Here is an 87,016-nt window from a genome sequence, read left to right on the forward strand (position 1 = left end):
ACGAGGATACGGTGCCACGCAAGGCGATGCTAACGGCATGGATCGCTACGGGTGTGTCCTGCGGGTTGCCTAAGAACCAGCGCGATGGGGTGATGTCGCTTTTCCCGCGGCTGCGAGAGAAGTTGCGTCCCGAGCGGGCGCATATTGTGCCCGAGAATTTCGACTGGCTGTTCGAGAGCGATTATGAGCCGAAATGGCCTGAGACTTTTTTGGGAGCCATTTAGTATAGAGGAAGATCAATGCGTGCAGTGATCCCGGGGACTTTTCTCTTTGTAGTAATGGTATGTGGGTGTGCGAAGGATGCGCCACAGCCCGTGACTTCCAAAGCGATATATACGGGCGCAGAGGCGTGTGCCACGTGTCATCAGGAGACTTATAAAGAATGGCAGGGGTCATTGCATCAGCGGTCAATGCAAGTGCCTTCGGTCGAGACTGTGCGGGGAGATTTTAGGCAGAACAATACATATACGTATAGGGGAATGACTTCTCGAATGTTTGTGCGGGATGGGACCTATTTTATGGAGACGGATGGTGCGGATGGAAAACGAGAAGTCTATCCCGTCGAGTACGCAATCGGAGATCGGGATACGCAGTGGTATTTGACCACGCTCGGGGGTGGACGCATTCAGGTGCTGCCGGTCTATTGGGATGTTCGGGAACAGACGTGGTTCGATCCGGTGGAGGGGCTGTTCGACCATCCGCAGGGATTTGCGCCGAGCGATGTCAATTACTGGACGAATTTTGGGCGGAATTGGAACTTCCAATGTCACGATTGTCACGCGAGTCAGATTGAGAAAAATTACGATCCAGAGACAGGTACTTACGCGACGCGCTGGACGGATTTGAGCATCAATTGCGAAACATGTCATGGGTCTGGAGGCCAACATGTGGCATTCTGGAAAGCGTTGCCGGATCAGGTGCCAGCGCGGGATACGACACTGGTAAATTTGCGATTTTTGAGTTCGGAGCAGTCCGTGGAGGTCTGCGCACAGTGTCACGCACACAAGCGAATCATTGGGGAGGGATATCAGCCGGGCGATCCGTTTTACGACTTTTACGAATTGGAAGTGCTGGATAGCGAAAAGTTCTGGGCAGATGGACGCTACCGCGAACTGAATTACAACACGCTGGCTTTTTTGATGAGTTCGTGTTATACGGCGGGGCATCTGACGTGCGCTGGTTGTCACGATTCTCACCACCTGGGTCCCGTGAGAGCGGAAGGCGAGACGCGTGCTGCAACCTATGACCGGGTGTGCTTGAACTGCCACAGGATGGATGTGGGAGAGCCTATTGAAAGGCATAGCAATCACGAGACGGTGGGGTGCGTGGATTGCCATATGCCTCCTGTAGAAGAGGTGAAACGCATTGGGATATACGACCACCGCATCCTGTCGCCAGTACCGGAAAATACGGTTCGGTTTGGTATTCCAAATGCGTGCAACGAATGCCATAGCGATCAAACGCCCGACTGGGCGGCGAGCTGGGTGAAGACGTGGTGGGGTTCACAGGCAGAGGAAGTGGCTCAGGCCGAAGCAATTGTTCTGGGACGGATGGGGGATCCAAAGGCTCTGGATGGTTTGATCGCGCTTTCGAAAGACCAGAGTATGGTGTTGCGGGCTTCGGCAGCCGTGTTACTGGGCAGGCAGGCAGATGAGAGGGCTGAAAAGGCTTTGATAGACGCTCTGGACGATCCGCATCCGATGGTACGCACCCGGGCTGTAGAGGGATTGATGGTTTATGGAAGTGATGTGGGTATCGAGGCCGTAGCCGAGCGGCTGGATGATCCTTCGCGCCTGGTGCGCATTAGGGCGGCTTCGATGCTGGAGGGTGTGAATCTATCGCGCGATGAGGATAAGCTATCGGAAGCTCTGACGGAATATCGATCAATGGTGGCAGATCTTCTTGCCGACGATCCAGAGACACAGGTACAGGTGGGCATTGATGCATTGCAACGGGGCGATGATCGGGCCGGGGAGATGGCATTTCGACAGGCACTGAAGGTCTGGTCCGGAATGCCAGATGCTTATGCGGGGCTTGGTACCGTGTTTATCAGGAACAAGCAATTCTCGGAGGCGGTAAAGATGTGGCGAGAAGCAGCGGCAAGGGATTCGGCTCTGGTCGCACCTTTGCATCACGCCTGCGAGTTGTGGGAGGCAGATATTAGGAATGGGTTCAGAATGCGACCTGGCACAGCCCGGGATTACACCGACCTGGGGGATACATATACGCTTCGGGATTCTCTGGATGTGGCAATCTACTGGTACCGGAAAGCCATTGAATCGGATCCAAATTATGCTGTACCTTATCACAATCTGGCACTGGTCTGTGCAGAGGCTGGGCGGGAGGTGGAGGCAGAGGCAGCGTTGGATAGATACCGACAAATTGCGAAAGATGCGAATGCTGTGCGCGAGTTGGAAGTGTTGATTCGAGAAAGAAAGCAAAGGCCGGATGGATAGGCATCAGGAAGGAGGATGCTGTGAAGGTTCTGAAATGGATTCTATGTGCGATAGGGATTGTGGTGGTGGGAGAGGTTTGTGCTGCCGATCAGGTGATGTTGAAGTTGCAGTATCCAGAAGGGCGAATCGCGCGCTATAAGAACAAGTATCGCCTGGACTATTTTAGCGATAAGGCAGAGATGATTCTACGAGAAGGCTCGTTTACTATGCAGGGGTATGGGGAATGGCGGAGCCGAGAAATGGTGGTTGAAGGGGGCGATAGCGTGAAAGTGACTGCCAGCGTAGATAAGGCGGGGAGCCAGGCCATATTGACGGGTGAGCGATTGACCTATGAGCAATTTCCCTATACCCTGGATTTGTTGAACGACCTTTCGTTTGCCTGGGAGATTGCGCCCGGGGAACAGGTGGGTGCGTTTGGCCCCGATTTCCCGGCTTTCAAGGCTAAGCGCAAGGATATGATTACGGATTTGCGGCAGGTCTGGATGCCCGGTCTCGCGCCCGTGCTGCCCGATCAGCCAGTGTCGGTTGGGGATACCTGGGAGGGCGAACAGCGCATTGAGGTGCCGTTTTACGATTTCGATGCCGGGTTAGAGCCGTCGCTTGTGCAGTTTACCAGTGCGTATAAGCTGAAAAAGATTAAAAAGCAAAAAGGGCATCGGGTGGTGGAGATTGAGGAGGAGCGCGAGGTACATTACCGAATCTGGTTTCACATTGAGGTGTTGTCGCTGGTGATTGACGGCAAGGGATCGGGGAGTGCGGAATGGGAGATTGATATCGACCGCGGGCTTGTGCTTTCCCACAATATGAAGATCGGTCTGGGATTGCCGCAGGTGCGTATGGCAGGTGATCCAAAGCCTATTGATGATATCAAAGCAGAGATTGAATTGGTTTTTAGCCGGAAGCTGGATAAGCTGGAGAAAGAATAATGAGCCTGGCTTTTGATACATCTGTTGCAATTCAGTCAGCCGACCGGGGCGTGACCGCCCGCGCTGTATTGCTGGGCCTGGTGCTGGTCTGTGCAGAGGTCGCGGTGATTACATTTTCCGAGCCGGTGGCGCGGTCGTCTTCTATGAACGTGAGCCACTTTCCCGTGGGATTTTTCATGTGGTTTGTGGTTGTGATCCTGGGTTTGAACCCGCTTTTGAAATGGATTTATCCGGGGTATATGCTCTCGCGTTCAGAGCTTTTGACTGTTGCTGCGATGGGATTGATTGGGGCACATATTCCCGGTAGCGGTCTTTTGGGATTTTTCCTGGGGGTGCTGGCTGCGCCTTATTATTTTGCCTCGCCAGAGAATCAATGGGAAGCTCTGTTGCATCCGACTATCCCTTCGTGGTTGGCGCCTTTGAATGAGCGCGGTGCCATGCAGGGTTTTTTTGAGGGGTTGCCCTCAGGCTCAGTGCCGTGGTCTGCCTGGATTATGCCGTTGTTCTGGTGGATGTGTTTGATTGGGGTGCTGACTTTTGTGCTGCTGTGTATGGCGGTGATGCTGAGAAAGCAATGGGTGGAAAACGAGCGTCTGGTCTATCCCCTGATTTCACCGGTGTCCGATCTGATTGAAGATGACGGCGTGGGGGGAATATTGTCAGGTCTGATGCGGAATAAGCTGTTCTGGTTCGGATTTGTTTTGGGTTTTGGACTTTTGGCATGGAATTTTGTGTGGTATTTTTGGGATGCCTGGCCCCGTATCAACTTTTTTGGACGCAAAGATCTGGTATTTATCGATGGCTTCCCCGCGATGACCAACCGGGTCAATTTGTACATTATCGGGTTTGGCTATTTTGCCAATCTGGATGTGTTGTTTAGCCTCTGGTTTTTTTATCTGGTATATTGGGCGCAGAATGGGATTTTCAATCGCATTGGTCTGGATTTGGGTCCGGGAACGGGTGCGGCGAGTGCATGGGAAAATCTGGGGGCATTGTTCGCGCTGGTCTGGTGGGCATTGTGGACGGCGCGGCATCATCTGCGGGATGTGGTGAGAAAAGCGATCAATGCGAAGTACGGGGTGGATGATTCGGGTGAAATGGTGTCTTATCGGACAGCCGTAGTGGGGGTGATTCTGGGGTCGGGATTTTGTTTGCTATGGCTGTGTATGGCCGGGATTGAGTGGTACATCGGCGTTCTGTTTTTGCTCGCGCTATACGGGGTGTGTTTGGGGCTGGCAAAGGTGGTGTGTGAGAGTGGTTTGCTCTATCTGGCATGGGGAGTGAGTCCGCAGACATTGGTGACCAATTTTTTGGGGTCGGCATCTATGGCGGGGGGGACGATTACGACACTGGCATTTACAGAGGGACTGTTTTTTCACGGCAAGGGTATGTTTATGTCGTCTCTGGCCAATAGTGCGAAGATGGGTGATCTGGCCGGTACCGATCAGAGGCGGCTGGGCAAGAGCATGGGGTTGGCGCTGTTGGTGGGGATTCCTCTGTGTATTTATTTGAGCCTGGGATGGGGCTATGAACAGGGCGCGTATAATTTTGGAGGGTTTCCCTTTCGCTATGGTCGCGATAGCGTGTTTGCGCGGGCTGTGAGCATGATGCAAAGCCCTCAGGGGCCAGCGTCTTCTCGTCTGATGTTTTTTGGGGTTGGTGTGGTGGGCATGACGGTGTTGACGGTGTTGCGATACCGCTTGCCCTGGTGGCCGTTGCATCCGATTGGATTTGCCGTGGGTGGAAGCGGTCGCGCTACGAAAGCGACGTGGTCTATTTTTATTGCCTGGGCGTGTAAGTTTTTGATTGTGAAAATTGGTGGTGTGACGCTTTATCGCAGGTATCGTCCGTTGTTTACGGGATTGCTTTCGGGGTATTCGCTGGGGGTTGGGGTGTCGTTTGCGGTGGATGTGTTGTGGTTTATGGGCCGAGGACACTGGATTCATTTGTATTGAGGAGGAGTGATTTTGAAAAGATTTGGTTATGGGCTAATGGTGTGGATGCTATTTGTCTCAAATGTTGAGCCGTCACAGATGGACTCGGTGCTGGTCGATATTATCAAGGGCAATTATTACGGGGCAATGGTGCGGTGCGAGGATGTGATCGCAGTTGATTCAACAGCGGCGGATGCGTACCGATTTTTGGGATGGCTTCAGATTGTGACGAGGCAGGGCGATTTGCAAGAGGTAGGGGAGAATTTGCGGCGGGCCATTCATCTGAAAATTGAGGATGCAGGAGCGCATAACGATCTCGGCGTTGTGTATTTTTTTCAGCGTAACTACAGCCCGGCGATTGAAGCATTCAGGCAGGCGGTCGCGCTAAGACCCGATGAGACAATGTTTTACCGAAATCTGGGTTTTGTAGCTGAATTGGCGGGGGCGTATTCCGATGCGGAAGAGGCGTTTCAGGCTGTTTTGGAGCGAGACCCGACGGACGATCTGGCGGTTTACGGATATGGGCTTGCGCTGGTCAGGCAAGCGCGTTATGACGAGGCGCTGGAGGCATTTCAAAAGGCCGTCCACATGTTTTCGGATCGCAAAGAAGCGCATTTAGAAATTGGACAACTCATGATGATGCACGGCAAGTATGCGTCTGCTATATCTGCGTACAAACGGGCGACAAAAATCGATTTTGAAGATCCCAAAGGTCATTATGGACTGGCACAGGCTTATCAGGTATCGGGCGATTCGCTATCGGCGCGGCATGCGTGGGAGTCGTTTAAGTTTTTTGACGAGCGCCATCGGCATGCGGTTCGAGACCAGTATGTGTTGCCCGCGCGATTTGATAAGGTAGCCGATTTGCTGGATTTCGGAGACAGGTTTGTGAGATTGGGGCATCACGATAAGGCTATAGGGGTTTATCAGCAAGCGGTCGCTCTGGTGGAAGATCCAGATTTGCCGTGGCGGTTTAGTCCGGAGGTTCCCGTGGTGTATCTGGCTCTGGGACAGTCCTATCAGGCGTTGGGGGATGTAGAGCGAGCGCGGCGGTCTTATGATGCGGCTTTTGCGCTGGGTGAAGGGGGCCTGGTATCTGACGAGGCTTTGAGGCACAGGACAGATATGTTTTTGTGTGCCGATGGGTTGTCGCGCGATGTGGTGGAGGGATATGAGCGGATTGTGGCTATGGATCCGATTGCCTTTGCCGCGTTCTACATTTACGATCAGATTAGCCAGGCACAGGCGAAGACGGGAGATCTGAATAAGTGTATTTCGACCTATGAGACCAGAGCAGATCAGGTTGCGTATTCTGCGGGGTTGCTGGTGCGATTGGGGGTGGCACATGCGGTGGCGGGAGATATGGACGCGGCAAAGGCGTTGTACGATCAGGTGATTGGGGGGGCGGAAGATCCGCGCGAGTTGTATCTCCAGTTGTCGGTTCTCTATGGTCGGGCGGGGCGGAAAGCGGAGGCAGAGGCAATGGCGGCAAAAGCATCCGCAGATGTACGCAGATAAACGCAGATGAGTGTGACTGTACTTTCACAATTGGATGGGAGTATCAGTGATTAGAGTTATTGGCATTCTTTTTTTGTTTTTATGTTCGAGTTCTGTTGCCGCAGAGCAATTTGTGGAGGTTGCAGAAGCGTCTGGTATATCGTTTGTGCATCGGACCGGTGCGAGGGGGAATTGGCATTATTTGGAGACTATGGGGTCGGGCTGCGCTGTGTTTGATGTGGATGGGGATGGGGATTTGGATCTGTATTTTGTCAATGGAGAACACGGGCAGGCGGGCGGCGAGAACGCGCTTTATCGAAACGATGGTGGATTTCGTTTTTCGGCTGTTCCAGGCGCGCTGGGTGTGGGGTATGGTATGGGGTGTACGGTTGGGGATTATGACAATGATGGCGATCTCGATCTTTATACGACGGGTTATGATGCCAATGTGCTGTATCAAAATGATGGGCGTGGTGGTTTTGCGGAAAAGAAGGCGGGGGTGGCGGGCGGTGGGTGGTCTGCTGGCGCCACCTTTTTTGATGCGGATGGGGATGGCGACCTGGATTTGTATGTGGTGCGCTATTTGACGTATGATGTGGAAACCGATCCGGATTGTGAGCGGGTGGGCGTTCGCACGTATTGCGATCCGGGCTATTTTGAGGGGGCGCCGGATTTGCTTTATCGGAATGAGGGGAATGGAATATTTACGGATGTTTCCTTTGAGGCGGGTGTGGCGGATTCTTCGGGCAAAGGGCTTGGGGTGGTGAGTCTGGATTACGATGGGGATGGGGATACCGATCTCTATGTGGCGAATGATACGACGCCAAATTTTTTGTATCGCAATGTGGGGGGACGGTTTGAGAATGTAGGGATAGAGGCGGGTGTGGCGTTTAATGCGCAGGGCCGGACACAGGCGGGGATGGGGGTCGATGTGGGAGATGTAGATGGAGACGGGCGATCAGATATTTTTGTGACGAATTTTTCCTACGAGACCAATGCGATTTATCAGCGTGCGGGGGGCGGATTTTTCATGGAGGGAAGTGTGTCAACCGGAATTGCCGGGGTGTCTTTGCTGCCTCTGGGATTTGGCACTCATTTTTTTGATTATGACAACGATGGCGATCTGGATCTGTTTGTGGCAAATGGGCATATTTTCCCAAATGTAAAGGCGTTTTCCAGGGCGGAGTCCTATTTACAAGCGGATCAAATATTTCGCAATGTGGATGGGCGATTTGAGGTGGTTAATGCGGGCGTTGAAACGCCGGGGGTGAGTCGTGGGTCGGCGATTGGCGATCTGGATGAGGATGGCGATCTGGATCTGGTGGTGTTGCATTCGGGGCAAAGGGCGCGGGTGTTTCGCAATGAATTTGAGAACTCGGGACACTGGATCGTTGTAAAGCTCGTGGGAGGTATGGAGGGAGCGGAAAGCGGGTTTTCAAATAGGGACGGGATTGGGGCGGTGGTGCATGTAAGCGCGGGGGGAAAGATCCAGGTGCGTGAGGTTCGGAGTCAGTCGAGCTATTTGTCGGCGAGCGATTTGCGGCTTCATTTTGGGCTGGGCAATGCGCGTCGCGTGGATCGAATTGAGGTGCGCTGGGTGAGTGGCCGCGTGCAGGTGTTGGAAGATGTTGAGGTGGATCGCGTTGTGGTTGTGGAAGAGAATTGATGTATTTAGAAGGAGGCTACTATGGGTGATGCACGGAGAGATGCGCGGTTGTTGTGGGAACTGGATGTGGAAGGTGTTGGCGGGCAGATGGTTGTGGCGGATGTGAATGGGGACGGAAAGCAGGAGTTTTTGTTGCGGCAGAGTCCGGGGCAGTTGAAGTCGGATCTCTATATTGAGCGGGGATGGAATACGGATGAGGAACGGCGTTTGTTCTGTATTACGGCGATTGATCAGGAGGGCAATCAGCTGTGGCAAGTGGGCGAACCGCATCGAAGGGCAGATCCTTACTGCTCGCATGGAGGCAATGATTTTCTTACTGCTGATGTGGATGGCGATGGGAAGGCGGAGGTGATTTCGATTGTGTGGGATGTGCTGACGGTTTTTGATGGGGAAACGGGCGAGGTACAGGCGCAGAAGAAGTTGCCGGCAGATAATTTTTCTCAGGTGAAGGCCGGGAATTTGAAGGGTGATCCGACGCGGCAGCAACTGGTGGTGAAGGTCAATGATGGTGCTTATCCGCCTTATGAATACGGCAATCCGACTTATGTTCTGGATAGCGATTTGTCGGAGTTGTGGATGACGCCGCATTATCACGGGGCAGGGCATGCGCCGGTGTTGATCGATGTGGATGGCGATGGGTGTGACGAGATGTTGATCGGGTATAATCTGGTGGATAGCGATGGGACTTTGTTGTGGTCGATTCCAGTGGAAAATGCCACGGCGGAGCATGCGGACAATATCAATCCGACGGATCTCGATGGGGATGGGGAGATTGAGATTGCGTATTCGGGTAGTAGAGATTTTTTTGTGGCGAATACGCAGGGCGAGGTGATCTGGAGACGCCCGCACGAGCATTCGCAGAATACGACGGTGGGGCGTTTTCGCAGTGATATAGATGGACAGACGATGATTTTGAATGAAAAGTGGATTGGGATGACGTGTTATACGCCCGATGGACAGGCATTGTGGCAAAAATCCGGTGTGGGATACGCGCAACACGCTGTGCGCGGCTGGCGGGATGACGGGCTGGATCTGGTGATTTATGCCCCGGCTTTAAAGAGGCAACAAGAGGATGTGCCTTATGATAGCGAGCCGGAAGATACACATCTTTACTGGCCGTTTCTGATGGATGGGGATGGCAACCGGGTGATGGAATTTCCCTTTCGAGAGGATTTCAGACAGCCCAGACAGCGCATCCGGGGATTTCGTGCGTACGATTACGGGATTGGATATGGCGCGATGGTGTTGGATATGGATGGGGACGGAAGAGATGAGGTGCTGATTTACGACCGGCAGAAGATTCTGGCATTTGGCGCGCCAGCATAGCACAGGAGGTGTGCTGTGAGGAATCAGTGGATATTGTATCTTCTGTTTTTTTCTCTGCTTCATTGTGCAGGGAACACCGGTCTGCTGGATTCCGATTATTCAATTGTTAAAGGCCGCATTGCGTTTGTGGGACCGGGGGATTTCAGGACATTCAAAATTTTTGTGATGCGTCCCGATGGCAAGGGGTTGATGAGGCTTACGAGAGAGCAGGGAGGCTATACCAATCCCTCCTGGTCTCCGAATGCGCGACGCATTGTATTTGCTTCAAACCGGGATGCCGTGGGAAATTTCGATATTTATATTTTTAATCTGGAGGATGGAGACATACAGAAGGTGGTCGATTTGCCCGGTCCCGATCTCGGTCCAGTCTGGTCTCCCGATGGTGGAAAGATTGCTTTTCAGGCGCAGAAGGATAATAGGGATAGATGGGATATCTACACGGTCAACCTCGATGGGACGGGATTGCAAAATCTGACAAATTCTCCCAGTAGTGATGAAGCTCCGGACTGGTCACCCGATGGACGCAGGATTGCTTTTCAATCGCGTCAGGGGAATAATATCGACATTTTTCTCATGGATGCAGATGGTTCTAATCGGGTCAGGCTTACGGATTTCAATGGTGTTCAGAATATTCATCCGGCCTGGTCGCCTGATGGAACGCGTATTGCATTTGCGTCAAATCGGCACCAACCACAGGTGCGGAATCAGTTCCCTGAGTGCGAGATTTATACTATGGGTTCCGATGGGGCTATGGTGCGACGGTTGACCCTGGATGCGAGTTCTACAGTGGCTTTTTTTTCTCCTACCTGGTCGCCCGACGGTCAGAGGATTGCTTTTGAAGTGCGGCGAACCCACGAGAGACAGGGGGGCCTGGAACACAGGTTGATGATGATAAATGCCGATGGCACGGATTTGCATGAAGTTTCTGTGGATATGGAGGTCTCTGCGCCTCGCTGGTCGCCGAGGCAAACCGAGTAACGGAGATGATGTTGTGGAGGTCATTTAAGGAGGTGTCTTATGATGAATCGATGGGTCCTATATCTTCTATTTTGTTGTCTGTGTCCTATTCCCCTTCAGGGACAAGATACAGCAGAAGAGGCGGTTGAGAGGTTGAGATCTCTGCGAATGGCACGGAATCATAAAGATGGATATGTCGAGGGGAAAAAGCTGGTCGAACGGTTTCCGGATAATTTGCATCTGCGCGCCTGGTTTATCCATCACATGGCGGCGGAGAACAAAGAGGAAGCAGTTGCCGCCGCTGAAGAGATGGTCGCGTCTCCTGAAAATAGTGCGTGGGGTTGGGTCGCGCTTGCGAGCGCACTTAATCGACTTGGTAAAGAGCGCAGGGATGAGGCGCTTTTAGCCAGTGAAAGAGCCTTAGAGATGTTGCCCGACCATGCGGATGTCATCAATATAAGAGCAGATGTGCTGTATGGAAGTAATAAAGAGGATGCGATTACCTTTGTAGATGAGTATAAAACGCGGGTCGAGAATCCCGCCAGGCTTCTGGTCGTTAAGGGGAATGCCCTGTACTATACTTCTGAGAGAGGAAAAAACACTCAAAGATTCGAGGCTTGTCTGAAGGTATTTGCAGAAGCGCGCAAAGCCGATCCCGGTAATGCAAATGCCTATTATCGACCGGCTTATTATCTGTCTGTGATGCGTCGTTACGATGAAGCCTATCCACTATACCAGAAAGCGGCGCAACTGGCACCCACAGATGCAAGGGTGCATCAGCGGTTCTGGCGGGTGGTTGAGCGACTTAAAAATAAGTCTGAAGCAGAGAAAATTGCAGAGATTGAGGCTGATGCCGATGCGTTTGTGCAAGCGCGTGGGGGAGATGCGGCTTCTTTGCTGGCATTGTACAATGCCTATCGAAGTCTGGAACTCGAGGAAAAGAAAAAAGGGGTTGGAGATCGCATCCTCAGTACCTATGGCGAAAGTGCAGAGGCGGAATGGGTGCTGGTGTATCGCTATCGCGCGATGGAGGAGGATGCTGAAGAAGATTTCCAGGATCTCGAGCAAGAGGAGGCGTATCGAAACTTGTTGCGGGCGTTTATCGCGCGGTCCCAACACCATAATGATCGACTGCTGGGAGATGCATATCTGAATCTTTTCTTTTCCATTCGGGAGGATTCTACGGTATCAGCGAAAGAACTTCTGGATGTGGTACAGGGTATGGTTAAATATGAAAATATCAACCCGCATCTCACATTTCCAAGAGGTGCGATGACGCTGGCGGAACGCACGTCGTATTATCGAGAGGCTGAGCAGATTGCCCGGGATGGTGTTGCGGTAGCACAGGAATTTCTGAAAGACCAGAAGAAGTACTACGACTCAGAAGAAGATTATCAACAAGATATAAACTGGATGACCGGGTTGATGACCGATGCCCTCGGTTGGGTGTTTTTTCAGGAAGGGCGTTTGGAAGATGCCGAGCGAGAATTGATGCGCGCTTATGAACTGAATTCCAAAGATGAGGACACGCTTTACCATTTGGGTCAGGTTTATGAGGCGATGGACAACCCAGATCAGGCCGAAGTATTTTACAAAATGGGTATAGCCATCCCATCGTCGGGTAAAAATCCCAATGACCAGGCTCTAAAGTCACTTTATTTGAAGCGACACGGGAGTTTGGATGGGTACGAAAATTATTTAAAACCTTTAATAGCATCAGATCGAGAAACGCGAAAGCAGGAGGTCCTGTCTTCTCGGATTGAGGCTCCAGAGCCAGCGCTTGCGTTCAATTTGAAGACTCTAAAGGGTAAGCAAGTATTGCTAACTTCTTTGAAGGGCAAGATCGTGGCGATCAATTTCTGGGGGATATGGTGTGGATGGTGTGTGAAAGAGATGCCGGAGTTTCAGAATTTGTACGAGCATTACAAGGACGATCCCGATGTGGCGATTTTGACGATTAATAATGATCGCAATCCCGAGTCAGTACCGCCGTGGATGGAGAAGAAGGGTTATACTTTCCCGGTTTTGCTCGATGACGGATATGTGAATAAAGCGGGGATTCAGGGCTTTCCCACAACCTGGTTTCTCAATCGGGAGGGGCAGATTGCGTTTCTAAAGCGGGGATGGACAAAAGAATTGGAGGAGGAATTTGGCTGGCGGATCGAGGCGTTGAGGGGTATTGAGGTAAAATAAATGGGGCAGGTGCGAGACGATCGGTTTAAGGTTCGTGCGGTGGTACTGGGATCGTTTTTTGTGGTGCTGGTGAGCGTTTGGGCCACCTATTCTGAGTTTATTGTGCGGGCCTCCCGGTTGAACATGAGTAATTTTGCGCTGGCCCTATTTGTCCCCTTTGTACTGTGTGCCCTGATTGTGAATCCGGTGCTCAAAGCGCAAAAGCCGGAGTGGGCATTCGGGCGTTCGGATTTGCTGGTGGCGTTGGCGATGGGGTTGGCCAGTGCGGTGATTCCGGCGGCAGACGGACTGCCGGGATATTTGTTGGGGATTCTTGCGGCGCCATTTTATTTTGCGACACCGGAGAATGGGTGGGCACCTTATCTGCACAATCATATCAGACCGTGGATGGCTCCCTCGGAAGACCGGCAGGCGATGACATGGTTTTTTGAGGGATTACCGCCCGGACAGGCCGTGCCGTGGGGAGAGTGGGTTTTGCCACTGTTCTGGTGGTTGAGTTTTATCGGTGCAGCGGCGTGCGTGTCGATTTGTCTGGCGGTTTTGTTGCGACGACAGTGGGTGGATCACGAGCGATTGGTCTATCCGCTGGCGAATGTGGCGGTGGATCTGGTCTCGGCGCCAAAACACGGGATACGGATGATTGGGGGAAGGTTATTCTGGGCGGGGGCTGTGACGGGATTTGGGATGATTGCCTGGAATATCCTGTCGTATTTTTCTCCTGGAGCACCTAAATTTCCCACGGGCAGTTACCGGTCTGGAACGTCACTACCACTGGGCCGCAGTTTCCCTGGAATCAGGATCAAACTCAATCTGTTTACGATCGGGTTTGTGTATTTTGCCAACTTGGAAGTGTTGTTTAGCGTCTGGTTTTTTTATGTGTTGAATGTATTCCAGGTGGGTATCTTAAGACGGCTGGGATTTGGTTTGAATATCTCCGACAGTTGGGGCTCGTCATACGAGGTGGCTGGCTGGGAGGGGTTCGGGGCGTTGACCGTATTTGTGGGCTGGGGATTGTGGATGGCCCGGAGGCACTTTTACGCCGCATTCCGCAGTGCTTTTAGAGGGGATCGGAACGCCGGAGATTCGGACGAGATGATGGGTTACAGGGCGGCGGTATGGGGGATGTTTATAGGACTGGGTTATCTGGTGTTGTGGTTACACGCGGCGGGGATGGCCTATGGCGCAGCCATTCTGTGTGTTTTGGCAACGCTGGTGACGTATGTGGGAGTAGCCAAGATCGTGGCGGAGACAGGGTTGATTTACGTGCGCACCCCGCTGAGCGGTCAGGCTTTTACGATGGCTACTCTGGGTACGCGTACCCTGTCGGGGGCAACGATGACGGCGTTGGCATTTTCCTATGCGCTGATTTCCTACCGAGGACTGTTTATGCCCGGGTTGGTACACGGGACACGGCTGGCAGATTTTGTGCGTGGCAATCGACGCCTTCTGCTCTGGGCTGTGGTATTTGGCCTGGCGCTGAGTGCAATGGTATCGATTGCATTAACGCTTCACCTGGCTTATGTCCACGGAGCCTATCATTTTGATGTGTGGCCCTATCGAAGTGGAAACAAAGCAGCGTTTAATGCGGCAGTTGCCAAGATGAAGTCGCCACAGGGTACGGACAGTATTCGACTGATGCTGTTCGGTATCGGTGCCGCGCTGATGGGACTGCTGAGTTTTTTGCGTTACCGGTTTCCGAGGTGGCCGCTTCACCCGATCGGGCTGACCATTCCCGGCACTAATTTTACACGAGAACTGGCGTTTTCGGCCTTTCTGGTTTGGGCGATCAAGGGGTTGTTGCTGAAGGGCGGTGGAATGGTGTTGTACCGCCAATGGCAGCCTTTTTTTATAGGTCTGTTGGTTGGATATGCCCTGGCAGTAACGCTGTCTTTTGTGGTAGATCTGGTCTGGTTTCCGGGACAGGGGCATGTGGTGCATGTATTTTGAGTTCGGGTTTATTGATGGCGGGATAAGAAATATCGCGTCGATGTAATTTCCAATTTTTTAACCGGGAGGAAGACATGGCAAGCAATGAACAATTGCTGGCAGAGATTGACCTGGTGGGATGTCCGCTGGGGACGGTGCTGGATAAGACAGAACCGGATCAGAGTATCGAGGAGCAATATTTCAAGGGTTGGGGGAATGCGCTGGTCGCACCCCCCAAGTGGAATATGCTGAGTAATTACCGGGTGGTGAAAGATGGGGACACAGAGGTGTTGGAGCACACTGCCAAGTCGGATCGGTGCCTGATAGCGGGTGAGCCGTTGTGGGGGGATTACACGATGGAAGCGCAGGTGCGGCAGTTGAATGCATATACCCAGCCGGGCAATGACGATCCCCACGCGATTGTCGCCCGGTCGGGGGTTATGGTGCGGTATCAGGACCTGAGGCGGTATTATTATTTTTGTATGGAGGGGTTTGATCGGTTTGTGCTCTATCGGAGAGAAGACGAGGCCTGGACGATGCTGGCGGATCTGCCCAATGGATTTGATAGGGGACAGTATTACACGCTAAAAGTGGTGTGTGAGGGCGAGCGGTTTGCGTGTTATGTGAATGGCGAGCAGGCGTTTGTAGCTTATGACGATCGGTTTCCCACGGGGAAGGTTGGCGTGCGTACAAATACGCGGAGTCGCATGCGCGCGGTGCGCGCCACAACGAGTGCATCTGCCGATGCTGCGTATGTGAGCCGCTTGGACGCCTATGAAAGAGAAGTGGCAGGGGAGGCGGAGAAGTATCCGAAGCCCGTGCTGTGGAAGCGGATTGATATCGGCGAGTTCTGGCCGTGTGAGGCCCGATACGGCGATTTTAGAGGGGCAGGGCAAAAGGAAATTGTGTTGCAGAAGGAGACGGATGAAGGCTTGCGCGTTGTGTGCTTGAATTTTGACGGGGACGTGCAATACGATCAGACTTTTCCCGCTGCAAAAGGGCTGCAAAGATCCGTGGTACACGATCTGGATGGAGATGGGGTGGAAGATTTTATCGGTATTGAGGATGACAGGTTAAAGCTGGTGAGCGGAAAGTCGGGTGAGGTGACGGCGGAAACAGAATTGCCGAGGACGGGACCGTATCGGGGATACAGGAATGCGAGCATGGGAGATGTTTTGCATTCGCTCAGGGTAATCTGGCCGTGTAAAATTAGAAAGACGGAGAAGGCGCAGGATTTGATTTTGCGGGATGGGGATGGCGCGGGCACCGGGTATTCGATCTGGGCATTTGACGAAAATCTGAACTTGCGCTGGCGACAGGACGCGCACAATGCGTGGTATGGGATGTATATCTGGTTTTACGATGTGGATGGCGATGGGCGGGATGAAATTTTGCCCGGTTATGATCTGTACGATGGGGATGGAAATCATCTCTGGACAATGGAGGGGTCGGAGTACATCGAGGATTCTGGCGGTGCAGGGCATATTGACCACGCTTCTTTTGGGGAATTGGATGGGGATGAGAGCAATGGGCCAGAGGTCGGGATTGCGGGGAGCGATCCGGGATTTTTCCTGGTGGATGCGCGGGATGGCTCTTTGTTGAGTCACCTCCGCTATGGGCATGTGCAGGGGATTTACGCGGGGAATTTTAGACCCGATCTGCCGGGGTTAGAGATGTGGATGGGTGATCGGTGGGGGACTTATGGGATTATGAATTTGGTGAGTGGGCAGGGAGATCCGCTGTCCCGGATGGAGCCGGATAACATGAGCCAGGGGGGACCGGCTGTGAATTGGGCAGGCGACGGGCAAGAGTTGTTGTTTATCAGTACCAGCGCGGAATCATTCGGGTTTTACGATGCAGAGTGTCGCAAGGTGATCAAACCCGTGTGCGAGGGCGTGCCATTCGATTGGGCAGGTGGGGTTGTGGAAGATGTGGTGGGAGATTCGAGGGATGAGATTACGTATGTACACGAGGGCACCATTTATATTCTGACGCAGGATACACCTTATAAGGGCGATAAGATCTACGCGCCTGAGCGGCGGATGGATATTTCGATACCGGGATGGAAGGAGCACGATGCTTGATATTCGTCGCACGATCGGGTTGTTGATGGTGTTGAGTTTTGGATGCGGAGAAGAGGAGATGGCTACGCCATCCCCGGATTATGTCTCCGCATTCTATACGGGTGTGTTCGCGCTGGAGGTGGGTGCTTTTGATCGGGCGGATGCCAGTTTGAGCCGTGCTCTTACAATGGAACCCGATGAGCCGGCTGCGTGGGCAAATCGCGGGGTGTTGCGGTTGCGGCGGGGGGATTATGACGGGGCTGCAAAAGACCTGGAGACAGCGCGTTCACTGATGCCCGAGAGCGGCGCTATCGCGATGCTGCAGGGATTGGTTGAGCGGAGCAGAGGGCAATCCGACGCTGCTATCGCGTTTTTCGAGAAAGCGGCGCAACAGGGGCTTGTGAAGGCGCGGTACGCGCTGATGAAGGAGGTGGAGCGACGGGGGGGAGCAGGGAGTGAGGAAGAGGTCTGGACACAGTTGGAAGTCCTGATCAGGCAGGTGCCGGACAATCCCGCGCTGTGGATCGAGCGGGCGAGGCAGGCGGGCAAACGGGGGGATGAAAAGGCTCTGCGCGCATCGGTGGAGAAGTTGGGCGAGTGGTCGGAGGGGTGGCCGGATGCGGCGCGGGTGCAGTTGCGCAGTTTGCAGGGCGAGACGGAAGGGGGGAGTGAGGTAGCTTTGCAAGCGATGTTTTTGCACAATGTGTTGTTGCGCGATCCGATGTATCGGCGCGCGCTGGATGCACTGGTTGTGCCGGCTGAACGCCTGGGAGATCCCATAGTTAAATTTTTGAAGTTCAGTATGCCCCAGGCTATGCCGGCGCCTGCGGATTTGAACATGCGCTTTGAACCCGAACCTGTTGCGGGTTTGGAGGGAAGTGATTGGCAGGTGCTCAAGCCTTTCTGGTCGGAAGAAGAAGTAGAGGTGGTTGCGGCAAGTGCTTCTCAGGTACGGGGGACGGAGGGGATTGCGGTTGATTCCCCAGGGGTGTTGGGGATGCTGGCGGTTGATTGGGATAACGATTTTGCGTTAGATCTCGCGCTGGTGGGGGCAGAGGGTTTTCGGTTGTTCCGACGTACTGAGGATGGCGGGATTGAGGGTGTGACTGATTCCATCGGGTTGGACGAAGAAGAGATAGTTGGCGTGTGGGGAGCGGATGTAGAGATGGATGGGGATGTCGATTTCGTTTTGGGGCGTTCTACAGGACCGCCTCTCGTGTTGCAAAACAATGGAGATGGTTCATTTGTGGCGCGAGAACTTTTCGGTAATGTAGATGGACTGAGGGGATTTGTGTGGGTAGATTGCGATGGAGATGGCGATCCCGATGCGGCGATGCTGGATCGAGAAGGGCAATTGATTGAGGCGGTTAACGAGCGGGCGGGTGTATTTACGCCGGGGGCGAAGAAGGCGGTGGATGGCGTTGCGTTAAGCGCGGGAGATCTGGATCGAGACGGGCGTTTAGAGCGCGTGGTTGTAGATGGGGATGGCACTGTGATGGCTGTGTCGCAAGGGGAGATAAGTACGCTGATTCAGGCTGATTCAACCGCTGGTCCTGCTCCGCTTCTCATAGCGGATCTGGATAATAATGGCGCGCTGGATCTGGTTTTTGACAAGCGTGCCTATCTGGCGTCGGAAGAGGCTTACCACGCTCTGGACCTGAAAGCGCGCGTGACTGGTGTGGCGGATTTGACGGGTGATGGTCGGCTCGATTTGCTGGGTGTTTCGGATACAGGTGAGGCGCTGCAACTGGTGAATGGGGGCGATTTGGCGTATCACTGGCAGGCGGTTCGCCCCGTGGGCGGTAGGGCTTCTGGCGATGGGCGGATCAATGCACTGGGTTTGGGTGCAGAAGTGGAGTTGCGTTCGGGTGCGTTCTATCAGAAGCAAGTGGTGACGGATCCGGTGGTGCATTTTGGGTTGGGGACTTATACGGGGACAGATCTCGTGAGGATTGTGTGGCCCAATGGGATGCCTCAGGTGGAGTTCGATCTGGAGGTGGATCAGGTGGTGGGTGCCGTACAGCGGTTGAAGGGGTCGTGCCCCTGGGTGTTTGCGCACAATGGGTTGGAGATGGGGTTTGTAACGGATTTTCTGTGGCGGTCGCCTCTGGGGATGCGGATCAATGCTCAGGTGGTTGCGGGTATTGCTCAGACGGAGGATTGGGTGAAGATCAGAGGCGATCAGCTAATTGCGCGAAATGAGGTGTACGATATTCGGATTACGGGTGAACTCTGGGAGACGCATTTTGTCGATTGGGTGTCTCTCGTCGCAGTTGATCATCCCGAGGGGACGTCGGTTTTTGTGGATGAGCGTTTTGCCCGGGGTGCGCCATCGCTCGAAATTTACGCGACTACGCAGCCCCGATCCTTTGCTATTGTGAAAGATGATCGGGGGCGCGATATGACCGATAGAGTGCGGGTGCGGGACGGACAGTATGTGGATACTTTTGGGCGGGGTATTTATCAAGGGGTGACGCGAGAACACTATGTAGAGGTGGAGATGGGAGACGAGGTGCCCAGAGAAGGACCTTTGTGGCTGGTCGGTCAGGGATGGATTCATCCGACGGATAGTTCGATCAATGTGGCGCTGGGGCAGGGTAGCCATCCGCCACCCCAGGGCCTTTCTCTGCATGTATTTGGTGGGACAGATTGGCGCGTCGTGTATCCTGATCTGGGTTTTCCTGCCGGAAAGCGCAAGACAGTGTTGATTGATTTGAGCGGCGTTTTTCCGCGGGATGTTTCCCGAAAATTTAGATTGCAGACTAATTTGGAGATTTATTGGGATCGTTTGGCGTGGGCTGTGCCGCTTGAAGACAGTGTGATGACGGTTCAATCTGTGCCTTTGGCGAGCGCACAGTTGCGTTATCGCGGGTTTTCGCAGGTGACGGAGGCAGATGCGAGTTCGCCCGAGGTGCCGGATTACCACGCGCTTGACGGAACTTCGCAAATGTGGCGAGATCTCGTGGGGTATTATACGCGATATGGAGATGTAGAGCCATTGCTGGCACAGGTCGATGACCGATATGCGATTGTGAATGCTGGAGATGAGATCCAGTTGCTGTTTGCGGCTTTGCCAGATCCTGGGGAGCAGGTGCGGGATTTTGTTTTGAAAGGCGATGGGTGGGTTAAGGATGGCGATTATAATACGGCTTTTTCAACGACGGTGTTGCCCTTGCCAGCGCATGGGGTTTTGTCTTATGATCGCGCGCCTGAAACACTTGAAGATGATCCGGTGTTTAAGCGCCATGCAGAGGACTGGCAGCGGTTTCACACGCGGTATGTGACGCCCGATTGGTTTGATCGGGCGCTGAGGAATGACAGGCCATGAAAGACAGCGGGATAGAGGAGAGACATCCCAATCGCGTTGTGCGGATTCTGGTGGTGCTGTTTTTTGGGCTATTGCTGGTGGTGTTGGGTATGATGAAGTGGGGAGGATGGCAGGTGGGGGAAATGAGTGGCACTGGCAGTGAACGATATGGATTCTATCTGAAGGAAGTCGGAAAACAGGTGGGGATCGATTTTGTACACGAAGCGCCTGGGCTGGACGCAAAGCTGGATCATATTATGCCGATTATCGCGTCGATGGGCGCGGCGGTTTCGGTGGTGGATTACGACCGGGATGGTTGGCAGGATTTGTATGTGACCAGTAGTCGGAAGGGCAGTTTGAATCGGCTGTATCGCAATTTGGGAGGGATGGGTTTTGAAGATGTGGCTGCGGCAATGGGCGTGGCGGATGTGAATCACGAGGGTGTGAGTATGGGATCTGTGTGGGGGGATTACGACAACGATGGGTTCGAAGATTTGTTTTTGTATAAATGGGGCCGCCCCGAGTTGTTTCGCAATCGGGAAGGGAAGGTGTTTGAGCGCGTGACGGAAACAGCGGGTTTGCCCAGGTGGATCAATGCAGGGAGTGCGATTTGGGTAGATTACGACTGCGATGGGTATCTGGATATTTTTGTGGCGGGTTATTGGTCCGAGTCCCTGAATTTGTGGGATTTGGAGACCACGCGGATGATGCCGGAGAGTTTTGAATACGCGAATAATGGGGGGCGGAAGTATTTGTTGAGAAACTCGGGTGATGGGACATTTGAAGATGTGACGATGAAGGTGGGAATCACGAGCAGGAGGTGGACACTGGCGGTAGGGGCGGCGGATTTGAACGGGTCGGGGTTTCCCGATCTGTTTTTGTCCAATGATTACGGAATTTCCGAGTTGTATGTGAACGAGGGCGGAAAGCGGTTTGTCGAGATGGGTGAGCAAGTGGGGGTGGGGCGTCAGCCAAAGAGCGGGATGAATGCCGCGTTTGGCGATGTGCTGAATCGGGGAGATCTGGCAATTTACGAGACCAATATTTCTCAGGCTGGCGTTCTCATTCAGGGGAATAATTTGTGGGTGCCCGTGGGAGGCGAGACCTTGCGGTTTGAGAATTTGGCCGGGGCGATGGGCGTGGATCTGGGCGGGTGGAGTTTTGGCGCGCAGTTTGGGGATTTGAACAACGATGGGGCGCTGGATCTCGTTTTGACCAATGGGTATGTTTCGGCAGATGGCAATGGAAGTTATTGGTATGATTTTTCTCAGGTGGCGGGCGGGCATAGCGCGATTATCTCTGATGCGAAAAATTGGCCGCCGATGCGAGGCAGGAGTTTGGCAGGCCATCAGACCAAGTGCGTTTGGGTAAACGACGGGATGGGGCAATTTGTCGAGGTGGCACAGGCAGTGGGGGTTCGGGATCGATTCGATGGGCGGGCTGTGGCTCTGGTAGATCTGTGGAACCGGGGGGTGCTGGATGTGGTGGTGGCCAATCAGCGGGGCCCGCTTTTGTTGTACCGCAACACAGTGCGGACAGAGGCAAACTGGATTGGGTTCGAGCTGGTTGGGCAGCGGAGCAATCGCAGTGCGATTGGGGCGCGGGTGCAGGTGTTCTGGAATGAGGAGGTGCAGGTGCAGGAGGTATTGGGCGGTAGCGGTTATGCTGCGCAGAATCAACGTCCACTGCATTTTGGTTTAGGCGCGGGTGCAGTGGTTGATAGCGTTGCCATACGCTGGCCATCGGGACAGGTACAGATGTTTTACGCGCCCGATGTGCGGCGGGTGCATCGGATTGTAGAGAATTGAAATGGATCGAGCGAGTGGGTTCTGGAAGTCGGTCTGGACGGGGTTGCAAAGCCGCTATCTGTCGCCGGCATTGATTACTTGCATTCTGGTTGGGGGACAGGTTACTTTTGGCTTTTTGGAGAGTTTGGGGCAGACGCTGACAGCTATCCTGAGTAGCGTACTGACGGAATTTGCACTGGGGCGGTTGACGTGGGGTGTGTGGCCGGGGCTGGTCAGTGCGTATATTACCGGGATTAGTGTGGGTATTTTGATCCGCTCGCCTCTGTTTTGGCCTTATGTGTTGTGCAGCGTGTTGTCTATTGCATCTAAGTATGTGTTGCGATGGCGCGGCAGGCATTTGTGGAATCCATCCAATTTTGGGGTGAGTATTATGCTGTTTCTCGCCCCTGAAGTGGTGGCGGGGTTGAGTATCCAGTGGGGCAATACCCTGTGGACCATGGTAATCATCTGGATTCTGGGAAGTGCTGCGCTCTGGCGATTGCGGCGGTTTCATATCTGCGCGGTATATGTTATTTCGTTTTTGGCTTTTGCTTTTATTCGCTGCATGTTTACCGGGCAGGCGTATTTGACGAGCATTGCGCCGATTACAGGACCGATGTATCAGTTGTTCATTTTTTTTATGATTACAGATCCCAGAACGACTGTGATGACGCGAAAAGGGCAGTGCTTTGTCGCGTTTCTGGTGGCTTTTGTCGAGATGATTTTGCGCTTGAATGAAGCGATTTACGCACCGTTTTACGCGCTGTTTCTGGTAGGACCTGCGGCGAATGCGTTTGAGATATGGAGGGGAGAGGCGAAGGAAACGGCTGATGGATATAATTGATTTTGTGGTGTTGGGAGTTGGCGGTTTTTTGATTGGCGTGATGCGCGCGGGATTTGGCGGTGGTATTGGTGTGGTGGCTGTGCCAGTTCTCGCGCTCGCAGTGCCCGCAAAGTCCGCACTGGGGCTTGTTTTGCCACTTTCTCTGACAACCGATGTGATCAGTGCGCGGTACTACTGGGGACATTGGGTTGGAGACCATGTCAAGGCGTTGATGCCCGGTATGGTACTGGGTATTTTGATTGGTGCGGGTATTCTGGATATTGTGCCAGAGGTCTGGTTTCGACGCCTGTTAGGCGCTCTGGCATGTATTTTTGCTGTGTTACAGACCCTGAGGGATCGGGTACTGGTGAATGTACGACCGCCGGGACCGTGGATGCGTTTTGGCGTTGGTGTGACTTTGGGAGTGGTTTCCACATTGGTTTCTGCGGGGGGCGTGATTTTGATGTTGTATTTGTTGCCACAGGGCCTGGTCGGGCGCACATTTGTGGGTACTGCGTGGATTTTTGGCATTGTTTTAAATCTTTTGAAGTTGACGCCTTATGTTTTTTTGGGATTGATCAATTTCCAGAGTTTGGTGATGGATACGTGGATGTTGCCGGCTTTGTTCCTGGGGGCAGCGGTCGGTTTGTTTTTGAATAGACGGTTATCCCCAGTGTGGTTTAACCGCAGTGTGCTGGTTCTGGTGCTGGGAATTGGACTGAAATTGATGTTGTCATAAAAAATAAGCGAATAGACGAATAGACGAATGGAATACACACTGATTTTGGGAGGATGGGCGGGGTTCGTAGATTCGTAGATTCGCTGATTCGTCCGAGGTGTTGTATGGGAAGTACTGAACGCGATCGTTTCTGGACGCTGTCAAATGCCGTTAGTTTGTTGCGCGTGGTGCTGACTCTGCCCGCTATATGGCTTATTGCATTGGGGCCGGATTATGTATGGGAAGCTTTCGGCGTGGTGGTGGTGATGATTGTCAGCGATTGGATAGATGGGTGGCTCGCGCGCTGGCGGGATGAAATTTCACAGTGGGGGAAGATTCTCGATCCTCTGGCTGATAAGGTGGCTGTTGGCGCGATTACAATTGCCATGGTTGTGTTCAAAGATTTGCCCGTATGGCTGGTTGTGGTCGTTTTGTTGCGCGATGTGGTGATTTTTTTTGCGGGGATGTATCTGGTCAAGCGACGCGATGTGTTGTTGTCTTCCAATTTTTGGGGCAAGGTTACAACGCTGGTGCTGAGTGGGTTGCTTTTGGCCTATTTATGGGATGCCGATGCGCTCAAGCCCCTGCTGATTGGTCTGAGTGTTGTGTTTCTCGTTGTTTCACTGATTAGTTATGGACGGCAGTTTTATGATGTAATAAAAAGATAGCGGGGTCGATGTGCGGATCAGTGTGATTATTCCCGTTCTAAATGAAGAAGCTGTTATCGGCGCGTGTCTGACTCAGTTTTGCGATGTTGAGGACGTGGAACTGATTGTGGTAGATGGTGGGAGTGCGGATGACACTCAGAGGGTGGTTGCGGCGCGTGGTGGAGCACAATGGGTCCAGGTAGCGAAAGCAGGACGAGCACTGCAGATGAATGCCGGTGCAGAACGGGCGACGGGCGATGTGTTTTTGTTTTTGCACGCCGATACATTTTTGCCCTCTGATGGGTTGATGTTGATACGCGATTCGCTACGTGTGCCCGGTGTAGTGGGCGGGCGATTTCGGCTCGGCTTGTCGGAGAAGACGATTGGTTTTCGATTGGTTGCGTTTTTGAGTACATTGCGCTCCCGGTATTTGGGGATTACTTATGGCGATCAGGGTATTTATATTCGGCGAGAGACTTTTAATGCTGTGGGGGGATTTCCATCCTTGCAGTTGTTTGAGGATTCAGAGTTTTGCTCGCGTGTGGCGCGTGAGGGCAAATTTGTAATGCTCAATGCACGGGTATGCAGTTCCACGCGGCGGTGGCGCGAGTGGGGTTTTGTTCGCACTGTGGTAGAGATGTGGGTGTTGCGTATTCTCTATACGCTTTCTGTGTCGGATGTCACGTTGAGTCGATGGTATCGGTGAATGAAATGGAATACAGGATATTTGGCAAGACGGGATGGGAGGTCAGTGAGATAGGGCTTGGCGGTTCGTGGTTCTACGGGCGTCCGGAGATGGGGCTAAAGCCGGTGTCACATGGGGTGGCGGTGGTGGAACGGGCGCTGGAATTGGGTGTGAATTATTTCGATACCGCGCCACTTTACGGACGCGGGCGCAGCGAAGAGGTGCTGGGTGTCGCGCTGTCGGGTGTGCGAGAGCCGTATTATCTGGCGACAAAGGTGGGGTATTATCCCGAGCCTTTTGACTATACACGCGATGCGGTATGGCGCGGTCTCGATGCGAGTTTGAAGCGGTTAAAGCGCGATCATGTGCACCTTTTGCAGGTGCACGAAGCCGAAAAAGCCGGGTGGCCCGGGTTGTTTGATGCAGGTCGGACTATAGAGGCGTTGTTGGAGATACAGGCTCAGGGAATTTGCGATTATATTGGGCTGACGGGTTCCGATCTGGATTTGATGTCTCGGGTGCTCAAAGAGACCGATGTTTTTGTTTCGGTGATTACGTTTTGCAAGTACGATTTGCTGACGAGAGAAGCGACTGAGGAATTGGTTCCCACAGCAGCGGCAGAAGGCGTTGCCGTGATTTGCGCTTCGCCACTGCACGCGGGGTTGTTGGGTTCAAAGCGGGAGCAGTGGATGGCGCAGGGGCGATTTGCCGATTTGTACGACAATCTGATTCGGGTAGAGAAAATTGTTGAAGATTTAGATGAACCCCTGACGCGTACGGCTTTGCGCTATTTGTTGTCGGACAATCGGGTGTCGATGTTGCTGTGCGGGGTATCGGATATCGATGAGTTGGAGGATAGTGTGCGTGTGTCGGATGGTGAGAGATTATCCGGAGAATTGATTGCAGAGATAGAGGGGGAATAGTATATGCAACCCATTCGCATAGGGATGATTGGTTTGGGTCATATTCCGCAGAATGCACATTTGCCAGTTCTTTCCCAATTGGTCGAAAAGGGCGAGGTAGTATTGCAGGCATTTTGCGATGTGGATCAGGGTGTTGTGTCTGAGCAGGCAAAGGTTTGGGGCGCGAAATCTGTTTACACAGATCACCGCGAGATGTTTGACAAAGAGGAATTGGATGGGGTTTATGTGTGCTTGCCCCCGGCTTTGCATACGGATGCGGAGTTGATCGCTGCGGAGAAGGGGATCGCTCTTTTTGTGGAGAAACCGCAGAGTTTGGATATGGCTCAGGCTGTGGCATTTAATGAGGCGATTGATAGGGCGGGTATTGTTTCCCAGGTGGGGTTCATGAGTCGCTACTATCCTTCTGCTGAATATTTGAAGGCGATGCTCGAAGCGCGGGTGCCGCGGCATGCACAGGTGCAGTTGTTTTACAGCGGGCGGCATATCCGATACTGGACGAGTCGCATGGCCCTGTGTGGGGGATCGTACGTGGAAAATACGATTCACATGATCGATTTGTTGCGTTTTTTTCTGGGGGATATCGAGGCGGTATCGGCGTTTTATTTTTACCGCGCGGAAGGTGAGGGACCAGAGCCGATCAATATGCCGTATGTCTATAATGTGAATTATCGATTTAAGAGTGGTGTGGTTGCCAATGCAACGACATCGCGGGTGTTGACCAATGTGAATTATGCGCGGCGCGAGGTGACACTTGTTGCCGACGATGCGCTTTTCGAGTGGTCGGCGCAAAATGTCGTGTTGAATGGCGAAGAAGTCGCGGCGTGGGATGGCCGTCCCAATGCGTTTGCGTTTCAGGCAGAGGCATTTGTCAGTGCTATACGGAAGGGAGACCGCACCTTGATGCGGAGCTCTTATGGCGATGCGCTGAACAGTCTGGCGGCTGTACTGGGAGCCAATGCATCTGCCGAACGCGGTGGGGAGCTTGTGTTGTTAGAGGACATGATTGCAGGACGGGTGATGTGGTCACCTGGGGAGGATGTCTGACTGTGGATATGCATTTTGCAACCCTATCGGAATTGGGCGCGCGCTATCGGGCGGGGGATGTGTCGCCGGTTGAGGTGGTGGATGCATTGCTCAATCGCATCGACGAGTACGGCGATCAGGCAAAGGCGTTTATTACTGTTACGGCAGAACGCGCTCGCGCCGAGGCACAGGCGGCGGAGGTGATGTTGCGGTCGGGATCGGATTTGGGTCCTTTGCACGGCATTCCAATCGCGCTTAAAGATTTGTTTCACACGGCGGGTATTCGCACGACTTCGGGCGCGAAAGTATGGGATACATTTGTTCCGGAGGATTCGGCAACCGTCGCAAAGCGTCTTTCGCGTGTCGGCGCTGTGTTGATGGGCAAGACCAATATGGTGGAACTCGCGTTTGGACCTTATGGTTTGAATCCCCATTACGGTACACCGCCCAATCCCTGGGGATCAGAATGCGTGCCGGGTGGGTCGAGCAGTGGGTCGGGGGTGGCCGTGGCGGTAGGGCTGGTGCCTGTTGCTATGGGTACGGATACGGGGGGATCTATTCGGATCCCGGCGTCGTTTTGCGGTGTTGTGGGGCTCAAGCCCACGCTGGAACGGGTGAGCCGCGCTGGCGCAATGCCGCTTTCGTGGACGCTGGATAGCATGGGACCTTTGACGCGGTCTGTGGAAGATGCCGCGCTGGTGTTTGAGGCGATTGCTGGACCTGATGCGGCTGATCCAGTGACATTAAATCAACCGCTGGTGGATGTGGTTCGCGGGTTAAAGCGAGATGTGAAGGGGTTGCGCGTAGGATTTGTGCGCGATCCGTTTTGCGATGGGGCAGATGGCGTGGTTATTGCTTCGGTAGAAGCCGCGGCAGAGATTTTGTGTGACTTGGGGGTCAATGTGGAGGAAATGCAATTTCCCGAAGCGCGGGAAGAGTTAGACGAAGAGCTCGAGGGCCGCGGCAGTGCGATGATTATGTGCGTGGAGGGGTATGCATGCCATGGAGATTTGATTACCCGGCGGGGTGAGATGATGGATCCGCGCATTCGCGCGCGGATTGCACATGGCGCGTCTTTTTCTGCGCCAGATTATGCGGCGGTTTTACAAAAGCGCGAGGCGTTGCGAATCTCTGCCCGTGAGACCCTGCGAGATGTGGATGCGGTGATTTGTCCGACGATGTTGACGGTTGCACCGCGTATCGCAGATGTGGATGCTGCGCCCGTCAGGTTGACAACGCGGCTGGTCAATTTTTTGGGTTTATGCGCGGTGTCGGTTCCGTGTGGGTGGTCTGATGAAGCTTTGCCTATTGGCTTGCAGATTATTGGCAAACCTTATGACGAGGCTCGAATTTTGCGCCTGGCTTATGCTTATGAGCAGGCGGTAGGTTCGCGGTTGGCTCCCGACTTTATTCAGGTATAAATTCCGTAGTGAAGATCAGGTTGAGATCGACTTTTTGGTCGATCATGCCCAGGCTGTGGAGGATGTCCTGTGTTTGTTGCCACTTTGCTTCCGTTTGGGCACCCAGGCCCTGTTGTTGTGTGTCGGCGCTCTGCAATAGGGGAATCAGATATTTGAAATTGGCGCGATTGAAGGCTTCATCGCTTTCGGGGCGTGCGGCCATGTAGGCTGCTACCGCATCTTCGGGATGATCGACGGCGTGTTGCCATCCGCGCAGGCTCGCCCGCAAAAAGCGTTTGACCAGATCGGGATTTTCTTTGAGAAAAGACTCGTTGGCAATGATATTGGTGCTATATACATCGATGCCGTAATCCGATAGGGCAAGGCGATTGACCGCGTGGCCCTGAAGTTCGACTGTGACGGGTTGGTCTTCGGTATATCCGAGCATGGCATCGACTTGACCTGCGAGGAGTGGTGCCGGGCTGGCTTCACTCATGCCCATGAGCTGTATGTCTTCTTCAGAGATATTCTGGTGGCGCAAGAAAGCTTGAAATTCGCGGTGTTTCGTGCCGCCGACATTGACGCCAATGCTTTTGCCGATCAGGTCCTGTGGTGTTGTGATATTTTTTTCTACGAGCGAATAAACGACCACCGGGGTTTGCTGATTGATTACGGCGAGCGATACAATGGGGATATTACGCGCTCTTGACATAACAGTTGCCGATCCGCTGGCTACGCCGAGTTTGTAGGTGCCGTTGCCCACGACGCGGGCCGCAGTGGGGGCACCACTGCCTTCGAGGATTTCGACCTCAAGTCCCTCTTGTTCGTAAAAGCCCTTTTGTTTGGCGACAAAAAAGCCCGCGTGTTCCATCTGCGCCTTCCAGTCGAGAATGAATTGCACTTGTGTCTTGTCTGTACTCGTACAGGAGAGGGTGAAGAGGGCGAGGGCAAGAGCGATGACTATTTTTTTCATGGGAATACTCCTTTTATCGTCCTATGGTTTCAACGGCGCCACCCCAACGGCGCAGGGCTGTTTTCTCGAGGCCGTCAACGAGTAGAAACAGGCCCGTGCCCATACATCCAAGTGCGAGCAGGGCGGCAAACATCAAATCGGTGGCGAGTTCTGAATTGGCGAGTCGAATGAGATGGCCCAGGCCCGCACTGGAGCCGACAAATTCGCCGACTACAGCGCCAATTACACTGAGCGTGATGCACATTTTGAGTGCGGCAAAAAGGTAGGGAATGGCATTGGGCAAGCGCACTTTGAAAAAAATTTGTCGTTGGCTGGCCGAGAGCGACCGCATCAAGTCGAGGATGGATTTGTCAACTGATAAGAGACCGCGCGTGGTGTTGATCACAACGGGAAAAAAAGAAATTAGTCCCGCAATAATCACTTTTGGCAAAAGGCCAAATCCAAACCAGATAACAAAGACAGGCGCCAGTGCCTCTTTGGGGAAGGTCTGGGTGGAGATGACCAGTGGATAGAGCATCCGTTCAATCAGGCGGGATCGGGCCATTGCTATGGCGCAAAGTAGCCCCGATGACGCGCCTGTGAAAAAGCCGCCGAGGGCTTCGGTGAGTGTGACGAGGCCATGAGAGAACAGGAGGCGATGGGATGCGGCAAATTTGGACAGGATTTGAGAGGGCGGTGGGAGGATAAATGCAGCGAGGTCGAGGATCCGCACGACTATTTCCCACAAGCCGAGTAGCAGGATGATAAATAGCCCTGAAAGGGCGTATTCTCTGGCAAAAAAGCGGATTAGTTTCACAGGTCAAATAAGATGATTTGCGCGTGGAGAGAACCGGCCTGGCTGTGGTAATCGGGATTTTCATTCATCGCGAGAAATAGCGGGCCTTCGTAGGGTGAATAAAAATCGAAATAATTGCCCACTGAAAGAATGGGGCTATCGCCAATGCGTCCAACGAGCGCTCCCACATTTGTGCCGGGTAAGAGATATTGATCATCGGCGGGACGCCCTTCAATGCCATCGGGACCACACCAGACAATGGTAAGCGGACGCATCTCGGGAGACCACAGGCCCTCTGCAGTGATAATTACGCGCTGATCTTTTTGTATCTGGAGGTACATTTCTTGCCACACAGCGTTTGGACGAACGGTTTTGGTAATTGTGAACGCCACAGTTTCTCCTCGGTTTGGGGTATAAAACGGCTCGCAAAGTACGCCTGTAGAAAATACTTGTCAAGCGGAAAGTTCGAGAAAGAAATTGACTCGAAATGCTGTGATTTATATTATGTGGATGTTGAGAAATTTTTTGGAGGAGAGGCCTATGGATCGCAACACAAATTTTGATAAGACCATGAATACTATTATTGGGCGTGGCGCAGTTTCTGAAGGTCATTTTCGAATTGAGGCTGGCGTGCGTGTAGATGGGATCTTGAAAGGGGAACTCGAGTCATCCGGTACGCTGATTGTGGGGAAGTCGGGTGTTGTCGAGGCCAATGTGAAGGTGCGCGACGCATTGATTAGCGGGCGGATTGTGGGGAATCTGGTAGCTGAAGAGAAAGTGCATTTGCAGTCGCAAGCCACTTTTATTGGGAAAATTCAAACGGGTGTCTTGATCGTTGAAGATGGTGCTGTTTTTAAGGCTGACTGCGATGCGGGCAGTGAGATACAAGAGGTGCTGCGCGAGGAAGTGTAGTGCGTTTTTCAGAAGATGCAAGCCCAGAGCGACCGGTATGAATGCCGATTGCTCTGGGCTTTTTTTATTGCGCGCGTGCTACGGCTGTAACGCGCTTGGCAAATTGGGAAAGGTCATCCATGAGGGAATAGACCGTGGGCAGGAGCACGAGGGTTAAAATTGTTGAGATGGACAGTCCGGAAATAACCACCAGGCCGATTGGTCCCCAGCGTCTTGAGGTGCCTTCGGCATTGCCAAAGAGCATCGGCAATACCAGCGGCATCAGGCCAATGATCGTGGTCGTGGCGGTCATCATAATCGGACGCAAACGGTCTTGCCCACCGCGGATAATGGCATCGCGGCGAGTAAAGCCCTGCTTTCGGTATCTGTTGATGTGATCGACCAGGACAATGCCGTTGTTGACCACGATGCCAAAGAGCACGAGAAGACCGTATTTGGCATTGCTGTCCATGGCGATTTTGAAGGTGTAGAGACCGAGCGCGACACCGATGAATGCGAAGAAGATGCAGAACATAATGGTGAGGGGATGGACATAGGATTCAAAGAGCGAGGCCATGATGATGTAAATGAGGATGAGTGCTAAAATCAAGGTCTCGTAGTCCTGATTCTGTTCTGCATTCATAGACCTGAAGCGCCGGTCCATTTCATAGGTGTATCCCTTGGGCAGGGGCACGCCTTCCATGCGCATTTTCATAATCTGGCCCACGCGAAATACGGCCTGCTGGTCTGTATTGGCAAAAACCGTTACGGTTGACATACGGTCTTCGCGTCGAATGGTGTTGGTGCCCGTTGTCAGATCGAAATCCGCCAGGCTGGAGAAGGTGACCATGCCGCCGTTGTCGCTTTCAAACTCCGTTGTTTTGAGCTGTTCAAGAGTGGCGCGGTCTTCTTCGCGCAGCAGTACTGTGATGTCGATTTCACCATCGGGAGTTTTGAAATTGGAGCCACCGCGCGAGCCGAGTGCAGAGGCGATGGTGGTTGCAATATCGCGCGGCGAGAGGCCATAGCGCTGGGCGCGCTCGCGATTGACTGTGACGCGAATTTCCTCGGTTCCACTTTCGAGGCTGGTTTGTATTTCGTGAACGCCGGGCATACCCTGCATACTGGTTTCAATGTCTTCGGCCAAAATAGCCAGTGTTTCCTGGTTGCGCCCTTTGAGTTGAATGCCAGCCCCCACGGCAGAACTACCACGGCCACCTCCGGATTTAAAACGCACACCCGGAATGTCTTTGGGCAGGAGTGCCATAACTTTGCGTTGAACTTCATCTGTGGTGAGTTTGCCTTCGTCTGCCGGCGTGAGATAAAGGGTCAGGCGGGTGCCACGCCGACCGCTATATCGGCTGCCAATGGCTTCGATGTCGAGTTCGTCTTTTAAGGGGATGAGCATGTCTTCGGCAATTTTGAAGATCTCACGCGCTTGATCCACATCGTAACTGCGGGGCATTTCAATGGTGAGCCTTACAGCGCGGCTGGGCTGATAGCGGAAGGGTTGTTGTTCTACTTTTCCGTAGATGTAGTTGCCCATAAATAGCAAGACACATGCCACCGAGAGCGTTGCCCATCGATAGTGAAGGGTGGAAGAGACCAATTTGGCATAGAGGGCTTTGGGGCCGATTGATCGGTAGCGGAAATAGAGAAAGACGGCCAGTGCAATGACGGCGGGAAAACCGATTTTGGCAAATGTCGGAAGTTCGCTGATGGTCTTATTGAAATTTGCCCACACACCTGCATAATCAATTTTGCTGAAGTCCGTGTAGTAAATAAGTGTACCCAGGCCGAGCGCGGCTACGAGACCGACGATGCTCTTGAGTATGCGATCGAGGATTTTACCGTCTGCATTGAATGCGCGAGAGGCTGCTAACGGGATGAGGGAGAGCGCGATACTAAATGAGGCAATAACAGATATGATCACGGTAATGGCAAAGTCGCGCATGAAGAGCGAGGTGCGCGAATCGGTGACAAAAATGACCGGAATAAATACGCAGATGGTGGTGAGCGATGCGGCGAGGACGGGAAGTCCGATTTCATCGCTACCTTCGAGCGCGGCGTGCCTGGCATCTTGTCCCTCTTCGAACCGCTTGCGAAAGATATTTTCGAGGGCTACGACTGCGGGATCGACGAGCATGCCGATGGCGACCATCAGACCCATCATGGAAATGAGATTGAGGGTTATGTTCGATCCGGATTGACGCATGAAATACATGATCAGGAATACGGTGAGCACGCTGATGGGGATAGCAGAGCCGATGATGAGCGTGCTGCGGAAATTGCGAAGAAATATAAAGATGGCGATGACGGCTAACAGGCCTCCCAAAATAGCAGATTGGCTGAGGCTGGCGATGCTATTTGTCACGTCGATGGATCGGTCGCGCACTATGTGCATTCGGAGCCTGTCTTTGCCGACTTCCGAGTGAATAAGGGCGAGTTCATCGCGCACGAGTTTGCAGACATCGACCATGTTGGCCGTTGAAGCTTTCTGGACTTCAAGGTTTAGCGCAGGACGGCCGTCGAGGCGTTCAAAACTGCGGGATTCGGGATAATCGTATGTGACATCGGCAACATCGTCGAGGATGAGATTGGGACGAATGGGCAGTTCGCGAATTTGATCAACGGTTTCAAATTCGCCCATACTGCGAACGGCGAGGCGTTTGCTGCCTTCGGTAACATATCCCGCAGAGACATTGATATTGTTGTTATTCAGGGCGCGATTGATGGTGCGGAAGTCCATCTTATAGGCTGTCATGGCTTTTTGATCGACTTCGATGAGGAGGTCTTTTTCTCGCAGGCCCTCGAGTGCGACATTGGCGACGCCTTCGAGACGCTGCACTCGGGGCAGGATCATTTGATTGAATACGTTGACGAGTTCCTGGTTGTTTTCGCCAAGCCATGTGAGGGAGTATTCGAGAATGGGAAAATCTTCGGTGTCGAAGCTGCGAACGTCGATGCGATCGACATCGGCGGGCAGGTCGGCGCGAACTTGATCGAGGCGATCGCGGATGTGAACACCGATGAGGTCCATGTCCGCATCCATCGCAAATTCCATGCCGACGCGCGCACTGGATCCGCTGGATGAGGAACTTATGCTTTCAACGCCCGACAGCGTGCCGAGGATTTCTTCGATAGGACGCGTGATGAATCGCTCAATTTCTTCCGGGGAAGAGGAGGGATAATTGACAGAAACAAATATGCGCGGAAATGTCAGGCTGGGCAGGTATTCGAGCGGCAGCCTGAATAGGGATATAAAACCCATCATCATAATACTGAGCACAATCATAATGGTGCTAATGGGTTTATTAATAGCAAATTCGCTGAGTTTCATGGTTCCTCCTTCCTACTTATAAAATCTGCGCGAATAGGCGCGTCAATTCATTTTGGTTTTGACGAAAATAGTCGTGCGATTGTTCCCCAGATAGAAGTTTCAAACAATGGTTTCCACAAATACAATGCTCTCGGGATCGAGGCGACGGTAATCGGCGATCTCGTAGCGGTTGCCATCGGCGTCTCGCAGGATCACGCGCACGTCGTCAATTACGCGCACGTCGCGCTTGCTGCTGGGGATTTCAAATACGCGGTGTCCGCGATCTGTTTCCACATCCCATGTGGGTACGTGAAAATTGGAAACAATGCTATTTATTTTTAGAATGCGCGGCATAAAATATGCCTGTTCGAGTGCTATTTCCAATGCATCTCTGCTGTCTGGGTCGAGATCGGCCATGTCGCGCACTATGCCTATTTCGCCGCCGTCTGAATCGTGGAGCACGATGAATTTTGTAGATGCGTTGAGGGGAAAAGCGCGTTGCACACCAATCCGCTCGTGGATTTCACCGCGCAGGTCGAGTGTGAGATCGTCAAAATTGTCGAGATACAGACGAATGTCGCGGGGCGAGAGAAGGGAGAGGTCGCTGGTCAGATTGGGGAGTGAAGACATTGATATACCTTTATTCGCTACCACGCGCGGAGTTTGGACAGTTCGGTTTGCATGCGGCAAAGACGCGCGTAAATACCATCGTAGGCGATGAGTTCGGCGTGTGATCCCATCTCGGCGAGTTCGCCTTTGTCGATGATGAAGAGGCGGTCTGCGTGTTTTAGCGTGGAAAGGCGATGGGCGATGGCAAAGGTCGTGCGCCCTTGCACGAGTCTGTAAAGGGCTTCTTGAATCTGTGATTCTGTCTCGGTATCCATGCTGGAGGTGGCTTCATCGAGAATTAGAATGCGCGGGTTTCGCAGGATCGCACGCGCAATGGAGATGCGCTGCCTTTCGCCGCCCGAGAGCCGAACGCCGCGTTCACCTACGGGTGTGTCGTAACTATCGGGTAGGCGAAGAATAAAATCGTGGGCATTGGCTGTTTTGGCGGCTGCGACAATTTCATCGAGTGACGCATCGGGGTTGCCGTATGCGATGTTCTCGGCTATGGGACCATTAAATAGAAAAGGGTCTTGCAGAACGACGCCGATCTGATCGCGCAGGGATTTGAGGGTGACATCGCGGATATCGCGTCCGTCGATTAAAATCGCGCCTTCTTCAATATCGTAAAATCTGCAAATCAGATTGATCAGGGTGCTTTTGCCCGCGCCAGAATGCCCGGCAAGGCCGATCATTTCGCCGGGTTCAACGGTAAAATTGAGATTTTTGAGAATGGGTTTGCCAATTTCGTAAGAAAATGTCACGTCGTCAAATTGGATGCGCCCATCAATGGCGGGCATGGCGTATGCAGAGCGCCTGTCGGTTACGTCGGGTTGTGTATCGAGCACTTCAAAGACGCGTTCGGCAGAAGACGCGGCTCGCTGGAAGCGGTGGTTGAGGCGACAGAGGCTTTCAACCGGGCCGTAAAAACGCCACATGTACTGCGTAAATGCCACAAAGTTGCCCAGGGTCAAAGCGCCGTCGAGAACCGAGGTGCCCCCCACGAGCCATATAATCAGCGTTCCGATAGATGTAATAAAAGCCATGACGGGACTGAAGATGCTGCGAATGCCCGCAATTTTGATTTCGCCCTTGAGAAGGTCTTCACTGCGCGTCTGAAATTTACCCACTTCGCGGTTTTCTTGTGCAAAGGCTTTGACCACGCGCACGCCGGGAATGGTGTCGGCAAGGAGTGCGCTGATGGCAGCCCAACGCCGAAACAGGCCGCGATAGGTTCGATGCAGGCGGTGACCAAATTTGAGGGTTGCAATAATCAGAAGGGGCGTGGGGATTAAAACGAGGGTGGCGAGTTTGATATTCATCGTAAAGAGAATGATGCATATAAAGGCGATGGTAACGATGTCGCGGATGATTTCTTGCAGGCCATCGCTGATAAAATCTTGCAGGCGCCCCACATCCTGGGTGATGCTGGCCATAATGGTGCCGGTTTCGCGTTCGTTGTAGAAGCTGAGAGAATGTCGATGGAGGTGCTGATAGACCTCATTTCTGAGGTTATAGGTGATTTTCTGTCCAAGAACGGATAGGATATACGAGCGTATGGCGCGAAGGCCCGATTGCGAGAGGTTGATCAGCAGGAGCAGGCCCACGAGGAAATAGAGGATTTGGTATCCGGTTGGTATCCCAAATATGCTGTTTGTGATGCCGCGGAAGAAGGTCGTTTCATAATCTGCAGAAGGTGCGAGTACACCATCGATGAGGTCGCGCATCAAAAGCGGTGGGGTAAGGCTAATAAAGGTCGAGGTGAGGAGCAGGGCAAGGCTCAGCGTTCCGAGTTTCCAGAAGGGACGCGCATAGGCGAGCAAGCGATACAGCAGTCTGCGGGTGTCGAGACAGTTGGTGCAGACTCCCACTCTGCGCGAAATGATTGTGCCGCACACGTCACACCGCCTGCCCGAAATCGCGCGTCCAAGTTGGCCTTTGGCGATTTTGTCTTCGGTTTTGCGCGCGTCTTTTACAAGAGCCTCAAGTCGGTGTGTTATCCGATTAAATTTCTGGTTCTGACCTTTGGTAAATCGCGCGAGTGTAGCGCCTGTGGTTGCGGTGCGAACTTTGAGCAAGCTGTTGCCAAACAGGTCTTTGACTTCGAGATTGGTAATTTCTGAAAGTGGGATGCGCTCTGTGTGTGGCGTGGAATCGCCATTGGGGCTAATTGCAAACAGGTGTTTATCTGTGGCGAGGAGATAAGCGATGCCATACGTGCCGTCGAGACGGATGTCGGTACTGGCCGATAATTGAACCGTTTCGTGCGATGGGATAAGGCCATCTAAAATGTGCTGCGGAGGGATTTCCAGCAGATTTATCTCGGAAGCGTTTGCCACAGATCAACTCCTGCTAAAAAGAAAGTGTTTACTTACTTATATAAGTTACTGGAATTTGGCAAATGCGTCAAGACAAGATAGGAGTGGTATCCGCAGATGGACGCAGATGGACGCAGATAGATGCAGATGAAATATTACAATCGGATAGGAGGGGGTCAGGCGGATTTAAAAATGCGCTGCCAGAGGGTTGGCTTTTGAGATCGCTGCCATGCTTTGAGCCGCGATTGCCAGTCGTGCGAGCATTCGGGCAGGAGGGGGAAACGCTTTTGTATGTATTCTTTCTGCGCTTCAATATTGACTTTGGCTGTGGGCGCGTATGTTGGCAAAAGCGAGCGGTTGGCGAGTTGCCGCTTTTTGCTGGCTTCGATATTTTCATGCGCGAGGCGCAGGTTTTCGAGGTAGCGATATGTCAGGTCGCGCACCCATGCGTTGTATTGTTTGCACAATCGGTCGAAGGTGCTGATGGTCTCAAGGAGATCAGATGCGCTCGCAGGCGGTGTTTCCAAATTGGGATGATATTTTTCTGGTAGTGCATTCAGACCGAGTGCTTCGCATATCTCGTTGTCGTTGGAAAATGTGCGGATGAGTGTTTGCGCGAGGGGACGAATTGCTTTTTGCAATGGCGCGATTTTTTCGCTTGCGCGTTGCAGATACTCTTCGGCCTTTTTGAGGTGTTCTTCTGCGTCTTTGCGTTCCTGGAGATGTGCGGGAAGTACATTGTTGTCGCGCAGGATTTTGCCCGCCATGCGATGTTCTGCATCGGGGCGGAAATACGCTTTTAAATCGAGCGGCTTGCCTTTGCCGGGAATATCGGTATCGTCTGATACGGCATCGCGCAGCATTTCATCGGGCGTGCGCCTTTCGGGCTTTCCATCAGGCGTGCGTCTGATTGTTTTGTTCACTATATTCCTCCGGGAATTTGGCGGGTAAGTCAGTTGTGGTAAATATACCCAGAACCGGGTCTCATATCAAGAAGCAGAATAGCAATTGTTTTTTATTTCAAATAGGAGATCGCATATGATCATTACACATGTTCGCGCAGTACAGCCCGATGCGGATCGCGCACCTGGTGGTTGGCGCGGATCTATTGGACAGATTCTGGTGCGGATTGATACGGATGATGGGTTGTCGGGATACGGTGTTGGTGGCGGCGGCCCGGCGGGTATTCACGTGGTTCAGACGGTGTTGCGCGAGGTCTTGATTGGCGCAAATGCCGGGGATGTCGAGGGATTGTGGGATGCGATGTATCGCCATACCGCGGCTTATGGTCGCAAAGGGATTGCGATGATGGCGATTAGTGGCGTGGATTTGGCATTGTGGGATTTGCGGGGCAAGCGGGCGAATAAACCGCTCGTCGAAGTGCTGGGTGGAACGCGAATGGCAGTGCCATCTTATCGCACGGGGTGGTCTCGGGATGATCTTGAAGGCGCACTCGCGCTGGGCTATAAGGCATTAAAATTTGGCATTGGTGGGATAGATCCCCACACTGAACTGAATGCCATAGCCGATTTTTTTGCGGATGTGCGAGCAACCGTGGGTGACGATATTCAGTTGATGTGCGATGCGTCAATGTCGTGGGATGTGGAGGGCACGTTGCGCGCTGCGGATCGGTTGGCTGAGTTCAATTTGGACTGGTTGGAAGAGCCGCTTTTGCCAGAGGATTTTGACGGCTATGAACGGTTGATGCGCGAGAGTCCTATTCCAATTGCGAGTGGCGAGCACGAATATACGGCGCGCGGATTTGAGGATCTGATGCAGAGGGGGTTACACGCTATTTATCAACCGGATGTGTGCTGGTGCGGGGGATTGACAGAGTTGGTGAAAATTTACGCGTTGGCGAAGGATTACGATGTCGCGGTGTGTCCACATCGCGGGGGAGAGGTGTGGGCACTGCACGCGATTGTCGCGCTCGATCCCGATCCCCTGGCTGAAAGTGAACGTCCCTGGATGACGTGGGTGCGCGATCAGCCAAGAGTAATGGATGGCAAAATTGCGCCAGGTGAGGGACCGGGTTTTGGGGTGTGGTTCGACGATGATCTGTGGGAATAACCCATTAAGCCCGGTGGAAAATCCACCGGGATCTTTTTATTTTTCAAAAAGTGCTTTGCGCTGTGAGGTCACGTTTTCAATGGGAATGGGTTTGGAGAGGCCGACTTTGAAGGCGAGCATCCACATGACGAAGATGCCAAAGAACAGCATGAGGAGTTGCCAGACCCAGAGCGAGGGCAAACCAAAAGGTGACCAGGTAGCCGGGGTATTGGGGTCGGAAAATAGGGTGTTGCCAACTGTGGCAAAAGGCCCAAACCCAACGAGGAACCACAAAACTGTGAGGATCCACGCCGGTGTCACCCATTTCTTCTGGTCTTCGGTGAGGCCAGAGACGGCCTGGATGAAGGTGTGGTGTTTTTCGCGTTTTTCGCGTTCTTCGCTGTTTTCGGATCCAAATTTCGAGACGAGCAAGGCTATGATCAAGTTGGCGAATATGCCCCAGCCCGCGCTGTGAATGGTGAGGGGAAATGCGCCCCAGGGAAGTCCAAATACGGATACTGTGCGGTCGGTCAGGGTGACGGCGATAAGGCCAGCAACGAGGCCCCAGACCACGCCTTTGCGAGTGAGCCAGGGAAAGTAACACACGCCCATGAGAGCCGGGTACATCTGGAAGCCGTAGGCTACGGCCAGGCCACCGAGCATGACGATGGCGCCGGTGAATTGTGCGGCGACGAATAGCGCGACCACTGTGACGACGATGACGAAGATGCGCCCACAGAGTTTTTGCACGCTGTCCGATGCGTCGGGGGCGACGTATTGTTTGTAGAGGTCGCGGGTGACCATGCCCGAGAAGGTGGACATGTAGGCTGCTCCTGTGGATTGCATTGCGGCGAGGGCACAAACCGCGAGCAAGCCGACGAGCCAGGGAGCCGAATCTGTGAGCAGGTTGATGAGTTGGGGAACGAGGTTTTTGTCATTGGCGGATTCAAAGATGCCGTTTGCAATGAGGATGTTGCCCCCAATGCCCTGAAAGATGGTGAAGGTGAAGAGGATGATGCCGATGATAATCGAGGATGCCACGACTTGCTGCCAGCGGAAGGGCTCGCTGGTTTTGTTGGAAAAACACCACATGGAAAAGGCGGGTGAGGATTGAATGCCCATGAGCGCGAACATGTAAGTGAGGCACATCATGCCGGTCCAAACGCTGCCCTGTGCTTCTGCCCCTGAAGATACGGCCTGGATCGTTCCCGGCATAGCCACGATGTTTGAGTGGCCGGCAGGGGTGAGTTTTTGACCCGATGCGAGGTCTTGTTTGACATAATTTGCGAGGCCGTCGGTAAATCCGCCCCAACCTCCTGTAAAGCTGATGGCGATGCCACCGAGGATGATGATGCCGAGGGCGAGCAAGATGCACTGGGCGCAGTCAACATAGGCTACGGAGCGAAGACCACCGGATGCGACGTAGATCATAACAATGGCAGAGAGGGCAAACATGCCAATTTCAATGCCGATCATGCCGTCTGTGAGTACGTGAAAGAGGTCGCCAGAGGCGCGGAGTTGTACGCCGAGATAAGGTACTGAAAAGAGGAAGGCTACGAGAACCGTGAGCAGGCGCATGGCATTGCCACCGTAGTAGGTGGTGTACATTTCGCCGGGGGTAATGTGTTCAAAAGCTCGACCAACAACCCATTGGCGGCGCAAAAAGAGCACGCCGGTAAAGGGAATTGTGAGGGCGTAGAAGGAGGCGAATGCGTAGGGCAGGCCATCGATGAGGATTTTTCCGGGGTGTCCCACAAAGGTCCAGCCGGAAAAGCTGGTGGCGGTGGCCGCGAGAACAAATACCCATAAGCCAATGGTGCGCCCGGCCACGAAGTAGTCGGTTGATGTACGCGAAGAAATGGCGCCTCTGACACCCCAGAAGAGGCAATAAGCCCAGTAAAGTCCCACAAAAGCAAAAAGCCAGATTAGTTTAGCGTCCACGAAAAGCCCTCCCTGTTATGCCTGTATAGCGATGCTGTTGGCGCTTACATCATAATATTTCAAAAACAGAATGGCAACCTTTGATTTCACCATGCAACCATCGCATCTTTGAACAGGTTCTCCAGGTCTTCGGCTGTTGCGGGACGCGGTGAGAGTTTGGTGACGCGGTGCTGGGGGAGGGTGCCTTCGACGAGTGCGGGGATGTCGCTTTCGGTGAATCCGATTGCTGACAGGCCATTGGGTACTTCGAGTTGTTTCATCAGGGCGACGATTTGATCGGCGAGGATGTGGCCCGCTTCGTCGGGAGATGCGCTGGAGATGTCTGCGCCCATAATTTGTGCTGCCCGAAGGTGGCGGTCTGGACGCGCGGGGCCTGTGAAGCGAAAGACGGGAGGGGCGTTGAGGACGACGGACATGCCGTGTGGGATGATGGCGTGGTCCGTGATCATGCCTTTGGGTTTGAAGTCTCTCACCATACCTGAGACGGGATACGACATGCCGTGGCAGAGGTGAACGCCTGCATTGCCAAAGCCGATGCCGGCGAGCGATGCGGCGAGGATCATTTGCGCGCGGGCTTCGTCGTCATCGGGGTTGCGAACCGCGCGGGGCAGGTATTGCGTGGTCATTTCAATGGCTTTGAGTGCCCACATGTCGGAAATGGGATTGGCGCCCTGATAGGCGGGGCGTTCGATTGGGCGATGGGGCCTGGGGCGTTCGGTATAGGGGATGGCAGTGAAGGATTCGAGGGCGTGGCAAAGGACATCGAGGCCGGTTGCCGCCGCGATAGAAGGCGGCATGGTGCGCGTGTTTTCGGGATCGACAATGGCGAGGTCGGGTTTGAGATAGCGGTGTGCGATGCCGGTTTTGACGTGGCGGTCAGAGAGGTCCATAATGGCTACGCCCGTGGTTTCGCTTCCCGTGCCGGCTGTGGTGGGTATGGCAAAGAGGGGTTTGACGGGGCCGGGAACGGGTTTGCCCTGGCCGATGGGTGCGTTGATATAGGCGAAGAAGTCGTCGGGATAGGTTGCAAATAAGTTGGCTGCTTTTGCCGTGTCGATAGATGACCCCCCCCCGATGGCGACATAGCCTTCGTAAGCGCCTTCTGTGGCGATGGCAATGGCGTCTTTGAAAGAGACATCTGTGGGTTCCACGCGCACGCGGTTGAACAAATCGTATTCTATGCCTTCGGATTCCAGGCTCTCTCTCGCGGTTTGAACGGGGGGGAGATCGACGAGGTTGGGATCGGTGATGACGAGGACGCGCTTGAGGCCCATGTCGGACAGGTCCATGCCGATCTCTCGCGTTGTTCCCACCCCGAATCGCAGGTTTGAGGCGCCCATTTGAAATGCGGTGTCTTTGTTCATGTGTTGATTCCGATAATTAGCAGTTTTGATATAGTTGATTTTTCAGGTACATCGCCCAGTGTTCGCTAAGCGATGCACCGTAATTCGATCTCTTGCCTCACATGTCCATGTCCATGTCTTCGTCCGCAGTTGCGGCAATATGGCCCTCGATTTTGCCGATCATTTCATCGGCGGTGTTTTCCTTAGTCAGGGTTTCCATCAGGGCCTTATCTGAGGGGTTGATGATCAGGACCAGCCCGGTCTTGTTATTGGTTTTGAGGTGTTGCTCTATGCCGAGGGCTGCAGCCAGCAGGCGAGCTTGGCCGGTACGGTCTTCGTCGGTCACGTCCAGGATGAGAAAGAGAACAGGCTCGGCAGACATGGTTTCTCGAACTTCGTCGAGAATGGGCACCAGTGCTTTGCAGGAGCTACACCAGTCGGCGTGTACTTTGACCACGTACAGGGCTGGCGTGCCTTCGCCTTCTACTTCGACGGTGCCTGCAAAGGCGGAAGATGTGGTGAATAAAAAGGCGAGGGCGATGAGGGTGCGTCGGGCTTGCATGGGTGTACTCCTTGGAATGGGTGAATGAGCCACGTCGTTGACTCGGGTCTGCAATAAGATATGTGTTTCTCTAACTCAGGTAAAAAAAATAAGTTGCAAAAAACAGACTGGATTACTGCGTCTATCTTTCGCGATGTCTCAATCTATCGACCGCCACGGCGATGACGATAATAATGCCGGTGACGATTTCTTGCACCCAATTTGGCAAGCCCATTTGCGAACAGCCAGATCGGATGACGGTCATGATCAATGCGCCGACCACGCTGCCGAGTACTGAGCCTTCGCCGCCCGAGAGGCTGCCCCCGCCGATGACAACGGCTGCGATGACGTCGAGTTCGAGGCCAACGGCGACCGTGGGATCGCCTACGGTGAGGCGCGAAAATTGGAGGAGTCCGGCTATGCCCGCGGACGTTCCTGCGAGGGCATAGACGAGTAATTTGGTGGCTTCGACGCGGATACCGCACAGGCGAGCCGTGTTTTCATTGGATCCAATGGCGACGATGTGTTTGCCGGGGCGGGTATAGGCGAGGAATCCGCCGGTGAGCAGGGCGAGGATGATGAGGAGCCATACGCCGGGCGGGAATATCCACCACGCACCTTGCGGTAGTGCTGCGAGCAGGTCAATAAGATAGGTGAGGGGGGCGTCGATTTTTTGTTCGCTGGCCAGTCCTTTGGCAATGCCGCGCACGAGCAGTAGCGTGCCGAGTGTGACGATAAAGGGCACGACGCGAAAACGGGTGATGATCAGGCCGTTGACAAGGCCACACAGTGCACCTGTGAGTATGCCGACGAGCGCGGCAACAGGGGGTGATAGGTCCGCCTGGAGCGATGCGGCGATGGTGACAGTGGTCAGGGCTATGATGGAACCGACGGAAAGATCAATACCTCCGGCAATGATGACGAGGGTCATGCCGAGTGCTGCTGTGCCGACGATGGCGGTTTGGCGTGCGATGGTTTCGAGGTTGCGGCCACTGCTAAAGCTGTCGGGACCGAGAATGGCGAATAGGCCGTACACTGCAAAGAGGCCGATCAGAGGGGCAAAGCGCGATAGATGATTCACAGTGCGACCTCCTGTCCCGTTGCTTCGAGCATGAGGCTGTGTTCGCTGCACTGATCAACAGGACGCGCTGGGCCGAGTTGACCACGGTACATGACGGCGATGCGATCGCATATCCCGAGGAGTTCGGGCAGATAACTGCTTACGAGGAGAATGGCTTTGCCCTGTGTTGCGAGTTGGTCAATCAGGTGGTAGATGTCGGCTTTGCTGGCTATGTCAATACCGCGCGTGGGTTCGTCTAAAAGGAGGCAATCTACGTCGTGGTGGAGCAGGCGGGCGAGCGCGACTTTTTGCTGGTTGCCACCGGAGAGGTCTGCAATGGACTGTGCAGGTCCCGATGTGCGAATGCCGAGGCGAGATATCCACTGGCGGGCAATGGCGCGCAGTTTTTTAGGGAGGATGATCCCGCTGGGTAGGCGCGATAGGGTGAGGTTATCGGTCAGACTCATCGATTGGGCGAGACCCTCTTCTTTGCGGTCTTCGCTGAGCAATCCCATTCCCTGAGCGAGGCGCTGTGCAGGTGTTGCGCGGGCAGTGTTGTGCGCGAAGGTGATATTGCCTTTGCGGATGGGGGCAAGGCCAAAGAGGGCGCGCAAGAGTTCTGTGCGGCCAGCACCGATGAGTCCACCTATGCCGAGTACTTCTCCGCGGTGCAGGACGAGAGATGCGCTGTGAGGGAGAGGGGCTCCAGCGAGATCTGTGAGGTTGAGGAGGGGTTCGCCCGGCGTGCGTTTGGAGCGCGGGAAAAAGTCGTCAATTTGCCGGCCGACCATGAGGTGAACGATGTTGGGTATGGGCGTTTGGGCGACCGGGCCACTGCCGGCTTTTTTGCCGTCTCGGAGGACTGTGAATTGATCGGCGATTTCTTTGATTTCTTCGAGGAAGTGCGAGATATAGACGATTGCCAAATTCCGCGCTTTCAGGCGTTGCATCACGCGAAATAGACGGTTGGCATCTGCGCGCGTGAGGCTGCTGGTGGGTTCGTCGAGGACGAGGACGCGACATTGAACAGATAGTGCGCGCGCAATTTCTACGATTTGTCGTTCGGCAATGGTGAGGGTGCTCACGCGGGCGTGGGGATCGATATCGGCATGGTCGAGTTCTGTTAGCGCGTTTTGGACAAGGGCGTGCATGTCTGATTTTTGCAATAATCCGCGTCGCGTGATTTCCATTCCGAGGAGGACGTTTTCTACAACAGTTAGATGGGGTGCGAGGGAGAGTTCTTGATAGATCATGGCGACGCCCTGCTGGCGCGCCTGGAGGGGATTGGCTGGCGCGAAGGCCAATCCGTCAACGGTCATTTCTCCTGCATCGGGTTGCAAGGCTCCCGATAGCACTTTCATCAAGGTGCTTTTGCCTGCGCCATTTTCACCGATGAGGGCGTGGATTTCGCCGGCTGAAACGGCAAAATCGACATTGTCGAGCGCGATGGTTGCGCCAAAGGTTTTGCGAATGCCGTGCATGGCAAAGCGCGGATGTTTGGGAATGGACATAGAGGATGTGCCTGACCGCTTTATCGGACAAATCCCAACGTGCGGTGGATAATGTGCGGGTCAATCACGACAGCGGGTTTTGAACTGGGTGTAATTTGTTTTCCGAAAGCAGAAGCAAATGCGAGGAAGTCCGAGAAGCCTACCATACTATCTGCATCAATGTCGAATCGCGGGTCAAAATCCGGGTCCGAACTGCTCTTGCCAAAGTGGGCAGCGAACAGGAGGAAGTCCGAGAAGCCGATCGTGAGATCGCCGTCAAAATCGAAAATTTCGAGTGCAACCGTGGGGGTGAATCGAACTTTTTCGAGGTACGCAAATAACAGGTCGAGATCCCGAGATGACTCAGAGATTAACACATCTGTTTCTCGCTGCTCAATCCTGAAGTCTGTGGTTCCGCGGTGTTTTATTGCGAGCACGTCTTCGTAGGCAGTCTTGAACTCTGTCGCATCCCGTTCCGTATCCCATGTCGTGAACAGGACGAGCGCGGGTGCGCCATCGCGGTGTTTGAGGACGACATACTGGTCGCCATGCCAGCCTGCGGCCGCTGCGTGTGATGGGGTGTTGACATCAAAGGTATTGAAGATGATTCTGAGTCCAAATTCGCCCAGTGTATCTCGATCCAGCAATTCCCAGTTTCCTGCGAAGGATTCATTTGCCAAATCAGGAAGTGCGATCTCCTCGGGAGATTCTCCTGCGAAGTATTTGGCCGGGTGGAGGATGTGTTCCATAGACATTGGCAGATTGGTGTACGCGCGATTCACTGTTGCCCAACCCCCGCGTTTTTTCAGGTCAAATACAAAGGCCAGTCCGCGAAAGTAGATTCCAAGTTGCTGTTCAAATATAAAATCGGGGGTTTCGTCAATCGCCTGGACGACCTGTGGATCGGACTCTACATCTTTGAGGTTGCGCTTGACTTCGCCAACCGTTGTGTTGGCAATCGTGTTTACGAATTGTTGTAGTTGGGCATCTGACATCGCTTGTCCAGCGCGATCTAAAGACCAGAGGTATTCCACCAGCGTTGCATCGCCTTCTGCCAGAGCTTGACGGGCTAATAATTCATCGCTGTTTGTAGCGCTGAGCAAGCGGTCGAGTCCAAAGTGCTGGTCCTGTAGCACATGCGTAAGTTCATGGACTACGATTACTCGAAGCTCTTGTATGGGAATTGATCCTATCGGGATGTTGATAGAACGGTTTGCGGGATAGTAATAGGCACCTATTTGGCTCTGTGAGGCTCTTATCAGAGCTTCGAAGTCGAAGGGAATACCTCCGTGGTACAACCCGATGGCGCGAATGAATAGATCGTAGTTTTGACGAATTGTTTGCGGTACAGTCTGATTGAACTCATCGTTTATGAATGCGGTGATTTCCGCGTTTGTCTGATAGCGTATTGTGAATGGCTGGATGAAGTTGAGCGATCGAATTGACGATACCTGTGGCTTAATCGTTTCGCTCATCGCAGTCAGGCCGGGTAAGAACTGCGATAGGGCGATTGAGGGGGTGGCGGTGATAATTATTGCAATTCGGAAAAGTTTTTTCACCATTTTTTCACCATTTATTTGAGCCACTTATCCAGATCGGGGGTTAATACATCTTTGATGTCAGGATCGTTCATGTTGTCTTTGGTGACGAGGGCAACGCCGGTGTCAACGCGTTTTTCAACGGGTTGGTTTTGGAGGTGTGCTACTATGGTTTTGACGCCGAGGTAGCCCATTCTAAAGGGGTTTTGCAGTACAAGCCCGTGGATCTGGTCGTTTTCGAGGGCTTCTACGAGTTTTTCCGAACTGTCAAAGCCGATGAATATGACACTGCCAGCGAGGCCCGCGTCTTGCAGAGCGCGCAGCATGCCAAATGTGGTGGATTCGTTGGGGCAGAAGATGCCCTGGATGGTGAGTTTGCCATCTGCGTCTTTCAAGGGAGCGAGCAAGTTTTCGCTGGCCTGATACGCGCTTTCGGTGGTGGCGCCGCCGTGTTGGTTTGATGAGGTGATCTCGATGTTTGTATGCTCGCCAATTGCGTCGAGGAAGCCCTGTTCGCGTTTCATTGTGCTGGCAGAGCCTTCCTGGTAACGCAGCATGATGACTTTGCCCTTTTCGCCCAGGCGTTGGGCCATGTCGGCACCTGCGAGGCGTCCTCCGCGATAATTGTCGGTGGCGACAAAGGAGGCGAAGTCATCGCTTTGAAGGCCGGAGTCGATGATGACGACCGGGATGCCGCTGCGCACGGCATTGGCGACGGGTACGCGAAGGGCGGTGTCGTCGAGGGGCGCGAGCACAATGCCCGAAACGCCGCGAGAGATGAAGTTTTCGACCAGTGCGATCTGGTCTTCGCGGTCGTCTTCTTTGAGCGGGCCTTTCCATATTATTTTTATGTCTAACTCGCGCTGTGCTTTGACTGCGCCTGCGTGAATCGATTTCCAGAACTCGTGGGTTGTGCCTTTGGGGATGACAGCAATGGTCGTTTTTGCCGGGTCGGTTTGTTCACTGCCACAAGCGATAAAGAGCATGAGGGTCAATGAGATTAAGACGCGATTCATTCTTTTTTACCTCCTTCACGTATATCCTCATCAGAAGTAAGCCCCTCCCGGGCGATCCAGGATCTGTCCCATTTTTGGCCGCCGATGAGGCCGCCATCGACGACGAGGGCGTGACCGTTGACAAATGCGGCGTGATCACTGGCGAGATAGAGGGCTGCATGTGCGATGTCTTCGGGCTGACCCGCACGATGGATAGGCTGTCCGCCAGCGAGTTTTTCGGTCATGAGTTGATATGCTTTGTCCGATTCTTCGGGCGCGAGGTCCAGCGCCGGGGCAAATATGGGGGTGGCAATGCCGCCCGGGCATATACAGTTGACGCGGATGTTGTGAGGTCCCAATTCCATTGCCGTTGTGCGGGTGAGGTGTATGACAGCGGCTTTACACGCGCTGTACACATGCGGCGCATAGCCCGTGCGAAGGCCCGCGACAGAACCCGTGCTGATGATGCTGCCCGATCCGTGTTTTTTCATGATGGGAGATGCGTGTTTGATGCCCATGAAGACGCCGCGCAGGAGAATGCTTACGGTTTTGTCAAAACCCCGCATGGATGTTTCTTCAACAGGTCCTGCTACACCGCCGTATCCGGCGTTGTTAAAGAGGCAATCCAGGTGTCCAAAGTGTGAGACCGCGAGGCCGATCATGGCTCTGATATCGGGTTCCCGTCTCACATTGGTATGCTGGAAGATGGCGTTGGGACCGAGTTCTTCAGCGACGGCCTGACCCTTATCTTCCTGGATGTCTGCGATGACGACTTGCGCGCCTTCTTCGACAAAGAGGCGAGCAGTTGCGCGCCCAATGCCGCTCGCGCCACCCGTGATGATCGCTACTTTTCCTTTGAGTAATCCCATTAATAACCCTCTTTAGACGACGTTGCGTGTCAAACATATCCTATTTGGGTGATTGGATATGGGAAGCATACTAATTTTACATGAATTAGTATGAAATTAGTATGAATATCCTGGATTGACCATGTTGTGATTGGTAATTAGACAAGAGCCAGGTCCTCTTGCCATACTGGTGGTCTGACGAGGGGCAGGTTGTTTTGTTCGCACCAGGGCTTGAGCGGGGTTTCGCCGCCGCTGGTTTGATATTCTTCTGTTTTGACGAATGTTTCGCCAAGTAGATACTGGCCCAATGGATCGAGTTTGTCCAATAGCGATTGGGGTTGTACGCGGTAATCTATGGGCGCGAGCCATCTGTAGCCATATCCGAACATGATGACTTTGCGGGTTTCGTCAGATAGGTTGACACCACCAGCGTGATAGGTTCGGTTTTCAAAGATGAGACAGTCTCCAGGTTCGAGATGTGGTTCGAATGCGCCTTCTGGATCGCCATTGGGAGGAATGTCGAGGGGTTCTCGCAACAGGTTGCTTCCGGGCACGACGAGGGTGGCGCCCGCATTGGATTCGGTGAGGTCCGTGAGATAATAAGCGCATTTGAGCATGCCCCGGGGAGCCGCGTGCTGGAGGTCGTTGTTGAGGCGACCGTAATCGCGATGCCAGTTTGGCGCTCGGGCAAAATCGGGCGTGCCAGGCGGGTCGGGGTGTTTGTAAATCAAGTGTGAGGTGGTGAGGTGAAGATACGCGCCGAGAAATTGCACGACCATGGGGAAGATTGTAGGATGTGTGAGGAGTGGCAGAAAGGCGTCGCCTAAGGCGATGCAGTTGCGAAAGCCATCGTAATATCCATTCTCGCGCGTTTGTCGATTTGTTTTTATGTCGCTGTCGATGAGTCGGTCGCATATTTTGAGCAAGTGTGCGACTGTTTTTTGATCGAGTGCCCGGCGCACGATCAAACAGCCATTTTCATCAAATTCCCGGATGGTTTCTTTGGGGAGGATATTCCAATTTGGGGTGAGCATTTTTGGGTCCTTTTCGATCAGGTTTCAGGTAAGCTGCGATCTGATTAGTTGCATAATTGCTTACACTTCTGTTTGATTTAGCCAATATTCCACGGGTGTTGAAAGAAACCGTTCGAGAGAAATCCCGCCCGGACCGACGATTAACATGCGACCTGGTTTGAAAGATTTGGAGAAAGATTCCAGGCCGGGGAGCGAAGTAGTTGTGCGTCCGCTTTTTACTTCTATTGCCACGAGTTTCTTTCCTTTTCGCAAGACAAAATCTACTTCGCGGTTGCGCTCCCGCCAATAAAACACTTCACACGTACCGCCAGCGGATGCGTTGACCAGGTGTGCGCCCACTGCGGACTCTGTCAAGCGTCCCCAAAATTCGCGGTCTGCAAAGGCTTCTGATTGCGTCATGTCAGACAGTGCGGTTATTAGCGCGGTGTTGAAGACTTGAAACTTGGGGCTTGATCCCCGTCGCCGCGCTGTGTCACCCGCGTATTTATGCAACCCGGTGAGTACGCCAGCACCTGCAAGCAGGTCGAGGTAGTGGGCAAGTGTGGTTGTGTTCCCGGCATCCTGAAGTTGGCCTATCATTTTTGTGTAGGAAAGTATTTGTCCTGAATAGGCACAACCCAGTTCAAATAGTCGCCGAAGCAGTGCCGGTTTGTCAACGCGGGAAAGCAAAAGCACGTCGCGCGCGACGGTTGTTTCAATGAGAGAATCTATGATGTAGCGCGACCAGCGGAGCGGTTGTTCTATCAATGGTGCAGCACCTGGATAGGCACCGTAAAAAAGATATTGGTTCAGATCCCATCCGAAGGCCTCCCGCATTTCGGAAAAGCTCCAATGCGGCATGTGCAGGATTTCAAAACGTCCCGCAAGGCTTTCTGTCAGTCCATGCCCGATTAAAAGCGGGGCAGAGCCAAGTAATACTGTTTTTACCAATGTTTTTTTGCGGGTGTCTTCATCCCAAAGATACTTGACCATTTCAGCCCAATGCGGAACTTTCTGTACTTCATCCAATACGAGTAAGGCGCCTTTTTCTGAACTGGCGGCAAGCAATCGCGCCTCTTCCCATTGGGATTCAAGCCATCCATTGCCGCGAAGTGTCGGTTCATCTGCACTGGCAAAGTGATATGGCAGTTTGCTCTGGTCAGCGACTTGCAATGCAAGGGTTGTTTTGCCGACCTGCCTCGCTCCCGATACGACCTGAATGAATCGCCGGGGTTCTTTCAACCGCCGCGCTAACTCCGCAGCTTGAGGTCTGATGAATATTTCGTTGCTCATAGTATTGAGTAATTTTACTCAATGTATTGAGTAAAATGTAAAGTTGTGTGGTAAGGATTTATCCGCAGATGAACGCAGATGGGCACAGATAAAACCCTTATGAAATAGATGGTTAGGTATCTTTAGTAACGAATGCATGACAAATCATTTGGATATTGATCTATCCTGCTATAGCTTGCATCTCGACCCCGTTTCACGACCTCCCAATCCTTATCTGTCGCTGGCTGGACTGGACCATTTTATTTTTGGAAGCAATTTTTAATGGTTCTGAGTATTTAAGAATGTATTTGAGTTTTCGCAAATTTCTGCTTTCCAACTCTTTTTTTGTAAACAGTACAAAAAATACTATAAATTCGTCACAGTCGATATATCCCGTGACTTCTTGACAAGGTAACTGATCCGAAGTCACTACTCTAATATATGTATTTCTATTATCGGTTCTTTTAGGTGAACGCCGTTCGTTTATACATAAATTTGTATACAGGGCCTCCATGCCTTTATTTTGCATTTCAACAAGTTCGTCGATACATGAAGCTTTTTCGTCTTTATGCCAAAAATATAGATACATCCATTCTAAATTTTCTTGAGCTTTTTTTAAATCCAAGCCTCGTTGGTAAAGACAAGCGAGGAAGCCTGTTTGTCTATTATTATCGATTACCCAACCAAAGGGGGCAGGTAATAATATGGAATTCTTACCTGAATACGGGATTGCTATCAAGCCTTGATTATTTTGTAAATCTTCGAAGTTTAACACATCGAGCTCGATCTTCTCAGGCCCATAATGGGCTCGCTTGATTGCTGCTTCCGAATATCCTTTTTGAGTTATTAATAGCCCCTGATTAGCACCTATGTCTCCTATCATTGAGATGAACGACTCAACACATTTAATATCTACTTTTCGCGAGAAATACTTTGCATCCACCGCAATCTTGATTGGAAATCCTGCAACCTCATCTTCGATTAGCATATCTACTTGGCGTTCTTTTTTTGAATAGTGGCCTATAATTTTCGCATCGTAAGTAATTTTCGCTTCAGGGTACATCTGCGCGAAATATTGATATACTTCTTTTTCGTAGTCTTTCCAATTCATTTTGTATGTCCTATAATCAAGATTACGAACAATTTTTGGAAATTGTAATTTTTACCATCGGTAGCAGTTGTTCGGAATTTCCGAATAACTGAATCTCGCTGTAATTCGCTGTAATCAAAGATGTTTTTCAGATTTATTATCCGCAGATGGGCGCAGATTAAACACCAGCCTTTTGTATTCCAGTCTCGCAGCACCAAAATTGATGAGCAGAGCTTTGTTCAAGCCTGATGCCTTGAGGTAATGAATAACTTGAGCCTCTTCAACACCGGACAATTTTTGCAAAGCCTTTAATTCGACGATCACAGAATTAAAACAAAGAAAATCCACTTGATAATAGGATTTCAGCACCTGCCCCTTATAACATATTTCCAACTTCTTTTCCCGAACATAAGGCACCCCCCGCAACAAAAACTCCTGCTCTAATGCTTCCTGATAAATCGCCTCAAGAAAACCACACCCCAACTCATTATGCACCGCCATAGCAGCCCCTATAACCGCATAAGTCTTCTCATCTCTCCTACTATCAGCCCTTCTCTGTTTTCTGTTTAAATTCCTCGCCTTCATCTATAATCCTTTCGATCTTGCCTTTCATCTGCGTTAATCTGCGTAATCTGCGGATCATTTGGGTTTTCTTCTGTGGATCCCTTATTCCTTCAACGTCAGCATCACGCGTCGCACATCCATCACCTGTGAATGAGGTACGTCAAGGGCGCGCAAGGTCAAGGTTCCTCTGCCTGCATCCAGATGGATCGTACCCAGTGTCAATGGCTCGAAATCCTTTACATAGGACTCGCCGCCGCGGGGATAGCGGTCATCTGCTGCGCCGATTAGCGGTGGGTCGTGTGCGTCGGTTACCTGTCCTTGTACTTTTGTTGCCTGGCCGTGCGCGGGGTGAAATACCAGCTCGACGGTTGATCCCACATCTTCTTCAGGGCATGTATAATAAACCGCTGCTTCATAGTCGCCCGTTGTGCCGACTTCGATATCCCAGGTCATCCGATCGCCCACCTGGGTCCAGTGCGTGAAATAAGAGCAGTTGGGCGCGCCAGCACTGCGCTGGACTGTGCCGTGATGCACCCCGTCTCGTGCAGGCAGGCGGGTCGTTTTCCAGTAGCCCGTGGCAAAGGGACGGTCGTCGTTGACGGGCAAGACTTCAGCGTGATATTTTGCTACTGCATCTGACAATTCCGCGTGAACATCGGGATATTCTCCGGACACATCTGTTGTCTGTCCACCATCGGCGGCCATATCGTATAACTTGCCTTCTATGTCCAATCGGAAGCGCTGATTGCGTGCGCTCAATTGCGCCCGCTGGTGTGATAGAATGATGCGGTCAGCCCATTCGGGATCTTCGCCCAATAGCAGGGGTTTGAGGCTGCGGCCATCCAGCGGTTTTTCAACTTCCAGGTCGATATCCGCGAGGTCTGCAAATGTGGGCAATAGATCAATCGCTCCGGCGATTTCTTCAATGACTGTACCTGCTTGAATATGCCCCTTCCAGCGCATCAAGCCCGCCACGCGCACGCCGCCTTCATCTGTTGATCCTTTTGTGCCTTTCATCCCGCCATTCCAGCGCGCGCCATTGGGCCCATTGTCTCCAAAATAAAACACAATGGTATCTTCCGCGATTCCCAATTCGTCGAGTTTGTCCAGTAAGCGTCCCACATTCCAATCGATATTTTCACACAGGGCGAGTGCCGCCCGCGTGCGCACTATCTCTTCCTGGTCGGGATTGGTCGCCCGCATCTCAATCGGTTTATCGCGGAATGGCTCGTAAAACTCGTCGGGCACCTGAAATGGCGTGTGTGGGATATTGTAGGGGAGATAACAGAAGAACGGTTGACCGCGTTCGACATTTGCTGTCATAAAATCCATGGCGCGATCTGTACACTCATCGGGTAAGTACCCCTTTCCGCGCGTGAGTTCGCCATTGTGCTCGAGTTCGGCATCAAAATATTGTCCCCAGTGTCCGGAACAGAACCCAAAAAACTCATCAAATCCCCGCGCGTTTGGATGATAGGGGTGTTGCGTGCCATTGTGCCACTTGCCATAAGCACCCGTGGCATATCCAGCGGCTTTGAAGACATCGGCAATGGTGGTTTCATCGAGGTTTAGTCGCTCGGCACCCGTGCTCACGCCGTGGACTCCGCCGCGCAGATGATAGCGCCCCGTCAAAAACTCTGCTCGCGTGGGCGCACATACCGGGCAGACGTAAAATCGGTCGAATAGCGCGCCATCTCGTGCGAGAGAATCCACATTGGGCGTGTTGAGATTTGTGTTGCCGTGTACACTCAAATCACCCCAACCCTGATCGTCGGTCAAGATCACGAGAATATTTGGTCTGGTCATTATATCTCCTTTTTTATTTCATCATATTCCGGATTTACACACTTATCTCCCCACTGTTTCAGCACTGGCCGCAAGCCGATTGCGGGTTCGGGATATTGGCCTTTGTCATCGGTCTGGGAAATCCACTGTGTCAGAATATCGCGGTGGTGTTGCAAGGCTTCGGCATGGTCTGGATCATCTACGAGATTATTCACTTCTTCGGGATCGGCGTCACAATCGTAAAACTCTTCTGCGATGCGTTCCTCTGCCCAGAAAAATGCCTGTTCGGGCGTCAGTTCGCCGTTGGCGTGCATGGTCCGAATCAGTTCCATATAATCCGATCCATCGCGGTACTGCGCCTGCATAAAAGGGCGATCTGTCATAAAGTTTCGCACGTAGCGATACCGCTGGGTGCGCACTGTGCGCATGCGATCTATTGTGAAATCACAGCGGTCTTTTGCGGCTATTACGTAGTCCCGCTCAACAAAGCCTGTGCTGACATGGGGTAAGTCAGTACGTTCGCCAAACAGATTTTGGCCTTCCATGTAATCGGGCACATCGAGGCCTGCGAGCGCGAGTGAGGTGGGACCGATGTCAATGCCACTGATGAGGTCGGAGCGCACGCTGCCAGGATTTACGATATCTGTATTGCCCTGCCAGGAAATGATCAATGGGATTTTGTGACCACCTTCGTAAATAAATTGCTTGTGCCGCGGCAACCGCATGCCGTGATCGCTGAAGAAAAAAATGATCGTGTTTTCGCGCAATCCATCTTCTTGCAGTCGCTCCAGAATCCATCCCACTTGTCTATCTGTGTGCGAGATACAATCGTAGTGCAGGGCGATTTCTCTGCGGATGATTTCGTGGTCGGGATAGAACGATGGCACGGGTACCGAGGCGGGATTGATGCCCGGTCCTTTGAGCAGGCCGATGCTTTTGCCACCCCGAAGCTGAATTTGTCCGAAGAACGGTTGGTCGTGTGGACAGCCCGACCAATCGCTTCCGTTTTTTGCCCCTTTGAAATCCATGCTCCCGTGGTGGTTAAACAATACATCTGATTCAAAGACAAAATTGTAATGTGTTTTGCCCTCGTTAAATGTGTAATATCCGGCATCTCGAAAATACTCGGGTATTGTCTTTATCCCTTCGGGTAAAAGGGGGTATGAACTGTTGTGGTTGTGCGCGCCAATAGTCGTTTGATACATTCCCGTAATGGTCGCTGAGCGCGAAGGCGAGCACACGCCAGAGGTTTGATAAGCCCGATCAAATTTTACGCCCGATGCAGCGAGCGCGTCTATATTCGGCGTTTGTATGGTCTGGTCGCCGTAACAGCTCATCCACGGGTTCACATCTTCGAGAAAAAGCCAGAGGACATTCGGACGGTGGTTCGACATTTTTTACTCCTTTCGCTTACACTGGCCAGCGCGAATTGCTTGCGCGAAACGCGCCCAGGTTGAGTCGGAGACGATTGGAATGGGATCGACTTTTAGGGAATCTAAATAGGGCGATAGTGAGCGAATGCGATTTTTTGTCAAGGGGTGGGTTGAAGCATAGACGAGACCATCTGGCATATCTCCCGTTATTTTGAGAAGGATTTCAAATGCTTCGACCATTCCTTTTGGATCGATTTTCGCATCCAGGATCATTTTCATGCCCCCGATATCAGCAGAGGACTCGTGGTCTCTTGAAAAACGCAGGGCACCCACCAGAGCGGCTCCGTCAAGCACGTAGTCCAAACCTTCACCACCGCCGGAAATAGCTGCAATAAGTGTGCGAGTAGAAATTTCTCGCAAGACAGCCCGGGTGCCGTGTCTTTGCACGACATGTTGCATCTCGTGTGCGATTACACCGGCGATTTGCTCGGCGGATTTTACGCGCTTTAGAAAGCCGGTTGTAATTGCCATATAGCCGCCGGGAAGCGCGTAGGCATTTACGTGGGCGTTCTTGACGACGTAAATGCGAAATGTATAGGGCAGATTTGTCGGGGCAGTCAAACGGGCGCCGATTTCATCAAAGACCTCGGTATAAATTTCATCCTGGCAGCGGTCTTCTTTGGGTGCGATATACGCGACAACGGATCGGCCAAGTGATTCTTCCCAGGCAACGGGCGCAATGTGTGCGATGCCGTCGATGAATACGGGCAGAATATGGCCGTAGAGCAGCCAGATGATAAACACAATAGAAACGAGAGAAAAACCGACAAGAGGAACCCGGTAACGGCGAAGCCTGGGATTGTGAAAGCCCGAAGCAGGAGCGCGTTCTCGAATGACCTCCAGAATTTGCACGTCGTCTATTACCAGTGCTTGTCCAAAGGTGTCGCTCTTTTCAAACCGGACCAATTCTCCACTGTGAAAGCCCTCGGTTTGACGAAAATTTCCGTAAGCCCAAATTTCAGATGGGCGGTCTGAAAATATTACCTCAAGGCCATTTGCTAAGACTTCTACCTGTACGGTATGGGGCTGCGCTGTTTGCCCATCGTAAAAGTGCGCGTGCCACATGTGTATATCCCGTGCCATAGCTCTAAAACTCAAATTCGAAATCCAGGTAATCGCTCAAGCCTTCGCCCGTTGCTCCGGCGTCTGAAAAATCCTGGGCAATACTGGAAAAATCCGGTGGGTCGGACAAAACGAGATAGTCGCACAAAAATCTGTTGTTGCGAACCGCAACCCAGGGCCATGCCAACCCCAGAGAAATGACGAGTAAAATGAAGTTTCCCACCTTCAACGAGAGAAGGCGGCTACCAACAACAGTCGAGTGAAATGAAGTGCCTTCGAACGTTGTGCAAGACCAGTAGTAGCGCGTCTTGTGTGCCCAGTACCAATACCAGCACAGGCCTAGTGTAAAAGGCGTGAGGAACAAATTTAGCACAAAATACCAGAATAGGGCGCGCCCTGTGCCGAAAAATTTAAAACGCCCTGTGCCAAAACGCACGCTCCTGGTCAGGAATAGGCGAATCTTCGTTTCAAAATAGGGGTAATATAACCCCAGAGTGAATATTGTTTTTAACAGTCCGATATAATAGATTTTGAAAAATGTTTTGCTATTGCCCCTGAAGGAGAAACGAATGCCGCGATAGGAAGTTCGGCTGAGCCTGAAACGCAGGGAACCCACAATGGCCAGTGGCAAAAATACAAAGAGCAGAAGCCCGTAAAACGCGAGCAGAGTGATCCACTCGTGTGTCATATCTTCCCAGAAAAACGAGGGTATTTCCGAAATCAATACGATTGCGAGAATTAAAATAAGGGCTTTAATCCAGCCAATGCAGAGTTCGCCGCCGGTGGTGTGATTTGAGAACCGGCTGTTGTGCAATTCCGTTTGGCTGTGCATATAACGCCGAATTTTTGCCTTGCCCCAAAAATAATATACGCCGAGCGTGAGGAGGGTGAGCAACACATTGATCACAAAAATGCCAAACAAGCTACTCCCATTTCCGTGAAACCTGAGACGGAGGGGATTGTGATCTTCACCCAGTTCAGGCACGTTGAGCGGCTGCCCGGCTGCTGCGAGAATAACGATATAGAGCAAGCCAACGAGTATAATAACTGTGAAAAGGATAGAAACAAGGTAGAAAATGGCACGGAACGTTGCCGAATCGATAAACCAAAAGGGACGAATATCCACACCACTTACAATCTCGCCAGGAGCTACGACTATGTCGCGTTCTCCACCCCATGCATCCGGCACCTGGACCCTGTATTCGCCCGGTAAGACCCTCATTTCGTAAAAACCCTGAGCATTGGTCACAGTACTCGCTTTTACATGCTCTTTGGATGTTGTGAGAGACACTGCAATGGGATCTGTAGCGGTTCCATCTCGATTTTCAACATGTCCCGAAATACGCGCCCATCGCGTTGTATCGGGTTCAAATACCACAAGTGCTTGATTGGAAATTTGCAACGGCGTATCTGAATCAAATACCGTTGATGTCGGTTTTCGGATCTGCAATAACAGCTTTCCGTCAAGTAGTTCGGAAATTCCCAGAACGTGATTACCCGGTAATCCATCCTTTTCTGTCAACACAAGCCACGATTGCCTGTCAAAGCGAACCAGACCGCTTTGTTCTGGGTCTGTTATATCATCATGGTGTACACCAAACCAGAAGGTGCCATCTCGCGCACAAAGTGCTGCTCGCACTTTCCCAATAGGCATGCCGGAAGCCGGGTTGATTACGCGCCATTTATCACCGTCATAAACGGAAATATCATCGCGATTGCCATGCGTACACCAGATGTCGCCATTTTTTCCCACTACAATTCGATACACTTTCTGATAGCTTAAACCGTCTCCCCGGCCATAGTTGTGCCATTGTCCATCTCGATATTGACTCACGCCTCTGTAAGTCGCAGTCCAGAGGTGGCCTTTTTGATCTACGGTCAAGTCGTAAATACGGTCGTTCCTGAGTCCTGCTTCGGTTGTGTGATGAAACCAGCGGTCATTGGAATACTCAAAGATGCCGTAGCCCTCGCTTGATCGGCGTTCATATAGGGGATGAGCACGCATCCAAAATCGACCTTTGCCATCTATAACCGCTGGGGGACTCACAATCAAATTCCACTTTAACTTTGTCTTTGTTGTCTCTCGTATCACACCGTCGTAGCGAGCTGCAATGAGTGAATCGCTGTGATGTCCAAAAAACCACATGGTCCCTGTAGAATCTTGCACCATCGCATCCACAGGCCACCCCACATGGACCTTTGACAACTGACTCTGCCTCAGCACAAAGACATCGTCCTGATGTCCCCACCACATGTTGCCTTCTCTGTCTATGTAAGGCCGTTCACCGGCGGTCAAAAAAGCGGTGCCGGTTAGAAGGCTCCAGCGACCAGCAGCCGTCGTGTCCTGAGGCACTAACGAGACTTCCTGGGCATTGCCGGATGAGATGAATCCCCAAAGGAGAAAAAAATAAACTGTCAACCGAGACAATGATTTCAGATGCATGAAATTTCCGTGTCACAAATTGGAGATTGAGCGATTATTACAAAGGCCAGTTTAATCCGTCCATTGATCTTTGAGCCATTCGGGGGGACCGTATAGCAGTGGTTTTTCGTTCCATGTAAATAGCGGTTCCAGATCTCGCAAAATATCGTCGAGTGCCGCGTGATCGTACGCATCTTGAGTTGGAAAGCGGGTTGTCAAGCGGCTGTGCGAGCTTTTGATGACCTGGCGGCGACGCAGTATTTCGGGATAATTTGTGCCTTTTATTGTCTCGAGCGCGAACAATGGTGCCATGATGCCATATACCCGTTTTGCTTCTTTCAAATCTCCAGCCTCCAGAGCATTCCACAGGCGCACCACGACATCTGTTATGTGACAGCCCGGCATTTGTCCGGCTACGCCGCGCGGATGTTCGAGTAATAAATAGCGGCCACTGGCGCCGCCAAATACGCCTTTCAATTTTGGTCCCGCCTTTTCGATCAATCCCGTAGTCATGTGCGTCGGGGGGAAGGTCTCTTCTTTGACGTATTCTATGTGTTCTACTTCATTGATTAAGCGCACCACTGTGTCGATTGATAACTCGCTGCCCCGCGTGTGATTTTGTATAAAAATTGGCATATCCACTTCTCGGTCTATTCCCCGATAATAGCGGACCATCGCATCTTCGTCTTCGATTGGCTCGATATAAGGGGCCATTGCGATGACACCATCGGCTTCCAATGCCTGCGCGTGACGCGCGAACATTGCCGCGTGATTACCACTTGCTCCCTGAACGCCGAGAATTACTGGAACGCGCCCGGCGATGTGTTCTACGACCATCTGCATACCGTGCAGGCGTTCCTGGTCGGTCAATACGGGAAAACTACTGGCATTTACGGGCCAGACAATTCCGTGCGCGCCGCAGGTGATACAAAAATCCAGCACGCGCTTGAGGTCGCCCCAATCGACATCTCCATTTTGCTTAAACGGCGTTGAGGGAATGGTTAATACCCCGCGAAATGTATCGGAACTCATGGTGTCTCCTTTTTTAGAACGTTATCATAAAATATATCTACCTGGAGAAAATAATCTATGAAGTCTCATCACCAAAGAAAAATATTATCAACTTTCAGCAAGGGATTACACTGTTTTGACGTAAAATTTGGTTGCTTATTCCAAATTTTGGCGTAAATTATGGAATATAAGTCCAGATTTTACGCCAAAAGGGGATATAACGTACAAAATGAACACAATCCAAAAGCCCCCCGATGCTGTAATCATCGAGGGGCTTTTTTAATTGTTGCGAAGGATATAGAGTCTCAATTCATTTGGCGGTGGGATTTTTTCTCTGGGTCTGTCGCGGTTGCGATCCAGTGTTTCCCAGCGCAAGACGTATTGCTCGTCGGGGCGTGTTCCCTTGCCGCGAGCACCGCGCAGGTTGACAGTCATGCCCGGATAATCAGATGTTATTCGTTCTAATTCTTCGGGTATCTCGCTATCGGGTGGTGGGTATGTCCCGATCACTTGCAGGGTTTGGGGGTGCAATTTCCAGATTCCCTGGCCTTCTTTGATATGCCAGTAACTCATACTCAGGCCCCCATCGGCCTCTGACTCGACGCCACCCAATCGAATTTCTGCACCGATAGAGCCGCCGCCCCCAAACTCCCACCGATAGGTCCAATCACTCACTTTGTAAAATACCCACTCGCCATTTTCCAAACGCGCACAATAGGCTTGTGTGTATCCATTTTCGTCGTGTTTGTGATAGCTGATCACGGCGCGTTTCTGATCGTCAAAACCCAGTGATTGCGTCATATTGATCAATCCACCTCCTGGGGGCACGGGATCGACAGTGGCTCCGCTTTCTATTGTAATTGGCAAAGTTAGTGCTTTGCCACCACCTGTTTCCCAGGATAGGAGGTCTGGACTGCGTGCATAAGAAATATTGTGATTGGTCGCACAATCGGGTGTATCGCGCCAGATCCAGACCATGTGATAAATCCCGTCTGGTCCTTTTTCGGGCATGCGTGCATACGCATTCATGCGGTCGAGCCCATCGAGCAATGGCGTATTGTGCATCCGGTGCCATGTTTTTGTCTGGACATCATACACATTGTAAAAATCGACGCCATTGCCGCTACTACCGTCTCGATATCGAAAAATCAATTCATTATTTGGGCCGCGCATAAACACGGGGTAGGTACAGCGATCCTCATTTTTGCCGACCATAAAGTCTATGCGTTCAAAACTCGTGACATCAAGTGGGCGCGTTGTGCGAAAATAAATCAAGGGATCCACATGCATATTGCCGCACAAATGAATATGGCCATCGTCGTCGATGGCCATGGTCAGTGAATTGTGACTGTCCCATCCGATCTCTGAAGACAGTCGGCCCCGATTCTCCAGCCATATACCTTCGGGGTGTGCAAATATCCATGTTTCTTCATCTATTTTTCGCATTCCAACGGTCATTTTGCGCTCGGCATTGTAAAACGCGATAAATTGCACATCGCCGTGGGTCAATAGATCAAACCCGACGGGGTGACCAGACCAGACCGTTGCGACAAATAGCGAACTGTAAACGGAAAGATTACTGGAACTCATAGTTTATCCTGTAATTCGTTAAAACAAAGAGCGCGTTTTTTGATCAAAGATGTAGTGTTTGGGATTTTCGGGATCGCCATTTTTGTAAACTGAGTAGTGGAGATGTGGGGCTGTTGCGCGTCCTGTCCTGCCGATCTCTCCGATCTTTTCACCGCGTTTGATGTGCATTCCGAGCTTGACATGTGGCTTTCTGTTCAGGTGTCCATACAGAGTTTTCAGGCCATAGCCATGGTCGATAATTACATACCATCCCAAACGGCTGTTGTGGTCAATTTTATCTATTTTCCCATCGGCTGTAGCGATAATAGGCGTGCCCCTGCGACCGGGATAATCGATACCAAAGTGAAATTGTCTGCGCCCGGTGAAGGGGTCTCGACGGTAGCCAAATCCCGATGAGATTCTCGGATTTTCCATCCGTACGGGAGTAATTGAAGGGATGTGCTGACGCATCTGGATGTCTTTGCTGAGCACTGACAAAATCGTATCAAAGCTGGTTTTTAAAAAGTGCGCTTCTCGCAAGAGTTGATCCATATTGGTGCGGTTATCAGCCAGAAGGTCTGAGACATCGTCTGAAACGGCAGTTTCCCATTCTGGCAGTATGGGATCTCCACCACCTACACCTAATTGACGGACTTCGTCACTTGGTTCGGACAGGTCAACCCAGGCGCGCATGATGCGATCTTTTTCCTGTAGCTGGTCCATGTTGTGGCGCATGTTTTCCAATTCTTCTTTTATTAAGACAAATTCGCGTTGGAGTACAGTATTTTCCTCCTTGAGTTCGGCAAGTCTTTCCCTTTTGCCAATTGTGGCAACATAGCCTAGTGAGAGCAATAGGAGCAAGCACAATGTACTTATAATACCGATAAATTTGGGTCGTGAGAGATGGTATTCTTTGATATAACCTTCATTGTGGGAGATAAACATTAAAGTCAGATATTTTTTCATGCAAAAAATCCGGGTAAAGGTGAGCGTGACTTGTCTATGGCTGAGGGAGAATATAGAACTTTCGAACAGTCCATGTAAATCTACATTTAGAAGTGAGCAATATATAACTTTTCGGCCATTTTATCAAGTGCTTGTTCCCCAGTTTTTCAGGAAGGCGAAGGCTTCGTCGCGCACGGCCTGGCGCAGATTGGGAATATCGTCGCAGAAAATACGCACTACTTTGGCCTGTGCTTCAAAATTGTCGATCAGATAATTTTTGAGCAAAGAGACTTCCGGGTCGTCAAAGCTCAGGGGTTCTGATTTTTCTACGGGAATGTGGGCATCGAAAAAGACTTTGAGATCTACTTCGGGACTTTTGTCAAATTGAAGAATGTCGAGGAGTATTTCATTGCCGAAAAGGTTGAGATTGTACTTTGAGGAAAGATGGGCACAAAGGGCCATTTCGAGTTCTCTCCGCTGGTTGGGCGCATCATAGAGGCGGCGAAATACATTTATGAGGTTGTGCGCGTATTCATGCGGAAAGAATATGCGGGCTACTTTGAAGAGTTTGCGTCTTTTGAGACGGCCAATCAGGCTGGTTCGGTAGGAGAACCCGAGTTCGGTGTATTCTTTTTCGAGGCGGTGAAGCAGGTCAGATTCGGTGGCGCGGTCAAAATCATTTTCCGTCAGCGAACAGTTGGGATGCGCCAGGAGGTCCTGTATTCCGCGCTTGAACATGGCATTGGCTGAGCGAACCGCGTGGTGCCAATAAACATTGCGATACATCAGATAACTGGTAAAGATGAGCGCTTCTGTCGCAGATACGCCTTTGTAAGTGATGGCTGGTCGCTGTGTCGCGTGATGGTATGTAATTGAGGACAGGAGGCGGTCTCTGTTCACGCTCTCGCCAAATGGGACACCGCAGTAGCGCGCATCGCGCAGGAGATAGTCGATTTTGTCGGGGTCGAGCGTGCCGCTGAGAATGTGGGCAAGGCGCATATCGCGGTCGGGAATGGTGCGCTGCTGGTAATCGATGACATTTGCAACGCGCTGGGGATCAATACCCACTTTGAGTAGCGCGGCGTGAACTTCTGTACCAGGATCTTCAATGATGTAGCGTCCTCGCGTTTCATGGTCAATAAAAAACATCTGCATTTCTTCGAGCAGATGCGAAAAGGGATAATGACCAATGTCGTGCAACAAACTCGCCGCGAGAAGAACGCGCACATCATCGATATCAATATCAGGAGGGGGCTGGGTTTTGAGCAATTGCTTGAGAAAATGGCCCGCAATGTGAAACACACCCAAAGTGTGCTCAAAACGCGAGTGACGCGCTCCGGGATATACGAGCAAGACGTGCCCGAGTTGCGATATGTCGCGCAGGCGTTGAAATTCTTCGGCATCAACAAGGGGTAAAAAATCGGGCGGTATATGGATATACCCCCAAATGGGATCCCGGATTGCTTTGCCTTCTTCGAGAAAGCGTAAATCGATCATGAGAGGAGTAAGGTAAAAGACGAATCAGCGAATCAACGAATCGAAGCTCGTACTGATTTTGGGGGTAGGGCGGGATTCGTCTATTCGTCTATTCGTCTATTCGTCTATTCGCAGTCCGCGCACAAAAATTGTCACGAGATTTTCGATCATGGCGTCATCGCGTTCTGGTGTATCGGTTTCATTTCTCGCAACAAAACGGCTGATGCAGTATTGCAGCAGTGAAAAGAAGAAGGAGCGAAGCGATTCAGCCGGATCAACCGCGCAAAACTGGCCCTGATCGACACCGGTTTGAATGGCCTGGCGAATGGATCGCATGTGGGGGTTGCTGTAAATTGCGAAAAATTTTTCTCGAAATTTGTGATCTTCAAGTGCGCTGTACATCATCAGGCGTATGAACGTCGAATCTCTGCGATTGCGATTGACAAATGTCTGGGCAAAGTCGCGCAAGAGGTGTTCGATATTGCGCGGGTCCGGCGGCGGGGTTGTGTCTTGATCCCACTGTTCTGAACGTTTTTCAACCGTGTATGTGATAATGGCATTGTAGAGGTCTTCTTTGGTCGCAAAATGCCTGAAGATAATGGCTTCCGAAACATCTGCCGCACGGGCAATGGCGCGCGTGGTGGTACCGGTAAATCCTTTGGTGGCGAAGAGCGTCATTGCCACTTCGATAATTTGGACGCGCCGTTCGGCCTGTGTGAGTCGTTTTCTGGGCATGAGGGACCGGTACTTTTGGGGTGAATGCCTGGATATTGAAAGAATATCATCAGGGGAAGAATGGTTGTCAAGTTGAAAAAAAACGGGAATTTGGCGCGAAATGAGGTGTAAAATCTGCTACTTATCGCATGGGTCTGAAGCCTTGCGAAGGATCGGCTAAGACGGATCTCGGCAGGTGGGTTTGGGAGGAAAGACATTACTTTTGCTTGACACTTTTTGCTCAATATGATAATTTTGCTTTCACACAGGATGTGTCTGGTGTCCGTTAACCCTTGATAGAATCCTCAAGGGCAGGTTCTTTTGCTCCCGTAGCTCAGCTGGATAGAGCAACTGCCTTCTAAGCAGTAGGTCGCAGGTTCGAGCCCTGCCGGGAGTGTTTTGCGTTTTGTGTGGTGGGTGTAGCTCAGTCGGTCAGAGCGCCTGGTTGTGGCCCAGGAGGTCGGGGGTTCAAATCCCCTCACTCACCCCATATTTTTTTTATGCATGTGCTGAAGAGGTTTTATTCAGTATCTCGGGCTTTTAGCTTCTATATACAAGGGGTTAAAAGCCCTGTTTTTATTTTAGGTCGAATAGATGCTCAATTTTTTTCGGCAAAATAAAGCCAAATTTAGTCGCGTTGTTATTCTGGGGCTGGATGGCATGCCATATAGTCTTTTGCAACGTTTGATTGCCGAGGGGATTATGCCCAATTTTCAGCAGTTGATCGCTCATGGGTCTCTGATGTCTATGACGTCGGTGCTGCCTACGGTATCGTCAACTGCCTGGGCATCGATTGCGACGGGTTCCAACCCGGGCAAGCACGGAATTTTTGGATTTATCGACCGCGTCCCCCAAACGTATGAGATGTTTATTCCATCTTCGAGAACGTTGCGGAGCAAGACATGGGTCGATCTGTTTAGCAATATGGGTCAACGAGTTTTTTCTATGGGTGTGCCCACTACTTTTCCCCCTCGCCAGGTCAACGGTATCTTGATTTCGGGCTTTCTGTCACCCGATTTGAAAAGGGCGACCTATCCGCCTGCGATAGCTTCTGAACTGGAATCCATGGGGTATTTGATCGATATTGACGCCTGGCAAGCGCGGAAAAATCGCCAGAAATTTCTCGACGAGCTATTTTGGGCACTCAACCGACGTGCAGACGCTATGTTCAAGTATTATGCCCAGGAATCATGGGATTTGTTTGTGGCACATTTTATGGATACCGATCGGTTGCACCACTTTCTATGGGGGGATGTAGAGAGAGGAGATGCGTCGCATACCGCGTGGTTTAATCAGTTTTACGCGCGTGTAGATGAGATCATTGGAGAACTGGTTTCGCGGTTATACAGCAATACGTTGCTCATGATTGTATCGGATCACGGTTTTTGCACCCTGCAGCGCGAGGTGCATTTGAATTTTTGGCTGCAACAGATGGGGTTGCTGTCTTTTGCATCGCCTGAACCAAAGCAGTTGAGAGACCTGGATCCCCTTACGCGGTGTTATTCATTGTTGCCCGGGCGATTTTACGTGAATCTAAAAGGCAGAGAACGCGAGGGTTGCGTGCAGGCAGGTGCTGAATACGAGCAGGTCCGGCGAGATGTGGCAGATGCGCTGATGGAAATTCGCGATCCCGATGGTGGAGCACCTGTCATTGATCGCGTGTTGATGCGCGAAGAGGCTTTTGCTGGTGAAGACCTCGATGCGGCACCCGATCTTATGGCAGTGCCTGCACAGGGATATGATTTGAAGGGCGGTTTTGAAAAACGCGTTTTGTTTGAATCCAGCCCGGTGAATGGCACGCATACCTTCGATGATGCGCTGTGGTTTGCCAATGCGCCTGGTCTGGCATCTGATGACGCGACGGTGATGGATATTTTGCCTACGATGATGGCTCTGTTGGGGTTGGAAAGTCCCGATGGGGTGGATGGTCGAATCGTGAGGGGTGCTTTGTGATACGCTTTGTTTTTTGCTGTGCAGTTATCTTGATGTGGTCCGATATACACGCGGACGATCACCACACTCTGGATACGAGCGAAGAGGGTATGGAAGTGATTTCTAAAGCTCTGGGGGTAAAGTGCAAGTACTGCCATCCGTCTGTAAATGGGGCTGGTGAACGCGATTACAAAGCACCATCTCCGTTGAAGAAAACAGCGCTTTATATGAAGCATCATTTTGTGGATGGTCTGGTTACGACAGCGGGAAAAACGATTGATTGTGCTTTTTGCCACACGGGCGCGGCGCAGTTTGTGGTGCGCGATACGAGTGCAGCCAAACCTTCGCGGTTGGCGGGTATGTCGCGTGGAGAAATTGTGGCGATGATGAAAGAGATGCAGAGCGCGCTGGGTGTGAAGGCATGCGACTATTGCCATGTGAGAAGGCGCGATGGTCGGCTCGATCCGGTTACGCCCACGCCCAATAAGGTTGTTGCACGCATGATGATGGAGAAATTTACAGATCGCTTATTGGATATTAAGACGGGCAAGCCAGCAACGTGTCAGACTTGTCATGATGGGAAAGCGAAGTTTTTAGGAAGGTGAAAAGTAAGACGTAAAAGGTGAACACAGACTCTTTTATGTCTTGCACCTTTGTGTCTTTGTGTGAGATATATTACATCTCACCTTTCAAATTGACGCAGTTCTTTTTCAAAGTCGCTGAGGTCTTTGAATTGGCGGTACACAGAGGCAAAGCGCACGTAGGCAACATCGTCGAGGCGTTTGAGTTCTGTCATGACCAGTTCGCCAATGTGCTCTTTGGCTTCTATTTCGCGTTCGCCTCTGCTTACGAGTTGATCTTCGATTCGGTCGGCGATTTCCTCGATCTGAGCTGTTGAGATCGGGCGTTTGGTGCAGGAGAGCCGGATTTTGTCTATGAGTTTGTTTTTGTCAAAAATTTCGCGCCTGCCATCGGATTTGATAACGGTGAGAGGGGTGTCTTCGATGTATTCGTAGGTCGTAAATCGACGTTCACACCCCAGGCATTCTCGGCGTCGTCGAATGGCGGTGCCTTCTTTGCTGGACCTGGAGTCAACCACTTTGTCTTCGATCACGCCACAATAAGGACATTTCATGAGATAGGATTCCTTTCTTAAAATCAACATGATATTGTGTGCTGCTCAAATTATAGCACTAAATATAGGGTACTGTCAAGAGAGGAATTGTAAATGTGTGTGAAAATTAATGGCGCGTACAGAAAAAGGGACCCATCATTTCCCGATGCGTCCCTTTTTTGATTTTATATGGTGATTTTTTAGAACGCTTTTCCAAATCCTATGGCAAGGGAAAGCCCACTGAAATCGCCGGGTGAACCCATCGCGTCAATGAATCGGGCCAGGGTGTAGCGGCCTTCGATGGTGAGGGCGAGATTTTTTTTCTCGCCGAAATGGATATTCAGACCAGAAGCGAGATGGCCCCCCAGGGTCAAGGAGGTGCTTGGGAAATCATCGAGGGTAAGGGGAACTGTGAGATTGAGGCTGTTGCGTCTATTGCGAACGATTCTGTCTAAACCCAAATTGTTTCCGTAGTACCCCAGTCGGTGTGAGCGGTGATCCAGCCGGATGATGGGGCCAAAACCAAATCCAATATGGGGATTGATGCGCGATGTGGGCGCAAAGTGGCGTTGGAGGCCGATTGGTATGGTGATCAGGGTGATCCGCGTTGTGCCCGGGGGCATAAGGTCTCCCAGAATAGTGCTGGCTCTGGACAGGCTATAGGTGAGAAATTCTGGACTGGCGGTAAAGCGTGTGTGTGGAGATATTTTGTGGTCGTAATTGATGCGAGATCCAAAGCCACCGCTGGCTGTTGAGAAAAACATCCCGATGTGATTGAGCAATTCCACCGGGTCTGGAAGCGGTGTATATAAGGGAGATAATCTGGCTGGATTACTAAGAACTGATTGACCAGGACCGCCGAGGATGCAAGGGGCATAGGGGCCAGATGGACCTTTGGGCGCTGTAGAGAGCGAATCGGTTGGGAGCGAAATAGTGCCTTCGGGGATGTGGATCGTTATTTTGCCGTTGGAGTTGATGCCAATGGCACCATTGCTTATTGAACCCGACAATTGGGCTTTGGATTTTTTCAGTGAGGATTCAATATGCGGTGCAGACGATGCCGTGACAGGCAAGCAGACGAGCGCGGCGAGCAAAAACAGTCGAATCTGTGACATGATAACCTCCTGAAAGTGTATGACCCCGGCTATTGATTATAGTATGCAAAATCTGTGCCGTAAATTATGTTTTTGAAAGAAATGATATAAATACCTGTTTTTATATTATTTATTATTGTGCTGTGCCATTTGTACAGGAAAGCAAAAGGTGTGTCTTTTTCGCACAGGTGTTGTAAAATTGATACAGTTATGGGGTGGGAATACATAAATAGTCGATATTTACAACTTGACCTGCATAGTAGATTTCTGCATGAATAATTAATTGGCTAAGCAAAAACCAAAGAGGGAACAAGTGAGTCATATATCGCTGGAATTCGAAAATGAAGCCGTCAAGCGCGCGCTTGAGTCGTCCTATTGTCCCGAACCGATTAGAGAGGCTCGGCAGAGACAGGATGAGATACTCTGCGAGTGGCTTCGGAACGGTCCATACAAAATTGCGGATATCGGGTGTGGCAATGGCTATCACGCTGTTCTATTTGCGCCGCACTGTCTTTTGTACCACGGCTTTGAAATATCGTCCGAAATGGCTGAAGACGCACGCGCGCTGTGGAAAAAAGAACGCGTTGACAATGCACAGATATTCATAGGCGATGCCGCCGAGGCAGTGGTTGAGGAGGCGTTTTACGACCTCGTTTTCTGTCTGTATTTTACGCCGGGCAATATCAGAGATAAATCCGATGACCTCAGCCTGTACAGCGACGCCTATCTCGACCGCAATCCGCGGTTTATTCAGACGATTTCGCGTTTTTATCGCGCTCTGAAAATCGGCGGTTCCGCATTTTTCACCATGTACAAGGATGTGCCGAAAACTGAGGCCGCACAAGTCGATTTCTACGAGCATACAGGGCAGCGCGTTGTGACGCCTTTGGGATCGCGATTTGTGGCGACTGCCGAAGGTTTTTGGTCTGCAAGGTGGACGCAAGACAGTATCGCGTCCAATCTCGGTGCGTGTGGCATTGGAGCCGAGGATATCGCGTTTCACGACCTGAACGACATTGCGTGGTTGGTGGAGGTAGATAAGCATTCTCATTTGAAAAAAGGAGTGTATGCATGACAAGGCGAGAGCTTTACGATAAGCAAATAGCAGGTGAGAAGATTCAGCGCTGGCAACGCGAATCGGGTTTACAGGGACAGGAGATCGCCAAGATGGTTGGGATTAGTGCCCCCTATTTCAGCGATATTCGAAAGGGCAAACAGCGCGGGTCAATTCCCGTGTTGGCAAAAATTGCAGATGTGCTGGGCAGAAGTGTCGAAGATTTGTTGACGGATCAAAATACCAGCCAGGAGACAATACAGGTCGCAGAACTGAGAAAAGCATTGCAACCGATATTTAAATCAGAAACCGATGATATTATCGAGGGAATTCAACTCTGGCGGAGCGCACCGCACAATTTCAAGGCTGCGTTTCGATCCTTGCTCGATGTCTGATAAAAAATAAAAGATTTTTTTTAAAGATAGATGAATCAGACCCAGGACGGATCAAGTTGAAGTTTTGGAATCTTTTTTTGTAGTCGGGTCTTAGCCAGATCGTAATTCCGTTGAAGATTCATCCATAACTCAGGTGTCGTGCCCAGTGCTTGAGAAAATAACCAGGCTGTCTCAGGCGTTACGCCCCGTTTGCCACGGATGATCTCATTAACTCTTTGAAGTGGCACTTCAATGTGTTTGGCAAACGCTACCTGGGTTATGCTTGAGGGTTTCAGAAATTCTTCCAAAAGGATTTCACCTGGATGCGTCGGAATGCGATTTTCGGGCAGCATGATTGTCCCCAAAATAGTCTAATGATAGTCCGTCAGCGATACCTGATGTGCAGAATTTTCGGACCATCGAAAAATGATCCTCCATTGCTCGTTGACCCGGATGCTGTAAAATCCCTGAAGATTGCCTTTCAGGGCTTCCAGGCGATTGCCCGGAGGTGTCCGCAAGTCCTGCAGGCGATGTGCGGTTTCAATGACATCCAATTTCCTTAAAGCGGCACGTGCAATATTCGGTGGAAAGCTACGAGCGCGCCGCGTTTGTCTGTTGTGAAATAAATCTTCTGTTGCGGGATCTCCAAATGACTCAATCATGAAATATTCTTCTTTTGAATTTTACACGATTTCACGGTAGTCGTGTAAAATATAGCCAATCCTGATTCCATTATCAATGAAAAATTTATCGGCTTACTTCGAGTACAAACTAAAGCCCGTCGATCACCACCGATTGACGGGCTTTCTTATATTTATGGTAGCGGGGGGGGGATTTGAACCCCCGACCTTTGGGTTATGAGCCCAACGAGCTACCAGGCTGCTCCACCCCGCGCCCCTATGTCCAGATAAGCATAGGAAAAGAACGGGATTTTGGGGTTATTGTCAAGCTATTTTTGCGGTTTGTCGTTTTGCATTTGTATCTCGTCACCGCGTTTTGGCTCGTTCTGGGAAGGCTCTCCGCGTTTGGTAATTTTTACCCGTGTGATGCGTTGTCCAACGACTTCGAGGATTTCAAGAAGCAAATTTCCGTGTTCTAAATTTTCATCTATCTGGGGTACGTGTCCAAGAACGTTGTATATAAATCCACCGAGCGTTTCGTAACCGTTTTGTGGCAGTTCGACGTTGAGCACAATATTGAGGTCTTCGATGTCAATGCGTGCATCTGCTACGAGTATTTTGCCTTCTTCGCGCCATTCAAAAAGCGGTTCTTCATCGTCGTATTCATCTTGAATTTCGCCGACGATTTCTTCGATAATATCTTCCATTGTAATGATGCCAGATGTTCCACCATATTCCCCGACAACAATCGCCATGTGTACTTTTTCGCGCTTAAATTCGGCCATTAAATCGGCGAGTGTTTTATTTTCTGGCACAAAGTATGGCGTACGCATGATCTCCGGGATAGACCACGGCTGATTGGTCGCCAGATTGAGCAAAATATCTTTGACATAGACGACGCCCTTGATGTTGTCGATTCGCTCTTCATAGATGGGAATTCGCGAGTGCCAGGATTGTTGGATCAGTTCGAGAAGCTCATTGGGCGTGGCTGTTACCTCGGCAGAAATTATATCTATGCGCGGGATCATGACCTCTTTGACCGTTGTTTCGTCAAATTCAAAGATGCCCTCGATCATTTCCCTTTCTTCTGCTTCGATTGTGCCTTCTTCTGTTTCCGATTCGACGATATTGCGCAATTCTTCTTCTTTTAGTGCTCTGCTATCGTCTTCGCTCAAGAAGACAGTTTGCGCTTTTTGCAACAGTAGTGTGGGTAGGACAAGAATAGAGTAAAAGGGCAAAAAGCATAACGGCAAAAAGGGTAGCGGACGGTCTGATCCTTCTTCCCTGCGGTAGGGGGGAACAATACTGCGAATGATCAGGGCGATAAATACATAAAGCGCGATGAGCAATGCTGAGCCGGGATACAGCCAGAAACCCGGTTTTAACGTCTGCAAAAGAATGGATAGCAGTGCCAGAGCACCTATAGATATGGTGATTGTCTGACCGAGCAAAACCATTTGTGAGACAAAATCGCGGGAGCGATAGAGCCAGAGGTAGAGTCCTGCGCGTGCTATTTTTTCTTCGTGCAGGCGTTCGAGGGTTGTGCGCGAAACAACAATTGAGCCGAGCCTGGAGAAAGCTGCTGTCAGGACAATAGAAGCGATGGTTATAAAGACTGCTGGCCAAGGATCGTCCAAAAAAATCACGCTCCTTTCGAGGGAATGATTGTTTGTAGCAAGGACATAAGCGCAAAATTATTCTATCAGGGTCAGGTATTTTTTTTCTTCATTTCGCATTTGCGTGTATCCTTCAAGGGTATCGTGTTCAAATCCCAGCAAATGCAGGGTCCCATGCACTGTCAAGTGGGTTATTTCTGCTTGTAGGGACCGGTTATGCGCTTTTGCTTGCTGTCGTGCGCGATCTACTGAGATGTATATCTCTCCACAATAATGCGCCTCTGGATGGATCGAATCGGACAGCTCAAATGAAAGAACATCAGTCGGTTTGTCTATGTTTCGATATTTTTTATTGAGTTGTCGGATGTGGGCGTCATGGGTTAGAACACACGAAATGGGGAGATGCACCTCGTTGTCTGAAAGAAGTTGTTGCACGACAGCTTCTATGCTGGTGATATCCAGATCGCATACATCGACTAAAGTTGTAATTTCCATTTTATTTATCTGTTTGCGACCTGGCGTTCTTGTTGTTGCGCTTGCCAGGGATAGGGTATTCGGGGGTGGTGCGACGCCTGCAAGACGGGTAAAAAGGCTTCCTGGATTCTGGTCAGATCGCGCAATGTGAGATCGCATTCATCCAATTCTCCCGCATCATAACGACCTTTGACAATTGTTTGGACGAGCTTTTTAATTTCGTCTGGCTCATTGTTCGGCAAAGACCGCGTCGCAGATTCGACAGCGTCTGCGAGATTAATAATACCCGCTTCTTTGGTCTGGGGTTTGGGACCGGGATAGTGAAAGTCGGCATCGCGGACTGCCTGTTCGTCGATGAGTTGCGCCTGATGTTTAAACGAAGTCATTTCTGAAGTCCCATGGTGCTGTGGGATGAGATCAATGATTGCCGGAGGAAGTCCTTCTTCTTTTGCCAATTCGATCCCGTCCCTGACATGGGAAATGAGAATCAGGGCACTTATTTGAGGCTGCAACTCATCGTGGGGATTCACGCCGTGCTGGTTTTCTATAAAATAGTGTGGCCGTCTCATTTTTCCGATATCGTGGTAATAACACCCAACGCGTGCGAGCAAGGGGTCTGCGTCTATTGCGAGCGCGGCTTCTTCCGAGAGATTGGCCATGTTTATGCTGTGGCTAAAGGTTCCTGGAGCGCGAAGGGCCAAATTGCGCAATAGCGGGCGATTTAAGTCCGCCAGTTCGAGCAGTGTCAGGGATGTTACGACATTGAAAACACTTTCAAATACGGGCAGTAATCCAATGGTGAGGATTAAGGAACCGCAGGCAGACACAATGCCCCAGAATAAATCCTCGCGTATTTCTGTGAGAAACTCGGTTGTGTTGGTATAAGAAAAAAGTAGTCCGACCGTAGAGGTAATTGTCAGGGCATAAGCGACAATCAGATACAGACCAGGGCGATAAAAATCTCTGCGATGGCGCACCTGGTGTACGGAAAATGCGCCAATAATGCCTGTGGTGAGAAAGATGATCCCGTATTGGAGTTCGCCGAGAATGCTGGCACAAAGCGTTGTAACTACAAGGGTGATCACCATGCCGACGACGGCATCAAAGAGCACGGTCGCCAGCATTGCAGATAGTGCGACGGGGATGAGAAAAGGCGATATGGCCTGGCTTTGGGCGGCGTAATCAGCCACAGCAGTGGGGATTAAAATAATGATGCCAAACAGTACGATGTTTTTGGACGGGCGATAAAGGTCGGGACGATAAAATTTTAGAAATGCAAAAAATATTATGAGCGTCAACGCGCAAAGTGATAGTCCAGCCCCTCGTTGAATGAGGTCAATAAATGGATCTTGCTGACGGCGTTGGTTGATATGTTCGGCCAGTGATCTGAGTTTGTCTATGTCGTCAGATGTTACGCGGTCGTGTTTGTCAATAATGCGCTCGCCTTTGAGGACTGTCCCTGGCTTGGTACGTGAGACATTACTGGCTGCCTCATCTCTTCGCCTCTGGGTTTCGGTAGCGTCATAGGCAATGTTGGAGGATAGATAGGCGAGAACCAGTTCACTGCCAGCTCTCATTTCCATAGCACTTGCCTTTGGCAATTGCTGTTCTATGGTTTGTTGGAGTTCCGAGGTAAAATTTTCTATATCGGCCAGTTCTTCAAGGCTAATTTGGCGTTCTGAGCCATTATTAAGTAGTATAACCTCTGCGTACCCCTCTTCGACGGTATTTATTTTCTGGTCGATAATCCCGTTCTGGTAGGTGCTTTGAAGAATTTTCTCAACTGCAGTGGTCAATGTACTGCGGCTGGCTGATCGCCGTCGAGATACGGGTATGAGATGTTTCAGGGTGGATTCCGACAAGGGGCTAATTTCCGGGTGTGAAAGCCGTAGCTCTTGTGAGAGCGATTCGCTTACCCCAGAGCCCATGTGCTTTTTTATGTCGTTAAGAAATGTTTTATATGCATTCAGTTTGTTTTGCTGTACTGTGCTATCATAGCGCAAAACTGGCAAAACCTGGCGGCGAGCTTCTGAGACTTCATCCTGGTATGCTTCCTCGCTTTTGTACACGGGGAAGGGTTCAGGGGCAATGACTTCATCTGGCGCAATCGCACCTACTCGAAATGCACTGTATTCGTGATGCTGTTGCGTGGGAAATAAGACGGTTAGTACGCCTAAGAGGGCGAGCATCAACGCAATGCGAAAGGCTTGCTTCCCTCGCTGTTTCCACTGTTGTCTCGTCCGACGCGTGCGGCCGCGTTGACGTTTTCTAAAGAACATCATGGTTTTGGCAGAGCCTCTTCTACATCTGGTTCCTGGGAATGTTCGCTTTGTTCGTAAGCTGTTATAATTTGTTGGACCAATGGGTGTCTTACAACATCTCTTTCTGAAAAGCTGATAAACTTGATGGCTTCTATATGAGATAGGATGTGCTGGACGTGTATAAGTCCGGACTTAATACCCGGCGGCAGGTCTATTTGTGTTATATCACCCGTAATTACGGCTTTGGCATTGTTGCCCAGGCGGGTGAGAAACATCTTCATCTGGTTGACGGTGGTATTCTGAGCCTCATCGAGAATGACAAAAGCGTTATTCAGGGTGCGTCCTCTCATAAATGCAAGCGGTGCAATTTCAAGTGTGTGCATCTCCATCAGGTGTTGCAATTGTGTATCGGGTAGCATGTCGCGCAGTGCATCGTAGAGTGGGCGCAGATAGGGATCGACTTTATCCTGTATATCTCCCGGAAGAAATCCCAGGGTTTCTCCAGCTTCTACGGCTGGCCGCGTCAGGATAATTCTGGAGATGTGTTTGCTTTTCAGTGCAGCAACAGCCGCTGCGACTGCCAGATAAGTCTTTCCCGTGCCCGCAGGCCCAATACCGAAAACAATATCGTGGTCTTCTATCGCTGCCGAGTAAGCAACCTGAGTCCGTGAGCGGGGGCGAATGAGAATTTTTGGCGTTGAAAGAATGGGTTTTGCGTATTCGCCGATTTCAGATTCGCAATTTTCTGGCGGTGGCGCAAGCAGGTGTAGAGGGTCAAACTGATCGCCGCGCCGAAGGCAGGAAATCATTTCTTCTAATAGACCAGAGACGTGTTGAACTTTGTGTTGTGGTCCCTGAACATTTAGCTGATCTCCGCGTGCGGTTAACCGCACGCCATAGCGGTCTTCAAGGGCGAGCAAATTTGCATCGTTATGACCGTATAACGATAGGAGGTCAACACCGCGCAAAGATAGTCTATGGGAGAGTTCTCTGTTTTCCACGATTTGAGTATTTAAAAAAGAAAACTCTCATTCCCAAACAGACTACGGGAATGAGAGTTCTATTTTAGAGTTAGAGGTTGATAGATGAACCTTCCATTGGATTTATGAAAGATCCAAATTCTGGGATCGAAAAGGTTGAGGTCAGTTTGCTGGAATATCAAATACTTGAGCCGGGAAAATCATGCTCGGATCAAAGATCTGTGTTTTGTTGGCCTGATAGATCCGATTCCATTTGGTGACATCATTGTACACCTTACCAGCAATAGACGAGAGGTTTTCGCCACTCATCACGAGATGTTGATTAATATCGACGCCAAAGGGAACGTTGAGAACCCACTTGGGATAAATTATATCGGGGTGTTTAATTTTATCCCGGTTTTCAACATAGATACGGGGCCAGAGATAAGGATCGCCGTAAATATCGTCTTTTTTGGCGATTTTCCAGAGATTATCACCTCTGACAACCGAATATTGCCGAATGCGCTTGCGAGGCATACGCGCTTTGACTTGCTCAAGTAATTGATCAATACTGGCCAGTTTTGCCTGTGCAGCTGGGAAACAGGCTCTTTTGTCTGCTTTAAGCTCTGATACGCGGGCTTCTATTTGATCAATCTCATCTCGAACTTCAAAAAGGGCATCTTCTGCCAGGCTGCGCAAGCCCATGAGGCGACCTTCAATGCGGCCGAGTTCTTGTATGTATTCGTTGACCCCTGCTTCATTGGATTCAACAAGACTATAGACTTGCCGTTTGATTTCACTGATCTGGGTATCCAGGCTCGAAATCTGGCTAGAAAGGTCATTAGATGCAGTTTGGCATTCAAGCAGAGCCTGTTTAAGTTCTGCAAGCCGTTGCTCCTGTTCAGTGAGTTTCATCCTGTATTCGTCATAGGTCATCTCCATCTGGGCAATTCCCTTTTGAGGGAAAACCAAAAGGGCGATTGCACAACAAAAGAGAAAAAACCCGAAACGCTTCAAACCTGTCATCCGACCAACTCCTTTCCACACACCAAAAGAAAATTACTGGCTCAAGACCTGTTGCATTGACTTAAGATATTTTGCCACTCGGCCAGAACCTGTTTTTTCTGTGCCAATTGGCGTTCCAACTCGGCCCGGTTTTGCTTACAGGCTGCGAGGTCGGCTTCAGCTGATTCTGCGGCTTTACGCGTTTCTTCGAGCATTTGGAGTTGCGATCTCGAGGCCATTGGCGTGCAACATCCAGATAACAGAACGAGTAGCAGACCGCAACCCGCCGCTTTTTTGAGTCTTTTCATAACCCGACTGCCTCCTCATAAATATTGACGTAAGTATCTAAATTATCAAATACTTAAGGGAAAAGAAAAAAAACTAATAATACGACTTTTAGACAAAGTACTACATAAAATACATAAAGTCAAGAAAAAGTTTTGAATGCATTATAGCCCTTTGTGATTACAATAATCGCAAACCGAGTTCGCGGAGTTGGGCGGGATCTACTATAGATGGTGCCCCGTCCATGAGCGATGCCGCTGTATTGGTTTTCGGAAATGGAATGACATCGCGGATAAATGCTTTGCCGGCCATGAGGGCGACGAGGCGGTCGTATCCAAACGCGATGCCGCCATGGGGGGGCGCGCCGTATCGAAAGGCGTCGAGTAAGAAGCCGAATTTTTCCCGCGATTCGCTTTCGGATATCCCCAACATGCGGAATACGCGCTCCTGGATTTCCCTGTGGTGGATACGAATACTTCCCCCAGCGATTTCGTTGCCATTGAGAACGAGATCATAAGCTCTGGCGCGAACATCACCCGGGGCTGTTTCAAGATCATTGAGGTCCGATTCCATAGGAGAAGTGAAGGGATGGTGACAGGCGACATAGCGTTTTTCAGCGTCATCAAATTCGAGAAGGGGGAACTGCGTCACCCATAAAAAGCTAAAGTCACCGGTCTCCAGGAGGTCTTGTTGTTGCGCCAGTTCTAAGCGCAGATTGCCCAGTGCGTTTGCGACAACAGAAGGTTGATCCGCGACAAATAAAAGCAGATCTCCCGTCTGTGCATCGAGTGATTCTCTGAGCATTTGTTGGGCTTGATCGGGGAAGAACTTGACAATTGATGATTCGAACCCCTGGTCGGTCACTTTAATCCAGGCGAGTCCCTTTGCGCCGTGTGTTGCAACAAAGGCTGTGAGGTCATCGATTTGTTTGCGCGAGTAGTTTGCGCATCCTTTGGCATTAATGGCGCGAACTTGCCCACCGGAATCAATTACGGATCTAAAGACCCGAAATTCCGAAGCGAGAGCAGCTTTTGCAATATCGACAATTTCGAGGCCGAAGCGCGTATCCGGACGATCAGTTCCAAAGCGGTCAATCGCCTCGCGATAGGTCATTTGCGGTATGGGAGAGGGGATATCAAAGCCTATGACATGCTCAAACAAGTGCCGCGTAAGCCCTTCTGCGAGTTGCATGACATCGGCTTCTGTGACAAATGCCATTTCTATGTCAATTTGGGTAAACTCGGGCTGCCGGTCGCCCCTCAGGTCTTCATCGCGGAAGCAGCGCACGATTTGAAAGTAGCGATCATAGCCGGCGATCATGAGCAACTGTTTGTAGGTTTGTGGTGACTGGGGCAGGGCATAGAAGTTGCCTCTTTGAACGCGAGAAGGAACGAGATAATCTCTGGCACCTTCGGGCGTGCTTTTCATGAGGAAGGGGGTTTCGATTTCGAGAAAGCCCTGGCCAATCAAATATTTGCGCGTTTCCTGTGCGGCGTTATGTCTCAGGAACAGGGCTTGTTGCATATCGGGGCGGCGCAGGTCGAGGTAGCGATAGCGCAGGCGCAGTTCTTCGTTGACGTCGATGTCGGGCTCTATGGCAAATGGCGGGGTGTCCGCTTCGTTGAGAAGACGCAGGTCTGAACATTCGATGTCGATGGCACCGGTGGGCAATTTGGGATTTGTCATGCCTTCCGGACGCGGCTCAACTCTGCCTTTTATTGCGAGGACAAATTCGTTGCGAATTTGTTCTGCAATGGCGTGTGTTTCTGCTTCGAGATCGGGCCGAAAGACTACCTGGGTGATGCCGTAGCGGTCGCGCAAATCGACAAATATGACGCCTCCATGGTCGCGTCTTTTGCCAACCCAACCCATCAGGCAGACTTCTTCGCCTACATTTTCGATGCGCAATTCGCCGCAGTTGTGCGTGCGTTTCCAGTCGCCGAGCGACTCTAACATGTCTGTCTCCTACGCTTGGGTAATTCCGTTTTTAAGCGTTGTTTTTATCGCGCACAGGTCGTTTTGTGAAAAAATTTGTTGTGCGCGCGTTTTGAGGTCTTTGAGGACGATGGTATTTGCAGATGCTTCATCTGGCCCAATAACCGCTGCAAAGGGAATATTTTGACGATCTGCATATTTGAATTGTCTGTCGAGACGCTGTCCCGGAATGAGGTGCAATTCTGTTGCGATACCCTTCTGGCGAAGTTTTTCAGCAAAAGAAGACGATTGGGAGAGCAGGTCTTCTGAAAATACCGTAATGAAGACGCGGGCACCGGGCATTTCGAGTTGGGGATAAATGTCTATTTCTTTTAGCAATTCGGTGATAGCCATATCGCCGACTGCAAATCCCACACCCGGTACCTGGCGTTTGCCGCCTACTTGACGTGTGAGATTGTCGTAACGACCACCTCCAAAGAGGGCGCGGCGCAATGAGGTTTTAGCCCAGGCTTCAAATACTGTGCGCGTGTAGTAGTCAAAACCGCGTACGATTTTGAGATCGAGTCTTACAAAGTCTCTGACATCATTTTTGTCGAGTTGCTCAAATATGCGCTGGAGCCAGGGGGAAAACGTCAGGTCTGTTGTTTGAAGGATTTCGTAGAGGGTATCGATTTGATGTGCGCTGAGATCCAGATCGTCGGCCAAATAGGTGCGGAATTTTTCCTCGGGCATTTTGTCTATGCGATCAATGGCCCCCAAAACCGGTCTGATGTTCTCGGGTGATAGGGCCAGTTCTCTGGCGATTAAATTTTCCAGGCCCTGTCGGTCGTTGATTCTGATGGTGGCGTGTTGGGTACTGAGACCGAGATGTTTGAATAGCGTACAAGCTATGGTGATTATTTCGGCATCGGCCAGATAGCTATCGCTGCCGAGCGCGTCGATATTCCATTGAAAAAAGGAACGACCACGACCGCGTTGGGGGCGCTCGTAGCGAAAGAACCGGCCGTAGGATTGCCAGCGGATAGGGAAGGTGAGTTCGCCTTCTTTTTGGGCGACCATGCGCGCGAGTGTGGGGGTGAGTTCTGGGCGCATGACGAGTTGTTTGTCGTCCCGGTCAGATAGCGTGAATGTTTGCTGTGTGACGATTTCTTCGCTGCTTTTGCCCAGGTAGAGGGCCATGTATTCGAGTATTGTGCTTTCGTATTCCCTGTACCCGAAGAGGTTGCCAACACCGATAAATTTCTCGCAGAGCCATTTCTGGTAGGCCCAGTCTTCGGGATAAAAATCGCGGGTGCCTTTTACTTTGGGAATTAACTGTGGCATGGGTGGTATATCCGTTGCAAATTATTTTTTATAATATATCCGTTGCAAATTATTTTTTATAATAGAAAACGAAAATAAAGGTAAGAGAGGGTATTGTCAAGATTTAAGAGGAAAAATTTAGGGATTGGTCTAAGCTGTAAAAGCGTTTTCGTAGTGGTGGATGACAGGACGCGATTGTGTCAGGTCAATGGCGATGACGTCAAATCTCGGTGCCGCGTGGGCAGAGCGTTGTCTTAGGTAGGCTTTTGCGATTTTGATGATTTGCGCTTGTTTGGCAGGCGTCACCCAGGCCTCTGGCTGCCCAAAATGCGAGGTGGTCGCGGTTTTGACCTCGACGAAGATCAAAATGTCGTTTTTCACCGCAATGAGGTCAATTTCACCGCCCAGGGCGCGAAATCCGCGCCCGCGAATGCGATATCCCTTTTGTTTTAGAAATGTTTCTGCCAATTGTTCGCCTTTTGGACCGGATTGTTGCAGGCGGGTGCGTTGTTTGCGAAATAGCAGGCGCAGGATCTGAACCTCATCCTGTGGGATGTGTTTGCTGGCACTGGCAATGGTTTTTCCTATGGCCTGGAGTTGGTCGAGGTTCATCGCTGTGCGAATGCCTTTGGCAAAAATTTTAAAGTCTTCAGAGCGCCTGGCTTCAATGACGCCCCGGAAAGATCGGCGGTGGATAGGACAGGGACCGTGTTTTTGCAAGGCGGCGAGGTGATCGGCGCTGCCGTATCCTTTGTGACCGGCAAAGCCATATGCGGGGTATTGCGCATGGTAATCGATCATCAGGCGATCACGCGTTACTTTGGCGATGACAGACGCGGCGGCTATAGAAAGCGACTTACGATCACCGCCTATGACCGCTTGTTCGGGGAATGGGCTGCCCGGGATGGCATTGCCATCGATGAGCACGCGGTCTGGCGAGGTGCTGAGGGCGGCGAGTGCCTCGCACATGGCCTGGTGGGTGGCGTTGCGGATGTTGTATTTGTCTATTTCTCGTGGAGACGCTTTGCCTGTGCCAATGGCGAGGGCTATATTGTGGATGGTTTCAAAAAGTTCTGCTCTGCGTTTTTCGGATAGTGCTTTGGAGTCATTCAGGCCAGGGATGAGTGTATCTGGCGGCAGGATAACCGCGGCGGCGACAACGGGACCTGCGAGGGGACCTCGCCCAGCTTCATCTACGCCTGCGATGTGCTGGATGCCCCGTTCTCTGAGTTTTTTTTCTATGGTGAGCATTTGCTCGAGACGCGCGTTCTCACGCGCCTGTGCTTTTTGCTTTTTTCTTATCTGTTCTGCGATTGCGCGAACACCGGCTCGGGTGTCCTGTTCGAGTGCGCGCAGGTATGCTTCGTCAGGAAGATTGGCAGATTTGGTGTGGTCGCGTATTTGCGCAACGGTCATTGTTGAGAGATTTTTCATGGCTGAAGGTGCAGGAGGTTCGACTCCAGGCACGCCTATCGGATGAGAGGGGCTTGATTAAATTACAAGGTATCTTTATATTTTTATATCTATACTTAAATGTTATTTATGTTTGTCCAAAGGTGGATGAATTAAAGAAGCGTCGAGATCCAAAAATCTGCAACTTATTTTTGAGACGAGATCGATATGGCAGACGAGAGCAATACCGACAAGCTGCGCAAGTTCGTGCGTTTTGTTACGCCTTTTAAATCGCGCCTGATCTTGCTGGTATGCCTGACGGCGACGATGACCACACTGGGCATGCTGCCCCCTCTGGTGATGAAGTTTATCATCGATGATGTCATTACCCTGGGCAACTGGCATTTGCTGGAAGTGCTTCTGTTTATTTCGATTTGCCTGCCTATCACGTCCGCTGCAATGCGCGTTTGGATCTCATTCGTCAATGCCTATGTGGGATGGGGGATGACGACGAATATGCGGAGGTTTACGTATGAACACATGTTGAAATTGCCGATGCGCTTTTACGACGAGATGGGTACGGGCAAGATTATGTCGCGCATTATGAGCGATATTGCGAATGTGCGCAGTATGGTGACGTCGCGCATGCTGGGCATTCTCGTTGACTTTGTGTCGTTCTGGGTAGCGCTTGTGCTGTGCATGGGTTTGAATTGGAAGATGGGGTGTTTGTTGCTTTTGCTGATGCCCCTGTATTTTTTCAATTATTACGGGTGGCGCACGCCAATGAGGGAGTCGTTCAGTCTCTGGCGCAGAAAGATGGATCAGGTGTCGGTTGGACTACAAGAGCGGTTGTCCGGGGTGCAACTGGTAAAATCTTATGGGCGAGAGCGCAGAGAACACCGCGCATTTGCGGAAGATACGCACCAGAGTTTGGATGCGGCGATGCAGACTGCCACAAATCGCGCTGGCTATATGGCTGGGTCCTGGGGGGTGTCGGGATTGCGCAATACGGTAATTTTTTGTTTGGGCTGTTATTATGTGATTGAAGGTGAGATGACTTATGGGGCTGTGATGGCCTTTTTTTCTTATTCGAGCCGGATGTTTCAGCCCGTTCTCAACCTGACGCAGATTGCCATGCGTCTGCAAGCCGTGATGGTGTCTGTGGATCGCGTTTTGGAAATTTTAGATTTTCCCATTGAGATTAGGGACAAGGAAGATGCTGTCGAATTGCCGCCGATAAAAGGACATATTAAATTTGAAGATGTGCATTTTGAGTACAAAGAGGACGAGCCTGTTTTGAAGGGAATTAACCTCGAGGTGCAGCCGGGGCAGATGGTGGCGCTGGTGGGGCATACGGGATGCGGCAAGACGACGTTGACGAGTTTGTTGATGCGATTTTACGATGTGAAGAATGGGCGTATTACAATTGATGGCCAGGATTTGAGGGATGTGAAGTTGCGTACCCTGCGTACACAGATCGGCCAGGTGTTGCAAGATTCGGTGATGTTTGATGGTACGATTCGGGAGAATTTACTATATGGTCGCGCAGATGCCACAGAGGCCGAGTTGATCGAGGCGGCGCGTATTGCCGAGATTCACGAGTTTATTATGCGTACACCCGAGGGTTATGATTCGATGTTGGGAAAAGATGGCATTAAACTGTCTGTGGGAGAAAAGCAGCGCCTTGCCATTGCGAGAGCCGTGCTGACCAATCCGTCGGTTTTAATTCTGGATGAAGCGACTTCGTCACTCGATTCTTTATCGGAAGCTCTGATACAAAAGGCGATGACCAGGGTGTTAAAGGGGCGCACATCCTTTGCCATTGCACACCGATTATCGACGATTGTCAATGCAGATATTATTGTTGTGATGGATAAGGGCGAGATTATTGAACAGGGGACGCACGGCGAATTGTTGCAAATACCCGATGGAAAGTATCGCCAGCTTTACGAGCAGCAGGCTGCAGGTTCTATTGAAGAGGCTGTAGAGGCTATGGCGAGTTGAGGTTATGGAAAACTTAAAGCGATTTACCATTTTGTATATCAAGCCGTATTGGGGGCGTATGTTGATGGTCATTATGATGGCCACTATTACGTCGTCCTATACGTTTTTGCTCGGGTTTATTTCAAAAATTACAGTTGACGAAGTCTTGCAACTCAAGCCCGCAGGTGAAGTCGTTTCAGAAGCCCACATGCAGTCTTTGATTCAGGAGGAGAGGCGGCCAAAGCGAGATCCACAGGCGACGATTCCAGGGCTGGGCAAAGAAGGCGGGATAATGCTGCCCAAGACGCGTACGGAAAAACTGGAATGGTTGGGATGGATTTTTATTCTCTACCTGGTTGTGAGATCGTTTTTTGCCACGCTCAACTGGTTTTATACGTATAGCATCGCCTATGTGGGACAGCGGATTGTTTTCCGGATTCGCCTGGCTCTGCACGAGAAGGTACAGCAGTTGCAGATGACATTTTTTGATCGCCAGCAAACCGGGCGGATTATGGCGCGTATTTTGGATGATGTGGGGTTGTTGCAGAGCGAAATTACGACGACTTTTGTAGAGACGTTGCGGCATGTTGCGCGCATTTTGATGGGTACGGCGATTCTGTTTACGATTGATGTCAAGCTCGCGCTGATGGCTTTTGTTGCATTGCCCGCGTATGTCGTGACCTATAAGGTGTTTCAGCGTCCGATCGCAAATGTTTTTATGCGGTTTCGAGAGGATTATGCCGAGGTGTCTGCGCTGCTGGAAGAACGCTCAAAGGGGATTCGTCTCATTCTGTCTTATGCGCGAGAAAGACGGGAGTTTCGGGATTTTTTCAGGCGTCTGATCGGGTTGTATCGGTTGGGGGTCAAACAGTCTGTTTTGAGTTCTGGCCTGGGGTCAGTCTGTTCGATTGTGGGAGGGGTTGCAATGGGGCTGATCTTTTATTTTGGCGCGTTGCAGGTTCGCGGCGGTATGATGACGGTTGGGGAATTGGTTTATTTTTCTATGTCGATGGGGAATCTCTTTTCGCCACTGGTCGCACTTGCCAATGTGAATGCCACGTTGCAACAGATGCTGGTGGTGATCAGTCGCGTGTTTGAGGTGCTGGATGAAGAGGTGATTATTCGGGATAGAGAAGATGCGAAGACACTCGACAAAGTGCGCGGGCGCGTGTCGTTCCGCGATGTGTCGTTTCGCTATACCGAGGCGGGTGATTACGTTCTTCGAGATCTCAAGTTTGTCGTGCGGCCTGGCACTTCGGTGGCTGTGGTTGGGCCTTCGGGTTCGGGGAAGAGTACGCTGGTGAGTTTGTTGATGCGTCTTTATGAACCCACAGAGGGGAAGATTATTCTGGACGATTACGATATACAAGATGTCAAAATTTCTTCACTGCGACAGCACATCAGTATGGTGCCCCAGGAACCCGTTCTGTTTTCCGGGACGATTGCCGATAATATTCGCTACGGTCAGCCCCATACCACGCCCGAGCAGGTGATGGCGGCGGCTAAGTCGGCGGAGTTGCACGATTTTATCATGACGCTGCCAGAGAAATACGAAGCGCCGGTCGAGGAGCGCGGTACCAATTTATCGGGCGGGCAAAAACAGCGTCTGGCTTTTGCGATGGCTGTGGTCACCGATCCCAGTATTCTGATTTTGGACGATACGACTTCGGCGCTGGATGCAAAGACAGAGGCGAAGATTCAAGAGACGCTGGATCACTTGATGGAGGGGCGCACGACGTTTGTGATTACCCACCGGATTTCTACTGCGATGCGGGCAGATCGCATCCTGGTGCTGGACAATGGTCGCATGGCGGGCTGGGGTTTCCACGACGATTTGCTGGAGGAGTGCGAGGTCTATCGCTTGCTTTACGAACAGCAGCAAAAGCAGAAAGACGATGCGGCAGATGAGTTTATTGAGGGGATTATGACGGCGATGGAAGATGTTGAAAAGGGGAAGAAGCAACTACAAAAGCAACCACAGATGGACACAGATGGACACAGATAAAAGGTGCGATATAGATAGATGCAGCGCAGGCATACGTAGGGGCGGTGTCCCTGTGCCCGCCCTATATTTTTCCGAACTGTAAATGGGAAATCCATTCGCAGTTTTTTTTATACTCAATCTCAAAAACTAAAAAAAACAGAAATATACGGTGAGAATCACAAATATGCGGGGACTTTTTGAGTTGAAATTACAGGCGTGACAGTATTATCGTGACTACTCCCAACGATAGAGCAGTTGGGCTTCTTGACGGTCAATCCGCCTGACGTTGTAGCCCCAACGTCAATATGTTTATCGCAGCATTGTGGTCTCTG

The 87,016-nt window shown here is 51.4% G+C and carries 69 protein-coding genes and 3 tRNA genes; 30 read left to right on the forward strand and 42 right to left on the reverse strand.

The window, feature by feature from the left end; translation table 11 throughout:
• From OXH16_20020 to OXH16_20115, 20 genes are all read left to right on the forward strand, one after another.
• Nucleotides 1–224 (forward strand): hypothetical protein (locus tag OXH16_20020; GenBank protein MCY3683693.1); only part of this gene is annotated, 224 nt, incomplete at its 5' end.
• Nucleotides 225–239: 15 nt separating this feature from the next.
• A complete protein-coding gene (locus tag OXH16_20025; protein ID MCY3683694.1) occupies nt 240–2,456 on the forward strand; it encodes an ammonia-forming cytochrome c nitrite reductase subunit c552 in 2,217 nt (738 codons plus the stop codon).
• Nucleotides 2,457–2,476: 20 nt separating this feature from the next.
• On the forward strand, nt 2,477–3,382 hold the full coding sequence (locus OXH16_20030) for a hypothetical protein (GenBank protein MCY3683695.1): 906 nt from the start codon (nt 2,477–2,479) through the stop codon (nt 3,380–3,382).
• Complete coding sequence (locus OXH16_20035; protein ID MCY3683696.1) at nt 3,382–5,337, forward strand: hypothetical protein; 1,956 nt, start codon at nt 3,382–3,384, stop codon at nt 5,335–5,337. The genes OXH16_20030 and OXH16_20035 overlap by 1 nt, the downstream gene beginning before the upstream one ends.
• Nucleotides 5,338–5,349: 12 nt before the next feature.
• A complete protein-coding gene (locus tag OXH16_20040; protein ID MCY3683697.1) occupies nt 5,350–6,834 on the forward strand; it encodes a tetratricopeptide repeat protein in 1,485 nt (494 codons plus the stop codon).
• A gap of 46 nt (nt 6,835–6,880) precedes the next feature.
• Nucleotides 6,881–8,479 carry a CRTAC1 family protein gene (locus tag OXH16_20045; GenBank protein ID MCY3683698.1) on the forward strand — a complete coding sequence of 533 codons (1,599 nt, stop codon included), beginning with the start codon at nt 6,881–6,883 and terminating at the stop codon, nt 8,477–8,479.
• Nucleotides 8,480–8,500: 21 nt separating this feature from the next.
• Complete coding sequence (locus OXH16_20050; protein ID MCY3683699.1) at nt 8,501–9,805, forward strand: hypothetical protein; 1,305 nt, start codon at nt 8,501–8,503, stop codon at nt 9,803–9,805.
• 15 nt (nt 9,806–9,820) lie between these two features.
• The gene (locus tag OXH16_20055; GenBank protein MCY3683700.1) at nt 9,821–10,783 is read left to right on the forward strand and encodes a hypothetical protein; all 963 of its coding nucleotides are present in this window, start codon (nt 9,821–9,823) and stop codon (nt 10,781–10,783) included.
• Between the two features lie 147 nt (nt 10,784–10,930).
• Nucleotides 10,931–12,955 (forward strand): TlpA disulfide reductase family protein, encoded by a 2,025-nt coding sequence (locus OXH16_20060; protein MCY3683701.1) that lies wholly within the window; start codon nt 10,931–10,933, stop codon nt 12,953–12,955.
• Nucleotides 12,956–14,902 (forward strand): hypothetical protein, encoded by a 1,947-nt coding sequence (locus OXH16_20065; GenBank protein ID MCY3683702.1) that lies wholly within the window; start codon nt 12,956–12,958, stop codon nt 14,900–14,902.
• A gap of 74 nt (nt 14,903–14,976) precedes the next feature.
• Nucleotides 14,977–16,965: a hypothetical protein gene (locus OXH16_20070; protein MCY3683703.1), complete on the forward strand. Its 1,989-nt coding sequence runs from the start codon at nt 14,977–14,979 to the stop codon at nt 16,963–16,965.
• On the forward strand, nt 16,958–20,272 hold the full coding sequence (locus OXH16_20075) for an FG-GAP-like repeat-containing protein (protein ID MCY3683704.1): 3,315 nt from the start codon (nt 16,958–16,960) through the stop codon (nt 20,270–20,272). The genes OXH16_20070 and OXH16_20075 overlap by 8 nt, the downstream gene beginning before the upstream one ends.
• The gene (locus OXH16_20080) at nt 20,269–22,059 is read left to right on the forward strand and encodes a CRTAC1 family protein (GenBank protein MCY3683705.1); all 1,791 of its coding nucleotides are present in this window, start codon (nt 20,269–20,271) and stop codon (nt 22,057–22,059) included. The genes OXH16_20075 and OXH16_20080 overlap by 4 nt, the downstream gene beginning before the upstream one ends.
• A gap of 1 nt (nt 22,060) precedes the next feature.
• The gene (locus OXH16_20085) at nt 22,061–22,882 is read left to right on the forward strand and encodes a hypothetical protein (GenBank protein ID MCY3683706.1); all 822 of its coding nucleotides are present in this window, start codon (nt 22,061–22,063) and stop codon (nt 22,880–22,882) included.
• A complete protein-coding gene (locus tag OXH16_20090) occupies nt 22,869–23,600 on the forward strand; it encodes a sulfite exporter TauE/SafE family protein (protein ID MCY3683707.1) in 732 nt (243 codons plus the stop codon). The genes OXH16_20085 and OXH16_20090 overlap by 14 nt, the downstream gene beginning before the upstream one ends.
• 104 nt (nt 23,601–23,704) lie before the next feature.
• The gene (locus tag OXH16_20095) at nt 23,705–24,247 is read left to right on the forward strand and encodes a CDP-alcohol phosphatidyltransferase family protein (GenBank protein MCY3683708.1); all 543 of its coding nucleotides are present in this window, start codon (nt 23,705–23,707) and stop codon (nt 24,245–24,247) included.
• A 10-nt stretch (nt 24,248–24,257) separates the two neighbouring features.
• Nucleotides 24,258–24,932, forward strand: coding sequence for a TIGR04283 family arsenosugar biosynthesis glycosyltransferase (locus tag OXH16_20100; protein MCY3683709.1), 675 nt, complete (start codon nt 24,258–24,260; stop codon nt 24,930–24,932).
• Nucleotides 24,933–24,937: 5 nt separating this feature from the next.
• Nucleotides 24,938–25,834, forward strand: a complete 897-nt coding sequence (locus OXH16_20105; GenBank protein MCY3683710.1) for an aldo/keto reductase — start codon at nt 24,938–24,940, stop codon at nt 25,832–25,834.
• Between the two features lie 3 nt (nt 25,835–25,837).
• Nucleotides 25,838–26,878: a Gfo/Idh/MocA family oxidoreductase gene (locus OXH16_20110; GenBank protein ID MCY3683711.1), complete on the forward strand. Its 1,041-nt coding sequence runs from the start codon at nt 25,838–25,840 to the stop codon at nt 26,876–26,878.
• The gene (locus OXH16_20115; GenBank protein ID MCY3683712.1) at nt 26,854–28,278 is read left to right on the forward strand and encodes an amidase; all 1,425 of its coding nucleotides are present in this window, start codon (nt 26,854–26,856) and stop codon (nt 28,276–28,278) included. Before OXH16_20110 ends, OXH16_20115 begins: the two co-directional genes overlap by 25 nt.
• Here the strand turns inward: OXH16_20115 and OXH16_20120 are convergent.
• Genes OXH16_20120 through OXH16_20130 form a run of 3 tightly spaced genes read right to left on the reverse strand, consistent with a single transcriptional unit; the run spans nt 28,265 to nt 30,397 of the window.
• Nucleotides 28,265–29,230 (reverse strand): ABC transporter substrate-binding protein, encoded by a 966-nt coding sequence (locus OXH16_20120; GenBank protein ID MCY3683713.1) that lies wholly within the window; start codon nt 29,228–29,230, stop codon nt 28,265–28,267. The two genes, OXH16_20115 and OXH16_20120, sit on opposite strands and share 14 nt — an antisense overlap.
• Nucleotides 29,231–29,243: 13 nt before the next feature.
• Nucleotides 29,244–30,026 carry an ABC transporter permease gene (locus OXH16_20125; GenBank protein ID MCY3683714.1) on the reverse strand — a complete coding sequence of 261 codons (783 nt, stop codon included), beginning with the start codon at nt 30,024–30,026 and terminating at the stop codon, nt 29,244–29,246.
• Complete coding sequence (locus OXH16_20130; protein ID MCY3683715.1) at nt 30,023–30,397, reverse strand: hypothetical protein; 375 nt, start codon at nt 30,395–30,397, stop codon at nt 30,023–30,025. Before OXH16_20130 ends, OXH16_20125 begins: the two co-directional genes overlap by 4 nt.
• A 148-nt stretch (nt 30,398–30,545) precedes the next feature.
• Here OXH16_20130 and OXH16_20135 point away from each other — a divergent pair, with 148 nt between their 5' ends.
• The gene (locus OXH16_20135) at nt 30,546–30,917 is read left to right on the forward strand and encodes a polymer-forming cytoskeletal protein (protein MCY3683716.1); all 372 of its coding nucleotides are present in this window, start codon (nt 30,546–30,548) and stop codon (nt 30,915–30,917) included.
• 64 nt (nt 30,918–30,981) lie between these two features.
• On the opposite strand, the gene OXH16_20140 is transcribed toward OXH16_20135, so the two are convergent.
• The 4 genes from OXH16_20140 to OXH16_20155 form a co-directional block, all read right to left on the reverse strand.
• Complete coding sequence (locus tag OXH16_20140; protein ID MCY3683717.1) at nt 30,982–34,236, reverse strand: efflux RND transporter permease subunit; 3,255 nt, start codon at nt 34,234–34,236, stop codon at nt 30,982–30,984.
• Between the two features lie 99 nt (nt 34,237–34,335).
• Nucleotides 34,336–34,845 carry a DUF1854 domain-containing protein gene (locus tag OXH16_20145; GenBank protein MCY3683718.1) on the reverse strand — a complete coding sequence of 170 codons (510 nt, stop codon included), beginning with the start codon at nt 34,843–34,845 and terminating at the stop codon, nt 34,336–34,338.
• Between the two features lie 17 nt (nt 34,846–34,862).
• Nucleotides 34,863–37,160 carry an ABC transporter ATP-binding protein gene (locus tag OXH16_20150; protein ID MCY3683719.1) on the reverse strand — a complete coding sequence of 766 codons (2,298 nt, stop codon included), beginning with the start codon at nt 37,158–37,160 and terminating at the stop codon, nt 34,863–34,865.
• A gap of 155 nt (nt 37,161–37,315) precedes the next feature.
• A complete protein-coding gene (locus tag OXH16_20155) occupies nt 37,316–38,062 on the reverse strand; it encodes a DUF1992 domain-containing protein (GenBank protein MCY3683720.1) in 747 nt (248 codons plus the stop codon).
• A gap of 115 nt (nt 38,063–38,177) precedes the next feature.
• On the opposite strand from OXH16_20155, the gene OXH16_20160 reads away from it, so the two are divergent.
• Nucleotides 38,178–39,209 (forward strand): mandelate racemase/muconate lactonizing enzyme family protein, encoded by a 1,032-nt coding sequence (locus OXH16_20160; protein MCY3683721.1) that lies wholly within the window; start codon nt 38,178–38,180, stop codon nt 39,207–39,209.
• Between the two features lie 36 nt (nt 39,210–39,245).
• Here OXH16_20160 and OXH16_20165 read toward each other — a convergent pair whose 3' ends face one another.
• From OXH16_20165 to OXH16_20265, 21 genes are all read right to left on the reverse strand, one after another.
• Nucleotides 39,246–41,129, reverse strand: a complete 1,884-nt coding sequence (locus tag OXH16_20165) for a sodium:solute symporter family protein (GenBank protein MCY3683722.1) — start codon at nt 41,127–41,129, stop codon at nt 39,246–39,248.
• Nucleotides 41,130–41,215: 86 nt separating this feature from the next.
• Complete coding sequence (locus OXH16_20170; GenBank protein MCY3683723.1) at nt 41,216–42,493, reverse strand: iron-containing alcohol dehydrogenase; 1,278 nt, start codon at nt 42,491–42,493, stop codon at nt 41,216–41,218.
• Nucleotides 42,494–42,590: 97 nt separating this feature from the next.
• Nucleotides 42,591–43,034 carry a thioredoxin family protein gene (locus tag OXH16_20175; GenBank protein MCY3683724.1) on the reverse strand — a complete coding sequence of 148 codons (444 nt, stop codon included), beginning with the start codon at nt 43,032–43,034 and terminating at the stop codon, nt 42,591–42,593.
• A 121-nt stretch (nt 43,035–43,155) separates the two neighbouring features.
• Complete coding sequence (locus OXH16_20180; GenBank protein MCY3683725.1) at nt 43,156–44,094, reverse strand: ABC transporter permease; 939 nt, start codon at nt 44,092–44,094, stop codon at nt 43,156–43,158.
• The gene (locus OXH16_20185) at nt 44,091–45,584 is read right to left on the reverse strand and encodes a sugar ABC transporter ATP-binding protein (GenBank protein MCY3683726.1); all 1,494 of its coding nucleotides are present in this window, start codon (nt 45,582–45,584) and stop codon (nt 44,091–44,093) included. The genes OXH16_20180 and OXH16_20185 overlap by 4 nt, the downstream gene beginning before the upstream one ends.
• Nucleotides 45,585–45,604: 20 nt before the next feature.
• Nucleotides 45,605–47,125, reverse strand: coding sequence for a hypothetical protein (locus tag OXH16_20190; protein ID MCY3683727.1), 1,521 nt, complete (start codon nt 47,123–47,125; stop codon nt 45,605–45,607).
• An 11-nt stretch (nt 47,126–47,136) separates the two neighbouring features.
• Complete coding sequence (locus tag OXH16_20195) at nt 47,137–48,117, reverse strand: substrate-binding domain-containing protein (GenBank protein ID MCY3683728.1); 981 nt, start codon at nt 48,115–48,117, stop codon at nt 47,137–47,139.
• Entirely contained in the window at nt 48,114–48,965 is an 852-nt protein-coding gene (locus tag OXH16_20200) for a glucose 1-dehydrogenase (GenBank protein ID MCY3683729.1), read from the reverse strand. The genes OXH16_20195 and OXH16_20200 overlap by 4 nt, the downstream gene beginning before the upstream one ends.
• Before the next feature lie 137 nt (nt 48,966–49,102).
• On the reverse strand, nt 49,103–49,978 hold the full coding sequence (locus OXH16_20205; protein MCY3683730.1) for a phytanoyl-CoA dioxygenase family protein: 876 nt from the start codon (nt 49,976–49,978) through the stop codon (nt 49,103–49,105).
• A gap of 60 nt (nt 49,979–50,038) precedes the next feature.
• Nucleotides 50,039–51,250, reverse strand: a complete 1,212-nt coding sequence (locus OXH16_20210) for an ATP-binding protein (protein ID MCY3683731.1) — start codon at nt 51,248–51,250, stop codon at nt 50,039–50,041.
• Nucleotides 51,251–51,443: 193 nt separating this feature from the next.
• On the reverse strand, nt 51,444–52,340 hold the full coding sequence (locus OXH16_20215; GenBank protein MCY3683732.1) for a restriction endonuclease: 897 nt from the start codon (nt 52,338–52,340) through the stop codon (nt 51,444–51,446).
• 114 nt (nt 52,341–52,454) lie between these two features.
• On the reverse strand, nt 52,455–52,904 hold the full coding sequence (locus OXH16_20220) for a GxxExxY protein (protein MCY3683733.1): 450 nt from the start codon (nt 52,902–52,904) through the stop codon (nt 52,455–52,457).
• Nucleotides 52,905–52,985: 81 nt separating this feature from the next.
• Nucleotides 52,986–54,689, reverse strand: coding sequence for an arylsulfatase (locus OXH16_20225; GenBank protein ID MCY3683734.1), 1,704 nt, complete (start codon nt 54,687–54,689; stop codon nt 52,986–52,988).
• Nucleotides 54,689–56,062 (reverse strand): sulfatase, encoded by a 1,374-nt coding sequence (locus OXH16_20230; GenBank protein MCY3683735.1) that lies wholly within the window; start codon nt 56,060–56,062, stop codon nt 54,689–54,691. The genes OXH16_20225 and OXH16_20230 overlap by 1 nt, the downstream gene beginning before the upstream one ends.
• Nucleotides 56,063–56,065: 3 nt before the next feature.
• Nucleotides 56,066–57,184, reverse strand: coding sequence for a M48 family metallopeptidase (locus OXH16_20235; protein MCY3683736.1), 1,119 nt, complete (start codon nt 57,182–57,184; stop codon nt 56,066–56,068).
• Nucleotides 57,185–57,188: 4 nt separating this feature from the next.
• Nucleotides 57,189–59,606 carry a DUF898 family protein gene (locus tag OXH16_20240; GenBank protein MCY3683737.1) on the reverse strand — a complete coding sequence of 806 codons (2,418 nt, stop codon included), beginning with the start codon at nt 59,604–59,606 and terminating at the stop codon, nt 57,189–57,191.
• A gap of 51 nt (nt 59,607–59,657) precedes the next feature.
• A complete protein-coding gene (locus OXH16_20245; GenBank protein MCY3683738.1) occupies nt 59,658–60,617 on the reverse strand; it encodes a dihydrodipicolinate synthase family protein in 960 nt (319 codons plus the stop codon).
• Between the two features lie 258 nt (nt 60,618–60,875).
• Nucleotides 60,876–62,186 carry a BNR repeat-containing protein gene (locus tag OXH16_20250; GenBank protein MCY3683739.1) on the reverse strand — a complete coding sequence of 437 codons (1,311 nt, stop codon included), beginning with the start codon at nt 62,184–62,186 and terminating at the stop codon, nt 60,876–60,878.
• An 18-nt stretch (nt 62,187–62,204) separates the two neighbouring features.
• Nucleotides 62,205–63,131 carry a peptidoglycan DD-metalloendopeptidase family protein gene (locus tag OXH16_20255; protein MCY3683740.1) on the reverse strand — a complete coding sequence of 309 codons (927 nt, stop codon included), beginning with the start codon at nt 63,129–63,131 and terminating at the stop codon, nt 62,205–62,207.
• 123 nt (nt 63,132–63,254) lie between these two features.
• Nucleotides 63,255–64,607 (reverse strand): HD domain-containing protein, encoded by a 1,353-nt coding sequence (locus OXH16_20260; protein MCY3683741.1) that lies wholly within the window; start codon nt 64,605–64,607, stop codon nt 63,255–63,257.
• Nucleotides 64,608–64,703: 96 nt separating this feature from the next.
• Nucleotides 64,704–65,321 (reverse strand): TetR/AcrR family transcriptional regulator, encoded by a 618-nt coding sequence (locus OXH16_20265; GenBank protein ID MCY3683742.1) that lies wholly within the window; start codon nt 65,319–65,321, stop codon nt 64,704–64,706.
• A 302-nt stretch (nt 65,322–65,623) separates the two neighbouring features.
• Between OXH16_20265 and OXH16_20270 the strand changes: the two genes are divergently transcribed.
• From OXH16_20270 to OXH16_20285, 4 genes are all read left to right on the forward strand, one after another.
• Nucleotides 65,624–65,697, forward strand: a tRNA-Arg gene (locus OXH16_20270).
• A 16-nt stretch (nt 65,698–65,713) separates the two neighbouring features.
• Nucleotides 65,714–65,790 (forward strand) — tRNA-His (locus OXH16_20275).
• Between the two features lie 104 nt (nt 65,791–65,894).
• Nucleotides 65,895–67,253, forward strand: coding sequence for an alkaline phosphatase family protein (locus OXH16_20280; GenBank protein MCY3683743.1), 1,359 nt, complete (start codon nt 65,895–65,897; stop codon nt 67,251–67,253).
• The gene (locus tag OXH16_20285; protein MCY3683744.1) at nt 67,250–67,837 is read left to right on the forward strand and encodes a hypothetical protein; all 588 of its coding nucleotides are present in this window, start codon (nt 67,250–67,252) and stop codon (nt 67,835–67,837) included. The genes OXH16_20280 and OXH16_20285 overlap by 4 nt, the downstream gene beginning before the upstream one ends.
• A gap of 77 nt (nt 67,838–67,914) precedes the next feature.
• On the opposite strand, the gene nrdR is transcribed toward OXH16_20285, so the two are convergent.
• On the reverse strand, nt 67,915–68,367 hold the full coding sequence (gene nrdR, locus OXH16_20290) for a transcriptional regulator NrdR (protein MCY3683745.1): 453 nt from the start codon (nt 68,365–68,367) through the stop codon (nt 67,915–67,917).
• 179 nt (nt 68,368–68,546) lie between these two features.
• The gene (locus tag OXH16_20295) at nt 68,547–69,461 is read right to left on the reverse strand and encodes a hypothetical protein (protein MCY3683746.1); all 915 of its coding nucleotides are present in this window, start codon (nt 69,459–69,461) and stop codon (nt 68,547–68,549) included.
• A gap of 292 nt (nt 69,462–69,753) precedes the next feature.
• Here OXH16_20295 and OXH16_20300 point away from each other — a divergent pair, with 292 nt between their 5' ends.
• Together OXH16_20300 and OXH16_20305 are read left to right on the forward strand one after the other, a co-directional pair.
• A complete protein-coding gene (locus OXH16_20300; protein MCY3683747.1) occupies nt 69,754–70,515 on the forward strand; it encodes a class I SAM-dependent methyltransferase in 762 nt (253 codons plus the stop codon).
• Nucleotides 70,512–70,889, forward strand: coding sequence for a helix-turn-helix transcriptional regulator (locus OXH16_20305; GenBank protein MCY3683748.1), 378 nt, complete (start codon nt 70,512–70,514; stop codon nt 70,887–70,889). The genes OXH16_20300 and OXH16_20305 overlap by 4 nt, the downstream gene beginning before the upstream one ends.
• Before the next feature lie 35 nt (nt 70,890–70,924).
• Here OXH16_20305 and OXH16_20310 read toward each other — a convergent pair whose 3' ends face one another.
• From OXH16_20310 to OXH16_20365, 12 genes are all read right to left on the reverse strand, one after another.
• The gene (locus OXH16_20310; protein MCY3683749.1) at nt 70,925–71,221 is read right to left on the reverse strand and encodes a HigA family addiction module antitoxin; all 297 of its coding nucleotides are present in this window, start codon (nt 71,219–71,221) and stop codon (nt 70,925–70,927) included.
• 18 nt (nt 71,222–71,239) lie between these two features.
• Complete coding sequence (locus OXH16_20315; GenBank protein ID MCY3683750.1) at nt 71,240–71,530, reverse strand: type II toxin-antitoxin system RelE/ParE family toxin; 291 nt, start codon at nt 71,528–71,530, stop codon at nt 71,240–71,242.
• A gap of 155 nt (nt 71,531–71,685) precedes the next feature.
• Nucleotides 71,686–71,762: transfer RNA gene (locus OXH16_20320), tRNA-Met, on the reverse strand.
• 55 nt (nt 71,763–71,817) lie between these two features.
• Nucleotides 71,818–73,125: a hemolysin family protein gene (locus OXH16_20325; GenBank protein MCY3683751.1), complete on the reverse strand. Its 1,308-nt coding sequence runs from the start codon at nt 73,123–73,125 to the stop codon at nt 71,818–71,820.
• A 57-nt stretch (nt 73,126–73,182) separates the two neighbouring features.
• Nucleotides 73,183–73,599 carry an rRNA maturation RNase YbeY gene (gene ybeY, locus OXH16_20330; protein MCY3683752.1) on the reverse strand — a complete coding sequence of 139 codons (417 nt, stop codon included), beginning with the start codon at nt 73,597–73,599 and terminating at the stop codon, nt 73,183–73,185.
• Nucleotides 73,600–73,604: 5 nt separating this feature from the next.
• A complete protein-coding gene (locus OXH16_20335; GenBank protein MCY3683753.1) occupies nt 73,605–75,860 on the reverse strand; it encodes an HDIG domain-containing protein in 2,256 nt (751 codons plus the stop codon).
• Nucleotides 75,857–76,840 carry a PhoH family protein gene (locus OXH16_20340; GenBank protein ID MCY3683754.1) on the reverse strand — a complete coding sequence of 328 codons (984 nt, stop codon included), beginning with the start codon at nt 76,838–76,840 and terminating at the stop codon, nt 75,857–75,859. The genes OXH16_20335 and OXH16_20340 overlap by 4 nt, the downstream gene beginning before the upstream one ends.
• A gap of 141 nt (nt 76,841–76,981) precedes the next feature.
• On the reverse strand, nt 76,982–77,824 hold the full coding sequence (locus tag OXH16_20345; GenBank protein MCY3683755.1) for a LysM peptidoglycan-binding domain-containing protein: 843 nt from the start codon (nt 77,822–77,824) through the stop codon (nt 76,982–76,984).
• A gap of 41 nt (nt 77,825–77,865) precedes the next feature.
• Nucleotides 77,866–78,111 carry a hypothetical protein gene (locus tag OXH16_20350; protein MCY3683756.1) on the reverse strand — a complete coding sequence of 82 codons (246 nt, stop codon included), beginning with the start codon at nt 78,109–78,111 and terminating at the stop codon, nt 77,866–77,868.
• Between the two features lie 157 nt (nt 78,112–78,268).
• Entirely contained in the window at nt 78,269–80,044 is a 1,776-nt protein-coding gene (gene aspS, locus OXH16_20355) for an aspartate--tRNA ligase (GenBank protein ID MCY3683757.1), read from the reverse strand.
• 9 nt (nt 80,045–80,053) lie between these two features.
• Entirely contained in the window at nt 80,054–81,346 is a 1,293-nt protein-coding gene (gene hisS / locus OXH16_20360) for a histidine--tRNA ligase (GenBank protein MCY3683758.1), read from the reverse strand.
• Nucleotides 81,347–81,475: 129 nt separating this feature from the next.
• Nucleotides 81,476–82,741, reverse strand: a complete 1,266-nt coding sequence (locus tag OXH16_20365) for a ribonuclease HII (protein MCY3683759.1) — start codon at nt 82,739–82,741, stop codon at nt 81,476–81,478.
• Nucleotides 82,742–82,945: 204 nt separating this feature from the next.
• Here OXH16_20365 and OXH16_20370 point away from each other — a divergent pair, with 204 nt between their 5' ends.
• Nucleotides 82,946–84,721 (forward strand): ABC transporter ATP-binding protein, encoded by a 1,776-nt coding sequence (locus OXH16_20370; GenBank protein ID MCY3683760.1) that lies wholly within the window; start codon nt 82,946–82,948, stop codon nt 84,719–84,721.
• A 4-nt stretch (nt 84,722–84,725) separates the two neighbouring features.
• Nucleotides 84,726–86,705 carry an ABC transporter ATP-binding protein gene (locus OXH16_20375; protein ID MCY3683761.1) on the forward strand — a complete coding sequence of 660 codons (1,980 nt, stop codon included), beginning with the start codon at nt 84,726–84,728 and terminating at the stop codon, nt 86,703–86,705.
• Nucleotides 86,706–87,016 lie beyond the last annotated feature (311 nt).

This window comes from Gemmatimonadota bacterium, assembly GCA_026705765.1.
In the GTDB taxonomy this organism is placed as follows: domain Bacteria; phylum Latescibacterota; class UBA2968; order UBA2968; family UBA2968; genus VXRD01.

Excerpts from the sequence above, each read along its gene's own strand:
- OXH16_20070 (MCY3683703.1), top strand. The coding sequence starts at position 14,977 with ATGGCAAGCAATGAACAATTGCTGGCAGAGATTGACCTGGTGGGATGT.
- OXH16_20370 (MCY3683760.1), top strand. The coding sequence starts at position 82,946 with ATGGCAGACGAGAGCAATACCGACAAGCTGCGCAAGTTCGTGCGTTTT.
- OXH16_20215 (MCY3683732.1), bottom strand. The coding sequence starts at position 52,340 with ATGAATTGGAAAGACTACGAAAAAGAAGTATATCAATATTTCGCGCAG.
- OXH16_20200 (MCY3683729.1), bottom strand. The coding sequence starts at position 48,965 with ATGGGATTACTCAAAGGAAAAGTAGCGATCATCACGGGTGGCGCGAGC.
- OXH16_20265 (MCY3683742.1), bottom strand. The coding sequence starts at position 65,321 with ATGCCCAGAAAACGACTCACACAGGCCGAACGGCGCGTCCAAATTATC.
- OXH16_20090 (MCY3683707.1), top strand. The coding sequence starts at position 22,869 with ATGGATATAATTGATTTTGTGGTGTTGGGAGTTGGCGGTTTTTTGATT.
- OXH16_20250 (MCY3683739.1), bottom strand. The coding sequence starts at position 62,186 with ATGAGTTCCAGTAATCTTTCCGTTTACAGTTCGCTATTTGTCGCAACG.
- hisS (MCY3683758.1), bottom strand. The coding sequence starts at position 81,346 with ATGCCACAGTTAATTCCCAAAGTAAAAGGCACCCGCGATTTTTATCCC.
- OXH16_20295 (MCY3683746.1), bottom strand. The coding sequence starts at position 69,461 with ATGTCACAGATTCGACTGTTTTTGCTCGCCGCGCTCGTCTGCTTGCCT.
- OXH16_20135 (MCY3683716.1), top strand. The coding sequence starts at position 30,546 with ATGGATCGCAACACAAATTTTGATAAGACCATGAATACTATTATTGGG.
- OXH16_20220 (MCY3683733.1), bottom strand. The coding sequence starts at position 52,904 with ATGAAGGCGAGGAATTTAAACAGAAAACAGAGAAGGGCTGATAGTAGG.
- OXH16_20110 (MCY3683711.1), top strand. The coding sequence starts at position 25,838 with ATGCAACCCATTCGCATAGGGATGATTGGTTTGGGTCATATTCCGCAG.
- OXH16_20350 (MCY3683756.1), bottom strand. The coding sequence starts at position 78,111 with ATGAAAAGACTCAAAAAAGCGGCGGGTTGCGGTCTGCTACTCGTTCTG.
- OXH16_20085 (MCY3683706.1), top strand. The coding sequence starts at position 22,061 with ATGGATCGAGCGAGTGGGTTCTGGAAGTCGGTCTGGACGGGGTTGCAA.
- OXH16_20050 (MCY3683699.1), top strand. The coding sequence starts at position 8,501 with ATGGGTGATGCACGGAGAGATGCGCGGTTGTTGTGGGAACTGGATGTG.
- OXH16_20035 (MCY3683696.1), top strand. The coding sequence starts at position 3,382 with ATGAGCCTGGCTTTTGATACATCTGTTGCAATTCAGTCAGCCGACCGG.
- OXH16_20075 (MCY3683704.1), top strand. The coding sequence starts at position 16,958 with ATGCTTGATATTCGTCGCACGATCGGGTTGTTGATGGTGTTGAGTTTT.
- OXH16_20170 (MCY3683723.1), bottom strand. The coding sequence starts at position 42,493 with ATGAACAAAGACACCGCATTTCAAATGGGCGCCTCAAACCTGCGATTC.
- OXH16_20375 (MCY3683761.1), top strand. The coding sequence starts at position 84,726 with ATGGAAAACTTAAAGCGATTTACCATTTTGTATATCAAGCCGTATTGG.
- OXH16_20235 (MCY3683736.1), bottom strand. The coding sequence starts at position 57,184 with ATGGCACGGGATATACACATGTGGCACGCGCACTTTTACGATGGGCAA.
- OXH16_20305 (MCY3683748.1), top strand. The coding sequence starts at position 70,512 with ATGACAAGGCGAGAGCTTTACGATAAGCAAATAGCAGGTGAGAAGATT.
- OXH16_20310 (MCY3683749.1), bottom strand. The coding sequence starts at position 71,221 with ATGCTGCCCGAAAATCGCATTCCGACGCATCCAGGTGAAATCCTTTTG.
- OXH16_20335 (MCY3683753.1), bottom strand. The coding sequence starts at position 75,860 with ATGATGTTCTTTAGAAAACGTCAACGCGGCCGCACGCGTCGGACGAGA.
- OXH16_20175 (MCY3683724.1), bottom strand. The coding sequence starts at position 43,034 with ATGCAAGCCCGACGCACCCTCATCGCCCTCGCCTTTTTATTCACCACA.
- OXH16_20140 (MCY3683717.1), bottom strand. The coding sequence starts at position 34,236 with ATGAAACTCAGCGAATTTGCTATTAATAAACCCATTAGCACCATTATG.
- OXH16_20225 (MCY3683734.1), bottom strand. The coding sequence starts at position 54,689 with ATGACCAGACCAAATATTCTCGTGATCTTGACCGACGATCAGGGTTGG.
- OXH16_20280 (MCY3683743.1), top strand. The coding sequence starts at position 65,895 with ATGCTCAATTTTTTTCGGCAAAATAAAGCCAAATTTAGTCGCGTTGTT.
- OXH16_20185 (MCY3683726.1), bottom strand. The coding sequence starts at position 45,584 with ATGTCCATTCCCAAACATCCGCGCTTTGCCATGCACGGCATTCGCAAA.
- OXH16_20205 (MCY3683730.1), bottom strand. The coding sequence starts at position 49,978 with ATGCTCACCCCAAATTGGAATATCCTCCCCAAAGAAACCATCCGGGAA.
- OXH16_20345 (MCY3683755.1), bottom strand. The coding sequence starts at position 77,824 with ATGACAGGTTTGAAGCGTTTCGGGTTTTTTCTCTTTTGTTGTGCAATC.
- OXH16_20120 (MCY3683713.1), bottom strand. The coding sequence starts at position 29,230 with ATGAAAAAAATAGTCATCGCTCTTGCCCTCGCCCTCTTCACCCTCTCC.
- OXH16_20365 (MCY3683759.1), bottom strand. The coding sequence starts at position 82,741 with ATGACCGTTGCGCAAATACGCGACCACACCAAATCTGCCAATCTTCCT.
- OXH16_20315 (MCY3683750.1), bottom strand. The coding sequence starts at position 71,530 with ATGATTGAGTCATTTGGAGATCCCGCAACAGAAGATTTATTTCACAAC.
- OXH16_20060 (MCY3683701.1), top strand. The coding sequence starts at position 10,931 with ATGGCACGGAATCATAAAGATGGATATGTCGAGGGGAAAAAGCTGGTC.
- OXH16_20105 (MCY3683710.1), top strand. The coding sequence starts at position 24,938 with ATGGAATACAGGATATTTGGCAAGACGGGATGGGAGGTCAGTGAGATA.
- OXH16_20025 (MCY3683694.1), top strand. The coding sequence starts at position 240 with ATGCGTGCAGTGATCCCGGGGACTTTTCTCTTTGTAGTAATGGTATGT.
- OXH16_20065 (MCY3683702.1), top strand. The coding sequence starts at position 12,956 with ATGGGGCAGGTGCGAGACGATCGGTTTAAGGTTCGTGCGGTGGTACTG.
- nrdR (MCY3683745.1), bottom strand. The coding sequence starts at position 68,367 with ATGAAATGTCCTTATTGTGGCGTGATCGAAGACAAAGTGGTTGACTCC.
- OXH16_20195 (MCY3683728.1), bottom strand. The coding sequence starts at position 48,117 with ATGAATCGCGTCTTAATCTCATTGACCCTCATGCTCTTTATCGCTTGT.
- OXH16_20255 (MCY3683740.1), bottom strand. The coding sequence starts at position 63,131 with ATGAAAAAATATCTGACTTTAATGTTTATCTCCCACAATGAAGGTTAT.
- OXH16_20160 (MCY3683721.1), top strand. The coding sequence starts at position 38,178 with ATGATCATTACACATGTTCGCGCAGTACAGCCCGATGCGGATCGCGCA.
- ybeY (MCY3683752.1), bottom strand. The coding sequence starts at position 73,599 with ATGGAAATTACAACTTTAGTCGATGTATGCGATCTGGATATCACCAGC.
- OXH16_20230 (MCY3683735.1), bottom strand. The coding sequence starts at position 56,062 with ATGTCGAACCACCGTCCGAATGTCCTCTGGCTTTTTCTCGAAGATGTG.
- OXH16_20210 (MCY3683731.1), bottom strand. The coding sequence starts at position 51,250 with ATGAGCAACGAAATATTCATCAGACCTCAAGCTGCGGAGTTAGCGCGG.
- OXH16_20240 (MCY3683737.1), bottom strand. The coding sequence starts at position 59,606 with ATGCATCTGAAATCATTGTCTCGGTTGACAGTTTATTTTTTTCTCCTT.
- OXH16_20245 (MCY3683738.1), bottom strand. The coding sequence starts at position 60,617 with ATGAGTTCCGATACATTTCGCGGGGTATTAACCATTCCCTCAACGCCG.
- OXH16_20190 (MCY3683727.1), bottom strand. The coding sequence starts at position 47,125 with ATGGTGAAAAAACTTTTCCGAATTGCAATAATTATCACCGCCACCCCC.
- OXH16_20260 (MCY3683741.1), bottom strand. The coding sequence starts at position 64,607 with ATGATCGATTTACGCTTTCTCGAAGAAGGCAAAGCAATCCGGGATCCC.
- aspS (MCY3683757.1), bottom strand. The coding sequence starts at position 80,044 with ATGTTAGAGTCGCTCGGCGACTGGAAACGCACGCACAACTGCGGCGAA.
- OXH16_20080 (MCY3683705.1), top strand. The coding sequence starts at position 20,269 with ATGAAAGACAGCGGGATAGAGGAGAGACATCCCAATCGCGTTGTGCGG.
- OXH16_20145 (MCY3683718.1), bottom strand. The coding sequence starts at position 34,845 with ATGTCTTCACTCCCCAATCTGACCAGCGACCTCTCCCTTCTCTCGCCC.
- OXH16_20095 (MCY3683708.1), top strand. The coding sequence starts at position 23,705 with ATGGGAAGTACTGAACGCGATCGTTTCTGGACGCTGTCAAATGCCGTT.